Here is a 111478-nt window from a genome sequence, read left to right as displayed (position 1 = left end):
GCCAGGATGACTGGCTCGATCTCGGCGGCTTCAACCGCATTCCGGCTGAGGAGTACTTCGGCTCCGCCCTGTGGCAGCTCTACAAGGGCATCGACTCCCCCTACAAGGCGGTGCTCAAGTCGGTGTTGATGGAGGCCTACTCCCACGAGTATCCCAGCACCCGCCTGCTGTCGGTAACCAGCCGCGACTGGTTCCAGCACAACGAGGGCATGCACTACCGACTCGACAACTACTGCCTGATGCTGGACAAGGTGACCAACTACCTCAAGTCTATCGGTGACATGGCGCGGCTCGATCTGGTGCGACGCTGCTTCTACCTCAAGGTGTGCGATGGCCTGAGCCATCCGAAAGAAGAGCACAGCCCGGACTGGCGCCGCGAACAGATGGCCCAGCTGGTGGCCTACTGGGGCTGGAGTCAGGAGCGGCTGCATCATCTCGATCACCGCCAGGAGTGGAAGGTCGAGGACGTCAAGGTGGCTTACGCCGAGTTGCTCGAAGCCCTGATGCAGAGCTATCGCAACCTGATCCAGTTCGCCCGGCGCAACAACATCAGCGAGTCCATCAACCCGGAAGACATCGGCATACTGTCGCGCAAGCTCTATGCCGCCTTCGAGAGCCTGCCGGGCAAGGTGCAACGCATCAACCTCAAGATAGCGCCGGACTTGAGCGAGCCGGATCTGAGCTTCGTGCAGGTGCCCCACGGCCGTCTCAACCGGGCCGGCTGGTATCTCTACAAGCATTCGCTGGAGCCGGTGAACATCATCGGCCGGGCGCCGCTCGAATATAACGGCTACATCAGCAAGCTGATCGCCTGGGCCTACTTCAATGGCCTGATGACGTCCCAGAGCCGGGTACACCTGTTCAATCAGGGCTCGGATCTGCACACCGACAACCTGCACCAGTTCTGCCGCGACCTGTCCGATACCTTCCCGGTCAAGTACCCGCTCGCCACCAACCTGGCCCTGAGCCGTCCCTGCGAGATCCATCAACTCTCCATCTTCCTGAACCTGGAGACGGATCCGTCCAGCCACTGGGTCGGACAGGTGATCGAATTCGATGCCAACGCCGCCGATGTGTTCTCGTTCGGCCGCAACCAGGAGTGTCTGGTGGGCTCGGTGGACCTGGTCTATCGCAACTCCTGGAGCGAGATCCGCACCCTGCACTTCCAGGGCGAAGAGGCGGTGGTGGATGCCCTCACCACCATCCTCGGCAAGATGCACCAGGATGCGGCCGCCCCCGAGATGATCGAGGTGTTCTGCTACAGCCAGCACTTCCGCTCCCTGGTGCGCTCCCGCTTCCAGCAACTGCTGGCCGAGTGCATCGAGCTGCGCCTCGCCCGCGACAAGCAGCAGCTGGTCAAGACGCTCTCCCTCGGCAAGGAAAAATACGGCATTTTCTTCGAGCGACGGGGGGTGTCGGTCAAGAAGCTGGAAAACGCCATCGACTTCTACCGCCACATCTCCCACAACAAGCTGGATCACCTGCCGCTGCGGCTGGACAAGACCCACAGCCAGCATCTGCCCGGCATCGTCGACGCCTACGCCAGCGAGGGGCTGGTGCAGTTCTTCTTCGACACCCGCAATGCGGGCACCAACATCTATATCCTGGATGAGGCGAACCGGGTGGAGATCTACCAGCACTTCGCCGGCAACAAGGATGAGCTGGTGCAGGGGGTGAACCGTTTCTACACCTCGGGCCACGAGCGCTTCAGCAACGCGGGCCAGTTCAGCAACTTCAACCTGCCCCAGTATTACGAAATCGTGCAGCAGGGCGAGGTGCTGGCGGTGATCCCCTACCGCAGCCAGAGTCCGCAGCGAGACAATCCGGGCCCAGCTCGGGAAGTAGGATGATGTGCTACTGACACCGCACGGATCGATCAAATGAAAACGGCCTGCATCTGCAGGCCGTTGTCGTATGTGTCGTTGTCCGGAGTCAGGCGCCGAGGCGAGCCAGCAGCCAGTCGCGGATGTCGGCGAGCTGGGGCCGGCAGATCTCGTGGCGCATGGGATACTCGTGCCACTCGGGGGTGAGACCGGCTGCTTCCAGCCGGTTCTTCGCTTCCCAGCCCATGGACAGCGCCACCACATCGTCATAGATGCCGTGCATGTAGCAGATGGGCAGGGCGCGGGCAGCCTCGCTCATCTCCCCCAGCAAGGCATCGGGCGCCGCCAGGTAGGTGGACATGCAGAGCAGGCCCGCCAGCGACTGCGAGCAACGCAGGGCGGTGAAGGAGGCGATGACGCCGCCCTGGGAGAAACCGGCAAGCACGATGCGCTCGGGGGCGAAGCCCTCGGCGATCAGGCTGTCCAGCAGGCTCTGGATACGCTCGGCCGACTCCCGTACATGGGACTCCACGGCGCGATCTGCCGGGTTCTCGAAGCTCTTGATGTCGTACCAGCCGCGCATCTTGTAGCCCATGTTGATGGTGATGGCACGCTCGGGCGCATCCGGCAGCAGGTGACGCACCGGCAGCTCGGCGGGCAAGTCCAGCGCCTCGGCCAGGGGGGCCAGTCCGGCACCGGAATCTCCCAGTCCGTGCAGCCAGATCACCGCGTGGCGGGCGCCTTCGGGATGCAGATCGATCATGGGAAGCGTACCGGCTCACCGGCCTGAGTGGTGCAGGCGCGGGTCAGCAGGGCCTTGAGCTCCTCGCCGAAGCGGTTGTCTATCCAGCTCTCGCCGCGCAGCTCGAAGTGAAAACCGTTCTCGCGGGTGGCGACCCAGATCTGGTGCAGGGGCTCCTGCTTGTTGATGATGACCTTGGTCTTGTTCTCGAAACTTAAGGTCAGCACACCGCCGGCCCGTTCACAGTCGATATCCGGATACCCCTCGTCGATAACGTCTTCCACGTACTGGAAAAAGGCGTCGGTCAGGGCGTGATACTCGTGATCCTTCATCGGTTTATCCTGTTGCTTTTAACAATGTGAGTGCGATTATAGAGGGCCAAAAATTTTTTCGCAGCGAACCATTATGACCAGCCAGTTCACCAAGTGCCTGTTGGCCGCATTTCTGTCCCTTGGGTTGGGCGCCTGTGGTCTGACGGGGCCGCTTTATATGCCGCCGCCGGAGCAACCGGCTCCCGCCGAGCAGCCAACACCAGCGTCGCCCAAGACAGAGAGTACACCGCAAGCCACCTCGCCTGCGACCGCCAAACCGGCCACCGAGGCCGCGCCGCAATAATTTAGGAAGGAACCGCCCCCTTGGATCACTTTAACTACGACGCCGACGGCCAGCTGCAGGCCGAGCAGCTTCCCCTGCAACAGCTCGCCGAGCAATACGGCACCCCGCTGTACGTCTATTCCCGCGCCACCCTGGAGCGTCACTGGCATGCCTTCGATCAGGCGGCCGGCGATATTCCCCATCTGATCTGCTACGCGGTCAAGGCCAACTCCAACCTGGCGCTGCTCAACCTGCTGGCCCGGCTCGGGTCGGGTTTCGACATCGTTTCGGGTGGCGAGTTGTCACGGGTGCTGGCGGCGGGCGGCGATCCGGCCAAGGTGGTCTTCTCCGGCGTGGCCAAGAGCGAGGCCGAGATGCGCCTCGCGCTGGAGAAAGAGATCCTCTGCTTCAACCTGGAATCCGAAGCCGAGCTGGAGCGCCTGAACCGGGTGGCCGGCAGCATGGGCAAGAAAGCGCGGGTCTCGGTGCGGGTCAACCCGGACATCGATGCCGGTACTCATCCCTATATCTCAACCGGCCTCAAGCAGAACAAGTTCGGCATCCCCATCGAACAGGCTCCCGCCATCTACCGCAAGGCGGCGACCATGGCGAACATCGAGATCAAGGGGGTGGATTGCCATATCGGTTCTCAACTCACTGAATTGAATCCCTTTATGGAGGCGGCAGACAAGCTGCTGCGGCTCATCGACGAGCTGGCCGCCGAAGGCATCCACATCCATCACCTGGACGTGGGCGGTGGTCTGGGGGTCAACTATGGCGCCGAGCAGCCGCCGCATCCCACCGAGTATGCCGAGGCGCTCAAACAGAAGCTGACGGGCCGCAAGCTGACCCTGTTGTTCGAACCGGGCCGCGCCATCGTTGCCAACGCCGGTGTGCTGCTGACCAAGGTGGAGTACCTCAAGCCGGGCGAGACCCGCAACTTTGCGCTGATCGACGCCGGCATGAACGATCTGCTGCGCCCCTCCCTCTATGGCGCCTGGATGAACATCATCGAGGTGGACAGCCGCACGGCCCACGAGCCTGCACTGTACGACGTGGTGGGCCCGGTGTGCGAGACCGGCGACTTCCTCGGCAAGGAGCGCACCCTGGCCATTGGTGAAGGCTCCTTGCTGGCGGTCCGCTCCGCCGGGGCCTATGGCTTCACCATGGCCTCCAACTACAACACCCGTCCCCGCGCGGCCGAGGTGCTGGTGGACGGTGATCAAGCTCATCTCATCCGGGAGCGCGAGCAGCTGGCCGATCTCTGGCGCGGCGAGCATTTGCTACCCTAGAAACCCTCGTCGTGAGATGGTAGCGAAACCCCCTCTCTCCTGGTACGGAGGGAGATGGGCAGGGCTGACAGACTCCCGGGCGTTCCATGATGTGGGCGCCCGATCAACGGTACAGGAATGCAGGATGTTGATAGATTTTTCCAAGATGCATGGCCTGGGCAACGACTTCATGGTGGTGGACGGCGTCACCCAGAAGGTGTTCTTCAGCAACGACATCATCAAGAGGCTGGCGGATCGCCACTTCGGCATCGGCTTCGATCAGCTGCTGCTGGTGGAGCCGCCCTATGATCCCGAGCTCGACTTTCACTACCGGATCTTCAATGCCGATGGCAGCGAGGTGGAGCAGTGCGGCAACGGCGCCCGCTGTTTTGCCCGTTTCGTGCGCCTGAAGGGGCTGATCAACCGGGACAGGATCGGGGTCAGCACCGCCCGCGGCCGCATCACCCTGCAACTGGAGGGCGAGAACCAGGTCACGGTCAACATGGGGGTCCCCCAGTTTGAACCGGGCAAGGTGCCCTTTCGCGCCCAGAAGGCGGAAAAAACCTACCTGCTGCGGGCCCAGGAACACACTGTGATGTGTGGCGTGGTCTCCATGGGCAACCCCCATTGCGTCATCGAGGTGCCCTCGGTGGCGGATGCACCCGTATCGACCCTGGGCCCGATCATGGAGCGGCACGAGCGCTTCCCGGAGCGGGTCAACGTCGGCTTCATGGAGATGGTGAACGCCACCGAGATCAAGCTGCGGGTGTTCGAGCGGGGGGTCGGGGAGACCCTGGCCTGCGGTACCGGCGCCTGTGCCGCCGCGGTGATCGGCATCAGCCAGGGCAAGCTCAAGGAACGGGTCACCGTCAGCCTGCCGGGTGGCAAGCTGACCATCGCCTGGAAGGGGCCGGGTCAGCCGGTCTACATGACGGGGCCGGCCGAGCACGTGTTCGATGGCCAGATAGAGCTATAACGCCCTCTCCCAGAGGGAGGGGATGACAAAAGGGGGCGCAAGCCCCCTCTGCACAACGATAATGTCAGGGCCCAGTGCCCTTTTTCTATGATGGATCAACCAAGTTATGAGCGAACTCAAACGGCAGGAATCACTGATGGACGAAGCCACAGTGCTGGAGTACCTGGCCCGTTATCCCGAGTTTTTCCAGCGCCACGCGGCCATGCTGGACCGGATCCGCATTCCCCATGAGCAAAAAGGCACCGTCTCCCTGGTGGAGCGCCAGATGGACAGGCAGCGCGAGCGCATCGAGCAGCTGGAGCAGGAGATCACCGAACTGATGGGGGTCGCCAGCGAGAACGAGCGGATCTTCCGGGTCTATGCCGACCTCTATGGCGAGCTTTATGGCTGCCGGACCCTGTTCGAGGCGAGCGTGATCATGGGCAAGGCCTTCGTGCAGCGGCTGCGGCTGACCGGCTTGCGGCTCTGGCTCAACCCGAAAAAATTCCAGCTCAGCGGCCCTGAGCAGCGTTTCCTGGCAGAGGGCAAGCAACTCGATCAACTGCTGGGTCAGCGTCTGCCGGGGACGGATTACTACTTTGGCCGACTCAGCCAGAGCGAGAAACAGACGCTGTTCGGCAACGACGTGCTGGTCAACTCGGTGGCCCTGATGCGCCTCGGCGAGCTCGGGGTGCTGGCCTTCGCCAGCTCGGATCCCAGCCACTTCGCCCCCCACAACGACACCCTGCTGCTGGGCCAGCTCGGTCGCCTGCTGCAGCAGCGTCTGCCCGAGCTGACCCGTGGCTAAGGATCCCGCCAGGGGGACTCCTGCCCCCGAGCCCTTGCCCGCGGCCCTTGCCGATGAGCTGGCGGCCTTTATCGAATACTTGCGGGTCGAGCGCCAGCTCAGCCCCCACACCCGCAGCAACTACGAGGCACACCTGCAGGCCATGGCGGCGGAGCTGGTGCGCCTCGGTCTCGATGACTGGGCCCGGCTCGAGGCGAGCCAGGTGCGCAGCCTGGTGAGCCGGATGCACAAGGGGGGGCTGGCGCCCCGCTCGCTGGCCACCAAGGTTTCGGCCTTGCGCAGCTTCTGCGACTGGCAGGTGCGCCAGGGGCGACTGGTCGCCAACCCGGCCCGCGGCATAGTGACCCCCAAGCAGGGGCGGCCGCTGCCCAAGAACCTTGACGTGGACGAGATGTACCAGCTGCTCAACATCACCGACGAGCAGGATCCACTGGCGGTGCGGGATCGCGCCATCATGGAGCTGATGTACTCCTCCGGCCTGCGCCTCGCCGAGCTGGTGGGGCTCAACCTGGTGGACATCAAGCTGGACGAGCGTCAGCTCAGGGTCACCGGCAAGGGCTCCCGGGAGCGGGTGCTGCCGATGGGGCGGATGGCGGTGGAGTGGCTGCAGAAATGGCTAAAAGTGAGGCCACTGCTGGCGGGGGACGAGGCCGAGGCGCTGTTCGTCTCCCAGCGCAAGCGGCGGCTGTCGGCCCGCTCGGTGCAGGAGCGGCTCGATGGCTGGGGCAACAAGCAGGCACTCAACGCCCACGTCCACCCCCACAAGCTGCGCCACAGCTTCGCCACCCACATGCTGGAATCCTCCGGCGATCTGCGGGCGGTGCAGGAGCTGCTGGGGCACGCGGATCTCTCCACCACCCAGATCTACACCCACCTCGATTTCCAGCACCTCGCCAAGGTGTATGACAGCGCCCACCCCAGAGCCAAGCGGGATCCGGGCTCAGAGGACAACGAATAAGGGGCAGACATGCCGCCCCGTCAGAGGAGAGCCCATGCAGTTTTATCGCCGCTGGCAGCCGGTGGCCGCCATCTCGTTCGATCTCGACGACACCCTCTATGACAACGGCCCCGCCATAGTGCGGGCCGAGCAGTGGATGCTGGCGCACCTGCGCAGCGAATACCTGGCCACCGCCATGCTGGACAAGCCGCGCTGGCTGGCGCTCAAGCGTGAGCTGCTGCTCGCCCATCCCACGCTGTCTCAAGACGTCAGTCTGGCGCGCCAGCACTGCATCCGTGAGGCCATGGTACAGGGCGGCATGCCCCTTGAGCAGGCCGAGCTGGAGGCTAGCCGGGTGTTCGCCGGCTTCCTCGCCGAGCGCTCGAAGATAGAAGTGAGCGCGGCGACCCACGGGTTGCTCGGGCGTTTGGCTGGACGCTATCCGCTGGTGGTGATCACCAACGGCAACCTGGATCTGGCGGCCGCCGGCTTGAGCGACTACTTCACCCTGGTCTGCAAGGCCGGGGCGGGCGCGAGGATGAAACCGGCGTCGGACATGTTCCTGCAGGCGCAGGCGGCGCTGGGGTTGCCAGCTGGGCGGATCCTGCACGTGGGGGATGACCCGGAGACCGATGTGCTGGGGGCTCGCCTGCACGGCTTTAGGACCGCCTGGCTCAATGACCGCAATCAGCCACGCCAACGGCTGCAACTGCTGCCGGATGTGGAGCTCGGCGCCCTCGGCGAGTTGGCGGAGCTGCTGCTCTGAGCCTTGCTGGCGTGAGTTACTTGCGGCAGATAAGGCCGCTTGGGCCCCAGTCCGTCTGATTGACCCGGCAATAGGTGATGCCTGAGGGCAGCGGCTGCTGCAGGCTGATGGCGCTGTCCTGATAGTGGCAGACCAGATAGAGGGGGCGAACCCCGTTTCCCGTCAGGCTCCAGTAATGGATCTCATCGCTGTCACCGTTGTCGGGTTTGAGCTGCGCCAGCTCCCCCGGCTCACCGTCAAACAGGGCCAGACTCACCAACCTGTGGTGCAGCGTCTGGCTCGGCTTTCCCTCCCCATCCCGACTCACCCCTTGCCAACCCGCGGGCTGGGACAGCAGTTGCTGGCGGTCCTCTATCCGGGGTGGGCAATCGAATTGCAGGCTGGCGCTCAAGGCCAATGCCATCAGTAGCATGATGAGATCCCGGTGGTGGCTGATGCGCCCATGCTAGCGCATGACGCCGGTGGCTCGCCATGACCCGTTTGCTATTCAAGGGGGGCTGATAAAGAGGATGCACCACTCAACGGCGTGGCGCCGGCCTGCACCCGATGGCGGACACAGGCCGGCGGACTGGCGGCGATTAGCCAGCCTGCTGCCTGCGCTCGCGGCAGGCGGCCCCGAAGGCCTCGAACAGCTTGATGGAGTGGGGGTTTTCGCTCGCCTTCCACTCCGGATGCCACTGTACCGCCAGGGTGAACTGGGGAAGGGCGGGGGCATAAATAGCCTCGATCAGACCATCCTCGGCGTAGGCCAGCGGTGCCAGCCCCTTGGCCAGCGTCCTGATCCCCTGGCCGTGCAGGGAGTTGACCGGGATCTGCGCCTCCCCCATCAGCTCGGCAAACCAGCTGCCGGGCACCAGGCTGACCTGGTGGCTGTGACCATATTGATCCTCCACCGGATCCTCTGCGTCCTCCCGGTGATCCGCATAGCCGGGTTCGTTATAGACCTTCTGATGAATGTCCCCGCCGAGGGCCACGTTGATCTCCTGCATGCCGCGACAGATGCCGAGCAGCGGCAAGCCCCTGTCGATGGCGGCGCGCACCAGCGGAATGTCGAACAGATCCCTGTCCCTGTCCTGGGGCTTCTCCGGGGTCAGGTTCTCCTGGCCGTAGAGGGCAGGATCTATGTTGGAGCCGGCGCCGCTCAGGTAGACGCCGTCGGCCAGGTCCAGATATTGCTCCAGATCCTCGGCGCCGCAGCAGGTCGGCACCAGCAGGGGCACGCAGCCGCTGATCTCCACCAGGGGAGTTATGTATTTGTGGGTCATGACCTGATAGGGGTGACCGTTACGGGGCTGGGCGCCCATGGTCATCAGCACGACGGGTTTACGATCGGTACGGGGGGCGGGGTTGGGCATAGGTCACCTTGGCTATCCTTGGCTGTGGTGTCTCATCCTGCGCCTTGGGAAGGCCCTTGCGGCGGCAGGGCAGCAAGGGCATGCCTCAAGGCATGGTCATGGGATCCGGGTCGTGCCGCAGTGCCAGAATCGTCGGTCAGCCTGGGCAATGACAGCCTGGATCCTGATCCCAGTCTGCCAAGGCCGTTCAATATGTCAAACGAAATGATGCGTTAATGTTAAGTTTCGTGGTGGCCGAGTTAGCTTGAGTCCCTATATCAGGGGGCTGTGCGGGAGCAGAGGGAGGATGGGCAGGCTGCAATGGTGGATATATTAAACATTCGAGCGGGATGGCGGGGGCAGATAGCGGGGCATCCGTGGATGCCCCGCAGGGGATCAGGCATTCAGCACGAACTGCTCGATCACCCTGGCCACACCCTCGTCATCATTGCGGCTGGTGGTGTGCTGCGCCAGCGCCTTGATCTCCTCGGTGGCATTGCCCATGGCGACCCCGAGCCCGGCGTATTCGATCATGTGGCGGTCATTGCCCGCATCCCCCACCGCGATCACCTCAGCCGCGGTGATACCCAGATGCTCGGCCAGGGCGGCGACGCCGGTGCCCTTGTTGCTCTGCTTGTTCATGAACTCGAGGAAGTAGGGGGAGCTGCGCACCACGGTGTAGCGCTGATAGATCTCGGCGGGCAGCTGGGCGATGGCGCGGGAGAGCTGGGGCTCCGGATCTATCATCATCACCTTCATGATCTGCTCGTCGGCGGGCAGGGTGGCGAAGTCCACCAGGTTGATGGGCATGTCGACCAGCCGGGACTCGTGCTCGGTATAGGTGCTGACTCTGGGGCTGATGAGACCCAGACGGACGGAGAAGCCGTGGATGTTCACCCCCAGCTCATCGGCCAGGTGGGCGATGGCGCTGGCATCGCTGCCGGTCAACAGCTGGCTGCGGATGATGCGCTGGTCCGCGACGTGCTGCACCAGGGCGCCGTTGTAGCAGATGACGTAGTCATCCGGGCCGGTCAGACCCAGCTCGGCCAGATAGGCGGTCATGCCTTCCAGCGGGCGGCCCGAAGTCAGCACCACGGTGACGCCTTTGGCACGCGCGGCCGCGATGGCGGTGTGGGTGCGAGGGGTGATCTGGCCTGCTGGGGTCAACAGGGTGCCATCCATATCCAATGCGATCAGCTTGTACATCTTCTCACTACCTGAGTCTGGCCGGCCCGCCCGACGGGGCCTGGGGGAGGCCGAGTGTAGCGAAAATCGCCGCCGGGATCACGCCATGCCGTCATCCCGCCTCGGGAAGTGGGTAGGCGGCCCTCAGCGGTGGCCCTGATAGGGGGTCAGTTGCAGCTGATCTTCCCGGATGACGAAGTGGATAGGGCCGTGCTCTATGTCGACCCTGTTGTGATAGTGGGCCATCTCCACCTCGACGCCGGGGAACAGCCGCTGGGTGGCGATGATGTCCATGTTGGCCATCAGCGTCTGCAATTCGGCCTGCACCGTCGTCAGCTGTTCGTCGAGGGAGTGGCTCTCATCGAGCTGCTGGCGGCGCAGCGCCTTGATCTTCTGCAGGGTCGCGGGATTGCGCTTCTCTGTGGGCAGTTGCAGCAGCCTGAGGATCAGATCCTGCAGCTTGTCGAGCTGCTCGCGGCACCCCTGTTTGCGTTGGCGCAGGACCTGCTCCTGCTCCTTGTGACTGAAGTAGCCGCCGAGGATCTGCAGCCGTGTCCGGTTCTGCGCCGAGGCGCCGAGCACGGGGGCCATGATCAGCCGATTGGCGATGTTGATGCCGCCTATCAGGTGGCCCTTGCGCATGGCGCTGTCCCCGACCTTGAGATCCTGACCGCTGCGGCAGTAGCTGTGGCTGAGCTGACTCAGGATATGGATGTCGCCATCGGCCTCCAGCCTGGCGTACTGGGCATAGCTGGCGTGGATCTCGCCCCCCGCGTTCAGGTGGCACAGGTACTCATCCTCCTCCTGCTTGCGGCCTATGATGCCGTTGCGCACCGTGATGGTGCCGCCCGATTCAATGTAGCCGCCCTCGACGAAGCCACCTATCACCACGTCGCCGCTGGTCTTGATCCTCATACCGGGCATGACGTCGCCGGTGACCAGCAGCGAACCTTCGAAGATGACGTGGCCGTGGCGAATATCCACCTGCTTGACGCTCAGCACCTCGTCGACTCTCATGCCGGCCCGCTCCTGACAGGGCAGGCCGGGGCGGGTCGCCAGCAGCAGATCCGGATCCTCGGGGCCGAGGCAGGTGCCTTCTCCCGCCGTCATGGGGCTCTCCTTGCCCGCCCTGGCCGGCAGCGTCTGGCCCGTCACGGTGAAACCGTCGATCCCCCGGGTCGGGGGGTGGCGCCGCATCAGCGCCGTGCCCGCCTTGACGGTGAGCAGGGTGCCGAGATCGCGCATGTCCACCTTGCCATGGTCCCGCTCCTGGGGCTTGAGGATCCGTTCGGCCGGGGTCTCCACCAGCCGCTCGAGCCGGGTATCCAGGCCGTGTTCGACTGCCCTGCCCAGCGCGATGACGGGTCTGAGCCGGGCGCCGGGGGCGGCTTCCCGCGCCGCCTGTATGAGGGCGGCGAGCCGGGGCTCGTCGAGCCCCTGCCGGATCTCGCTGGCCGCGACGGCCTCCTGCAGCTGGCTCAGGGTAAGGGGCTGGCCGCCCCAGTCCGCGGTGATCTGGGCGCTGGCGCTCATCTTGTCCTGCTCGACTTGGATCAGCAGCCGGGCATCCTGGCGCTGGGCGATGGGGACGGGGGCATGGGAGGGGACATCCGGCTCGGTCAGCAGGGCGTTGAGCAGGGCGACGGCCTGGCGGATCCCCTCGGTCAGGGGCTGGTAGCGCCGGCAGTTGGAGACGTGTAACAGGGTCTGAACGTCGGCCTCGGTGACGGGCTGGACCAGGCCGGGGGCGATGCGCAGGCAGACATAGGTCATGTCCGTCGACAGCTGAAACCACTCTTTGCTTAACACCGGGATCCTCCCTCGTTGCCCAAATCCGGCTTGCCCTCTTGGCGGCCCTGAACCGCAGTATTCTGGCATTTCTCTTTCCGGGTCAACGAGCTGAGCTCAAATGAGTGAGCTGGACTGAGGAAATTGTTCGTGACGGAGGGTATGCTGGCGATAGCCATATCAATTGGCTCCATCCCTATCTGTGAGGCCGCCGGCGCAATGCGATGACGGCCCGTGCGAGGAATCCCATGCTGCGTTCCCCCTTGTTGCGGATCTTGCTGTCCATCGTCCTGCCCCTGATGGTCGGCAGTCTGCTCACTGGCTGCCAGCCCGATCGCCAGGACATGGCGCTGGGGACCCTGGAGCGGGATCGGGTGCTGCTGACCGCCACTGCCAACGAGATAATCCGCGCCCTGCCGGTGGCGGAGGGGAGCCAGGTGGAGGAGGGCACTCTGCTGGTGCGGCTCGACGATCGTCGTCAACAGGCGGTGCTGGCCCGAGCCCGGGCCGAGGAGGCGAGCGCCAGGGCGGCCCTGGCCCGCATGACCAATGGCGAGCGGCCGGAGGACATCGCCGCCGCCCGCGCCAGCCTCGACAAGGCAGAGGCCAATCTCAGGGAGGCGGAGCGCAGCTTCCAGCGCACCGCACGGCTGGTCGCACAGAAACTGCAGAGCCCCTCCGAGCTCGACAAGGCGCGCGCCGATCGTGACGGCGCCCTGGCCGAACGTGACGGCGCCCATCAGCAGCTCGACAAGTTGAGTCGGGGCGTGCGGGCCGAAGACATCGACGAGGCCAGCGCCAAGCTGGCGGCGGCCAGGGCCGATGTGGCGCTGGCCGAGCGGGAGCTGGCAGATCTCACCATCACCGCCACTCGCAGCGGTCGCCTCGACAGCCTGCCTTACAACCTGGGGGAGCGCGTCGCGGTCGGCGCCGTATTGGCGGCCATCCAGGCGGATCAGGCCCCCTATGCCCGGGTCTATGTCCCCGAGCCTTCCCTTGCCCGTTATCAGATTGGCCAGTCCATCCGGGTGCGGGTGGACGGCGTGCCAGAGCCCTTCACCGGCCGGCTGCGCTGGATCTCCAGGGAGCCTGCCTTCACCCCCTACTACGCCCTCAACGAGCAGGACAGGGCCCGGCTGGTCTATCTGGCGGAGATAGACTTGCCGAGCGCACAAGCGTTGCCGAGCGGCCTGCCTCTGCAAGCGGAGCCCGGCGATGAATGAGTTCGCGATCCGGGCGCAGGGGGTGAGCCGCCGTTTCGGCGATTTTCTGGCGGTGGACGGGCTGGACCTGAGCGTCCCCGGCGGCCAGATCCACGGCTTTCTCGGCCCCAACGGCTGCGGCAAGTCCACCACCCTGCGCATGCTGACCGGCCTGCTCACCCCCTCCAGCGGGGAGATCGAGGTGCTGGGGCTCGCCATCCCGAAGCAAGCCGAGGCGCTGCGCCGTCGCATCGGCTACATGACCCAGAAGTTCTCCCTCTACGACGAGCTGACCGGCTGGGAGAACCTGGAGTTCATGGGGCGCATTCACGGCATGAGCGGCGCGTCCTTGATCGCCAGATTGCGTGAGCTGCTCGCTACCTATGAGCTGACGGCGCTGGCGACGCGCCGGGCGGGGGCCATGAGTGGCGGCCAGAAGCAGCGGTTGGCGCTGGCGGCGGCGGTGATCCACCACCCCGACCTGCTGCTGCTGGACGAACCCACCTCGGCGGTGGATCCCCAGAACCGGCGCGACTTCTGGGAGAAGCTGTTCGATCTCAGCGAAGCGGGCACCACCATTCTGGTCACCACCCACTACATGGACGAGGCGGAGCGCTGCCACGGGCTCGCCATCATGGAGGCGGGCAAGGTGCGGGCCCAGGGCTCGCCCCAGGCGCTGATGGAGGCCATGAGCACTCGGGTCGTTGAGGTGCAGGCGGAAGATCTGAGGTTGCTCAAGCAGCAGCTGTTGCAACTGGCGCCGGTGCGTTCCGCCGCCCAGCTTGGCCAGCGGTTGCGGGTGCTGGTGGACAAGTCGCTGGCGGATCCCGTGCCCTGGCTGCAGCAGGCCTGTCCGGCTCTGGCCGGTGCCGCCATGGCCCTGGTCAGGCCGAGCCTGGAAGATGTGTTTGTCAGCTGCACCGGTCAGGAGCCAAGGGCATGAACGGTCTGCGGCGGCTCTGGGCCATTACCCAGAAGGAACTGAGGCAGTTGTCGCGGGGCAGGCTGACCTTCGGTACTCGGGCGGTGATGATCCCGTGGTACTTCACTGAAGGAGTGAGCCGATGAACGGTCTGCGGCGGCTCTGGGCCATTACCCAGAAGGAGCTGAGGCAGTTGTCGCGGGGCAGGCTGACCTTCGGTACTAGGGCGGTGATGATCCCGTGGTACTTCACTGAAGGAGTGAGCCGATGAACGGTCTGCGGCGGCTCTGGGCCATTACCCAGAAGGAACTGAGGCAGTTGTCGCGGGACAGGCTGACGTTCGGCATGGTGGTGATGATCCCGCTGATCCAGCTGCTGCTGTTTGGTTACGCCATCAACTCGGACGTGCGCCACATCCCGGCCGGGCTGGTGGACATGAGCCAGAGCGTGCCGGGACGGCTGCTGGTGGAGGCGGTCGAGGCGAGCCAGGTGGTGAGTGTCCAGCAGCGTTACGTCGGCATCCAGCAGGCCGAAGCCGCCCTGACCCGGGGAGAGGTGCGGGCCGTGCTGGTGTTGCCAAGCGATCTGACCCGCCGCCTCAGCGCCGGTGAGACCGCAGGCCAGTGGCTGGTGGATGGCTCGGACACCATGATAGCAAGCGCCCTGCTGGCCCTGCGTACCATGCCGCTGACCGCGTTCAAGCCCGATCTCAAGCCTGCCCCCCCTACCTTCGAGACGGTGCTCTACTTCAACCCGGCCCGCCGCTCGGCGGTCAACATAGTGCCCGGCCTGCTCGGGGTGATCCTCACCATGACCATGATCATGTTCACCTCGGCGGCCATAGTGCGCGAGCGCGAGCGCGGCAATCTGGAGCTGCTCATCACCACCCCGGTGGGCTCGATGGAGCTGATGATCGGCAAGATCCTGCCCTACATCGGGGTGGGGCTGATCCAGGTCGTCATCATCCTCGGTCTCGGTCACTTCATCTTCTCGGTGCCGATCAACGGCGCCCTGAGCCAGGTGCTGCTGGCGACCCTGCTGTTCATCGCCGCCAGTCTGACGTTGGGGCTGCTCATCTCCACCCTGGCCCAGACCCAGTTGCAGGCGATGCAGATGACGGTGTTCATCCTGCTGCCCTCCATCTTGCTGTCGGGCTTCATGTTCCCCTACGAGGGGATGCCGGCCCCGGCCCAGTGGATCGCCGAGGTGCTGCCCGCCACCCACTTCATGCGGCTCATCAGAGGCATCGTATTGAGGGGGGGCGACATGGGGGATCTGCTGCCGGACGTGCTCTGGCTGCTGGGTTTCACCCTGCTGATGCTGACCCTGGCCGCCCACCGCTTCAAGAAGAGCCTGGATTGACCTGGGGGGGCCAACTTCCTCAGGCCGCCCGACCCCTGGCCTGGCGGTGAGTCTGGTGCTGTATGAGTCGCAATTGACGTGTGATATGGGTGTTTTTTGGAATTAATGACTGCGAAAGTGAGGTTTTAGCAACATTCGTCTTGCTCATTACGGTGGGAGGGATTCTAATCTGCCGCCCGGTCTCGCCGGGCCGGCATCGCATCCGTCCATCTCTTGCTGCATCGAACCAATCCATGACCGCCCAAGGCCACCTGCTGTTTTCCGTTACCTGCACCCTGCTCGCCCATCAGTTGCAACTCACCCCGGCCCTGGCCGATGCCAGCCTCTGGCAGCTGGTGCCCGTGGCCCTGGCCAGCGCCCTGTTGCCGGATCTCGATCACCCCAACTCCCTGCTCGGGCGCCGGTTGCCCTGGATCTCGGGGCCGCTCTCCCGCCTGTTCGGTCACCGTGGTTTCACCCACAGCCTGCTGGCGGTCGGTGTCGGGATATGGGGGCTGGGGCAATTTCAGCTGCCGGGGGCGCTCTCCTCGGTGGTGAAGGATGCGCTGATCATCGGCTACCTGAGCCATCTGCTCGGGGACTGGCTCACCCCGGCGGGCATCCCCCTGTTCTGGCCCCTGCGCCAGCGCTATCGCCTGCCTTTTTTGCCGCTCAAGAGCGGCAGTGGCTATGAGACGGCGTTCTGTCTGCTGACCCTGGCGCTGGCGGGCTATTGGGTGAATGGCGGGCAGGCCTTCAGTGCGCTCGCCCGCCTGACGGCACTCTAGATCGCGGAAATATCCCGCCTATGGGGTCTCGGTGAATGGGTCTGGCGTTGCAGCGCTCGGTCCAGGCCGAGCGCTGCACCCCTCGTGAGAGAGGGGAAGGGCGGGGGATGAGGGGACTTAGCCGTGGCGCTGCGCGGTTCTGGCCAGGGTGAGGTAGTCGGCGATCACCGGCAGTCCCAGCAGGTGGCGGCGCAGCATGTCGAGGGCGGCGAAGGCGAGGATCTTGCGGCCGCTCTCGGGATCCGGGTGGCTGACCCGCAGGGTCTGGCCGATCCGTTGGCCATCGGCACACAGCAGCAGCGGCACACCGTCCGCTCCCGCACCGCCTATGGTCAGGCTCAGCCCTTCGTCCGTGCCGGTTAACTGCGTCAGCTCATTCGGGAATCGCCCATCGAAGTGCGCCTGCAGTTGGGGATGTTCATGGCAGAGGCCGAGCAGGGCGCCCCGACTCTCTCCCTCCAGCAGGGTCAACTTGCGATCCCCCAGCAGGGCCAGGATCTGCCGCGCCGGCTCCTCGTCTCCCCGTCCCACCAGCCAGGGGGCAATTTCCCCCAGCAGTCGACTTTCGGCGGCATCCATGTCGGCCGCGCTCGCCCCGTGGCCGATGAGTTTCAGCTCGATCAGCGGCATGGAGGAGCGATAGCCGAGCTCGATGCCGGCAGGCCAGGGGCTGGCGTCCAGCTTGTCTGACAGGGCCGACTCCGAGATGCCGAAGCTGTAGAAGCGGCGCAGCTCGGTGTCGGTCTGATCCCCGGCCAGCCGTTTGAGGCGCGGCAGTATCTGCTCGCGCACCATCTGCTTGAATTCGAACGGCACGCCCGGGGTGAAGAACAGCTGGCTCAGGCCGTGGCTGGCCTGATGCTGGACCAGGAAGCCGCAGGCGGTGCCGACCGGGTTGTCCAGGACGTCGCAGCCCAGCGGCAGCCAGGCCTGCTTGGCATTGCTCTGTGGCATGGGGCGGCCCCGGCTGGCGTAGCGCGCTTCGATAGTGGCGAGCCAGTCCGGGTACAGGGTCAGCGGCCGGGCAAATGCCTCGGCCGCCGCCTGGGCGGTGAGATCGTCGGCGGTGGGGCCTAGCCCGCCACACACCAGCACCACCTCGGCGCGGCTGGCGCTCTCCTGCAACAGGGCGGTCAGATCCGCGAGGTTGTCCCCCACGGTGGCGCGGCGGCGCACCTGCCAGCCCTGCTCCAGCAGCAGGGCGCTGAGCCAGGCGGCGTTGGTGTCCACCACCAGGCCGGTCACTATCTCATCGCCGGTGCTGATGATCTCGATACGCATGCAAACTCCTTGAAACAGGGGACGGGCGGCACGGGCAGATCAGGGCTTGCCGTGCTCGAAGTAATAGCTGATCCGGGTGCGCGGGTTGAGGTACTCGAACACCGCGGGGGGCAGGCGCCTGGGATGGATCACCTTGGCGATGCTGAGCTCGGCCTGCTCGAGATCGATGATGGCCGCCTCCTGGCGCGGGATGCGCGGATCGTACACCAGCACCGCGGGGTAGAGCAGGCGGGAGCTGTTGACCGACATCACCAGCCCCAGCTGGCCGTTGGAGAGCTGCACCACGCTGCCCGGCGGGTAGATCCCCATCAGCCGGATCAGCATGCCGAGGTAGTCGGTATTGAACTGGGCCTTGCGCTGTTTGTAGAGACTGCCGAGGGCCGAGTAGGGCACCTTGGCCTGCAGGTGGCAGAGGTTGTCGTACTCGTTGATGAGGGACACTATCTGGGTCAGTTGATCGATCTGCCCGCCCTTGAGCCCCTCTAGCCCGCTGCCATCCAGGTACTCGTGGTGATAGCGCACAATGTTTTTCGCCTCCGCTGGAAAATCCTTGGCCAGGTTGAGCAGATCCAGACCGTAGCGCGGGTGCAGGGCCATCAGGTTCTGCTCCGGTTTGGTCAGCGGCTCGGTCTTGCGCAGGATCTGGCTCGGCAGCTTCAGCTTGCCGATGTCGTGAAACAGCGCCCCCATGCCGATCTGGCGGATGGTCTCGGCCGGCAGCTTGCATTCCCTCGCCAGCAGCATGCTGAGCACGCTGACGTTGAGGGAGTGACACTGCAGGCTGTTGCCATCCTCGCTGTCGGAAACCAGGTGCAGCACCATCTCGTCCACCGACAGCAGTTGCTCGGTCATGGTGCTGATCAGCTCCTGCGCCTCGTGAATGGCGTTGAGGGGGCGGGACTGGACCTTGCTCATCACATTACGCACCTGGGCCAGCGACTGCTGGAACTGTTTCTCGCACTGCTGCAGATCCCGGCGATAACGCTGCAACTGCTCGATGCGCTGCGCCTTCTCCTGCTGCATCTCGTGCTGGCGGGCGGCGAGCGTCTCGATATCGGCCGAGGGGGGCTGCACCTGATCGAGGGGCTTGGGAGGCGTGTCGCTCTTGTCGGGGATGATGGTCACCAGCTTGAGGCCGAGCCGGCGAATGAGCTCGATCTCCTGCTCGTTCTTGAGCTTGAAGCTGGAAAACAGGAAGGGGTGATCACGCCAGCCCAGTGGCAGGGAGACATAATTGCCGACTTGCAGTCGGTCCACCGAGATCTTGATACCTGTCATGGGGTCGGGCGCGAGAAACACACAGAGCCGTATGCTAGTCAAAGGCTTGGGTGAATACAAAAGGTATCTGATGACAGACCGGAAGCTTTATTATAGGCTTCTAGATGTCCAGACATATTTACCGATGCAGTACAGGGAGTAAGCATGCCGATCAAGATCCCGGACCAGTTGCCCGCCGCCGAAGTGCTGGGGCAGGAGAACATCTTCGTGATGACGGAATCCCGGGCCGTCACCCAGAACATCCGCCCGCTGCGGGTGCTCATCCTCAACCTGATGCCCAAGAAGATCGAGACCGAGATCCAGCTGATGCGGATGCTCTCCAACTCGCCGCTGCAGGTGGACGTGGATCTGCTGCGCATCGACGATCGGGAGTCCAGGAACACGCCCCAGGCGCACCTGGAGAACTTCTATCACGACTTCGAGCAGGTGCGTGGCAACAACTATGACGGCATGATCATCACCGGGGCGCCGCTCGGGCTGGTGGAGTTCGAGGAGGTGGTCTACTGGCCGCGGATCGTCGAGATCATCGAGTGGTCCCATCAGCACGTGACCTCGACCCTGTTCCTGTGCTGGGCGGTGCAGGCGGCGCTCAAGGCGTTGTATGGCATGGAGAAACAGACCCACGGCGAGAAGCTGTCCGGGGTTTATCGCCATCACAGGCTGGACGATCACGAGGCGCTGCTGCGCGGCTTCGACGACGAGTTCGTCGCCCCGCACTCGCGCTACGCCGCCTTCGACGGGGATCTGATCCGCGCCCACACCGACTTGCAGATCCTGGCGGAATCCGAGGAGGCCGGGGTCTATCTGGCCGCGACCAAGGATTGCCGCCAGGTGTTCGTCACCGGTCATCCCGAATACGATGCCCTGACCCTGGACGGGGAATATCAGCGGGATCTGGCGGCCGGGCTCACCCCCGTCATCCCGGTCAACTACTACCCGAACAACGATCCCGGCCAGACGCCGCGCGCCAGCTGGCGCAGCCATGGCCACCTGCTGTTCTCCAACTGGCTCAACTACTACGTTTATCAGCTCACCAGCTATCGGCTGGAGGACATCGGCAAGGTGTTTACCTACGAGCAGCCCAAGGCATAGATGTCATCGAGCCAGCTCATTGGCTGCGGACGGGAGGGCAACCTGCGGCCCAAGGCATAAGAGCGCGCTCAGTCGGCCTGCAGCCGTCTCGCCTGGCCATCGAGCCAGTGGCGGTGGCAGGCCAGGGTGAAGGCGTTGGGCCGGCGGGCCCGGATGGCGGCCATGGCCTCCCGCTGTGGCTGACCCAGCGTCATCAACAACAGGGCGGCGACCAGCCCGGTGCGACCGCTCCCCCCGTGGCAGTGAATGGCCAGCTGCTTGCCGTCCCGCAGCAGTGCGAGCAACTGCGGCAGCGCCTGCTGCCAGGCCTGTTCGAAGGCGGTGGTGGGGGCCTCGTCGTCCAGGATGGGCAGATGGAACCAGCTCATGCCACGCTCGGCCACCCGTTGGCCAAGCTGCGCCAGATCGCGCGCGGCCAGCTCCTCGTTCGTCATCAGCGTGATCACGGCGTGGGCGCCGGCCAGTTGCAACTGGGCGAGGGCTTGCGGCATGGGCACTTGCTGAGTGCCGGGGCAGGGGGTCAGCAGCAACTGGCCGTCGAGGCGGGGGACTTCCAGGCTCCAGAAGGGGTGGGAAGGGTGCATGGGGATCCTTGTGGGGGGGGTATCTGGTTTCAAATGAACTCATTGGCGCCTTGCCTGAGCGGGGCAGAGCATAGGGGCCAGGCTCTGGATGTCAATCTGCGTTGTGTTCAGCCCGGTTTACGGGCAGAGTCTAAAAAAATTAGAGCCTATAAAAAATTGAGCGAGCAAGGAGTAGAGATGAGAAACCTGGATCAACTGGACTTGGACATCCTGGCCCATCTGTTTCGCGATGCGGGCATGACCAACAAGGATCTGGCGGCCCTGGTCGGGGTGGCGCCGTCCACCTGCCTGGAGCGGGTGCGCAAGCTGCAACAGGACGGGGTGCTCAAGGGAGCACACTGCGAGGTGGACTATCAGGCGCTGGGTGGCCACATCCAGGCCATGGTCTCGCTGCAGCTGGCGCGTCACAGCCGGCAGATCATCGATGCGTTCCGCGACGCCATCCTGGCCCTGCCCGAGGTGATCAGCCTGTTCCACATGGGGGGCAAGGACGATTTCCTGGTGCACCTCTGCGTCGCCGACACCGAGCACCTGCGCAACTTCGTGTTCGATCACTTCACCTCGCGGGAAGAGGTGGTGCACCTCGAGACGTCTCTGGTGTTCGAGCACAGATTCAGCCGCTCCTTGCCTTGTTTCACCCAGCCTTGAGCAGCATGAGGCAATAAAAAACCGCCACTCGGCGGTTTTTTTGTCTGCAAAATTGGCATCAGTTCAGCACGAGCCGGCTGTCCGGCGCGGTCTGGTAGAGCCCCTGCTGGTAGGCCAGGCTGCCCCAGAGCACCAGCCCCAGCGCCATTTCCTTTATCTCGTCCGGCTGGGGGGCCGGGAGCAACTGCTGGCGGACGGCATCGTAGACATAGCCTTCCGCCGGTCGCTCCGGCTGCAGGATCACCACGTCCTTGCCCCGCATCAGGGCGAAGTTCTTGTCGTACTGCATGATGGCGCGTCCCGGCCAATCGTCCGGCATGCGAGTCAGATCCTTGCCCAGCATGGGGTAGTCGGCGCTTATCCCCATCAGGGAGAGCAGGGTCGGTGCCATGTCGATCTGGCTCACGACACGCTCGTCCTGGCGGGGCTTGATCCCCTCGCCGACGATGACGCCGGGGATGTGGAAGCGGGGAATGGGCACCAGGCTGGCGCCGCCGACCCGGCTGTCGTGATCGGCGATGACCAGGAACAGGGTGTCTTTCCAGTAGTCGGATTGGCGGGCCTTCTTGAAGAATTCACCGACGGCGTAGTCCGCATACTTGGCGGCGTTGTTGCGGGTCTGCTTGGGCTGCTCAAAGAGCGCGATGCGATCGTCCGGGAACTCGAACGGATCGTGGTTGCTGGAGCTGAACACCAGGCTGAAGAAGGGTTTGCCCTCCTTGCTCAGGGCCCGGAAGGTCTCGTCCGCCTTGGCCATCAGATCTTCATCCGAGGCGCCCCATGAGCCTTCGAACACCGGATTCTCGAAGTCTTTCTGCTCGACGATGTGGCTGAAGCCGTTGCCGAGGAAGAAGCTGCGCATGTTGTCGAAGTGACTCTCGCCGCCGTAGATGAAGCTGGTGCTGTAGCCCCTCTGCTTCAGCAAGTCCGCGATGGTGAAGAAGTTGGTCTGGCTCTTGCCGAGCTTGACCACGGCCTGGGCCGGGGTCGGGGTGAAGCCGGTGAGCACCGCCTCTATACCGCGCACCGAGCGGGTGCCGGTGGCATAGAGCTGGTTGAAGGTCCAACCCTCCTTCGACAGGGCATCGATATTGGGGGTCAGCGGCAGGCCGCCGAGGGAGCCGACAAACTGGGCCCCCAGGCTCTCCTGCAACAGGATCACCAGGTTCTTCGGCTTGCCGCCGTAGCTGGCCTCGTTGAAGGTCTGGCTCGGCAGGGCCTCCGAGCTGAAGTCCTGATCCGGGCGGCCGCTCTCCTGGCGCACCAGCGCCAGGATCCGCTCCCTTGGCAGCTCGCCATAGAATTCACCGGCGTGCTCCTCGGCCCCCATCTGCTTGATGGCGAAGAACAGGGAGTAGGAGGAGTTGACCACCAGGGCATTGATCAGGGGATCGCTGGCAAAGGCCACCATGGCGGGGTTGAGGGCTCGGTGACCCAGGCTGGAGCGGGCGCCGAGGAAGCCGATGGCCAGGATCAGCAGGGCGAAGGCGGGCCTCAAGTACCAGCGGGGGAAGCTGAGTCCGCGCATCAGGCGGCCACTGAGCCACCAGCCGCCACCCAGGGTCAGCAGGCTGAACACCAGGGCCAGCAGCAGTTCCCCCTTGCGACCGGCCCACAGCATGGCGAGCACCTCTTTCGGATAGATGAGGTATTCGATGTAGAGACGATTGGGGCGCACCCCGTATTCGGTGACGAAGGAGGGGGTGGAGATCTCCAGGAACAACATCAGCCAGAGCCCCAGGGTCAGCCAGACCCGGATCAGCAGAAGCCAGGCACGGCCGAGGGCATGGGGGCCGGCCAGCAGCAGGGTGAAGACCGCGGGGACGCCCCACAGCCAGCAGAGGGTGGCGAAGTCGACGCGCAATCCCTGCAGCAGCATCTGTGACCAGCCAGCGACGGCGTCGACGCGCTCCTGTTGCCAGAGTCCGAGGGCTGCCCGGCTGGCGGTGAGGCTGACGAGCGCGATCACCGAAAAGATGGCAATGGGCCAAAATGGACCCAGCCAATTCCTTATTTTTGTCATTGTTTTTCCTGATAAAAGCCTGATTTTTTATGCCCGTCCTCGGGCATTTTTTTATGTTGCAGGGATATGACCATGGGGCCGGGAAAAGGTTGCGTCTGGGGCAGGAAAAAGACGCAATCAGCACCGCTGCAATGGGATTATTGTGACGGAGTCCTCGGACCAGTACGAGATAAACGGCTGGAAGAAGTGTGATCCCCACTGCAAAGCGGGGAAGGGGGCGTGCTTATAATGGCGCGGGAGTCTCTCAATCGGAGCCGCTATCATGCCGGTCTTTCTCGATGTTGAGTATTTGCAGGGGTGGTGCCTGTTCGTGGTGATCTCCGACGGCACCACCGGGGTGCTGGATCTGACCCCCTGGCGCGAGCAGCCGCTGTTTGCCGCCATCGACTCGGAGCGTAGCTTTGCCCGGGTCTTCATCAATCGCCGTCATCAGCTGGAGTGGCCGGGTGGCTGCGTGCTGGCCGCCCAGGAGATCTATCACCTGATCAAGGCCGTCGACGAGCGCAGCGCCTTCAACGAGCGCAATCCGCACTGAGAATGGCTGGCTAACTCACTGAGCCAGATAACGTTTTCAGTCACAGACCCGTTTTTTCCCGCTGGTTATCATGACCCCAGTAAGGCGCACCCTGCGCCTGTACCTCCACAGCGGGAAGATAACAATGAAACAGGGAACGTTGCGCTATGGTGGCCTGCTCGGGGCTGCCTTGTTCTTGTCGGCCTGCGGCAGCGGGGGCGGTGGATCCAGTGGTGAGACCGAGCCGCCGGTGGTCAATCCGCCGATCACTCAGCCCCCCGTGACGGCGGCCAGCCGCGCCTGCTACGGTGCCGATCAGCCCGCTTGCAACCTGAGAACCTATCAGCTGATGGTGGAGTCCTTCGTCGACGGAGACGGCGCCGCCAACTACGGCGTCGGCTACGGCCCCTCCCAGCACAACGGCGATCTGCAGGGGATCATCGCCAGCCTGGACCACATCAAGAGCCTCAACGTCAACGCCATCTGGCTGACCCCGGTGTTCGACTCCTGCGCCGGCCAGGCCGGGGACGACAGGCTGGATGCCACCGGCTACTTCGCCTGTGACTTCTTCAACGTCGACCCCAACTTCGGCAGCAACGCCCAACTCAAGACCCTGGTGGACGAGGCACACAAGCGCGGCCTCTACGTCTTCCTCGACGGGGTGTTCGGCCACGTCAACAAGGTGGGGGTCAGCAAGCCCTCGCCAGAGGGACGGCTGCCCGCCCTCAAGAGCGGCGGCGCCGGTTACCCCGGCCAGCTGGTGGACTACGGCAAACCCGAGAGTCTGGCCTACTTCAAGGAGGTGGCGCGCTACTGGGTCGAGCAGTACGGCATAGACGGCTGGCGGCTGGATCAGGCCTATCAGCTCGGGCTGAACGAGTGGCGCGCCATCCGCGCCGAGGTCGAGAAGGCCAGCGCGGCGCGCAAGGCGGCGGGTCAGCAGTGGGGTACCCTCGGCTACCTGGTGGGGGAAGTGTGGAAGGGGGCGGACGAGATCCGCAATGAGGCCTATGGCCCGAGCGACAATCCGGCGCTGCCCTCGGCATTCGACTTCCCGCTGCGCTACGGCCTGATGCAGGCGCTGGCGGTGGAGGAATCCGGCAAGGGCGGGCAAGGTGCCAGCGTGCTCGATGCCAGCTGGAACAAGGTGGAAAATTACCCCAACCACGCCATGCCGAACCTGATGCTGGGCAACCACGATCTGGTGCGCTTCGGCGATCTGGTTCAGCGCGGCAACTTCAACCCGGCGGACTACTGGCAGCGCCACAAGGCGGCCTTCAGCTTCCTGGCGGCCCGCTCCGGCCCCATCACCCTCTATTACGGTGAGGAGTTCGGCGATGAGGTGCCGGGTTTTGCCAAGCAGGTGACCGATAACTGCGCGGCCCAGGGATTGTGCGACGATCACGTGGCCCGCAGCGACGGCAAGGTGCCGGGCGTCACCGGTTTCGTGGCGAGCAGCGAGCAGGCGGAGCTCAAGCAGTGGCTGAGCCAGCTGCTGGGGCTGCGGGCCAAGCATCCTGCCCTCTATCAGGGGGAGCGGGTCAAGCTGGTGGCCGACGGCAGCATCTACGGCGACATCAAGCAGACGGCGGCGGAGCAGATAGTCTACCTGCTCAACGTCTCCACCACCCCCCAGAGCTATGCCCTGCCGGTTGGCAAGTTGCGCAGCGGCAGTGCCCTGCTGGATCTGCAAAGCGGCGAGAGCCTGGCCATCGGCGGTGGCACTGTGACGGTGGACTTGCCACCCCTGAGCGGGCGCTTCCTGCTGTTGCAGTGACAGGGTGGACAGGACACAAAAAAGGGCTCCATGACGGAGCCCTTTTTCATGGCAGGTTGCGAGCCATTATTTCTCGATACCGCTGCCCAGCTCATCCCGCTGAGAGGTGGCCGTGCCGCCGCTGCGCCAGTGCTCCAGCCGGTCGTGCACGCCGCGGCGCAGGCTCTTGAAGCTGGTCTCCAGATAGTCCACCCCCACCAGAATGGCCAGGGTGACGCCGGTGATCAGCAGCGCCTGGTGCAGCATGCCCATGCCGATGAGGGCGCCGAGGGCGGCCAGCATCCAGATGGTGGCCGCCGAGGTGACCCCCAGCACGTGGCCATCCCGGGTCATCATGACCCCGGCGCCGAGAAAGCCGACCCCGGTGATGAGTTGACCCAGCACCCGCGCCTGATCCGCGCTCTCGGGGCTGACCGCTGCCCCGATGGCGAGAAAGCAGTAAGTCCCAAGGATGATGAGGGAGGAGGTGCGGATGCCAACCGGCTTGCCGCGCAGTTGGCGCTCCAGTCCCACCAGGGTGCCACACACCAGACAGACCAGGATATTCTCCCAGCCAAGGGGCGCTATGTCCCACCACTGCGTCGTCATCATATCCACCTCTGCTCTTGCTGTTTGTTATCCTGCCGCGCTCTGCCCCCGGTTCTCCAGCCGTTGCCGGAAGGCCCTGGCCAGGCGCTCGTAGAGGTCCTTTGCCTCCCTGTCTTCAATATCGCCACGTATCCAGGGATTGTCGATGATTTCCAGCAGCACGCAGCCCTGTCCCTGCTGGCGCAAGTCTACCCCGAACAGGCCGTTGCCGAGCTGATGGACGGCGCGGCGGGCGGTCTGCAGCACCCGCTCCGGCACCTCGTTCAGGGGTAGCGCCTCGATGCGGCTCATGTCGAGGGGATGCTTGCGGCGGCGGATGCGGTTGCCGGGCTCCGGGCGGAAGCGGCGGCAGGCGAACAGCGGCGAGCCGTCGAGAAAGCCGATGCGCCAGTCAAATTCGGCGGGGATCCGGCTCTGGACCAGCAGCAGGGCGGAGCGGCCCAGTCCTTCGTCCAGCAGGCGGGCGAGCTGCTGCTCGTCGCCGGCCATGGCCAGATCCCGGCCCTGGGCGCCGTCGGGCACCTTCACCATCAGCGGCAGGCCGAGCCGTTGCACCAGCTCTCCCACCTGGTGGCGGCCACGGCGGGTCACCACCATGGTCGGTGGCATGGGCACCCCGCTGCGCACCATCAGCTCATACAGATAGAGCTTGTTGCTGCAGGCGAGGATGGCGCGGGAGCTGTCGATCACCGGCATCTTGAGCTGCTCGGCACGGCGGGCGAACTCGAAGGTGTAGTGGCCGACCGCGGTCTCGGCCCGCAACCAGAGGCTGTCGAACTCCGGTAACCGCTCGATGGCGGAGGGCGCCAGGATCTCGGCCTGGATCCCCTGGGCGGCGGCGGCCTCGATGAAGCGCGCCAGCGCCAGGGCATCGCTGCTGGCGCGGCCGTCATCGGGATCCACCAGGATGGCGAGCTGATAGAGCGGGGCGGCCTGCTCCTCGTCCCCCGCGCCGACCAGCGCCTGGGCGTGTTGCAGCATCAGCTCCCGCTCGCGCGGGCTCAGATCCTGCGGGGAGAGGCTCTGCTGCCGGCGCACCGACCAGCCGTGACGGCCCCGTTTCAGAGTCAGCTCCTGCAGCGGCAGCTGGCTCAGGCCGTAGTAGTAGCGGGCTAGCCCCGCCAGCTCGTTCTGCTCGCACTGGCCGAAGATGGCGCGCACCCGGATCCTGTCCTCGCTCTGGCGGGTCAGCCAGCCCTGCAGCTTGCGCCACAGCTTGGCGGGGGGCTGCTGGGGTTGCAGCACGCTGATGGCCTGCAATCCCGGCAGGCAGTGGTGGCTGCGGGCCTGGGCCAGCAGGGAGCAGTAATAACCGGCGCTCAGGTGCTCCAGCGAGCGGCAGAGGTTGATGATGCGGGGGCGGCCCCCCGTGGTGGGCAGGCCGTGCTGTAGATAGGTGCGGGCGGTCAGCAGATAATCGGCATGGCAGGGCCAGTCGCCCGGCTCTTCGACGATGACATAGGTACTCATTATTTTCGGCTCCACGGATCGAACTGCCAGAACGGCAGTATCCCCAGTGGGCTTCGATGCACCGACAAGCACGACAATGGCGCGAGGGGAAACAAGAGGTTACAGTGCCTAATATTCTGCCTTGGTAACCTGTGATACAAGTCGCATTTCTGGTGCTGAGGATAAATAACCGAACGAGGAGACCCTGTGTTGACCGTGCGCACGGCCCGAGCCGATGATGTGGGCGCCATCGTCAGGCTGGAACGCTACTGTTTTCCCCCCGAGGTCGCCTTCGGCCGCAGCCGCTGGCACTATCTGCTGAATCAGGCAAAGGGTCGCACCCTGTTGCTGCAAGACGACAAGGAACAGCTGCTGGGCTATCTGTGCGTACTGGAGCACAGGGGCTGGGATCGACTGGTGATCCAGACCCTCGCCATCCGCTGGACGGTGCGCCGGCAGGGCTGGGCCCGCCGCCTGCTGGAGCAGGTCATTTCGGAGGGCAGGGCGGCCGGCTGGGGCGCCATCCGGCTCGAGGTGGCCGACGCCAACACCGAGGCCCTCGCGCTCTATCAGGGGCTGGGGTTTTGTGTCCGGCTCAGGTTGCCCGACTACTACGGGCCGGGGCAGCATGCGCACCGGCTGGTGTTGCCGCTGGCCGACGGCGCAGCAGGCGCGCCATGAGCTGCGACGACTGCCTCGCCAGCGCCATCAAGGCCAGGCTCGGTCGCTGCCCCGTCTGCGCCGCCCAGACCCTGCTCATCGGGGGGCTCGGCTGGCTGCTCTGGTGGTGGGCGGGCGCGGATGCCTCGGTCAATGCCCTCACCGGCCTGCTGTTCGCCCTCGCAGGCTCAGGCCTGTTTGCGCTGCACCTGCTGATCTTCATCCGGCGCAGGATGATGCCGGGGTATCATGAGTGAATGCATTCAATTTCAACAAGATAGATAACAATGGCGAATTAGATAATGGAGGTTCAGATGATAGCAATGGTAACGGGCGCCTCGTCCGGCTTCGGTGAGGCCATCAGCCGCCTGCTGGTGGGCGCAGGCTACAGGGTGATAGGCACGGGTCGGCGCGCCGAGCGGTTGGCGGCCCTGGCCGAGGAGCTGGGCGCCGGCTTCCTGCCGCTGGTGTTCGACGTGCAGGACAAGGCCGCCACCAGGGCTGCCATCGCTGGCCTGCCCGCTGCCTGGCAAGAGGTGGATCTGCTGGTCAACAACGCCGGCCTGGCGCTCGGGCTCGAACCCGCCCACAAGGCGGATCTGGAGGACTGGGAGCAGATGATCGCCACCAACGTCAGCGGCCTGACCCTGCTCACCCGCCTGCTGTTGCCGGGCATGGTGGCACGTAATCGCGGCCACGTGATCAACATCGGCTCCATCGCCGGCACCTATCCCTACCCGGGCGGCAACGTCTACGGCGCCACCAAGGCGTTCGTGAAGCAGTTCAGCCTGAATCTGCGGGCCGATCTGGCGGGCAGCGCGGTGCGCGTCACCAACGTTGAGCCGGGCCTGTGCGGCGGCACCGAGTTCTCCAACGTGCGCTTCCACGGGGACGACGCCAAGGCGGCCACCGTCTATCAGGGGGTGCAGGCGATCCAGCCGGAAGACATCGCCAATACCGTGCTCTGGGTCAGCCAGCAGCCCGCCCATGTCAACATCAACAGCATCGAGATCATGCCGGTGGCCCAGACCTTCGGCCCGCTCAACATCAGCCGTCGCTGAGTTCGGCGCCCTGCCGAAACGAGAAGAGGCACCCCGGGGTGCCTCTTGGTTTTGGTGAGCCCTACAGGCTCATGATCTTCTTGAACTCCTCTTCCGAGTATTTCTTCTCGGTGCTCTTGGTGAGATCCGTCATCAGCTTGTAGCGCAGCTCTTTCGCCAGCTGATAGTTCTGCTCCAGCTGGCCGTAGGAGTAGTCGGCCGCCAGTTGCAGCGCCGTGGCCTTGTCGCTGGCATAGGTCTGCTTGAGGGTCTTGTCCAGCACCGCCACCTCCTTGTAGAACTTCTCGCTCTGCTTGCCCCAGACCCCGCGCAGCAGCGGCAGGTACTTGCCCGGGTTGGTATTGGCGAGCGCGGTCAGACTGCGGAACTGCCAGTAGGCGGAGTCGTCGGAATAGGTGTCGCTGCCGCTGCGATAGGGCAGGGGGTAGGTTTCCAGGCTGGGGTAGAGCGGCACCATCACCGACTCGGCCAGCACGCCGTAACTCTGCCAGATGAGGCCCTGCAGCTCCTTGGGCATCTCCTTGCGCAGCTGGATGATGTGGGACTCGAGCTGCCTGTCGATGCGGATCGGTCGCTCCGCCTTGTCTGCCAGCGCCGTGCCCTCATAGGTGGCGCTCAGCAACTTGGTCACGTCCGGCACGGCGATGGGGGCGTCCGGCTTCATGAACAGCGGATACTGCGCCTGGCGGGTGGGCTGCTTGTGGGAGGCGCTGAGCAGTTGCTGGCCGAGCCACTCCCGGTCCACGTTGTAAGGATCGGCGATGATCCCGAACGCCTTGGCGAAGTTGAAGTCCCTGGGATCGGCGTTATCCAGCAACTTGTGCTCGCGCACGAACTCCAGCAGCTTGGGGGAGTGCAGCACAGCGGTGTCGTCCAGGTTCACCCCGTGGATACGCAGGCCGTTGGCGACCATGGCGTAGCTGTCGTCCGGCACCCGCACCGCTATCCAGTGGTGGCCAGAGCCTATCTCCATCAGCCAGGCCTCGTTCACATCCGCCAGGTAGAGGCTGTTGCCCTCCCCGGCGCCATGGGTCTCCACATAGTGGCCGAGCAGCTCGACCCCCTCTTTCGCGCTCTTGGCCTGGGGCAGGATCAGGGTCGGGATGATGGCCTCTATGACCCCTTTTTCGATCAGCGGATCGGCCTTCTGGGCCCGCTCGTTGACCTCGGCACTGGTGGTGGCGGAGAGGGCGACGTTGTATTCGTTGATGCCGCGCTCCTCGTAATACTTGCCGGCCGGATCGCTGGTGGTGGCATCCCAGTCACGGATGGCGGAGTAGGCGAGGAAGGCCTTGGGCATGGGCACCTCCAGGCCATTGCCCAGTTTCCAACTCTTGCCCTCGTTCTGCCGGGCCGGGTGGAAGGCGAGGTACTTGTTCCAGTTGTTGATGCCGAAGTCTTCGTTTCTGGCGATCATGATGCTGCCATCCGCGCTGGCGCCCTTGCCGACGATGAGGCCGGTGCAGGCATCGGCACTGGTGCCAAGCAGGCTGAGCAGGGTGGCGGAGAGGAGACTCAAGGTATGTTTTTTCATTATCGTGCCTGACGTTTCGAAGTGAGTGTGAGTCAGGGGAGGGGATGAGAGGCGGATTGCCACAGGCCGGATACGGCAATGAATCTATGCCGGTGAATTGGTCTGCATGTTATTGATATTTCAAACATATCACCCACAATACTGCTTCCTGACCAGATTGTGCGCTGGCATGGTATGCCTCTGTGGTTGTTTATTTTGTGATCTACCGTTCATTCCTGTTTTTAGTTCGGTAAAAGAATGGATAGCTGGTGGCATCTGTGGTTGTTGGCTATGACGGCAGAATAATGAGAGCCAATACGTCCTTGTTCGGCCCTGACAAGTTGGCCTGCTACTTGCTGAGGCCTTGCCATGGCGGGGAGTGCGTCCCCGGATACCGGTTCGGCCGGCAGCTTGGAGTCCCCATGGATATCAAACCCTACACCCAGCAACTCGCCCAGAGTGCATCCCATAGCCGCGCCCTGGCCACCCTCGGCGGCGACGACAGCCAGCAGAGCGGCGGCTGGGATCAGCAGGTCAGCCTCTCCAGCCAGGTGTTGACCGGCAAGGCGCAACAGGTGCTGACCTACGAGCATCTGGCCAAGAGCGGCAAGAGCGCGTCCCTGACCGGCAGTGCCAATAATCCGCTGGTGCAGCAGCTGGTGGACAAGGCGCTCGGCTTCGATCGCAAGAAATTTGACGATCTCGAGAGTCAGATCAAGGGAGTCGCCGACAACCCGGGGCTCTCGACCGAGCAGCGGGAGCAGCAGACCAAGGAACTGACCGAGCAGCGCGACGCCCTGCTCAAGGCGGCCATGGACAAGCTCACCGGCAAGTCGTCAGCACAGCAGAGTGCCTGATTTTGGTGACTCAAACGGCAAGCTTTGGTGCCGGCAGGCAAGGGCTTGCCTGAGAACCTGTTCACGATCTGTCACGAGAGATCGCCAGCAAGCCCATCAATGAGGATTCCGAGCAGCACATGAGCCTTGATCACGGCCTCGCAGCAAGATCGTGAACAGGTTCTGAGGGCGAACGGAGATGAACAAGGGAGGGCCGAGGCCACTCCCTTTGGTGCAGAGGGTGAAGAGGAGAGAGGCCGTTATTTGGTCTCCGGCACTATCCCTATGCCGATGGCCGTGGTCTGGACGGCCTTGATCTGATCCCCCTTGGCGATCAGGGCGAACTGGGCCGGATCTTGCACCTTGAGGGTGAGGGTCTTGTCCACGCCCTTGACCCTGATGCTCTGCTGCGCCTTGTCGACGTCGATGACGTCTGCATAGATGGTCACCTGCATACCGGCCCCGGCACCGGGCTGATCGCCCGCGGCGGCCTTGGTCCCCTCGACCTCCACCACCCGTTTCCTGATCCCGGCGGTGCCCTTGAGCAGCTCCAGGTCCAGCAACTGCAGGTAGCGCAGCGCGACTTGATCCCCCACCTTGAGGCTCTGGAGATTGGTCACCTCATCGCCGGCCACCAGATCGAAGCTCTGGCCCTCGGTATTCTTCAGGCTGACCTTGCGGGTCGCGGTGTCGATGGCGGTGATGGTCGCCTTGGCGGTGACCTCTTCCGCCAGGCTGGCCTGGCCGGGGGTGATCGCCACGTTGGTGGCCACCTCGGCGGCCTGCACCATGGCAGTGGAGGAGAGGCTGAGCAAGCCGGCAATCCAAGCGTGTTTCAGTTTCATAATTGAGATCCTGTGACTGGGAGATGGAACCTCGTCAAGAGGCGCCCTGATGACGAAACGGTGGTAGCGCCATGATGATGGGGAGGGGCTTGGTCCCCCCTTCCCTGTGACACCATAGCAAAGTCATCCCCGACTGCCTCATGCCAGATGAGCGACCCTCCCCATTTTGGTAGCCCGCTCCCGTTTTTTGACCTCGCCCGCGGCTGGGCGCACAATCCCTCTGCATGCATTCAACCGAGGGCTCTGCCGTGTACAACTTCCAATATGCCAACCCCACCCGTATCTGTTTCGGCGAAGGCCAGATAGCCAGCCTGCCGGAGCTTGTCCCGAGCGGCAGTCGCCTGCTGGTGCTCTATGGCGGTGGCAGCATCAAGACAAACGGGGTCTATCAGCAGTTATGTGATGCCTTGACTGGCCTGGATTGGCAGGAGTTCTCCGGCATCGGCGCCAACCCCCAGTACAGCCAGCTGATGGAGGCGGTCGAGCTGGTGAAACGCGAGCGCATCGACTTTCTGCTGGCGGTCGGCGGCGGCTCAGTGGTGGATGGCACCAAGTTCGTGGCCGCGGCGGCCTGCTTCGAGGGGGAGGACCCCTGGGACATGCTCTTGCACAAGGCGCCGGTCAAGGCGGCCCTGCCGCTCGGCTGTGTGCTGACCCTGCCTGCCACCGGTTCGGAGAGCAATCCCGCCGCCGTGGTGAGCCGGGGGGATGCCAAGCTCTCCTTCATGAGCCCCCAGGTGCTGCCGCAGTTTGCGGTGCTGGATCCCACCACCACCTACAGCCTGCCGACGCGTCAGATTGGCAACGGGGTGGTGGATGCCTTCGTCCACATCACCGAGCAGTACCTCACCTTCCCGGTCGGCGGCGAGGTGCAGGATCGGCTGGCGGAGGGCTTGCTGCAGGTACTGGTGGACAACGGCCCCAGGGCGCTGAAGGATCCCACCAACTATCAGGTGCGTGCCAACCTGATGTGGGCCGCCAGCCTGGCACTCAACGGCCTCATCGGGCGCGGCGTGCCCCAGGACTGGTCCACCCACGCCATCGGCCATCAGCTGACCGCCCTCTATGGGCTGGATCATGCCCAGAGCCTGGCGGTGGTGCTGCCCTCCTTGCTGCGGGAGCAGGCGGCCCAGAAGCAGGAGAAGCTGGCCCAGTTTGCCGAGCGGGTCTGGCATTCCAACCGGGAAGACAGGGCGTTGCGCATCGAGGAGGCGATCATCCGCACCGAGCAGTTCTTCCAGCAGATGGGGGTAGGCACCCGTCTCGTCGACTATGGCCTGACGGAGAGCAGCATCCCGGCGATCTGTTCCAACCTCAAGCGCTTCGGTCTGACCGCGCTCGGGGAGCAGCAGGATATCGATCCGGACAAGGTGGCGCGGATCCTCTCCCACGCGCTGTGATTTTCAGGATCTGACCTGAACACCAAAGAAAACGCCCCGAATTCGGGGCGTTTTGTATTCCAGGGTTCGATCAGGCGCTCTGATCCAGCTCGCGCTCCAGTGCGGCCGCCTTCTGGCGGGCCGGATGCGTGTTGAGCCGTTGCCAGTAGGCCTGCAGGTGCGGGAACTGGGCCAGCTGGCCGCTCTGGGCCAGCAGATCCACCAGGAAGGAGTTCATGATGTCGGCGCCGGAGAGGCGCTCTCCCACCAGATAGTGGCGAGTGCTCAGGACCGTATTTAGATAGCCGAGCACCTTGGCACACTCCGCCTTGGCATAGTCCGGCAGGAAGCGCATGGGGCTGCCGTCCTTGCGCACGAACATGTCCAGCAGCAGCGGCAAGATGCCGGAGCTCTCGGCGAAGTGCAGCCACTGCAGGTAGTCGGCGTAGTCGGGATCGTCCTGGGCCGGGGCTAGCCGATCCGGGGCATGGCGGGCGATCAGGTACTCGGTGATGGCACCAGACTCCGCCAGCACGCGCCCGTCGTATTCGATGACGGGGGACTTGCCGAGGGGGTGGATGGCCTTGAGCTCGGGGGGCGCCAGAAAAGTCGCGGCGTCGCGCTGGTAGGCCTGGATCCGGTAGGGCAGCCCCAGCTCTTCGAGCAGCCAGATGATGCGTTGGGAGCGGGACTTGTTCAGGTGGTGCAGGATTATCATGGGAACCTCGATTCGATGGCGGGAGGCGATGATACGCGCCGGCGCGGCCAGGGGTTCATCGGCCCGGAAAAAAAGAGAGCAGGCAGATGCCCGCTCTTCTATTTGCTGACTCAGGCCTCCAGCGCCTGATCCAGATCCGCCAGAATGTCCTCGATGGCTTCGATCCCCACCGACAACCGGATCATCTCGGGTTTCACCCCGGCCTTGGCCTGCTCCTCCTCGCTCAGCTGGCGATGGGTGGTGGAGGCGGGGTGGCAGGCCAGTGACTTGGCGTCGCCTATGTTGACCAGCCGCTTGAAGATCTTCAGGGCGTCGTAGAAGCGCACCCCGGCCTCATAGCCCTCCTTGAGCCCGAACGAGAGGATGGCGGAGGGGCGGCCGCCCATGTACTGCTCCGCCAGCGGATAGTGGGGATGGCCGGGCAGGCCGGCATAGCTGACCCATTCCACCTTGGGGTGCTGTTTGAGGTGATGGGCGACCCGCAGGGCGTTGTCCACGTGGCGCTCCATGCGCAGGCTCAGGGTCTCCAGCCCCTGCAGCAGCAGGAAGGCGTTCATGGGGGCCAACGCCGCCCCTGTATTGCGCAGGGGCACAGTACGCACCCGGCCGATAAAGGCCGCAGGGCCGAAGGCCTCGGTGTAGACCACCCCGTGGTAGGAAGGCTCCGGGCTGGTGAGCTGGGGGAAGCGCGCGGGGTGATCCGCCCAGGGGAACTTGCCCGAGTCGACGATGACGCCGCCGAGGGAGTTGCCGTGGCCCCCCACGTACTTGGTGAGGCTGTGCACGACGATGTCGGCGCCGTGCTCTATGGGTTTGCACAGCACAGGGGTGGCGACCGTGTTGTCGACGATGAGAGGCACGCCCCGGGCGTGAGCCACTTTAGCGAAGGCGGCCAGATCGACGATGTTGCCCGCCGGATTGCCGATGCTCTCGCAGTAGACCGCCTTGGTCTTGTCGTCGATGAGGGCGGCGATGGCCTCGGCGCTGTCATCCTTGGCGAAGCGCACCTCGACCCCGAAGCTCGGCAGCATGTGGGCGAACAGGGTGTAGGTGCCGCCATAGAGCTGGGGGGTGGAGACGATGTTGTCACCGGCGGCGGTCAACGCCTGGATGGCATAGGTGATGGCGGCGGAGCCCGCCGACACCACCAGTCCGGCGATGCCCCCTTCCAGCACGGCGAGCCGTTGCTCCAGCACGTCGTTGGTGGGGTTCATGATGCGGGTGTAGATGTTGCCGGGCACCGCCAGGTTGAACAGATCCGCCCCGTGCTGGGCGCTGTCGAACTCGTAGGCCACCGTCTGATAGATGGGCACGGCCACCGCCTTGGTGGTGGGGTCGCTGGAAAAGCCGTGGTGCAGGGCCAGGGTCGCATCTTTCATCACACTCTCCTTGTTGGATGTCGTTCGTTGCCGTTGTTATAGATGGATAGACGTCCAATCTATCAGGCCCTCGCCCGTTGTAAACAGCCAGATCCGGCAAAGCAATCTCAATTGCCCCCGCGTCTCTGGGGAGTGCGTCGCGCCGGCCGCCGTCAGAGGCGGCGGCGATACTCCTTGTCGTCGATCTGGTTCATGTCCCACTGCATCAGGCGGTTGAGCTGGCTCATGGGATCCTCGATCGACGGCAGCGGACGGGGCAGGATCCGCTGGAAGTAACGACGCAGGGTTTGCTGGATCCGGATCGGTTTGGGGGAAGATGCTTGGCTCATGATGGTGCTCCTGTGAGGTTGTGCTCATGTTCGGCAACAGTATTGAGCTAAAATGAGGAAGTAAAAACTGACGACTTCTCTATCAAGGATTTCCTCTTTTATGCCGACCGGTCGCCTCCATCAGCAATTTCAACGACTCGCCCAGCAGCTGGGTGCCGACGAGCGGGAGATCAGCCTCGCCGAGGTGGCCGAGCTGCTGTGCTGCACCCCGCGCAACGCCCGTCTGCTGCTGCGCCGGATGCAGGATCAGGGCTGGCTCAGCTGGTCCGCCGAGGCGGGACGGGGGCGCCGCTCCCGACTGACCCTGCTCGACAACCAGGAGAACCTGACCCGACGCCGGCTGCGGGATCTGCTGCAACAGGGGCTGCTCACCCAGGCGGTGCGGGTGGCGGAGGACCGGCTGGATCTGCTCACCCCGCTGCTCATCGAGCAGCTCGGTCAGGCCACCCGGGAGGGGCGCCAGATCCTGCGGGTGCCCTACTACCGCCCGCTGCCCCGACTGCTGCCCACCGATCCCCTGCGCCGCTCCGAGGTACACCTGAGCCGCCAGATCTTCAACGGCCTGACCCGACGAAATGAGGAAAATGGGGAAATCGAGGGGGATCTCGCCCACCACTGGGAGCGGCTCGGCCCCTGTCACTGGCGCTTCTATCTGCGGCCAGCGGTGCGCTTCCACCATGGCCGCGAGCTGGCGGTGGAGGACGTGATGGAGAGCCTGCTGGCCCTGCGGGAACGGCCGCTGTTCGCCCATCTGGTCCGGCTGGAGAGCCCCTGGCCACGAACCCTGGACCTGCATCTCGACAGCCCGGATCCCTGGCTGCTCCACCTGCTGGCCGAACCGGTGGCGGCCGTGTTGCCGAGGGAGCTGAAGGGGGAGCCGGGCTTTGCCCTGCAACCCGTGGGCACCGGCCCCTACCGGGTGACCACCAACGATCCCCTGCACCTGTGCCTCAGTGCGTTCGACGACTACTTCGGCCTGCGCGCCCTGCTCGACGAGATCGACATCTGGATGCTGCCGGAGCTGGCGGAGCGGCTGGAGAGCCACCTGCAGCTCGGCCACGACAACCCCGAGCTTGGCACCATGCGCGGCGAGTCCGAGCTCGAGTCCGGCTGCTACTTCCTGCTGCAGGACGACAGATCCCCCGCCTTGCAGGATCCGGCCCTGCGCCAGTGGCTGGCGACCCTGCTCAACCCCATCGCCCTGATGGCGCGGGTCGCCCCCGAGCTGCAACGGGGCTGGACCAGCGCCCTTGGCCTGCTGCCCCACTGGCGTGAACCCCTGTCGGCCCCGCAGCCGGGCCCCGTGCAGTTGCCGGAGCGGCTGGTGCTCGCCTGCTTCAACCAGCATCTGGAGTTCAATGAATGCGCCGGTGCCATGGCCAGCCTGCTGGCCGAACAGGGCATAGCGCTGGAGGTGCGCTCTCTGGATTACGGCCGCTGGGTGAGCGGGGCCGACGAGGACGTGGATCTCTGGCTAGGCACCCTCAACCTCGAGCACGAGCAGGCCTTCGCCCCCTACGCCTGGCTGCTGGGCACCCCTCTGTTGCAGCGGGTCTGGGGCCGTCAGCCGGCCCTGTGGCAGGGATTGACGCAGTGGCGCGCCAGCGGCGCCGAGCCGGGACCGCGCGCCTTGCTGGCCGAGGTGCAGCGTCAGCACTGGTTTGTGCCGCTGTTTCACCACTGGCTGGAGCTGGAGAGCCGGGTCGGGGTGCATGGGGTGCGGATGACGGCCCTCGGCTGGTTCGATTTTCGCAGCGCCTGGCTAAAACCCGAGCAGGGGACCCAAGCGCCGGAAAGCGGAGCTCGCTCTCACCCGGACGCCGGGACGCTTGAGTCGTAGCGGTTGGCGCGCTAGCCTGTGCGCGGTCCCACGACAAGGAGTCGATTGCCATGCTGGAAATGCAGATCCAACCCCGTTTTCAAGAGACAGATGCCCTCGGCCACATCAACAACACAGTGCCGGCGGTCTGGTTCGAATCGGCCCGGGATCCCCTGTTTCGCCTCTTCTCCCCCGAGCTGGATGTGCATGACTGGCGCCTGATCATCGCGGGCTATGGGGTGCAGTTCAAACGGGAGCTGTTCTATGGCCAGCCGGTGACCATCAAGACGGGGGTGCGTCGCATCGGCTCCAGCTCCTTCACCCTCTGGCAGGAGGCCTGGCAGGGCGGCGAGCTGGCCGTCACCGCCGAGACGACCCTGATCCATTTCAACTATCAGACTCGCCAGTCCCGACCCCTCGACGAGCACCACAGGGAGGGATTGAAGGTGTGGCTGATAGAGAGTTGATAGAAAGTTAACCCTGGCCTCCGGGCCCACCACAGGACAACTATGCGCAATACCCTGATCGCTCTGACGCTGGGACTCTGCTCCCTGCCTTCCCTGGCCGCCTCCCTGGCCGAGCAATTCACCCTGATGGAGAAGGGGGCCGAGGGGGCCCTCGACACCCGGCTGTTCAGCCACGACGGGGTGGACATCAAGGCCTGGATCGACGGCAAGCCCGTCATCATCGCCGTGCCCATCATGAACGAGCAGGGCAAGCTGGAGGGGGAGAGCCGCTACTACTTCAAGGGTGGCCAGCTGTTCGGGGTGAAGGAGCCAGCGGCCCAGTTCGCCTTCGACGACAAGGGCAGCCTGACTCAGTGGCTGGACGACAAGGGCCAGCCGGCCGAGTTTGTCAGCAAGATGAGCATGCAGCAGCGCCAGGAGTGGCTCACCAAGCGGGCCGCCGAGCTGAGCCAGCTGTTCGTGCCGAGCCAGGCGGAGCAGAAGGCCGCCAAGGGCGTCAAGTTGAAGGGGGCCGAGCTGACCCAGTGGCTGTGCAGCGGCAAGCTGATGACCCTGGCCAAGGGCGACAAGGTGCAGGTCGAGCCACCGAAGATCAAGGTGAGCGAGCAGGGGCTGGAGGGGGAAGTTTCCCTGCGCCAGGACCAGGGCTGGCAGGATCTCTGCCTCAAGTGCGAGGTGCAGGGCACCCAGGTGACCCGGCTCACCTGGCAGCCGCTGCCGGGCGCCAACAAGCCGCAATGAGCCGGCACGAGATGAAAAAAAGGGGCCGACTTGGCCCCTTTTTTATGGGATGTCACCGAGTTTTAGACGGGTCAGGGCCTCGACCCTTCGCCATTGCTCTGGTTGGAACCAGTGCGCCAGAATTTCCTGCTGCTGGACGGCCCTGTCATCGACGGAAAGCGGGGTCAGCTCCCCTAGATAGCCCGCCAGCTGCCGGTCGAACGCCTGCCGGCTCTGATCCAGCTGATGCAGGCGATCCACCGCCTCCTGTCCCACTTTCTCCTGCAGCACGGCATCCCGCTCGGCCGGTGTCAGCCGATCCAGAGTTTGCAACTCCCCCAGCAGCTGGCTGTTGGTCTCGGCCTCCCTGAACCATTGAGGTTGCTCCGCCAGCCAGAGCTCGAGCTCTGTGGCCAGCCCCTGTTTGTCGGCCTCGCTCGCCTCGGCCAGCGCCTTGCGGCGCAGGGTCCATTGCTCCATCAGCCTGTCCTCGGCAAACAGCTGCTCCTGCTCGGCCGGGGTGAAGCGCCGCTGGCGCAACTGCTCGCGCTCATCGAACAGCTGCTGCAGGCTGGCGAGGCCGGGATCCGTCGGCACCCTCAGGCCGCCCTCGGCCTTGAGAAAGCTCTGGTAGCGGGCCATCAGCTCGTCGCCTTCCCCTGTCTCTCCCTGCTCCAGGCGCTGGGCCAGCTGGTGGCGCAGCGCGCCATGCTCGGGGGCGGCCTCCAGGGAGGACTCGGATGTGGGCCAGAGCGCGAAAGCCCCCAGCAGCAGGGCCGGGCACAGCAGCGCCAGTATCAGCACGCCCCTGCTCATAGCCCCAGCCCCTGCAAGCGGTTGGCGTGCTGGCGGTAGAGGGTCAGGGGATCGGTGTCAAACAGATGGTGGATGCCGAAGGACTGGTTCACCTCGTCCAGGTGGTTCATCCGGTAGCCGGTGCCGATCACCTTGCCGAGGTGGCTGCTGCACACCCCCACCAGGCCGTCGTTGGGTTCGCTGAAGAAAGTGCCGGTGAGGGCCAGCGCCGGATCCACCGGATCCAGGATGTTGGTCATGTTGCCGCGCCCGCTCCAGGAGAAGTAATAGACGCCGTTGGCGGCCTGCAGCGGCCCCTCGCCGCAGTAGCGGCTTGGCAACCCTTCCGGGTAGTGCTGGTTGAAGCGCTGGGCGCCGGCGCTGGTGAGGGCATCGAGAGAGGCGAGGGGATCCTGCGGCAGGCTGCCGCCACCGGAGAGCAGGGAGATGACGCCGGACAGGGCCGAGGCCGCCGCCACCGCGAGCCGCTCGGTCACAGAGCCGGGCTTGACGTTGGCGCGCACCAGATCCGCTATCTCGGATCCCTGGTTGACCCCGCCCACGCTGGTGGCGGAGGCGACCAGCTCGGGAGCGACCGAGGCCACGTAACGAATGGTGGGGCCGCCATGGGAGTGACCGATGAGGTTCACCTTCTCGGCCCCGGTGATGGCGAGCACCTGCTGTACCTGCTTGAGCAGCTGTTCACCGCGCAGCTCGGAACTCTGGGTGGCGGAGACCTGGGCCACGTAGACGCGGGCGCCGTCCCGGGTCAGGGCCTGGGGGATGCCGTAGAAGTAATCGACCCCGAGCAACTTGTCGAAGCCAAAGAGCCCGTGTACCAGCACTATGGGGTAACGGGTCTGGGTATAGCCTGCCGCCTGAGTCAATATGGGCAGGGCGCACAACAGCATCAACAGCCATCTCTTCATTGTCATCATCCTTGTGTCCAAGGCTGCCGACGGGCAGCCACCGGCGTCATGCCAGTCCCATCAGCATGGTATCCGCACTCGAATGTATCTGTGGTGGCGATCACTAAACCGGCCATCCCGATAAAACACTGCCCATATGGGCAGAGGCCCGGATTTGAACTATCCCTTGTGTTCGTCACCCAGATAAGTTAAATAATAATTATTATCATTTGGGTGTTATAGCCATGACAGCAAGCTGGGTGAAAGGGTGGGTCGGTGCCACCGAGACGGACAACAGCATGGTGCACTGGAAGCAGCAGACCCTCTGCGGCAACCGTCACTTCGATGCCGGCGAATATGCCAAGGCCCTCGACTGTTACCAGCAGGCGCTCTGGCTGGCCCGCCAGCAGTTCTCCTTCTGGCAGGATGCGGATGAAGCGGTGGCGGCACTGGTGGTGGCGCACCACAACCTGGCGGATCTGCTGGTGGCCATGACGCTGCCGGACAGGGCCGCCGACATACTGTGCCACGTGCATGACTGCCTGCTCGCCACCAGCCAGTCCCCCGCCTGCTCCGACTCGCTGCGCGCCTCCGCCTCGCGCCATAGCCACAACACCCGGACCGAGCTGCTCGCCTTCGTGCGCAAGCACGGCACCCACGACGGTATTCAACGCTGCCTCGGCCAATGCCTGTGCCAGGCCGAGCCCGCCCCCCGACTGCATTGATCACAAATAAGAGAGATGAACATGAGCCATACCCTGCCTGCCCTCGCCTACGCCTACGACGCGCTGGAACCCCACATCGACGCGCTGACCATGGAGATCCACCACAGCCGTCACCATCAGACCTATGTCACCAACCTCAACGTCGCGCTGGAAGGGGCCCCCGAATTTGCGGCACTGCCGGTGGATGAACTGCTGCTCAGCTTCGACAGCCTGCCGGCCAAGGTGCAGGGGGCGGTGCGCAACCACGGCGGCGGCCACGCCAACCACAGTCTGTTCTGGCAGGTGATGAGTCCGCAGGGCGGTGGCGAGCCGGGTGGCGAGCTGGCCGAGGCGATCGCACGGGATCTGGGGGGGCTGGATGCCTTCAAGCAGGCCTTCACCCAGGCGGCGCTGAGCCGTTTCGGTAGCGGCTGGGCCTGGCTGACGGTGAACAAGGAGGGCAAGTTGCAGGTGGAGAGCAGCGCCAACCAGGACAGCCCGCTGATGCAGGGCAATGTGCCCATCCTGGGGCTGGACGTGTGGGAGCACGCCTACTACCTCAAGTACCAGAACAAGCGCCCCGACTACATCGCCGTCTTCTACAAGGTCGTGGATTGGCAGGAGGTGGCGCGCCACTACCGGCTGGCACTGGCGTAAGCGCTGCTGCTCTGTGGCGTTAAAACAAGAGACCCGCCTGATGGCGGGTCTCTTGTTTGTGGCGGCTCAGGGAGCGGTACGGGTTGCTGGTGCCGAGCTGGTGGCCGTGGCGGCGCTGGTCGCCTGGGTTGCATCGGTTGTCGTCGCTGCTGAACCTGTCTCGGTGGTCGCGACAGCCGTACTGGTCGCAGTCGTTGCGCTGGTTGTCACCGCCGCGCTGGCTGCATCTGTGGCCTTGGCAAGCGGCTTGCTTTGGGTCGCTGTCACCGCGGCGGTCGTGGCCGGGATGGGCAGGCAGGGCTGGCTCGCCCCCAGGGTGCTCAGGGCCTGGCAGGGGATGGGACCGCCGATGACGATGGGCTCGCCGAGGAACTTGGGTCCCTTGTCCAGCACGTAGAGATCGAGCAGCCCCATCAGGCGGGCGAACACCTCGCGTACCCGGGTCTTGATGCCCTGATAGGCGCTGGGATCCAGGGCGTTGAAGCCGACGGCCTCGATGCCGAAGTGGCGGGCGATGAAGATGGCGCGTTCGTTGTGGAAGGCCTGGGAGACCACGGTGAAGTGGGCCTGACCGAACACTTCCTTGGCCCGCACTATGGAGTCGAGGGTGCGAAAACCCGCGTAGTCGCTGTAGATGGCGCTGGCCGGGATGCCGGCCTGGATCAGGGCGCGCCGCATCTGGCGCGGCTCGTTGTATTGCACGGTGGCGTTGTCGCCGGAGACCAGGATGTAGTCCACCTTGCCGTTGTTGTAGAGCTCGGCGGCGGCCTTGATCCGGTATTTGAAGTAGTGATTCGGGCTGCCGCCGATCAGGTATTTGGAGGTACCGAGTACCACGGCGACCCTGTTGTAGGGCACCGCATTGACGTCGTCATAGGTGTAGTGACGGGCGTCCGAGACGGTCCACTCGCTGTAGCCAAGCAGTGCGACGACGGAGGCCAGCAACAGGCAGAGGCAGGCGAGCAGGATCTTGGCAAACTTCTTCATGCGCGGTGCGGTTCGGGTCTGAAATAGGGGATGACAGGGAGCCATTCTATTACAACTTGGCGCGCGGCGTCAGGCTTGATGACCACGGTTGGTGTCACTCGGGCAGAGACTGTCGCTGGCGGGGCCCTCGCAGCGAAGGAGGGGCGGTCCGGTAGAGGCGGGTGCAGGCATCGAGCAGGAGCAGATCCTGGCCATTCCGACCCTGCCACAGGGCGAGCTCATGCCGAGGGCGCGCAGCTGCTCATCCTGCTGGCGGACGTCGCTGGCGACATCGATGAAGTTGAGCAGATCGAACAGGCCGGTCGCCCAGGGGGGACCGTTTATCTCGCTCGCCTGCTCCGGGTAGAGCAGCGGATGGGCACCGAGCGCGGTCAGGGCCCCGGTGGTCAGGCCGAGGTCGCCAGCAGGGCGAGTTTGGTGCGGGAGGGTTTCAGGTTGCCGGCCAGATCGGGCCAGGGCAGCCAGCGATCCGGCACCATGAAGCCGGGCAATGCCTGCCTGATCCAGCTAGCCAGCTCGGCAGGGGGGACGGGTTCGCCATGCCAATCGACGAAGGCGGCGGGGCGTTGGCCCCACTCGTCGCTCGGCACGGGCACCACCAGTGCCTGGGCCACGGCGGGGTGATCCACCAGTCGCTGCTCGATGGTTTCGGGTTGGATGTTTTCCCCCCCCGAGATGAAGAGGTTGTCGAGCCGCCCCTCCACCACCAGCTCGCCGGTGTCGGTGAAGCGACCCTTGTCGCGGGTATGGAACCAGCCCGCTTCATCGAGCGGTCGTGCCAGTGTGCCGTCCTTGAAGTAGCCGGCGAACAGGGTGGCGCCGCGCACGCAGATCTCCCCCTGCCGGATGCACAGCTCCCGCCCTGGCAGCGGCTTGCCGACCACCCCGGCCCCGGTCGGCAGTCCGGTGCAGACCTGGCTGCCCATCTCCGACAGCCCATAACTCACCTTGGGGGTGAGCCCCAGCGTCTTGAGGCGGCTTACCAGGGGCTCGGGGATGGCGGCGCCGCCGAGCAGCAGCTCCCGCAACCGGGTATTGGCGGGGTCGAAGCCCTGCGCCAGCAGACGCCAGAGCTGGGTCGGCACCAGGGATAAGTGGGTGACGGGCTGGCGCTCTAGGCGTTCCTTGAGGGGCTGGTTGCGATCGTCCAGCACCAGGCAGGCTCCCGCCAGGAAGACCCGGAACAGGATGGCGTAGCCGCCGACGTGAAACAGCGGCAGAGAGAGCAGCCAGCCGCAGTCGCCGTCCAGCGGGATCAGGGGGGCGGATCCCCGGGCCGAGGCCAGATGATTGGCGAGGCGATGCACCACCGCCTTGGGGGCGCCGCTGGAGCCGGAGGTGAGGATCATATTGTTGAGCTGGGCAGGAGCCAGCGACAGGGGCGCCGGATCCGCGGCCAGCTCGGCCTCGAAGTCCAGTCGCAGCGGCTGCCAGGGGCCGTCCGGGATCTCGTCGGCCGACCAGAAGGCGGCCACCTCCAGCTGATGAGCCAGCTCGGCCTGTTTCGGCAGGGGAAAGGCGGGATTGAGGGGGCAAAAGACGATGCCGCTACGCACGCAGGCCCAGGCAATCAACACATCTGCCTGTGCGCCGCGCACCACGGCGGCCAACCTGTCCCCGGCCTTCAATCCCACCAGTTCGAGCTGCCGGCACAGGGCGTTCAGTCTGGCATCCAGCTGCCGGTAGCGGAGGGGAGTGGCGCCGTGGATGGCGATCCGCTGTGGCGCTTCTCTTGCCCAGTGACGCACCGGGCAAGGCTCGGGGTGCAATTCAGAGGCGTCGTCTTGCGGCAAGGAGGGCTCAATCACGGTGGAACAGGGGTTTGAGCAGGCTCAGGTCGGGTTGACCCTGTTTATCCAGCAGATCTCCCGTCATCCAGCGGCGGGTATCCAGGCCAGGGGCCTGATCCGGCGCCCACTCTCCCGCGAGGCGGGCGAGCTGGCCGAGGCCGACGCCGGACTCGAAGCAGGAGGAGACGATCACTTTCAGCCGCAGCTCGCGGGCGCGGGTCACCAGGGCCTCGCTGTTGGCGAGGGCCCCGAGCAGGGTGGGCTTGAGCACCAGCGCCTTCAACTGCGGGATCGGTTGCCAGGGTTTGCCCTGGGCCAGCAGTTCGTCCAGCGCCATCGGCATGCCGGTACGGGCTGCCACGAAGGCGATGTCGTCGAAGTCGGCGCAGACGTCTTCCAGATATTCGATCCGGTTCGGATCCAGGTGACCGCAGAAGGCCCAGGCCTCCTCGCGGGTCCAGCCCTGGTTGGCATCCAGCACCAGTTTGAGATTGGGGCGTCGATCGAGCAGCAGGCGGATCAGCGCCAGCTCGTCACGCATGGGGTAGCGGGCCACCTTGAGCTTGGCCTTGAGGGGCGTCTCGTGCAGCCAGATCTTCCAGTTCTTGAGCAGCTCCTGGGGGGAGCCCTGAATGAGGGGATAGGGCTCGGGCAGTGAGGCGGTCTGTTCGGGCCAATGACGGCGGGCACAGTCGAGGCCAAATTGCACCGAAGGCAGCTGGGGGGCCATGGTTTGCCCCCGAGCCAGTTGCGCCAGGCAGGCGAGAGTCTCGGCCTGCGCCTCGGCCAGCGTCTCCTTGGAGAAGCCGGGCAAGGGGGCGATTTCCCCCCAGCCATCGTCGATGCGCACCAACAGGCCCTCTCGCGCCACCTCCACCTTGCCGTGAAAGGTCAGGGGCTGGGTAAAGGGCAGATGATAGCGATAGAGGGCGAGTGTCATCAGGGATTCCGCTTGTATTTGGAGAAGTCGGGACGGCGTTTCTCGTTGAACGCGTTACGCCCTTCCTGACCCTCTTCGGTCATGTAGAACAGCATGGTGGCATTGCCCGCCAGCTCCTGCAAGCCGGCCTGGCCGTCACAGTCTGCGTTCAGCGCCGCCTTCAGGCAGCGTAGCGCCATGGGGCTGTTTTGCAGCATCTCGCGGCACCAGCGCACGGTTTCGCGCTCCAGCTCCGCCAAAGGCACGACGGTATTGACCAGTCCCATGTCGAGGGCTTGGTTTGCGTCGTACATGCGGCACAGGAACCAGATCTCGCGGGCCTTCTTCTGGCCGACGATGCGCGCCATGTAGGAGGCGCCCCAGCCGCCGTCGAAGGAGCCGACTTTCGGGCCTGTCTGGCCGAACTGGGCATTGTCGGCCGCTATGGTCAGGTCACACATCATGTGCAGCACATGGCCACCGCCGACCGCGTAACCGGCCACCATGGCCACCACGGGCTTGGGGCAGGTGCGGATGTCGCGCTGGAAGTCGAGCACGTTGAGGTGATGGGTGCCTTCGTCATCCTGGTATCCACCGTAGTCGCCCCGGATCTTCTGATCGCCACCGGCGCAGAACGCCTTCTCGCCGAAACCGGTGAGGATGATGGTGCCGATATGATCGTCGTAGCGAGCATCGGCCAGGGCCTGCAGCATCTCTTTGACGGTACGGGGACGGAAGGCGTTGCGCACCTGGGGACGGTTGATGGTGATCTTGGCAATGCCATCCTGGGACTTGTGATAGAGGATGTCCTCGTAACCGGCGGAGCAATCCTGCCATGCGATAGGGGCATACAGTTCCGCTTCTGTCATTGCTTCAATCATGTTCACTCTCTTGTTATGGGTGATAAGCCCGCTTGCGCAGGCCGGGGCAAATGATGTTCAGCCGAGATCAGGCTGGATTGCGTCCTTCGCCAGCCACTCCCGCAGGCAGGTGGCGAAGCATTCTGGCTGGCTGGCATGCAGGTTATGGCCGCCATCCAGCGTCAAGTGATTGATATTGCAGCCCTGCTCGACCAGCTGGCAAGCCAGTGCATGGAATTTTTGATCCCGGCTGCCGGAGATCCAGCTCACCGGCAAGCGGGTGTTCGCCAGCCAAGCGGCGAGATCCGGCTGCTTGCCCAGCGACGTGGCGCGCAGCATGGCGGCGACGGCCGGGCCATCGTTGCCGAGTCGCCTGGCAATCTGGCGGGCGCGTCCGGCTTCGTCGAGATCGGCAAACACCGGCTGGCGATACCAGTCCACCAGCACCCCGGCCAAAGGCTCGCCCTCGAAGCGGCGGGCCCAAGCCTCGTCGTGTGCGATGCGAGCCGCTCGTTCGGTCATGGCCAGGCCGGGATGGCAGTTCTCCAGCAGCAGGGCCTGCAGCCCCGCTGGGGCTTGGCTGGCGTGGTAAAGCGCCAGCCGCCCACCGAGGGAATAACCCGCCAGCCGGTAGTACAGGATATTGCGCGCGGTCAGTTCGTCGCAGAGCCACCGATGTGCCTGCTCGAACCCCTCCAGCCGCAGCGCCCGGTTGCTGCCGTGACCCGGCAGATCCAGTGCATGGCACTCGCACTCCGGCAGGGCATCGATGACCGGCTGCCAATCGCGGCGGTCGCCAAGCAGACCGTGCAGCAGCACCAAGGGTATCGGCTCTTTGGCTTCAATGACCACGGATGGCCGCTCCCAGTGCCTTCAGATCCTCGGCCACCTCGGCGCTTGGCACCTTGATTTCAATCAGGGTTGCCTTGTTTTCCCGAGAAGGGTTCTCCAGCGCGGCGCGATAGGCCTGTTCAAACTCGGCCAGGGTGGTCGGCGCCCGATACGGGAGGCCGAACATGGCGGCTGCGTGCTCGAAGTGCAGGCCGTGGGGCAGGCAGTAGTAGGTTTCCAGCAGCCGATCGCCGGTGGGCACCGGCAGCATGCGGAAGATGCTGCCGCCGTCGTTGTTGAGCAGGATCACCACCAGCGGCCGGCTCCCCTTGCCAAGCAGGGCCAGGCTGTTGAGATCGTGCAGGGCGCTGAGGTCCCCGAGCAGCAGGGTGGTCGGCTCATCGCTGCTCTGGGCGAAGCCATAGGCCGTGGCGATCAGGCCGTCGATGCCGGAGGCGCCGCGGTTGGTCATCACCCGGCTCGGCCCCTTGCCGGGTTCGCCGAGCATGTCCATCAGCCGGGCCGGCATGCTGTTGCCGACGAACAGCTGGCCTTCGATGAGCGCATTCAGGCGGTGGCAGACCCCGAGCTCGGAGAAGCGATCACAAGCGGTGCGGATCTGGAGGGTCGCCCGTTGTTGGCGCTCCACCAGCTTGTGCCAGGGCTGTTGTGGCGCGCTGACCGGGTGGGCGGCGGTAAAGGCTTGGGGCTCGCACAGCAGGCGGCGGCGCAGTCGGTAGTCCGGATCCAGCCGTGCCGGTTGCGGGTCCACCAGCCAGTAATCCTGCCAGGGGTGTTGCTTGATGAACTGGCCGAGCCGCTTGGAGATGAGGCGGGCGCCAAATTGCAGCAGCACCTCGGCGCGGGCCAGCTCGGCGACGAAACAGCCGTCTTGCAGCGCGAGATCCACGTGGATGAGGTTGCGGGCATCGAAGCGGATCTGGCTCTGCAGATCCGCCAACAGTGGCCAGCCGAGGCGCTGTGCCAGCTCGGCCACCGCCTGCCCCTGTACGGGATCCTGGATGCGGCCCGCGACTATAACGCCGCGCTTGCCTTGCAGTGCCGCCCAGTCGGGCTGGGCAGGGCACGCTTGCTCGTTCTGCAACCAGGGGCTCCAGGGCTCACGCGAGCGCAGCCAGTCACCGAGGGTTGCCAGGTAGTCGGAGAAATCCAGATAGTGGTCACCGGGATAGAGCGGCTCGGGATACATGCAGTTGAAGTGCACCGGCCCCGGCGTGCGCGCCTGCTGGGCCAGCGCCTGATCCACCGAGCTCAGCACGAAGGCGGCCGGTATGGTCGGGGTCGGGCTCGGCAGGTTCTGCTGATAGACCGGATAGCGACCGAAGATCCCCTGCTGATCGATGGCCTGATTGGCGCCGTTGTCGATGAGCTCGGGGGGGCGGTCGGCGGAGAGGATGATGAGCGGCACCCCGGTCAGCTGGGCCTCGGCCACCGCCGGCCAGAGATTCGCCACCGCGGTACCCGAGGTCATGATCACCGCCACCGGCCGGCCGCTGCCCTTGGCGAGGCCGAGGGCCATGAAGCCGAGACCCCGCTCGTCAAAGTGCAGGTGGCGACGAAAGCCGGGATGAGCGGCGGCGGCCATGGTGAGCGGTGCCGAACGGGAGCCGGAGGCCAGCGCTATGTCACGCACGCCGAGGCGATGGAGCTCCTCCAGCAGGAGGGAAGACCAGACGTGGTTGAAGGTGGCATGTTGAGTGGCAAACGCTTGGTGCACAGACACTGGGCTGGCGGGCATAGGGCTCTCGCGGTGAGGAGACAAGGGAAAACGCTATCCCAGCAGGGAGAGCACATTGGCGATCTTGTTGTCGAGTTCGGCCCACTCGGCGGCGGGCTCGGATCCCGCCACTATGCCGGCCCCGGCGAACAGGTGGATGGCCTGCTCGCTGACGAGGGCGCTGCGAATGGCGACGGAAAACTCCGAGGTCTCCCGGCTCAGCATGCCACAGGCGCCCGCATACCAGCCGCGATCATGGGGCTCGTACTCGCGGATGAAGGCCAGCGCCGCCTCGCGCGGGGCGCCACCGACGGCGGGGGTAGGATGCAGGGCATCCAGCAGTTGCCAGTCACCCACTCCGGGCTCGAGCTCGGCCTCGATGTCGCACTTGAGGTGTTGCAGCAGCCGCAGTTTGAGGATACGCGGCTCGGTCAGGCTGGTGCTGGTGGTGAGCGGCGCCAGCCGGCTGAGGATGTCGGCGTGGACCAGCCGGTTCTCCAGCCGGTTTTTGTTGTCGGCCAGCAGCTCGGCGGCCAGGGCGGCATCGGTCGCCTCGTCGCCGGAGCGGCGGATGGTGCCCGCCAGCGCCTCGGTAAACAGATGACGCCCTTCCCGGCGATAGAGCCGCTCGGGGGAGCAGGCGATGAAGCTCTGCTCGGGGGAGAACTGAAAACCGAAGTGGAAGCACTCCTGGGCGTGCTGCGCCCACTGGGCCAGCAGCGACCAGGGGGAGGGCACGGGCTGGGCTGGTGCCGCATCGCCTACCTCTTCGGCATGGGTGAGGCGGCTCTCCCGCGACAGCACCACCTTGGGGGTGTGACGCTGAAACGCGGGGGCGGTGACCCGCGCCACCAGTTGCTGCCACTGCGCGCGGGAGGGGCAATCTTCTCGCTGCCAGTCGTGCTTGTGCAGCGGCGGCAGGGGGGACTCCGGCTGCAGGGCATCCAGCGCGGCCTCGGCGTCCCCCATTTCGGCCTCGAACTCGGCCACCAGCTCCCGCCTCGGCAACCAGAGGTTCAGGCAGAGGCTGACGCACTCGCCCCGGCGCACCAGCTCGATGCGGGGCAGCACGAAGCGGCAGGGGCCAAAGTCCGGCCAGCCGGGCTGGGTCGGATCGAACGCCAGTCCACCGTAGTAACGGGGGCTGTCTTCGCTGCTGGCGGCCGTGTTGTCACAGACCTGGCGGATATCCCGGGGCTGGTTCAGTTCGTGGATGCGACCGAGGGCGACATATTCGGGACTCTGGGGATCGCGTGCCTGCCAGTAGATGCGGGGATAGAGGGTCTGCGCCGTCAGCCAGCCCAGGAAGGAGTGCACCGGGGCCGCCACGCGCAACCGCACGAAGCCACTGACATTGTTGTGACGCAGGGCGTCCAGTTGTTGCTTGATATGGGTCTGAGCCAACATGGATGTCTTGTCTGAGCCGGATAGTCGCAATCGCTCCGGGGAGAGGATGGCGCAGGTTGATGCCAAAGGGCGATGATTTCCTATATATTATCTGCCCATTCTTCCATGTAAATTGCCCGAGGGAGCCTAAGCCCCCACGGAGCCAAGTATACCTAAATCCGGTTCGATAACCCTTAACACGATCAATATCTGATTGTTTGGCCAACACAATATGACAAATACCTTCTCTGTGTGGTTGCTGGCGGCGCGTTTGCGAACACTGCCCCTTGCCTGTTCTTCTATTTTGCTGGGAGCCGGACTGGCTGCCAGCCGGGGTGCCTTTGACGGGGCCATCATGGGCCTCTCCCTGCTGACCGCCATCTTGTTGCAGATCCTCTCCAACCTGGCCAACGACTACGGCGATGCGGTGTCCGGCGCCGACAATGGCGAGCGGATCGGTCCCCAGCGCGCCGTCGTCTCGGGTCTCATCACCCGCCACCAGATGTGCGTGGCCATGGGGTTGACCGCCCTGGCGGCGGTGGTGAGCGGGCTCTCACTGCTGGTCTGTGCCTTCGGCGAGGAGTGGCAGCAGATCCTGACCTTCGTCCTGCTGGGCGGCGCGGCCATCGTCGCGGCCATCACCTACACCGTGGGCAAGACCCCCTATGGCTACCGCGGCTTCGGCGACATCTCGGTGTTCCTGTTCTTCGGCCTGCTGGGGGTGCTCGGCTCTTACTACCTGTTCACCCACAGCCTGCAGTGGGATCTGCTGCTGCCCGCCACCGCCTGTGGCCTGCTGGCGACCGCGGTGCTCAACATCAACAACGTGCGCGACATCGAGACCGATACCGCCAGCGGCAAGATAACCCTGGCGGTGCGGCTCGGCCGCAACCGTGCCATCGCCTACCACTGGGTGCTGCTGGGGGCGGCGCTGCTCGCCACCATCGCCTTCCTGCTGATCCAGCCCGCCAGCATCTGGCCCTGGCTCTTCCTGCCCGCCATGAAGCCGCTCACCGATGCCGCCCGCACCCTGCGGGAGAGTTTCGATGGCGAGGTGCTGACCGGTGCCCTCAAGAAGACCGCCATCAGCGCCTTCCTGTTCAGCCTGCTGCTTTCCATCGGGCTGGCGCTTTCCTGAGTTCCTGCACAATTTAAAGGGCCCCCAAGGGGCCTTTTTTGTTGGCGCCATTCGCAGTTTTTTTCAATCAATTCAGGCCGTTCTCTTGGGTATGTATGTCGAATGGCCGTGATCCGGTCGGCAATATTGATAAATTCTCGCGGCAGCTCGCCGACTTGTGACGCCCCCCGATTGTGGCGCCGGGGTGATTGCTATAGAGATGTAACCGTACCTGGATGTATATGTAAACACTATGGCGGGGAGACTTATGGACAAGTTAGGGAAACACCTGGGATGGATGCTGATGGCGCTGGTCGGGGCCAGCTCACTCGGCTATATCGCCCTCAATCGGGGCGAACAGATCAACGCACTCTGGATAGTGGTCGCGGCGGTGTGCGTCTATCTGATCGCCTATCGCTACTACGGCCTGTTCATCGCCAAGCATGTGCTGGGGGTGGACTCCAGCCGCATGACGCCGGCGGTGCGTCACAACGATGGTCTGGACTATGTGCCGACCGACAAGAAGGTGCTGTTCGGACACCACTTTGCCGCCATCGCCGGCGCCGGCCCCTTGGTCGGCCCCGTGCTGGCGGCCCAGATGGGCTACCTGCCCGGCATGCTCTGGCTGCTGGCCGGGGTGGTGCTGGCGGGGGCGGTGCAAGACTTCATGGTGCTGTTCGTCTCGACTCGCCGCGATGGCCGCTCCCTCGGTGAGCTGGTCAAGGCGGAGATGGGGCCGACGGCCGGCGTCATCGCGCTGATTGCCACCTTCATGATCATGGTGATCATCCTGGCGGTGCTGGCGATGATAGTGGTCAAGGCGCTGGCCCACAGCCCCTGGGGCACCTACACGGTGGCCTTCACCATACCGCTCGCCATCTTCATGGGGATCTACACCCGCTACCTGAGACCGGGGCGCATCGGTGAGGTGTCGATCATCGGTCTGGTGTGCCTGATCTTCGCCATCGTCTCCGGTGGCTGGGTGGCCGAGAGCGAAACCTGGGCACCCTATTTCGACTTCGACGGCGTGCAACTGACCTGGATGCTGGTGGGCTACGGCTTCGTCGCCTCGGTGCTGCCGGTCTGGCTGCTGCTGGCGCCGCGGGATTACCTCTCCACCTTCCTCAAGATCGGCACCATCATCGGCCTGGCCATCGGTATCCTGGTGACCCAGCCGACCCTGCAGATGCCGGCGCTGACCAAGTTCATCGACGGCACAGGCCCGGTCTGGGCCGGGGATCTGTTCCCCTTCCTGTTCATTACCATCGCCTGTGGCGCGGTCTCCGGCTTCCACGCCCTGATCTCGTCCGGCACCACCCCCAAGATGCTGGCCAACGAGAATCAGGCCTGCTTCATCGGTTACGGTGGCATGCTGATGGAATCCTTCGTCGCCATCATGGCGCTGGTGGCCGCCTGCGTCATCGATCCGGGCGTCTACTTCGCCATGAACAGTCCCATGGCGGTACTGGCACCGGCGGGCACCGCCGATGTGGTGGTCTCCGCCGCCGCCGTGGTGAGCAGCTGGGGCTTCCAGATCACCCCGGACACCCTGACCCGCATCGCCAGCGAGGTGGGTGAGCAGAGCATCATCGCCCGTGCCGGCGGCGCCCCGACCCTGGCGGTCGGCATGGCCTACATACTGCACGGCGCCCTCGGTGGCCTGATGAACGTCGCCTTCTGGTATCACTTCGCCATCCTGTTCGAGGCGCTGTTCATCCTCACGGCGGTGGATGCCGGTACCCGTGCGGCGCGCTTCATGCTGCAGGATCTGATGGGGGTCATCTCCCCGTCCCTCAAGCGCACCGACTCCCTGCCGGCCAACCTGCTCGCCACCGCCCTGTGCGTGCTGGCCTGGGGCTACTTCCTGCATCAGGGGGTGGTGGATCCGCTCGGTGGCATCAATACCCTGTGGCCGCTGTTTGGCATCGCCAACCAGATGCTGGCGGGCATGGCACTGATGCTCTGCGCCGTGGTGCTGTTCAAGATGAAGCGTCAGGCCTATGCCTGGGTGGCGCTGCTGCCCACCAGCTGGTTGCTGATCTGCACCCTGGCGGCCGGTTGGGAGAAGACCTTCAGCGACAATCCCAAGCTCGGCTTCCTGGCCATCGCCGACAAGTTCCAGGCGATGATCGACAGCGGCACCATCCCGGCCCAGTACACCGAATCCCAACTGGCCCAGCTGGTGTTCAACAACCGCCTGGATGCGGGGCTGACGGTGTTCTTCATGCTGGTGGTGGTGGTGCTCGCCGGCTTCTCGGTCAAGACCGCGCTCAAGGCGCTGCAAAACCCGCAGCCGACCGCCAACGAGACGCCTTATCAGGCCATGCCGGCTGGCAATGGGGTGGCTCAACCGAAGTCTGATGACGACGGCGATCTGGCCCCCAGCCTGAAATAAGCGAATCAACAGGCCGGTCCCCTTGGGTACCGGCCTTCCTCGATGGTGAACAAGGAGCCAAGATGTTCGATACCCTGGCCAAGGCGGGCAAGTATCTGGGGCAGACCGCCAGATTGATGGTCGGTGTGCCCGATTACGACAACTACGTACAGCACATGCGGCTGACTCATCCAGAGCAGACCCCCATGAGCCATGACGAATTCTTTCGCGAACGCCAGGATGCCCGCTACGGCGGCAAGAATGGCGGGCGCTGCTGCTAACTGGCCCATCGCAGGGCCCATCATGACGCCCGCGGTCGCGGTCAGCCTCCATTGAACGGTGTTCCCTTCCATCCCCTCACCACAGGATTCCTCTCATGACGCAGGCTGTAGCGGTTACGCTGCTGACCGGTTTTCTCGGCGCCGGCAAGACCACCCTCCTCAACCATTATTTGCGCCACCACGCCGATGCCTCGGTGGCTATCCTCGAGAACGAGTTCGGCGCCGCCAACATCGACGGCGAGCTGTTGCAGAGAGGGGAAGGGGTGAGCGTGGTGGAGCTCAGCAACGGCTGCGTCTGCTGCAGCGTGCGCGGGGAGTTTCGGGCCGCGCTGGCCGACTTGCTGGCCCGGCGGGCCACTGGCGAGCTGCAGTTCGAGCGGCTGATCGTCGAGACCACTGGCTTGGCCGATCCCGCCCCCATCATCCAGACCTTCTTCGTGGAGGAGGCGCTGCGCGATGCCCTGCGCCTCGATGCGGTGGTGACCCTGGCCGACTGCGAACACATCGGCCGCCAGCTGGACGAGCATCCGGTGGCGGCGGCCCAGCTCGGCTTTGCCGATCGTATCCTGCTCACCAAGACCGATCGGGTGGACGCGGCGACGCGGGCCGCCGCCATCGCGCGCATCCACGGCATCAATGCCAAGGCCGAGATCCTCGACATAGTGCAGGGGGAGTGCCCGGCCGCGCTCTGGCTGGATCTCGACGCCTTCACCCTGAGCGACGAGCTCGGTCTGAGCTCGGGTCTGCGTATCGTGCGGGCCGGCCAGCAGGGCTTCGAGGCCTTCGCGCCGCTCTCGGCCCGGCCGCGCTCCTGGCACGACACCATCTCGGCCGAGCTGTTCGAGGGGGGGGAGCTGGATCTGAAGCGGATCGGCGCCTTCATGGAGCAGTGCATCGCGCAGCATGGCAACGACATGCTGCGCTACAAGGGGGTGCTGGCCATCGCGGGGGAGCCGCGCCGGCTGATCGTGCAGGGGGTGCACAAGGTGGCGGGTTTCGATTATGGTTCCCCCTGGGGCGAGGAGGCACCGCAGTCCCGGCTGGTGATCATCGGCCGCTACCTGCCCGTCGACGAGTTGCGGGCCGGTTTTTCGCAGACACAAGAGTGAGGGATAGCCGCCCATGCGCGGATTGCTGAAAGAGAAGATGATCCAGGTCTGTCACCAGAAAATCGCCCAGAAAGGGGAGGGGGTCGGTGTCTCCTTCTATGCGTTTTTTGCCAACAAGAATGACGACCCAGCTTTATTGATGGAGGCTGCCACCTGGTGGATCCAGACCCATAAACTCGACCACTTCGAGAAGGCCAGCAAGATCATCGGGCTGGTTGAAACCACCACCTAGGGTGGGTTCAAGTAATAAGGGCTCCTTATGGGAGCCCTTATTTCATTACGACAACTGATGGACTTATGCCGCATGACTCAATAGGTCTGCGCCGATCCGGCCGTGCGGCGGGAGAAGATCAGGGTGTCCAGCAGCCAGATGACGACCATGGAGGCACCGACCAGCGGGAATGCGAGCCCGAGCAGCACCAGCACGGCGATGGCACCGCCCATGGGGGGCAGTTTGGCGGGCAGCGGCGGCGCGGCGAGCCGGCCCTGCGGACGGCGGCTCCACCAGATCCAGAGCCCGCTCACCGCGCTCAGCAACACCATCAGGCAGATGGTCAGCATGACGAGCTGATGGGGCCAGCCGTAGAGCTTGCCGGTGTGCAGCATGACGCCAGTCTCCACCGTCTTGGCGACCGGGCCGTAATCCTGCCAGCGCACGTCGGCCAGCACCTTGCCGCTGTATTGGTCGATGTGCAGGGTGGCGTCGTTGCGCGGATCGTCGGCGAACAGGGCGATGGTGTAGACGCCGCTCTCACCGGCGGGCGGGGTGATGCTGTAACCCGGGGTGACCTGGCGCTCCCTGGCGATCTCCACCACCTGTTGCAGCGGGATGCGGTGGCTGGCCATCACCATGCCCTCGTGGCCGTCGCCGTGGTTCATGGCGCTGTGATCATGGCCCTCGGCGGGGGGTTGCGAGCTCGGCATCGGCATGGTCTCAGCCCCCCAGGGAACCGTCTGGGCGTGAGCCTGGTTGAGGCTGCGGGTGAGGGGGGCAGATTTCGGTACCTCGTTCCACATGGCTGCCGGGAAGCGATTCCACACATTGGCGAACTGGTCGCCCCAGAAACCGGTCCAGGTCATGCCGCTGAGCAGCAGCAGCAGCAGGAAACCCGCCCCCCAGAAGCCGACCACGGCGTGCAGATCCCGCCACCAGAGGCGGCCACGCTGGCTCATTCTGGGCCAGAGGATGCCACCGACCCCGGGCCCCTTGCGCGGCCACCACAGATAGAGGCCGCTGATGAGCAGCACTATGCCCCAACCGGCGGCCAGCTCTATCAGGCGATCCCCGATGGGGCCGATCAGCAGCTCCGCGTGCAGGGCCCGCGCCACCGCCTGCAGGTTCCATTGGTTGTCCATGGTACCGAGCAGGGCGCCACTGGCGGGATCCATGAACAGGGTCAGCTCGCTGCCCTGCTGGCGGACGATGAGCTGGGCGCTCTGATCCGGGGCTGCCGGGGGCAGGTATTTGCTCAGGCTGGCGTCCGGCATGGCCATCATGGCCTTGGCCAGCAGTTGATCGGCGCTCAGGGTTTGGCTGGCGGGGGCCACCTTCATCAGCTCGGGGTACATGATGTTGTCGAGCTGGGGTTTGAACAGATACACCATGCCGGTGAGGGAGAGCAGGATCAGGAAGGGGGCGACGAAGAGCCCGGCGTAGAAATGCCAGCGCCAAATCCTCTGGTAATAGTTCGCATCGTGAGTTTTCATCTCTGATCCTTGCGGCGTGAGAAAGGTTTCAGTTGGTGGAACCTTTGGTGGCGCGGATGATAGCAGCAACGTTTTCTTAACTGCAATAAAACATAGCGCACCCAATCGGCGTCGGGTGCCGGGGGTGAGCGAACACTCTCGGGGAGGGGCAAGCTGGCCTGATAAAACACTCTCTCACGGGGTGATGCAGTCGGGCTTTCCTCTCTCACACTGGCGGCAGATGAGAGGGCCCACGTTATCGACGTGACACATGATGAGGCGGGCGATCCCGCGCCGCTGTACCGTTGGCTCGGCTAGTTCAGCGTGATGAACCACTTGTCCCGTTCGTCGATGCAGTCGGGCTCGCCCATCTCGAACTCGCGGCAGATAAGCGGTCTGACTTCATATATCCGGCACATCATGGTGTTGCGATCCAGCGCCGCACACCAGCCATCTTCCAGCCGATGCATCACGGGCACCTGTCCCTCGATCTCGTCCACGTAGCGATCCGGCACGCCGGTATCGGTAAACAGCATCACTTCGAGGCGGCAGCAGCAGGCTTCGCAGTTCTGGCAGCTGACTTCGGCTTGGGTTTCTCGGGTCATCTCTCTCAGTCCGTGCCATGAGGCGGCACATTTTTTATAAAAAACAGGCGCCTGCAAGAGGCGCCCGTGCTGTGGTACGTGGCGAGTCGGGCAGAGGCGCTGCCCGACATCCTCACTAACCCAGTTTGCGGGCGCGGTAGGTGCGCCCCTTGATCTTGCCTTCCTGCAACCGCTTGAGGGCGGCGCTCGCCACCTGGCGTTTGACCGCCACGTAGGAGTATTGCTCGGAGATCTGGATCTTGCCGACGTCGCTGCCGGCGATGCCGCCTTCGCCGGTCAGGGCGCCGAGGATGTCACCGGCGCGTACCTTGCTCTTGCGGCCCGCATCGATGGAGAGGGTCGCCATCTGCGGCGCGATCGGCTTGATCTCGCGGCCAATGTCGTGCAGATCACCCTGCGGGATGGGGGCTTGCTGGTACTCCTCGATCAGGTTGACGCGCTGGGCTTCGTTCGGCTGATAGAGGCTCAGGGCCAAGCCCTGCTGGCCGGCACGGCCGGTACGACCGATGCGGTGCACGTGCACCTCGGGGTCATAGGTCAGCTCGTAGTTGATGACGGCACCGAGCTCCTTGATGTCGAGCCCGCGGGCGGCCACATCGGTGGCGACCAGGATGGTGGCGCTGCCATTGGCGAAACGTACCAGCACCTGATCCCGCTCACGTTGTTCCAGATCGCCGTTCAGCGCCAGCGCCGAGAAGCCCTTGGCGGCCAGGTGGTCGGCCACGTCGTTGCAGGCGCGCTTGGTGTTGCAGAACACCACGCAGGAGCTCGGCTGATGGTGGCTCAGCAGCCAGGTCAGAGCGTCGAGGCGCTGGCCGGCGGGCACTTCATACAGCTTCTGCTCGATGGCGCTGCCTTCGTGCAGGGATTCCACGCTCACTTCGACCGGATTGCGCTGCACACCGCGGCTCATCTGGGCGATCCCTTCCGGATAGGTGGCGGAGAACAGCAGGGTCTGGCGGCGCTCGGGCGCATGGCTGATGACCCGGTTGATGTCTTCGCCAAAGCCCATGTCCAGCATGCGATCCGCTTCGTCCAGCACCAGGGTCTCCAGGCTGGACAGCTCCAGGGTGCCCTGTTCCAGATGCTTGAGGATGCGGCCCGGAGTGCCGACGGCGATGTGGGCACCGAAGCCCAGGGTGGCGGATTGTGGCGCGGTCGGGGTGCCGCCGCACAGGGTCACCAGCTTGACGTTCGGCAGGGAGCGGGCCAGGCGACGGATCTCCTGGGCGACCTGATCCGCCAGCTCGCGGGTCGGACAGAGCACCAGCGCCTGTACGTCGACGCGGTTGACGTTGAGCCGGGAGAGCAGGCCGAGGGCGAAGGCGGCAGTCTTGCCACTGCCGGTTTTTGCCTTGGCAATCAGATCTTTGCCTTCGAGCACCAGGGGCAGGCTCTGAGCCTGGATCGGGGTCATCTGCAGATAACCCAGGCTGGCGAGGTTCTCCAGCAGGGCGGGTGAGAGGTTGAGGCTGCTAAATTCGCTGTTGTTCACAAGAGGACTCTATTTCGGGAAAACGGGCTGCGCCGTGCGCAAGGGCGCGCATTATACCAGAGAGTGCCGCCGCATGGGATGGATTGTGGCGGATTTTTGAACGCTTGCACCCGTCTCGCGGGGAAGCGCCGATGTGGACGCTTTGACGGTATCGGCGGTGATGGCGCACGAACGACATCACGGATGCCTATTATTGCCAGCGACTAATTATGCGCATAATAGATAAACGTTTTTCACCCTATTTGATTAAATATATTCATACCAAGCCTGCCATTACTGGCATGGGGATTAACCGAGCCATCGCACAATTAATGGGGGGCATCGGATGAAATTGATTAACTAAAATACAACTATATGTTTTATATATGGTATTTGTGTCTGTTCTGGTCGGGCTATGGTCACGCCGAATGATTAATTAATTTAAAAACGTTTGTATTATTTTGTATGCATATTTTTACCGCAGATTGTGATGGCTATCTGATTTTTAAATATGCAAATCACTATGATGGCGCCGGTCAAAAAATTACAACTCACTCAGGTGCTACTGGTATGGAATACGTTCACTTTGTGCTCGGACTCGTGATGGTCCTCGCTCTGGCGTTGCTGGCGAACCGCCACAACTGGAAACAGATCAAGCTGCGCTATATCGGTCAGCTGTTGGTGGTGGAACTGGCGCTGGCCTGGTTCATGCTGAACTCCGAAGTGGGTCTGGCGGTGGTGGGTGGTTTCGCTGCCGGCTTCACCAAGTTGATGGAGTTTGCCAAGCAGGGTACCGACTTCGTGTTCGGTGGCCTGGTCAACGAGGGGGCCTTCTCCTTCTTCCTGATGGTGCTGATGCCCATCGTCTTCATCTCCGTGCTGATCGGGATCCTGCAGTACATCCGTCTGTTGCCCATCGTCATCCGTGGCATCGGCACCGTGTTGGCCAAGATCAACGGCATGGGCAAGCTGGAGTCTTTCAACGCCATCAGCTCCATGATCGTCGGCCAGTCCGAGAACTTCATCGCGCTCAAGAACACCTTGCCGCACCTGAACGAGAAGCAGATGTACACCCTGGCGGCGACCGCCATGTCCACCGTTTCCATGTCCATCGTCGGTGCCTACATGCAGCTGATCGAGCCGCGCTACGTGGTCGCAGCCCTGGTGCTCAACATGTTCAGCACCTTCATCGTGCTGTCGCTGATCAACCCCTACGAGCCGGATAACTCGGTCACCGACATCAAGGCCATCGCCGAAGGTGACGAGCACCACAGCCCGAAGAAAGAGAACTTCTTCGAGATGCTGGGTGAATACATCATGGCCGGTTTCTCCGTTGCGGTGATCGTGGCCGCCATGCTGGTCGGTTTCATCGCCCTGATTGCGCTGATCAACTACCTGTTCGAGGCGGCTTTTGGCGTCAACTTCCAGTACGTCATGGGTTACATCTTCTACCCCATCGCCTGGATCCTGGGCATCCCGAGTGGCGAGGCGCTGCAAGCGGGCTCCATCATGGCGACCAAGCTGGTGACCAACGAGTTCGTGGCCATGATGGATCTGGGCAAGATTGCCGCCGAACTGTCCCCGCGTACCGTCGGTATCCTCTCCATCTTCATGGTGTCGTTCGCCAACTTCAGCTCCATCGGCATCATCGCCGGTGCGGTGAAGGCGTTGAACGAAGAGAAGGGCAACATGGTTTCCCGCTTCGGTCTGAAGCTGGTGTACGGCTCGACTCTGGTGAGCCTGCTCTCCGCCGTGATCGCCGGTATCATGATCTGATAACCCCCGATGATGCTGATAAACCCCTGCCCAGGCAGGGGTTTATTTTTTCCAAGCTTGGAACTTTTCTATTTTATCCTGCTCTGAACGACTGAATAAAAATAACCCAGACGAAGGAGAGCAGGATGAGATGGTGGATATGGGGGCTCGTTGCCCTGCTGGCCGGCTGCGCCGCCAAGGGGGACACGCCGGAGCAGAAGCGCGGTTACGTGCAGGGCATGCGGGAACAGGTGCTGACCGAACTCTATCAGGAGAAGGCGAGCATCCGCGATGAGGTACAGCAGGCCAAGGGCTATGCGGTCTTCTCCAGCGTCAATAACAGCCTGATCTTCGTCAGTGCCGGCAGCGGCTTTGGCGTGGTGCGGGACAATAAAACAGGGCAGGACACCTACATGAGCATGGCCAATGCCGGGGTGGGGCTGGGTCTGGGCATCAAGGATTTCCGGGCCCTGATCCTGTTCAACGATGCAGACGCACTGCAGCACTTCATCGAAGTCGGCTGGGAGGCGGGGGCACAGGCCGATGCGGCGGCACGCTCTGGTGACAAGGGCAGCGAGTTGCTCAGCAAGACCGGCAGTACCGGGGCCAAGAAAGTGACCGTCTATCAGCTGACCCAGAGTGGTCTGGTGCTGCAGGCCACCCTGCAGGGCTACAAATACTGGGCCGATGACGAACTCAACGAGCCCGGCCCGGCAGCGGTGCAGGCTGTGCAGTGACACAGATGTGGTGTGTACCAGATCGCTGAATCCGGTTGACCGTATCAGGGAGTCAAAATAAAAGGGCCGCCAAGTTGGCGGCCCTTTTGCTTATGTAGATTGGTGGACTATGTCAGCTTTACAAGCTCAGGGTGTTACTGGTTACTCCATTTAGTTCGGCCGTGAAGTGGCTGTTACCGGTAAGCAGGAACACATAGGTATTACCCAGTCCCAGAGTGAGCAAGCCACCATTTATTTTCCAGGTCACACTGTTGGAGATGTTTTGCGTACTGCCATCAGAGTAGTGACCTATTGCGGTGAAGGTAATGGTACTAAGCAGCGGAGACAAGTTCAGTCCGCTCTGGCTGATGACGATGCTGGTCAGTATCGCATTGCTGACCGTTACCGTTTGGTTGGCGGTAAATCCCTGTACGTTGATGCTGACTGTTGTACTCCCAGGGATCACCCCAGTGGCAAGCCCGGTCGCGGTGATACTGAGTACTCCGGGGGCACTGCTCTGCCAATTGGCCTGGGCACTGACATCCAGCGTTGTCAGGTTGCTGAGCGTTGCCGTCGCTCTGAACTGTGCAGTCGTACCGGCCGCTACGGGGTTGATGGGCTCAATGACCACGCTGGTCACCACGGCGTTGGACACAGTGACAGCCACGGTTGCAGTTTGGCCATCCAGGGTGCCGGTGATGATGGCAGAGCCTGGCAGAACCGCTGAGACCAGGCCGGTATTGAGACCGACGTTGGCAACCAGAGGATTGTTACTGGTCCAGCTGACATTGGTGGTGACATCCACACTGGCGCCATTGCTGTAACTGCCGCTGGCGGCGAGTTGACCGGTCAGGCCAGAGGCCAGGTTCAGTGGCGGCACAGTAATGGTCAGCCCACCCGCATTGAGCACAGCACTGCTGACAGTCACCAGCAGGGTTGCGGTTTCTCCATTCAGGGTGCCGGTAATGGTGGCGGTGCCTGGGGTAACGCCGGTAACCAGACCAGCTGCATTGACGGTAGCGGTCGCCGGGTTACTGCTGACCCAGTTGACAGACGCCGTGACATCCACGCTGCTGCCATCGCTGTAACTGCCGTTGGCGGCGAGCTGGCCGGTCAGACCGGCGGCCAGGTTCAGTGGCGGCACAGTAATGGTCAGCCCACCCGCATTGAGCACAGCACTGCTGACAGTCACCAGCAGGGTTGCTGTTTCTCCATTCAGAGTGCCGGTAATGGTGGCGGTGCCTGGGGTAACGCCGGTAACCAGACCAGCTGCATTGACGGTGGCAGCCGCCGGGTTACTGCTGACCCAGTTGACAGACGCCGTGACATCCACGCTGCTGCCATCGCTGTAACTGCCGCTGGCGGCGAGTTGACCGGTCAGGCCAGCGGCCAGGTTCAGTGGCGGCACAGTAATGGTCAGCCCACCCGCATTGAGCACAGCACTGCTGACAGTCACCAGCAGGGTTGCGGTTTCTCCATTCAGGGTGCCGGTAATGGTGGCGGTGCCTGGGGTAACGCCGGTAACCAGACCAGCTGCATTGACGGTAGCGGTCGCCGGGTTACTGCTGACCCAGTTGACAGACGCCGTGACATCCACACTGCTGCCATCGCTGTAACTGCCAGTGGCCACGAGCTGACCGGTCAGACCGGCGGCCAGGGACAGCGGCGGCACAGTAATGGTCAGCCCACCCGCATTGAGCACAGCACTGCTGACAGTCACCAGCAGGGTTGCGGTTTCTCCATTCAGGGTGCCGGTAATGGTGGCGGTGCCTGGGGTAACGCCGGTAACCAGACCAGCTGCATTGACGGTAGCGGTCGCCGGGTTACTGCTGACCCAGTTGACAGACGCCGTGACATCCACGCTGCTGCCATCGCTGTAACTGCCGTTGGCGGCGAGCTGGCCGGTCAGACCGGCGGCCAGGTTCAGTGGCGGCACAGTAATGGTCAGCCCACCCGCATTGAGCACAGCACTGCTGACAGTCACCAGCAGGGTTGCGGTTTCTCCATTCAGAGTACCGGTAATGGTGGCGGTGCCTGGGGCGACGCCGGTAACCAGACCAGCCGCATTGACGGTAGCGGTCGCCGGGTTACTGCTGACCCAGTTGACAGACGCCGTGACATCCACACTGCTGCCATCGCTGTAACTGCCAGTGGCCACGAGCTGACCGGTCAGACCGGCGGCCAGGGACAGCGGCGGTGTGGTGATGGTCAATCCACCGACGTTGAGAACGGCGCTGCTGACCGTGACCGACAGGGTCGCAGTCTGGCCATCCAGAGTACCTGTGATGGTGGCGGTGCCTGGGGTAACGCCGGTAACCAGACCAGCAAGGCTGACGGTCGCGATGGTCGGATTGCTGCTGCTCCAGTGGACATCGGCAGTGACATCCTTGCTGGTGCCATCGCTGTAGGTGCCGCTGGCTGCCAGCTGGCTACTCTGACCTGCTGCCAGCGTCAGGGGGGGCACAGTGATAGTGAGACCACCGGTATTTATGACCGCACCGGTGACTGCCAGCGTAACCGGGTTGCTGCTGACATTCTGGAACTGGGCCGAAATGATGCTATTCCCTTCCGCCACGGCAGTGACTTCACCGTCCAGATCTATGGTGGCGACGTTGAGATTAGAGCTATCCCAATAAACCTGGCTGCTGAGATCTTGCGTTGAGCTGTCACTGAAAGTGGCGATGGCCTGGAATTGCTGTGTGGTCCCCTTGGGTAGTGAACTGGTCGCAGGGGTGAGCTGGAGGGAAGTGGCAGTGGCGTTGGTGACGGTCAGAGTGGCGCTGCGGCTGATGCTCCCCAATACGGCAGTGAGCGTTGCCTGGCCAATCCCTTTACCCGTGACCAACCCAACACTGTTGATATCCGCCAGGGTGGTATCGCTGCTGCTCCACTGAACCTGATCCGACACATCCTGAGTGGAACCGTTCTGGAAAGTGGCAATAGCTTGCAACTGGGTTTTGGTGCCCAGTGCTATGGTGCTCGCCGCCGGAATGACTTGCAGAGCACTGGGGCTGGTATTGTTGACCTGAACGCTGGTGCTGGCGGTGACGCCGAGCAGGCTGGCGGAGAGTGTGGTCGAGCCTGCGGCCACGCCACTGACTTGTCCTGTGCTGTCCACGGTGGCTACACCGGTATTGCTGCTCAACCAGGCCACTTGGGAGGAGACATCCTGCACGGTTTTATCGGCAAAGGTGGCGATGGCGGTCAGCTTTTTCTTGGTGCCTACGGCTAATTGAACTGTCGTCGGGGTGATCTGGATCTGGCTGATGCTCAGATTCACGGCAGAGATAGTGGTCTGGCCGGTGATGCCCTGCACGGTCGCGGTAACGGCGGCATCGCCAAGATCGACGGCAGTTATTTTACCCAAGGAATCGACGCTCAGTATGGCGGGATTGCTGCTAGTCCAGCTTGCCTGAGTAGATACATCCTTGGTGCTGTCATCGGAGAGGGTTGCGATGGCCTGCAGCTGTAGTGTCAACCCTTTTGCCAGATTAGTGATGGGAGGAATGACGGAGATCTTGGTGGCTATCGCATCCGTGATGGTCAAGGTTGAGCTATTGCTATTGACGCCTTGATAGCTGGCTGTGATCAGGGTCTTGTTGATTTTCAGTGGCTTGACCAGACCCTTCTCATTAATGGTCGCAATGCCGGTATCGGCACTGCTCCAGGTGGCCAGATCAGTGATGTCGGCCGTGCTGCTGTCGCTGTAGGTTGCGATGGCCAGATACTGGGTGCTGATGCCGAGGGGGGTGCTGGGGTTGGCCTCTGCACGCGCCTTGACGCCTGCGGTATCGGCGGATATGTCGATTCGGGTCAGCGTCTTGGCCGCAGGATCGGTGGGCGTGGTTGGTTTGCTTCCGCCTCCTCCGCCTCCGCAGCCGAATAAGAAGAGAGTGAGAAACAGTGAGAGAAATATCTTCATTGTTCTATTCATGGGTATTCCCCTTAGATATCCGTGCCCATTGAGGATGTCATTTACATGTATTTTACTGAGAGGCAGGCCGCACAAGAGCAACATCTCCCTGCGAAGCCAGATATGGATTCATCCATAAGATATTGAATGTTCATTGATTAAATGGTTTTCATTTCTGGCTCTATAAACCACAGAATATATGTGTCCTTTTAAAACGTAGGTCGGTAGGAAAACATCAAGTGATACTTTCGTCACTTGTGTTTGCTTAATATGTCTAGGCGAGGACCCGAGGTATTTCAATTGCTATTGATATAATTAAAAACATTGTTTTTGGCATGGCAGCCACAATGCAGCCTCGCTGAGAGCGGTGACGGGATGAAAGGGCGCGGCGGTTGGCGCCTCGGTAGCGGAGGGGAACGCCAATGAACAGGGCTGGTGAGGCGATGGCGAAGCTGCCGAGAGGCAAGCCGGGAATGGCCAACTTGCCCTAGGGTGGGATGCTGAAAAATTTATCTCGGTGCGTCAGGTTTTTGCAGCGCCAGGGTGCTTGATGTCAGCTCAGTTTTCCCTTGAGCAACCACTTGTCCAGCGCGTTGGCAAAACGCTGCTTGTCGCCGGCGTTGAAGGGGGCAGGGCCACCGGTCTGGATTCCGGCCGAGCGCAACTCTTCCATGAAGTTACGCATGCCGAGCCGCGCCTGTATGGTCTCGCGGGTGTAGATTTCGCCGCGGGGATTGAGCGCCTCGCCACCGGCATCGATCACCCAGGAGGCGAGCGGAATGTCCCCGGTTATCACCAGATCCCCTGGTTTGACCTGCTGGGCGATGACATGATCCGCCACATCGAATCCTTTCTCTACCTGCTGGGTCTTGAGGAAGGGAGAAGGGGGTACCCTTAGCCCCTGATTGGCCACCAGGGTGGTGATCACCTGGGCGCGGTGGGCGGCGCGGTAGAGGATCTCCTTGACCGGGAGCGGGCAGGCATCGGCATCAACCCAGATGGGCATGGCATGGCTTCCTGTGTCTGAAACGAGGGCCGTATGTTAGCACGGCTGACGCAGGGGGGGGTGGCCATGAGGCTGAGTCGAGCCCGGCTTTCGTGTAAGCTGGCTCGATGAACCGAAGCGAGAAGGATGAGTTGATGGATCGGGTGCCCAGTGACGTGATTTATGCCCTGACCCTGGATGGCAAGGGCGGCATGCAGCCGTTGGCGGCGGGGAGCGAGATCCCGGGGGCGCAACCCAGCTGGTTGCACCTGGACTATGGCAATCCGGAGGCGGCGCGCTGGTTACTGCAGACCCCCTTGCTCAACGAGGCGGTGCGCGAATCCCTGCTCGGCCAGAGCAACAGGCCCAAGCTGGTACGGATGGGGGAGACCGTGCTGCTGATCCTGCGCGGCATCAACCACAACAAGGATCACCGACCCGAAGAGATGGTGGCGTTGCGCATCTACATCACGCCGGATCTGATCATCAGCAGCCGCCGTCGTCCCCTGTTGTCTGAAACCGACGTGTTCAATCAGCTGAAACTGGGTGGGGGAGCCGACTCTCCCGCCGACTGGCTGGTGGAGATCTGCGATGCCCTGACCGACAGGGCGGGGGAGTTTGTCGAGGTGCTGCACGACCAGATCCTGGAGCTGGAAGAGTTGGTGCTACTGCGGGATCTGCCCGCCAACGGCCGGCTGGCGTTGATCCGCAAGCAGCTCATCATGATCCGGCGTTACCTCTCCCCCCAGCGGGATCTGGTCGCCCGCCTTGCCAACGAGAAGATCAGTTGGCTGGATGAGGACGATCGTCGCCGCCTGCTCGACATCGCCGATCGCCTGCGGCGCTGGCTGGACGATCTGGATGCCGGGGTTGCCCGTACCGCCGTGCTGGCCGACGAGATCAACAACCTGATGGCGGAGGCAACCAACCGCCGCGCCTACCAGATGTCGGTGATGGCACTGCTATTCCTGCCCGCCAGCTTTCTGACCGGCCTGTTTGGCATCAACCTCGGCGGGATCCCGGGAGCCGAGAATCCGACCGCCTTCTGGATCTTCTGCGGATCCTTGCTGGCGCTGGCGACCGGGTTGGCCATCTGGCTCAAACACCGGCGCTGGTGGTAAGGAGCACGCATGACAACATGGGAATCTTTTGGCGTGACCCTGCTGCTGTTGCTGGGACACACCCTGATCCGCAGCCTCATTCACAAGAGTCTGCTGGCGCTGGCCCAGTCCAGGCAGGTGAGCGAGAACCGGGTACTCTACGTGGAGCACGTGTTTCACTTCCTGCTCGGCTGCGCGACCCTGCTGATCCTGGCAGGGGTCTGGGGGCTCGACTTCTCCCGGCTGGTGGTGCTCGCCTCCTCCTTCTTCGCCGTGCTCGGCGTCGCCATGGTGGCGCAGTGGTCGATCCTCTCCAACATCACCGCCAGCATCACCATCTTCTTCGCCTTCCCCTACAAGATTGGCGACAGGATCCGCATCCTCGACAAGGATGATTCAGTCACCGGGGTCATCACCGAGATAGGTCTGTTCTATGTGCGGGTGCGGGATGACAACGGCGATCTGGTCACCTATCCGGCCAACCTTATTCTGCAAAAGCCGGTCAGGCGGCTGGAAGGCAAGGGGGCTGAGCCCTCTCAACCAGAATAGAAAAAAGGCTCCGAAAGGAGCCTTTTTCATGGGTGGCTGTTTCTCAGCGTTCGTAGAAGCGGTAGAGATGCTCGACCTGGATCGGGCAGTCGGCCACCCGGTGGATATGCTCGCGTGCATCCTCCTCCGAGGCGAATCTCACCGGGCAGCCCAGGGTGTCCGTCATCTCGTACAGGCGACCATCCTGGCCACGAAACTCCACGATCCAGCCCGGGAAGGCGATGTCGTGCAGGATCTCGGCCTCTTTGAAGCGGCCTTGCTGATTCAGAGTGCGCAATTCGCTGACCGTCATGACATCCTCCTATGACTCATGGCACCACCCTCAAGTCTAGCCGCAGGTCCGTGCGCCGGTTGGCTGCCGTGCCTTTGCTGGCAAGGGGCTGCAGATGGGAAGACCGGCATTGGCGGTGTCGGGGATGGATCGGTGAGTCGTGGCGCAAGAAGGCAGGGCACAGGCAATCTGCCTGATTAGATGGGACTCTCTTTGTGGAGCTCGGTGACGCAATCGGTCACCGCCAGCGCCAGGGCCGAGCGCACCACCTGATCGAGCCGGTTGAGCTGCATCTGGTAGAGGGGCCAGTCTTCCTCGTTGGCCGGGGGCTCCTGCGGTATCACGCTGCCCTGATTGAGGCAATGCAGGCGTTCGAGCAGATTGCGGATCGGTTTGTCGCTGAAGCGGTAATCCTTGGGGTCGCGTACCAGCAGATCACGGGTCTTCAAGTAGAGTTCGAGATCCTGATAACGCTCGAGAGAGATGAGGCCGAGGGCGAAGATGAGCTTGAGGCGCACCTCCAGCTGGCCGAGGGGGCCGCTCTGGTTGAGCAGGGGTTCGATGGCGTATTTGACGGCATACTCTTCCTGGCGGAACGCGCGCCGCATCAGGGAGTCGACCGCCTCTTCCAGGATGGTCACGACCTCGAGGAAGAAGCCACGGGGGCCATCCTGCTCGTTCAGTCGTTCCAGTACTTCGTCTTCCTGGTGTGTGGTCATAGGTACTTGGGGTCCAGCTGACAGGGAGAGAGCCTGGCTCTCTCCCTGTTTTTAACTAAGGGCCGCCGCTGTCCGCACAGCGGCGTGCCGCCTGTGTGTCCTCACAAGGCCTGATAGCGGGCGACGATGGCGGCAACGATGTCGCTGTTCGCGTCCAGACCAGTCACTTTAGCCAGCGCTGCGGCTGGGCCAACGTCTGCCAGCAGGGTCTGCAGCTCCACCGCCTGGGGATCATCGGCGTTGCGATAGTGCAGCGCCGCGGCGATACCCTCCTGCAACTGATCGTTTGGCAGGCCGTACTCCAGGGTGCCGAGCAGCGGCTTCACCAAGCGATCCCCGGCTGCCAGTTTGCGCAGCGGTTGGCGACCCACGCGGTCAATTTCGTCCACCAGATAGGGGTTGGCGAAACGGGTCAGGATCTTCTCGATGTAGGCGGCATGCAGCTTTTCATCGAACGCATAACGCTGCACCAGCACGGCCCCGCTCTCCTCCATGGCACGGCGCACCTTGCTACGGATCACCGGATCTTCGATGGCCTCACGGATGGTGTGATAGCCGAGCAGACGACCCAGATAGGCGGTGACGATATGACCAGTGTTGAGGGTGAACAGCTTGCGCTCGACGAACGCCATCAGGTTGTCGGTAGCCTCCATGCCAGCGATATCAGGCACTGCCCCCTTGAACTGGGCACGATCAACGATCCACTCGCTGAAGCTCTCGACCGTGACCTCCAGCAGGTCGCCACCGGCAGCCGCTGGCGGCACGATGCGATCTACTGCCGAATCGACAAAGCCGACATGGGCTTCGAGGGTGGCATGATGCTCGGCTGGCAGGTGCTTGAGCACCTCCTGCTTGAGGTGGCTGGTGCCGCGCACCATGTTCTCGCAGGCGATGATGTTGAGCGGAGCCTGGTTACCCGCCGCGAAGCGAGCTTGCAGGCCCTTGGCCAAGGTGCTGGCGATCAGGTCCAGCACGTTCGGGCCCACCGCTGTGGTGATCATGTCGGTGGTGGCGATGCGAGAGAGCACCTCATCACCGATGGAGCTGACGGCGTCCACGTTGCGAACCACGTCTATTTTCTGCTCCGCGCCGACCACGTTCACCTTGTACTCGTGACGCAGGTTCAGCTCAGCCAGCAGCGGTTCGTTGACGTCGGCGAAGGTCACCTGATGACCGGCATCGGCCAGCAGTTTGCCGATGAAGCCACGACCAATATTACCGGCACCGAAATGCAATGTTTTCATGAAACTAGCCTCTTAAACCTAAAACAATGATGAATGTTCGCGTACCGATCAGGCGCCCAGCAGTTTCAGGAATTCCTGTGGGTCATTGGTGCGGGCCAGACGGTCGATGAGACCATCTTCATCCAGCGCATTGGTCAGGCGAGAGATGACCGCCAGATGCTCGTCGTTGCGAGCGGCGATGCCGATCACCAGACGGGCGACCGCATCCTCATCGTCACCGAAGCGCACACCGGCTGGGTATTGGCAGATGACGATACCGGTACGCTTCACCAGATGCTTGGACTCGACGGTGCCGTGCGGCACTGCGATGGACTCACCCAGATAGGTAGAAACCAGCTTTTCACGCTCGAGCATGAACTGCACATAGTCGTGTTCGACATAACCCGCATCGGCCAGCATCTTGCCTGCCAGGCGAATGGCAGACTCTTTGTCGTCGGCCTTCAGGCCCAGATTGATGTCTGACGGGGACAGGGTGAACACCTCGCCCTTGGCTTCGGCGGCGGGAACGGCAACAGCCGGTTGGGTAGACGCAGCACCCTTGCCAGCAGCATCGGTCAGCTCTTGCACCAGGTTCTGATACAGCGCGTTGTCGAGGAAGTTGGTCAAGGATATATGGCGAGCATTCGGCGCATGGCGACGAGCACGCTCGGTCAGATCCTGGTGAGTGATGACCAGGTCAACCTGATCGTCCAGGTTATTGATGGCACGGTTGGTCACGCTGATGTCGAGGCCGGCAGCCTGCACCCGCTTGCGCAGCATGCCGGCGCCCATGGCGCTGGAGCCCATGCCCGCATCGCAGGCGACCACGATGTTGCGCACCGCCATCAGCTCGGCGCCCAGTTTCTTGGCTGCGCTGGTTTCAGGTTTGGCGCCCTTCATGGCTTTCATCTGGCGGGTAGCTTCACCCAGAGCATCGGCCTCGTCGGCTTCCGGTTGCTGGGCTCGGACGAAGACGGCGGCGACCAGGAAGGAGACGGTCGTTGCGGCGATGATGGAGAGCAGCACCCCGATCAGGGAGGCCTTCGGCGTCATCAGCAGCACGGCGAAGATGGAACCCGGCGAGGCAGGGGAGACCAGACCCGCGTTGAACAGTGTCAGGGTGAAGACCCCGGCCATGCCACCGGCGATCACCGCCAGGATGAGGCGCGGGTTCATCAGCACGTAGGGGAAGTAGATCTCGTGGATGCCACCGAAGAAGTGAATGATGGAGGCTCCGGCAGCGGATTGCTTGGCACTGCCACGGCCGAACACCATGTAGGCCAGCAGCACGCCCAGACCCGGCCCCGGGTTCGCTTCGATCAGGAAGAAGATGGAGCTGCCCTGTTCGGTGGCCTGCTGGATACCCAGCGGCGAGAAGATACCGTGGTTGATGGCATTGTTCAGGAACAGGATCTTGGCCGGTTCGACGAAGATGGAGGTGAGGGGCAGCAGACCGTGGGCGACCAGGAAGTCGACACCACCGGCCAGGACGCCGGAGAGCACCTTGACGAAGGGACCGATCACGAAGAAGGCGAGGATGGCGCACAACATACCGACGATGCCGGCGGAGAAGTTGTTGACCAGCATCTCGAAGCCGCTCTTGACGCGACCCTCCATCGCCTTGTCGAAGCGCTTGATGGCCCAGCCACCGAGCGGGCCGACCATCATGGCGCCCATGAACATGGGGATGTCGGTCCCGACGATGACGCCCATGGTGGTGATGGCACCGACCACGGCACCGCGTTCACCACCGATCAGCTTGCCGCCGGTGTAGCCGATGAGCAGTGGCAGCAGATAGGTGATCATGGGGCCGACCAGCTTGGCCAGCGTCTCGTTTGGCAGCCAGCCGGTAGGAATGAAGAGTGCGGTAATGAAGCCCCAGGCGATGAAGGCGCCTATGTTGGGCATGACCATATTGGACAGGAAGCGCCCAAAATTCTGTATCTTGACTTTGGTATCCGGTGATAACATGTCGGGACCCCGTTTTAAGCCTGTTTGATTAAAAGTGGTAGTCGGAATGGTGGGTTTTGCCGAACCCCATCCCAGTCGTCTAAGCAACTTCAATCTACCAGTTTACGATTAAATTGGGCTGGGAACGGGGCATCTTGTGATGCTCCTCCCAAATACCTGCCCTCCCCCCCTCCCTTGTTGGTGATCCAAATCACAGAGATGAACTGTTTTTTGGCTGCTTTTCGATCTTTCTTGTCGCGAACAATGTTTTACTGTGATTTACCTCTCACTTTTTTGCGTGATGCTGAATGGTGTCAACGTGATATATGTCACAAATATAAAATTTGACCTCAAGTGAGACTGTGCTGGGGACAGGGGAAATGAGAGGGGGAACGATGAATTATTCGTATTTTCCGATAACTGGCCAATGGATCACCGCGGATCTATGCCCGCACTCAGGCTGTCAGCGGTATCCATGATCTGCTGTTGCCGGGAGGGCGCTGATTCGGATGGCGCTGTTGTGAGGGAGGGCGGGCGGACTGTGATGGTACCAGCGCGGTGCTGGCCCGTACGGGAAGCAGAGGGGGTGGAGAGGCACTGGATCCACCCTGGCAAGGCGCCATAAAAAAGCCCGCCGAGCGGCGGGCTGTTGAATCGAGCGGGTGGCGACAAACTTATTCTGCCTTGGGAGCTGCCTCGGCAGGTGCCTCAGTGCTGTCGGCGACCGGGGCTTCCGGCGCCGGGCCCGGCACCAGCGCCACCGCCGGTTTGGCGATGAGGGAGCGGGTCTCTTCCACCGCCTCGCTCAGCTTGACCTGGATGACCTGGCCCAGCTCATACACCACCTCGGTCTTGTCCAGATAGACGCGGCCGTTGTCCCAGTTGCACTCCAGCCTGTCCTTGTTGTCCAGGATGTGGCGAGCGGGCATGAACACCACGGCACCGTTCTCCTGCAGACGCAGCTTCAGACCGGCGCGCATCACGTCGATGATCTCGGCGTTGAACAGCTGATCGGTGCCGGCGGCGGCCATCAGGTAACGGACATAGAGCCAGTCGCCGATGTCGCGCTCGACTCGGCGGTGCAGGCGGCGGCATTCGGTCAGGTGCTCGGTCAGCTCCTGGCTTGGGCGCTCACCCGGGGTCTTGCCGGCGATGACGGCCTTGAGCAGGCGATGGTTGACCATGTCGCCGTACTTGCGGATGGGGGAGGTCCAGGTGGCATAGGCATCCAGCCCTAGGCCGTAGTGGGCACCCGGCTCGGCGGACATCAGCGCATAGCTCTGGAAGCGGCGGATCTTGCCGTCCAGCCAGCGGGTATCCTGGCTGTCGATCCAGCGGCGCAGGGCGCAGAAGCCGGAGAGACTCGCGATTTCTTCCTTCTCGAACGGGGCCTCGGCGCTCTTGAGCAGCTCGATGGCGCCGTCGAGGGACTCCTCGTCAAAGCCGGTGTGGACGTTGAAGATGCCGTAGCCGACCTGCTTGCCGAGCACGCGGCCGGCGCAGATGTTGGCGGCGATCATCGACTCTTCGATCATCCGGTTCGCGATGCGGCGCGGCTCGACGTGAATGGCCAGCACGGCGCCGTTTTCACCCAGCTCGAAGTCGTAGTCGGGGCGGTCCGGGAACACCAGTGCATGCTCGGTGCGCCACTTGATGCGCGCCTCCGTCATGGCCTTCATCAGCGGCAACTGGGCCAGCACACCGGCGTCGATGTTCAGTTCTTTGCCGTGCTCGGCCCAGTCGGAGACCTCGTCATAGTTGAGGCGGGCGTGGGAGAGGATGCGAGCGGCGAAGAATTCGGTCTCTTCCAGCAGCAGGCCGTCTTCGGCGATCAGCAGGCGCGCGCACAGGGTGTTGCGCTCCTCGCCCTCCTTCAGGGAGCAGAGCTCGTCGGAGAGGGTACGCGGGATCATCGGCACGTTGCGGCCCGGCATGTAGACGGTGAAGGCGCGCTGGGCGGCTTCCTTGTCCAGCTCGCTGCCTTCGGCCACATAGGCGGTCGGATCGGCGATGGCGACCAGCAGCTCCCAGCCGTTGTCCAGCTTGCGGATGGCCAGGGCGTCATCCATGTCCTTGGTCTTGGCACCGTCGATGGTGAAGAAGGGGGTGGCGGTCAGGTCGGTGCGCGGCAGCTCCTCCTCTTCGATCACCTTCCACTCGGGCAGATCGGCCGGTTCAATTTGAGCCAGGTTGTGGCGCGCCAGCACCACCCACCAGGGCACGTTGTGATCGTCCTTGTCGGCGATGAGCTGGGTGATCTCGGCGGAGAAGTTGCCGTCCACCAGGGCGTGACGCTTGAGGGTCGCCACCACCCAGTCCCCTTCCTTGAGGGACTTCTCATCCAGACCCTTCTTGGTGCGGGCCTTGATGGCGTCCTTGATGAGGGGATGGTCCGGCACCACGTTGAGGCGGTCGCGGAACATCTTCACGCGGCCGACGAAGCGGGTCACCGCCTGCTCCAGCAGGGCATCCGGCTCGGCCACTTCCTTCTCTTTCTCGGTGCGGATCAGGGCGCTCACCCGGTCACCGTGCATCACCTTCTTCATGTAGGGAGGCGGCACGAAATAGCTGGTCTTCTCATCGACCTCCAGGAAGCCGAAGCCCCGATCGGAGGCGCGGATCACACCCTCTTTCTTGGGGATGTTCTCGCGGATTTGTTGCTTGAGCTGAGCCAGCAGGGGATTGTCTTGAAACATAAGTGAGGAACCTGAGTGGAGACCTGATGAAGAATCGCCCAGCACTATACGTTTTTACCCCTCCAAAGCCAAGGTGAATGGCCTCCTCAGCGGGGTTGCAATGCCCGGCGACCTTGCTGGATCAGGCGCGCGGAGATCTGCTTGTGCAGCCCCCGCTCCAGCACCCAGCGGTGCCAGTAGAGGCGCTCGACCAGGTGATGGTCCGGGCACAGATCGAGCAGGCTCCCCTCTGCCAGCTGCTGGCGGATCTGCAGCTCGGGGATGAGGCAGCAGGCCAGCCCCTGCTCGGCCATGGCGACGAAGGCCTCGGACGAGCGCACCGTGTGGCAGGGATAGCCACCGGGCTCCAGCCCGAAGTGGCGGGCCACGAAGCTGACGTGCATGTCGTCGCGCTGATCGAAGGCCACCGCCGGTGCCTTGGCCAGCGCCGCCGCGGTGAGCCCGTGCGGGAAGTGGCGGGCGACGAAGGCGGGGCTGGCGGTGAGCATATAGTGCATCTCGCCGAGTTCGTCGACGCAGCAGCCGGCCAGCGGCTGGGGTTGCAGGCTGACGGCACCGAACGCTTGTCCCTCGCGCACCTTGTCGAGGGTGCGGCTCTCGTCGTCCACCAGCAGGTTCAGCTCGATGGGGTGCTGCTCCAGCAATGGGGCCAGGGCGGGCAGGAACCAGGTCGCCAGGCTGTCGGCGTTGATGGCGATGCTGACCCGCACCGGCGTCTGCGGTGCATCGGGGGAGAGCTCGCCGGCCAACTCCAGCTCCAGCTGGCGCACCTGGCGGTAGTGGGCCAGCAACTTCTGGCCGAGTTCGGTGGCCCGCAGCGGCTGGCTGCGAATGATCAGCGGCTCGGCAAATTGCTGCTCCAGCTGCTTGATGCGCTGGGAGATGGCGGACTGGGTGAGGTGCAGACGCTGGGCGGCCCGCTCGAAATTCTGCTCCTGCATCACCGCATCGAGCGCCAGCAGCAGCTTGTAGTCCAAGGCTTTCATCAGCATTCCTTATCAATTTGGTGATTCAAGAAAATATGCTACTGAATCCAGGGGCTGGCAACAAGGCAGGGCGGGGCACGGGGCGGCGTTGGCGGTCGGGGTGGCGGGGCCGGTCACTGTGATAAGTGACAGTAGTCCAAAATTGAGATTCATTAGATACTCACCCGGTCCGTTTTTACATGGGGTGGAAACGGGCCATAGCGAGAGTTTTAGTCCCGGGCAGCGTCCCGGGACTTTTTTATGGGGCGGACAGTGGCGCGGGTTGGCGGAGCCAACGCCAGTGAGGAGTGATCGCCTCGCCAGCCGATTGCTGGGGCTGGCCAGCGAGGGACGCGGCCTCGCTGGCACACGTCCGGGACTAGAGGATGGCGATCGCCGCGTCGGCTGGCGCGTAGTGCCCGCGCAGCGGCCGGTTGACGGCGCGCTCGAACCGCTCGTCCAGCAGGAAGCGGATGCCGACCCCGCGCACGGCCCCCAGATCCACCGCCTGGCGGTGGCCGAGCCGCTCGATGGGCAGGCCGAGGCGGCGGAAGATCCGCTCCACCGGCAGGCTGACCACGGCGACCAGCTCCCGGATCCCCTGCTCTCTGGCGAAGGCATGGATCTCGCGAAAGATGACGCAGGTCAGCTCGCTGATGCCGTTGTCGAGCTGGGGAGCCCGGCCGGCGTCGATGGCGAGGCGGGTCAGCTCCCACACATCGGCGCTGCGCGGCGCCAGTTCCCCCGCGAGGGCGCTGGGGAAGATGCTGGGCAACATGTAGTCCTGGGCGCAGCTGAGCAGCCGGATGCAGCCGCATAGGCCCTGCTCGTCCTCAATCAACACCCAGTGGGTGTCCGGCTTGTCGAAGCTGTCCCGTTCCAGACCCCGGTGGGATTCCACATCCCAGCCGAGTCGATCGGAAAAGACGCGCTTGCGAAAACGATAAAGCTCGTTTTCGACCTCCCATTTGGGGTGTTCTTTCAATTTTCCTTTGAAAACAAGCATTCATGTCTCTCCATTTCATGGTTCGGCGCTATAATCCAAGGCCTTGGCCAGGGGGGCTAGCCTATGACACGTGACCAACTGCTTGAGTATTTGGAACATTTCACGCTGATGACCGACGGGGAGCGGCTGGCCGAGTTGATCGGCCGCTTCTCTCTGGGGATGGGCTACGACTACTATCGTTTTGCGCTCATCCTGCCCATGTCGATGCAAAGGCCCAAGGTCGTGCTGTTCAATCAGTGCCCGGACTCCTGGGTGCAGGCCTACACGGTGAACAACATGCTGGCCTGCGATCCCATCATCCAGCTCGCCCGCAGGCAGACCCTGCCCATCTACTGGAATCAACTGGACGAAAAGGCGCGCTTCCTGCAAGAGGGCAGCATGGATGTGATGGGGCTGGCGGCGGAGTTCGGGCTGCGCAACGGCATCTCTTTCCCGCTGCACGGGGCGGCGGGGGAGAACGGCATACTGTCGTTTATCACCGCCGAGCGAGCCTCGAGCGATCTGCTGCTGGCGTCCTCGCCCATCCTCTCCTGGATGTCCAATTACATCTTCGAGGCCGCGATCCGCATCGTGCGACTCAGCCTGCAGGACGGCGAGCCGCAAGAGGCCCTGACCGATCGGGAAACCGAGTGCCTGTTCTGGGCCAGCGAGGGCAAGACCTCGAGCGAGATCGCCTGCATCCTCGGCATCACGGAGCGCACCGTGAACTACCACCTCAATCAGGTGACCCGCAAGACAGGTTCCATGAACCGCTATCAGGCCGTCGCCAAGGGGGTGAGCAGCGGCATTCTGGTCCCGAACCTGGAGCAGGTGGTGGTCACCAACTTCCCCAAGCTGTGGCAATGACGCTCGCCGATTGAGCAACAACGCGCGGCTGCCCGGCTCGCACCGACGCGCCGCATCGCCCGTGCGCTGGCAGGCCCCTGATATGATGCATTCGCAGGCCCTCCTTCCCGAGTTGACGTAATCACTCTACCGATTCTCGGGGTGCGACCCCGGCCTCACAATTGTCAGATCCTGCAATTGACAGTTCGCCACGGAGGAGCTTGGGGCGCTGGTTATCAGATTTTTGAATGTATAAGAAAATTAATGAATTTCTCTGATTACCTCTATGCCCCTTATAGTGCGCCCAGATAACTCACCTGGATGCTTTCCCCATGTTCGCGACTACCCTGCAAGGCTTCACCCTCGGCCTCGCCATGATCATTCCCATCGGTGCCCAGAATGCCTTCGTGCTGAGCCGGGGCATCCACAGAAACCACCACCTGCTGGCGGCCACGCTCTGCTGCCTGTGCGATCTGGTGCTGATCGGAATTGGGGTGTTCGGCGGGGCCAACCTGCTGGCGGCCAGCCCGATCGGGTTGGCGCTGCTGACCTGGGGGGGCGTGCTGTTTCTCGGCTGGTTCGGCATCCGTTCCCTGCGCAGCGCCTGGCGCGGGCAGGGGGCTGCGCTTGCGGATTCGCCCCAGCTGATGGGGGTCAAGAGCGTGCTGGCCATGACGCTCGGGGTGACCCTGCTCAATCCCCACGTCTATCTGGATACCCTGATGCTGCTCGGCTCCTTCGGCAGCCAGTTTACGGAGTCGCTGCGGCCGGCCTTCGCGGCGGGGGCGATGCTGGCATCCGTGGTGTGGTTCTACAGCCTGGCGTTCGGGGCGGCGGCGCTGTCGCCCTGGCTTGCGCGGGGCAGGGTGCAGCAAACCATTGATATGGTTGTGGGTATTGTCATGCTGGGGCTGGCGTTGCAGCTGGCGAGGGGGGCGATCATGGCCTCATAAGGCTATTTTTGTGCCGCGCTTCATAAAAATTAATGTCGGTGCCATCTGCTGACATATTCGTCTGTTAAATTCCCGTCGCTGGTAAAGCGTTACTCATAATAATAGGGAAAAGACAGTGAATAAAACTATGAAGCTAGGTGCTATTGCAACCATCGTGCTGTTGACTGCCTGCAGCAGCGACAACGACAGCAAGGCGCAGCCGGGGACCGTCTCCCTGCGCCTGATCCAGACCTCCGATATCCACTCCAACGTGCTGGGGTATGACTACTACCAGAACAAGGAGGATCGCAAGTTTGGCCTCTCCCGCACCGCGTTGCTGATCCGCGCGGCCCGCGCCGAAAACCCCAACAACCTGCTGCTCGACAACGGCGACCTGATCCAGGGCACGCCGCTGGCGGACTACATCTTCGAGCAATCCGGTTCCGGCTACCTCGAGAAGCAGGCTCACCCGGTGTTCAAGGCCATGAACGAGCTCGGCTATGATGCCGGCAACCTCGGCAACCACGAGTTCAACTACGGGCTGGAGTACCTCGGCAAGGTGCTGGCAGGCGCCAAGTTCCCCTATGTGAACGCCAACGTGTTCGAGGCCGGCGCCTTCAAGCGCGATGCCAAGGGACAGATCGACTGGAGCGGCAACAAGTTCACCCCCTACCTGCTGCTGGATCGCCAGGTGACGGATGACAAGGGCCAGACGCAGACCGTCAAGGTCGGCATCCTGGGGCTAACCCCGCCCCAGGTGCTGCAGTGGGACAAGCGCCACCTGGAAGGCAAGGTGGTGGTGGCCGACATGGTCGAGACCGCCAACCACTATGTGCCGGAGCTGCGCGCCAAGGGTGCCGATCTGGTAGTGGTGGTGGCCCACACCGGCATCAACGCCAACAGCTACGAAGCCATGATGGAGAACTCTGCCTGGCATCTGGCCAAGGTGAAAGGGGTCGACGCCCTGATGCTGGGCCATGCCCACAAGAACTTCCCGGGCGACTTCCCCGAGCTGCCCGAGGTGGACAACCAGGCCGGCACCCTGAGCGGCATCCCGACCGTGATGCCCGGCTATTGGGGCAACCACCTCGGCATCATCGATCTCAAGCTGGAACAGGTAGACGGCAAGTGGCAGGTGAAACAGAGCCAGGCCAGCCTGCGCAAAATAGATTCAAGCGAAGGCAGCGCCGTGGATCAGCAGGTCGTGGACCTGGTGCAGGCGGATCACGATGCCACCAACCTCTGGCTGGATGAGCCGCTCGGCAAGATCACTTCCCCCATCCACAGCTTCTTCGCCCTGGTGCAGGACGATCCCTCCGTCCAGCTGGTGAGCGATGCCCAGCGCAAGCACGCCGAGCAGTTGCAACAAGACGGCCTGCTCAAGGAGTCCTACCCGATCCTGTCGGTGGCGGCCCCCTTCCGCGGCGGTCGCAACGGCATCAATGACTTCACCTACGTGGCCCAGGGCAACATCTCCCTGCGCAACGTCTCCGACCTCTACATCTATCCGAACACCCTGCAGGTGGTCGAAGTGAACGGGGCCACCGTCAAGGAGTGGCTGGAGATGAGCGCGGGCCAGTTCAACCGGATCGACGCCGCCCAAAGCGGGGTGCAGTGGCTGGTGAACGAGAATTTCCCGACCTACAACTTCGATGTGATCGACGGGGTGAACTACGAGGTGGACATCACCCAGCCGGCCCGTTACAGCAAGGAAGGCGCCAAGGTCAGCGATGGCCAGCGCATCAGCGGTCTCACCTTCAACGGCCAGCCGGTGGATCCGGCCCAGAAGTTCTACGTGGTGACCAACAACTACCGCGCCAGCGGTGGCGGCCACTTCCCGGGCATCGACGGCAGCAACATCGTCCATGAAGATCCCTTCGAGACGCGTGAGATCATCGCCCAGTACCTGAAGTCCCAGTCTGCCGACAACCCGGCCGGCTTCAGCCCGGCGGCCAACAACAACTGGCACATGAAGGCGCTGCCTGCCGGCGTGGACGTGCGGCTCTACTCCTCCCCGAGTGCCGAGGCCAAGGCCCTGGCAGGGGACGATCTGGCCTACCAGTCCACCCTGCCGATGGATGATGCCAAGCATCCCGGCTACGCCATCTACCGCCTGGTCCGCAAGTAACCGGCAACCCCAGACAGATAAAACAAAGCCCTCGCATGCGAGGGCTTTTTCGTTTGGGCGCGGCGCCTGGGTCAGTAGTAACCCGCGTCGTCCGGGTTGGGACGGGTCTTGAAGCGGCGGTGCAGCCACATGTACTGCTCGGGGGCCTTGCGCACCGCGGCCTCTATCTCCCGGTTGGCGCGGCTGGCATCGACCTGATCGTCGCCGCTCGGGTAGTCTGCCAGCGGCGCCCCTATGTGCAGGGTGTAGCCGTTGGCGGTGCGGATGTTGTAGCAGGGCAGGGTGACGGTGTTCTTCACCCGCGCCAGGGTGGCGGTGCCGGTGATGGTGGCCGCCTGCTCGACCGCGAAGTAGGGCACGAACACGCTGGCGTGGGCGCCGTAGTCGTGATCCGGCGCGTACCAGAGCGCGTCGCCGTTGCGCAGCGCCTTGATCATCCCCTTCACGTCCATGCGGTCCACCAGGTACTTGTTGGAGGCGCAGCGACCGTGGTACTGGGCGTATTCCAGCACCGGATTGGTGTTGGGACGGTAGACGCCGACCCCGGGCCGCACCAGCCCGAAGCAGCGCGCATTGAGCTCCAGCGTCAGGAAATGGCAGGAGAGCAGCAGCATGCCCTGGCCCTGTCGGGCGGCGTGAACGACGTGCTCTTCCCCTTCCACCGTCATCAGGCGGCGCATCCGCCAATCCGGCCAGAACCAGGCCATGCCCACCTCGAAAATGGCGCAGCCCACGCTCTCGAAGTTCTGCACCAACAGGGCTTCGCGCTGATCGCGGCTGAGCTCGGGCATGGCCAGCTCCAGGTTGCGGCGGGCTATCTTGACGCGGGATTTCAGCAGCTTGCGGGCCAGGGTGCCGAGCTGGCGGCCGAGCCACATCTGGTTGCGCCAGGGCAGCAGCACCAGCAGCCAGAGCAGGCTGAGGCCGAGCCAGCTACCCCAGTAGCGGGGATGGAACAGACGGGGTTCGAGGCGTGGGGCATGTTCTTGGGCCATGAAGAGTCTCTTGTTCTCAATCGAAGATCAGCAGGGTCGGGGGCAAGGGGCAGGATGATACTCCACCCGCCATTGTGTCCGGCCGACTTGGCTCGTAATCGGGGGATTCTAGCCGAAAAGGGGGGGCGGGTGCGAATGGCCATCGCCTGGTCAGAGGGGTGAAGGGGGCGCAAGGGGTGGACAATGGCGGCCGTGGCCGTGCTTTTTTCACTCCCATCAAAAGAGTGTGATAAAATCCTGGGCTGAATTTTTCAGGTTTTGAGAGCCGATACAGATGAAGATCACCCTGCCCGAATTTGAAAAAGCCCGCGTTCTGGTCGTTGGCGATGTCATGTTGGATCGCTACTGGCATGGCCCCACCGGCCGCATCTCCCCCGAGGCACCGGTGCCCGTGGTCAAGGTTGAACACATCGAGGAGCGCCCGGGTGGCGCCGCCAACGTGGCCCTCAACTCGGCCGCACTCGGCGCCCATGCCGTGTTGCTGGGGCTGACCGGTCAGGATGAGGCCGCCGATGCGCTGGCCGGCCAGATGGCGGGGGTCAAGGTCGCCTGTGATTTCGTTCGTCTGACCGACTATCCGACCATCACCAAGCTGCGGGTGCTGTCCCGCAACCAGCAGTTGCTGCGCCTGGATTTCGAGGAAGCCTTCCACGACGTCGACGCCAGTCTGCTGATGGGCAAGGTCGAGCAGGCACTGCCCCAGGCCGACGTGATGATACTGTCCGACTATGGCAAGGGGGCCCTCAACGATGTGCCAGGCATGATCAAGCGCGCCCGCGCCGCCGGCATCCCGGTGCTGGTGGATCCCAAGGGCACCGAGTTCGAGAAGTATCGCGGCGCCACCCTGCTGACTCCCAATATGTCGGAGTTCGAGGCCGTGGTGGGCAAGGTGAAGAGCGAAGATGATCTGGTCGCCAAAGGGCTGGAACTGGTCAAGCGCTTCGAGCTGGACGCCCTGCTGGTGACCCGCTCCGAGAACGGCATGACCCTGATCCGCCAGGGCCAGCCCGAGCTGCACCTGCCAGCCCAGGCGCACGAGGTCTATGACGTGACCGGCGCCGGCGATACCGTCATCTCTACCCTGGCCACTTCGCTGGCCGCCGGCATGACGCTGGACGAGGCTTGCGCCCTGGCCAACACCGCCGCCGGCATCGTGGTCGGCAAGCTGGGGACCTCTACCGTCAGCCCGGTGGAGCTCGCCAACGCGCTCTACACCGAGCAGGAGACCGGCTTTGGCGTCATGTCCGAGGCGCAGCTCAAGGTCGCCGTGCGGGCGGCCCGCCTGCGGGGCGAGAAGGTGGTGATGACCAACGGCTGCTTCGATATCTTGCACGCCGGTCATGTCTCCTACCTCGCCAATGCCGGCAAGCTGGGAGATCGCCTGATCGTGGCGGTCAACACCGACGACTCGGTGCGTCGCCTGAAGGGACCGGGTCGTCCGGTCAACCCCACCGAGCGCCGCATGACGGTGCTGGCGGCGCTGGGCGCCGTGGACTGGGTGGTGCCGTTCGCCGAGGATACGCCGCAGCGGTTGATCGCCGAGATCCTGCCAGACCTGCTGGTCAAGGGCGGCGACTACAAGCCGGAAGATATCGCCGGCTATGCCGAGGTCACCGCCAACGGCGGCGAGGTGCGGGTGCTGAACTTCGAGGACGGCTGCTCCACCAGCGATATCATCAAGACCATCCGCGAGCGCGGATAAGCGGATACGCATGTCATAAGAAACCCGGCCCAGGCCGGGTTTCTTATGTCTGCGCGTGCCGGTGGCTGGAGGTGATACGGCGCAGCACCAGCCTGCGACAAATGAACCGGCCGTGGCGGGCAGCAAGCGCAGCTAACGAAAAGGCGACCCCAGGGTCGCCTTTTGTATGCCTTGACGCTGGGCTCAGGACTTATTGGTGACCTGGGCGGCGGGCTCCAGACCCTGGTTCACGTCTTCCAGATCCTTCTGCTCCAGCGTGCCGGCGGCCTGCTTGAGGGCGAGGATGCTGAGGATGTAGTTGTAGCGTGCCTCGGAGAGCTTCTGCTTGGCTTCGTACAGCTTGCGGGTCGAGTCCAGCACGTCGACTATGGTGCGGGTGCCGACTTCGTAACCGGCTTCGGTCGCCTTCAGGGCGCTGTCGGCGGAGATGACGGACTGGCTGTAGGCGCGTACCGAGCCGATGCTGGCGTTGACGTTGTTGTAGGAGGAACGCACCGTGCTCTGCACCGAGCGGAAGCTGCGCTCCAGCTGCTCGCTGGCGGCCACGTAGTTGAACTGTGCCTGCTTGACCTGGGAGGTGGTGGCACCACCGGTGTAGAGCGGCAGGTTGAAGTTCAGACCGACGTTACCCTGGCTGCTGTTGCTATCGGGGTTGCGGATCTCGTCCTTGTAATCGTTGTAACCGGCGGTGAGGCCGGCACCGAGATCCAGGGTCGGTTCATGGCCTGTCTTGGCCAGATCGATCTGCTCCTTGGCGATGTCCTTGCCGATGCGGGCGCTGTGCAGTTCCAGGTTCTTGTCCAGGGCCAGTTCCAGCCACTTGTCGGAGTTGAACGGGGTCTTCTGCGGGGCGAAGCGCTCGGTGTTGAGCACGTCCAGCTGGCGGTGATCGATACCGGTCAGCTCGCGCAGGCTCTCGTAGCTGTTGTCCAGGTTGTTCTCGGCATTGATCTCGTCTGCCAGCGCCTGATCGCGCTCGGCCTCGGCTTCATGCACGTCGGTGATGGCGGTCAGGCCGACCTCGAAACGCTGCTGGGTCTGTTCCAGCTGACGCTCAACGGCAACCTTGTTGGCGCGCACGAATTCCAGGGTATCCATCGCCTTGAGCACGTTGAAATAGGCCTGGGAAGTACGCAGCATCAGGTTCTGGATTTCGAGGTTGTAGCCAACGTCGGACTGGGTGGCACTCTTCTCGGTCAGGTCCAGGTTGACCCAGTTGCTGCGACGATAGACGGACTGATCCAGGGTGACGGAGCCGGAGGCGCCGCTGTTGGTCTGGGTATCGTTGTTGTTCTGCAGATAGTTCAGGCCGGCACCCAGGTTGATCTGTGGCAGCAGGGCGGCGCGTGATTCGTTGATCTTCTCGAAGGCCTGGTCCCGTCTCGCCTTGGACTCCAGCAGCTGGGTGTCCTTGATCTGGGCCTGTTGGTAAATCTCGAGCAGGTTTTCGGCATGAGCACCAGTGCTCACACCCAGCATCACCATGACTGACAAGAGTGTTCTTTTCATATGATAGTTTTAACCTTATATATCAACCCAAAGCTGTCCGCTGGCTGAAGGGGGGGGATTGTCACCGACCGAGCTTGATTTCAGCTTAACCACTCTACTATAAGCAGAATTTAATGCGAACTGTCTCTTTTCCAGTAACGGGAACGTCAAGGAACAGGGGCGTTTTTCTCGGCAACGCGCCTAGCCAAATGTCCTGTGGCTGCTAAAATCCATCCCTCATCGTCGGCGAGAACGAGTGAATGAATGTTCATTCATGTTCCCGAATATTATGGTCAAACCTAGCCAAGTCAAGCCGGCAGGAGCGTCGTATGTCACAGCAAGCCTTGCCTCAAACCAGTCACTATTCCGGTGACGATGTGAAAATTATCGATAAATCATCTGGATACAACGGTTTCTTCAAGATCAATGTCTACCGTCTGCAGCACAGGTTATTTGCCGGTGGCTGGAATGAGCCCATAGTGCGCGAGCTGTTCGAGCGGGGCCACGCCGGTGCCTTGCTGCCTTATGATCCGGTGCGCGACCAGATAGTGCTGGTGGAGCAGTTCCGGATCGGCGCCATGGAGACCAGCCCCACTCCCTGGCTGCTGGAGCTGGTGGCCGGCATCATAGACGAGGGTGAGACTGCCGAAGCCGTGGTGCGCCGCGAGGCAGTGGAAGAGGCCGGCCTCGAAGTGGGCCGCTGCGAACACGCCATCAGCTATCTGGTGAGCCCGGGTGGCAGCACCGAGCGGATCGAGGTCTATGTGGGGGAAGTCGACGCCAGCAAGGCCGCCGGGATCCACGGTCTGGCGGAGGAGGGGGAAGACATCCGGGTGCACGTGGTGAGCCGCGAGCAGGCTTATGCCTGGCTGAAAGAGGGGCGCATCGACAACGCGGCGTCCGTCATCGCGTTGCAGTGGCTGGCGCTCAACCACGGCGAGCTGCGTGCCCGCTGGCTGGCGGATCGTTAAGATGCCGGTATTATCCGCCAGGCACCGGGTTCCGGATCTGGAGATCTTGCAGCAGATCTGCGGGGTCGGTTTGCATGATCCTTGGTTGATGGAGGTCTGAGATGTCAGTACTACTGGCCAAGCGCCACGTCCCGGATCTGAAGATCTTGCAGCGAACCTGCGAGGTCAACTACATGGCGCTGATGAAGCTGCTGCCCCCCGGTGGCAGCGTGGGGGCCGAGCGCCGCTATCAGGTCGGCAACGGCCTGCAGTTCCAGCTCTGCGTCAGCGAGGAGAGCCGCTTCACCAGCCAGGTGATCCTGGCCCAGCACAATCCCGAGTTGCCGAGCTACTTGCAGGCTCGTATCGAGATTCGTTTGTATCACGACGTGCGGATGGCGGAAGTGTGTGCGGCGCAACAGATTTCGATGTTGCAACCACGTTATGATTATCCCAATAAAAAAATGCATCACAGGGATGAAAAAGAGCAGGTAAATCTGTTTCTGGCCGACTGGCTAAAATTTTGTCTCAAACACGGCACCAGCCTGATTAACATCCTCTAGTCGAACCCATAAAAAGAAGCGTGATTTTGGAAACAGAGCTACCCCAGGCGCAGGACGGCAGTGTGCGCCTGTTACAAATTACCGATACCCATCTCTTCGCCAGCGCCGAGGGGCGGTTGCTGGCCGTGCGCACCGCCGAGAGTCTGGCCGCCGTGCTGGCGCAGGTGCAGGCGAACGAGCATCCGTTCGATCTGATCCTGGCGACAGGGGATCTCTCCCAGGATCACAGCCCGGAATCCTACCAGCGTTTCGCCTCCATGATGGCGACCCTGGCGCGCCCCATCTACTGGCTGCCCGGCAACCACGACGACGCCCCGTTGATGACCGAATATCTGCATGCCGCCGGCATCAGCGAGGCCAAGCAGCTGGTGGGGGATCACTGGCAGGTGATCCTGCTTGACACCCAGGTGCGCGGCAAGCCCCACGGCCTGCTCGGGGATCACCAGCTGGCGGCGCTGGACAGTGCACTGCGCCAGCATCCCGAGCGGCACGCCCTCATCGCCCTGCACCATCAGGCGGTGCCGGTGGGTTGCGCCTGGCTGGATCAGCACAATCTGAAGAATGCCGACGACCTGTTCGCCGTGCTGGCCCGTCACCCGCAGCAGAAGACCATCCTGTTTGGTCACGTGCATCAGGAGTTTGACGAGGTGCATCAGGGGGTGCGGCTGATCGCGAGCCCTTCCACCTGCATCCAGTTCAAGCCGCTGAGCGATGGTTTCGCGCTGGACGAATCCGGCCCGGGCTGGCGCTACCTGACCCTGCACCCGGATGGCCGGATCGCGAGCCAGGTGTGGCGGCTGCCGGTGGGGCAGTTCGTGCCCGACCCCGATGCCACCGGCTATTGAGAGGGCCGCCATGAGCTCAGTGCTGCTTTATCTACACGGTTTCAACTCCTCGCCGGGATCCGCCAAGGCACAACAGATGGCGGCCTGGGTGGTGGAGCACAGGCCCGATATCGAGGTCATGATCCCGGCCCAGCCCAATACCCCGGCGGCGGCCTGGGCGGCCATCGAGCAGTGCATCAAGGAGGCCAAGGCCCGCCATGGCGCGAGCCTCCGACTCGGCGCCGTGGGCAGCTCCCTCGGCGGTTTTATGGCGACGCGAGTGAGCGAGCAGTACAACTGCCGTGCGGCACTGATCAATCCGGCGGTGCGCCCCCACGAACTGTTGCAAGACTATCTCGGCCCCCAGCGCAATCCCTATACCGATGAGCACTACGAGCTGCTGCCTGAACATATAGACGAGCTGCGATCGCTGGCGGTGCCGGTGACGGCCCCGGAGCGGCTCTGGATCCTGCAACAGCAGGAGGACGAGGTGCTCGACTATCGCAAGGCGCTGGCCGAATACCGCTTCGCGCGCCTCTCGCTGGAGTGTGGCGGCAACCACGCCTTCGTGGCGTTCGAACGCTACCCCGCCCAGATCGTCCGTTTCCTCGGGATCTAGCCATGACACCGCCACTGGCCGCGTTTCTGGAACAGGTGCTGGCCACGGCCCAGGCCGGGCTCACCTACTCCAAAGATCCCTTCGACATCGGCCGCTTCGAGGCGCTGCGGGATGCCACCGTTGCCCTGATCGCCAGCCAGAGCGAGCTGGACCCCAAGGCCATCGCTGACTGGATAGCGCTCGACAGCGGCTATCCCACCCCCAAGCTGGATGTGCGGGCGCTGATCCTGGACGACGCGGGTCGGCTGCTGCTGGTACAGGAGCGCAGCGACGGGCTCTGGACCCTGCCGGGAGGCTGGTGCGACATAGGCGATTCGCCCGCGGGGGCCGTGGTGCGGGAGGTGGTCGAGGAGACCGGCCTCGAGTGCCGCGCCGTCCGGCTGCTGGCCCTGTTCGACAAGCACAAGCATCCCCATCCGCCCCAGCTGCCCCACGCCCACAAGGCCTTCTTCCTGTGCGAGGCGACGGGGGGCGAGTTGCTCATCGAGACCGACGAGACCCGGGGCGCCGGCTACTTCCCCATCGACCAGCTGCCTGCGCTCTCCCTGCACCGGGTGGTGGCATCCCAGTTGCGCACCCTGCATGCCCATGTGCAGCAGGGGCGGTGCGAGACCCTGTTCGACTGATCTGGGAGCCCATCCCGTGGCAAGGAGGCCATATGATCAAACGCATCGGCAATACCCCCATTCAAGAGAGACACAGAGCCAGCTGTCATTGCGGCGCTGTGGTGCTGGAACTCAGCCTGCCGGATGGCGTGGTGGATCCCCGCCGCTGCGACTGCTCCCTCTGCCGGCGACGTGGCGCCATCGTCGCCTCGGTGCCGTTCTCCGGCATCCGCATCCTGCAGGGAGAGGCAGTGCTGCGCTGCTACCAGTTCAACACCCGCACCGCGAAACATTACTTCTGCGGTGTCTGCGGCATCTACACCCATCATCAGCGCCGCTCCAACCCGGCCGAGTACGGCTACAACCTCGCCTGTCTCGAAGGGGTCAATCCGTTCGATCTCGGCGAGGTGCCGCTGCGGGACGGGATCAACCACCCGGCGGACAGGACAGCCTGAGCGAGCGGGTGTCATCTGCTTCTGTGGCACGTCCCATGGCTGTGTTAACCTTGGCAAGCCTGCTCTCTGGCAGGTTATCGCCGATTTTTGGTCTTCCTCTACCCTAGGGAGCACGCCATTGCCGACCCCTTCAGTGCTACCGGATCTGATCCTGGGCGCCTCGCTCTACTTTCCGCCGCTGTTCAAGGCCGTGCTGCTCGGCCTGCTGGGCTGGTTGCCGGTGCATCACTTGCTGCGTGACTGGCTCTACGGCGGGGAGGTGTGGCACCCCCTGCTGATGGATCTCTCCCTCTTCATCCTCGCCGTCAGCGGCGCCTTATGGATTCTGCTCCATGGCTAAATCATTCCTCGCGACCCTCAAATACTTTTCCACCCTGCTGGTGTGCGCCCTGGCGCTGGCGGCGGCCTGGTGGCTGTGGAACTACTACATGCAGGGGCCCTGGACCCGGGATGGCAAGGTGCGCGCCGAGCTGGTCAGCATCACCCCCGAGGTGTCGGGCAAGATAGTGGCCATCCCGGTGCGGGACAACCAACTGGTGAAGACGGGAGAGGTGCTGTTCAACCTGGATCCCGAGCCTTACCGGATCGCCCTGGACAACGCCAATGCGACCCTCGCCAAGGCCAGATCGGATCTGGACAAGGCCGAGCACGAGGCGAGCCGTCGTCAGAACCTCTCCCGCACCGTCATCTCCGCCGAGGCCGTCGACGAGGCGCGTCTCAATGCCCAGGCGATGAAGGCGGCCTATCAGGTGGCCGAGGCCAACCTGGAGCAGGCCAAATGGTCCCTCACCAAGACGACGATCAAGGCGGCGGGGGATGGCTACATCACCAACCTGCAGGCCAGGGTCGGCAACTACGCCAGCGCCGGGGTGCCGCTGGTGGCGCTGGTGGATATCCACTCCTTCTATGTGCAGGGCTATTTCGAGGAGACCAAGCTCAGGCACATCCAGCCGGGCAAACCGGCGCGCATGGTGCTCTACAGCTCCGAGCTGGAGCTCAAGGGCGAGGTGGAGAGTGTGGGGCGCGCCATTCACGATCAGAGCCTGGAGGGCAGCGACAGCCTGCTGCTCGACGTCAAGCCGAACGTGCCCTGGGTGCGACTGGCCCAGCGGGTGCCGGTGCGGATCCGGCTGCTGGAGGTGCCGCAGGGGCTCGCCCTGATCGCGGGCACCACCTGTACCATCACCCTGGGGGAGTGAGATGAGGGTGTCGCTCTGGCGCCGCACCCCCTGGGGGCAGGCCAGCACGGGCCAGTGGCGCTATGCCTTGCGCAATGGGCTGGCCATGTGCCTGGCACTCTGGCTGGCGTTCGTGTTGCAGCTGGATTCCCCTTACTGGGCCATGACCTCCGCCGCCGTGGTGAGCTTTCCCACCGTCGGCGGCGTCATCAGCAAGAGCCTGGGGCGGGTGTTGGGCAGCCTCATCGGCGCCCTGGCGGCGGTGGTGATCGCGGGGCTGGGGCTCAGCGATCCCTGGCTGTTCAGCATCCTCATCGCGCTCTGGCTCGGGTTTTGTACCTACGCCTCCAACCACTATCAGAACAACGTCTCCTACGCCTTCGCCCTGGCGGGCTACACGGCGGCCATCATCGCCTTCGGCTGCGTCAACCTGGACGATCCCCGCCACATCTTCGACATCGCCCAGGCCCGGGTCAGCGAGGTGATCACCGGCATTCTCTGTGGCGCCTTCATGATGATGCTGCTGCCGAGCACGGGGGACGGCGAGACCCTGATAGGCTCGTTGCGTCAGAGCCAGGCCCGCCTGCTGGACCATGCCCAACTGCTCTGGCAGCAGCAGGCCGGCGCCGAGGTTCGCCACGCCCATCAGGGGATCATCAGCCAGATCCTCACCATGAACGTGTTGCGGATCCAGGCGATGTGGAGCCATCACAGGTTCAGGCGCCACAACCGGCTGTTCAACTTTTTGCTCCATCGCCAGCTGCGCATGACCGGCCTCATCTCCGGGGTACGCCGTCTGCTGCACAACTGGGAGTCACCGCCGCCGGAGCTGGACAGCCTGCTCGCGGCGCTGCCCAAGGCCCTCGCCGAACCCGGCTGCGACAAGCTGCGCATCGCCCGCCTGCTGGCACCGCTGGCCCGCTCGGGGGATTACCGCGCTCGCACCTTCTGGCAGCGGCTGCGCCAGTTCTGTTGGTGCTATCTGGAGGCCCAGCGCTGGCTGGATCGGTTGGCGGGGGCACAGCAGGAGGATCTCCCGCTGCGCTGGCCGGCCCCCCCCAGGCTGAGATCCCTCGCCATGCACACCGACAGCTATGAGGCGGCCTACAACGGCGGGCGCACCGCGCTGTGCGTGCTGCTTGGCTGCATCTTCTGGTTCCAGACCCAGTGGAGCTCCGGCAGCTCGGCGCTGACCCTGCTCTCCATCAGCTGCGTGCTCTACTCGGCGGTGCCCGCACCGCTCAAGAGCGTGACCACCATGCTGCAGGCCATAGTGCTGCTCAGCCTCGGCTGCTTCCTGGTCAAGTTCGGCCTGATGATCCGCCTGGAGGCGCTCTGGCCCTTCCTCATCCTGCTGTTGCCGACCCTGCTGACCATGCAGCTATTCAAGCAGCAGCGACCGGCGTCGGCGGCCCTGTGGGGGCAGCTCATCGTGCTGCTCGGCTCCTTTCTCGCCATCACCAACCCGCCGAGCTACGACTACCAGGACTACATCAACGGCAGCCTCGGCCAGATGCTGGGGGTGATGGTGGCCGGGCTGGGGTTCCAGATCCTCAGACCCAGCTCGGACAGGCGCAAGAGCCGCCGCCTGATCCGTCGCCTGCGGCGGGACTTCATGGATCAGCTGATGCCCTCCCCACGCCAGAGCGAGCACGAGTTCGAGTCCAGGGTCTACCACGCGGTCAGCCAGCTCAGTCAGGGCAAGGATCAACTGGCCCGGCTCTGGGTGTTGCGCTGGGGCGTAGTGCTGCTCAACTGCAGCCACATCGCCTGGCAGCTGCGCCAGTGGCGGGGCAAGGATCCGGCGCTCTATCTGGTGCGGGATGGCTGCCTCCGCTGCCTGAAGGGGATCCTCACCGAGCGGGGCGTGCAACATGACTCCCTCGACCTCACCCTGGCCGAACTCAGGCGCATCGAGCAGGGGCTGGCCTTGCACCGGGAGCCAGCCGCGCGGGAGCTGGCGGGTCAGGTATGGCGACTCGAAAGCGCCCTCTCCCAGCTGTTGCAGGCCCTGCCGGAGACATCCGACGCCCCCTGAACCCGGGGCGCACCCTGCCACCCCCTCTGGATCACCCTTTGTGGCCGCCGTATTTGTCGCAATCCCTCCCAAGGGTTAAGATTCCCCCCAAACGTCAATTCGCAAGGCCCTCCATGTCCACTCAATACAATGCGGATGCCATTGAGGTCCTCAATGGCCTCGAACCGGTGCGTCGCCGCCCCGGCATGTACACCGACACCACCCGGCCCAATCACCTCGGCCAGGAGGTCATCGACAACAGCGTCGACGAGGCGCTGGCGGGCCATGCCCGTACCCTGGAGGTGACCCTGTATGAAGATCAGTCCCTCGAGGTTGTCGATGACGGCCGTGGCATGCCGGTCGACATTCACCCGGAAGAGGGGGTCTCCGGCGTGGAGCTGATCCTCTGCAAGCTGCACGCGGGGGGCAAGTTCTCCAACAAGAACTACCAGTTCTCCGGCGGTCTGCACGGGGTGGGCATCTCCGTGGTGAACGCCCTGTCCGATCGGGTCGAGGTGACGGTGCGCCGGGACGGTCAGGTCTATGACATCGCCTTCGAGCGTGGCGACAAGGTGCAGGAGCTGACCATCAGCGGCACCTGCGGCCGTCGCAACACCGGCACCCGGGTGCGCTTCTGGCCCCAGGCGAGCTACTTCGACTCCCCCCGCTTCTCGGTCTCCAAGCTCGAGCACCTGCTCAAAGCCAAGGCCGTGCTCTGCCCCGGCCTCACCATCAAGTTCCTCGACAAGAACACCGGCATCAAGCTGGAGTGGTGCTACGAGGATGGCCTCAAGGATTACCTCATCGATGCGGTCAAGCAGTTCACCTGTCTGCCGGAGCAGCCCTTCGTCGGCGCCTTCAGCACCGAGCAATCGGCGGTGGACTGGGCCCTGTGCTGGTTGCCGGAGGGGGGCGAGTGCCTCGCCGAATCCTATGTGAACCTGATCCCCACTGCGCTGGGCGGCACCCACGTCAACGGCCTGCGTCAGGGCCTGCTGGACGCCATGCGCGAGTTCTGCGAGTTCCGCAACCTGCTGCCGCGGGGGGTCAAACTCACCCCGGAAGACATCTGGGATCGCTGCGCCTACATCCTCTCGGTCAAGATGCAGGATCCCCAGTTTGCCGGTCAGACCAAGGAGCGGCTGTCGTCCCGCCAGAGCTCGGCCTTCGTCTCCGGGGTGGTGAAGGATGCCTTCAGCCTCTACCTGAACAGCAACACCGAGCTGGCGGAGCAGATCGCCGAGATCTGCATCAGCAGCGCCCAGCGCCGGATGCGCGCCGCCAAGACGGTGGTGCGCAAGAAGATAACCCAAGGCCCGGCCCTGCCCGGCAAGCTCACCGACTGCAACTGCGCCGACCCCATGCAAGGCGAATTGTTCCTGGTGGAGGGTGACTCCGCGGGCGGCAGCGCCAAGCAGGCGCGGGACCGTGAATTCCAGGCCATCATGCCCCTGCGCGGCAAGATCCTGAACACCTGGGAGGTGGAGGCCGGCCAGGTGCTCGCGTCGCAAGAAGTGCACGACATCTCGGTGGCCATCGGCCTGGATCCGGACTCCGAGGATCTCTCCGGCCTGCGCTACGGCAAGGTATGTATACTCGCGGACGCTGACTCGGACGGTCTGCACATCGCCACCCTGCTGTGCGCACTCTTTGTTAAGCATTTCCGCACCCTGGTCAACAAGGGCCACGTCTATGTGGCCATGCCGCCGCTCTACCGGATCGACATCGGCAAGGAGGTGTTCTATGCCCTCGACGAGGACGAGAAGAACGGCGTGCTGCAACGGGTCGAGGCCGAGAAGAAGAAAGGCAAGGTGATGGTGACCCGATTCAAGGGGTTGGGTGAGATGAACCCGAAACAGTTGCGGGAAACCACCATGGATCCCAACACTCGCCGCCTGGTGCAGCTCACCATGGGCGAGATGGAGGAGGGGGACGAGACTCTGCAGCTGATGGACATGCTGCTGGCCAAGAAGCGTGCCCCGGATCGCCGCGAATGGCTGGAAGAGAAGGGCAACCTGGCGATCATCTAGCTGCGTTCATCATAAGAGCGTTGTAAGCCCCCCGTCTCCCTTGCGAAGGGGGAGGCGTGAAGGGGGTCTTGCCACCCTCATGACGCCAGCACCAAGCCATCGACTGACCCGGGCGGGTCAGCAAGTATCAGCCGGAGTCGCCCGCGGGCGGCTCCCGAACCGGAAGAGAATTTCACATGAGTGATGCTATCGAGCTCAGTCTGGACGGGGTAGAGCGCCAGCCCATGCGCGCCTTCACCGAGCAGGCTTACTTGAACTACTCCATGTACGTCATCATGGATCGGGCCTTGCCCCACATCGGCGACGGCCTCAAGCCCGTGCAGCGGCGCATCATCTACGCCATGAGCGAGCTGGGGCTGTCTGCGCTCTCCAAGCACAAGAAGTCCGCCCGTACCGTGGGTGACGTGCTGGGTAAGTACCATCCCCACGGCGACAGCGCCTGCTACGAGGCCATGGTGCTGATGGCCCAGCCCTTCTCCTACCGCTACCCGCTGGTGGATGGTCAGGGCAACTGGGGGGCGCCGGACGATCCCAAATCCTTCGCCGCCATGCGTTATACCGAGGCGCGGCTGTCGCGCTTCTCCGAGCTGCTGCTGTCTGAGCTCGGCCAGGGCACGGTGGAGTGGACGCCGAACTTCGACGGCACCATGAAAGAGCCCGTGGTGCTGCCGGCTCGCCTGCCGCACATCTTGCTCAACGGCATCACCGGCATCGCCGTGGGCATGGCGACGGATATCCCGCCCCACAACGCGCGGGAAGTGGCTTATGCTTGCGCCGAGCTGCTGGACAACCCGAACGTGGGTCTGGATGTGCTGATGCAGCATATTCAGGGACCGGACTACCCGACCAACGCCGAGATCATCACCCCCCGCGACGACATCCGCAAAATTTACGAGACCGGCAAGGGCTCCATCAAGCAGCGGGCGGTGTGGAGCGAGGAGGATGGCGACATCGTCATCACGGCGCTGCCCCATCAGGCCTCGGGCGCCAAGATCATGGAGCAGATCGCCGCCCAGATGGTGGCCAAGAAATTGCCCATGGTCACCGATCTGCGGGACGAGTCGGATCACGAGAACCCGACCCGATTGGTGATCATCCCCCGCTCCAACCGGGTGGACGTGGAGGGGCTGATGGCCCACCTGTTCGCCACCACGGATCTGGAAAAGAACTACAGGGTCAACCTCAACATCCTGGGGCTGGACAACCGCCCCCAGGTGAAGACCCTCAAGATGATCCTCTCGGAGTGGATCACCTTCCGCCGCGAGACGGTGCGTCGCCGCCTGCAATATCGCCTCGACAAGGTGCTGGCTCGCCTGCACATCCTCGAAGGCTTGCTGGTCGCCTACCTCAACATCGACGAGGTGATCGAGATCATCCGCACCGAGGATGAGCCGGGCAAGGTGATGGTGGAGCGCTTCAACATCAGCGAGACCCAGGCCGAGGCGATCCTCGAGCTCAAACTGCGCCACTTGGCCAAACTCGAAGAGTTCAAGCTGCGTGCCGAGCAGGACGAGCTGGCCATCGAACGTGACAAGCTGGAACTGCTGCTGGGCTCCGAGCGTCGCCTCAACACCCTGCTCAAGAAAGAGCTGCTGGCGGATGCCGAGAAGTACGGCGACGATCGCCGCACCCCGCTGGTGGAGCGCGCCACCGCGGTGGCGCTCACCGAGAAGGAGCTCACCCCGAGCGAGCCGGTCACCGTCATCCTGTCTGACAAGGGCTGGGTGCGCGCCGCCAAGGGCCACGACGTGGACGTGGAAGGCCTCTCCTACAAGGCGGGGGACAGTTATCTCACCCACGCCTGCGGCCGCAGCAACCAGCAGGCGGTGTTCCTCTCCACCCTGGGACGCACCTATGCGCTGGAGGCTCACACCCTGCCATCGGCCCGCAGTCAGGGCGAGCCGCTCACCGGCCGCTTCGCACTGGGGCCGGGGGAAGAGGTGCGCCATCTGGTGATGGGCAATGAGGGCGAGCCTTACCTCATCTGCTCCGACGCCGGTTATGGCTTCGTCTGCAACTACGACGACCTGATCGGCAAGAACAAGAACGGCAAGGCGCTGCTCACCGTGCCGGAAGGGGGCCAGGTGATGGCGCCCCAGAAGATTGGCTCGCCCGAGAGCGATCTCTGCATGGCCATCTCCAACGAGGGCCGCATGCTGCTGTTCCCGCTCAGCACCCTGCCGGTGCTTGGCAAGGGCAAGGGCAACAAGCTCATCAGCATACCGTCTGCGCGCGTCAAGGCACGGGAGGAGTTTATGGTGATGGCCGCCATCATACCCCAGGGCCAGTGCGTGACCCTGTTCGCCGGCAAGCGCAAGCTGACTCTCAAGCCCTCGGATCTCGACTACTACCGTGGCGAGCGCGGCCGCCGTGGTGCCAAGCTGCCCCGCGGATTGCAGCGGGTGGACAGGATAGAGATCGAACCCGCCGTTGGTGAGCCGGCAGTGGGGGAAAATCAGGAAGGGTAATTAATAGAGGGGAGCGAAAGCTCCCTTTTAATTAAAACAGTAAAGAAAATTAATTTATAGAATAAGATATGTGGCTTGACCATAAGAGCCCAATAAGACATCTTCCTCGGAGCCTTCCTCATGGTTGTCATAAAAATTATATGAGTCAAAGCCTAATTCTTTCCCCATCTTTATTATTTCGCCTACCATACTTTCAGATAAATATTGTGAGATTGAAACATTCCTACCATTGGGTTGTTTGTCGGTTCCGAAAAGAGTTCCACGAGACACTCCTAGGTGGGAAAGTTTCTCTTTTATTTTATCTTTATCCTGCAAGTGGCGATTAATTCCAACCACTAAGTTTTCTAGCGAATGGCCATTTTCATTAGATATTTTCGGCAGTTTTTCCATGTATTCAGAAGTTACGTGATTATTGTGAAGGGTAATTTCGTCATGTTTTATTTTAATGATCTCATTTGTTTTATTACTTAAGTATGATGAGTAGTAGGAGTCTTCTTGAAGCTCAGGTCTAAACTTTGTTTGCAATAAGAAAACAGCCGCTAGAAAAACTGGAACATTCAGAGTTGCGGCAATAACTAATATATCAGATTGCCAAGACTCCGTTCCCAATTTAGCTGCAGCTATAAGGAAGCAACTATCTAATGCCACTAACCCCACAAGCCAAGCAGCTAGTAGCTGGATTGGTTTCGTAATTTTATCTGGTTTTATATTTTCTTCGCTCATTATATACTGTCTCGTTTTATTCTTAAATTCGCCTATTTTTTACGTATTACCAATGACTAGGATGTCAAAATCAAATGATAAAAATCAACATTTGTCATCTATTAAAAGCTGTATATTGATCTCACAAATGCAGTATAAACCTACAATGAATGCCAACATAATCACCCAGAAAAGCATTGGATTGATAGAGTCAGTATTGTGATATAAGTCGCATTGTTGGAAATTGGATGAGGGCCGTAAAGATTATGCATGTACAGGATTTTAAGGGCCGTAGGTTTGATTAGCGAAGCGTAATCAGACGTTCGAGAAAATAGGTCGCCGCAATGCTACTGGTAATCCATCAGATCGTCTTTCCCGTTGCCACAGAGTCTGCGGTGCGGCCGATAGAGCTTCGCTAATCGACCCAACTCGCCTTTGCTTGATGTAACGTTCTGCTGTTTGCCTATTGCTTCTGCTGTTATGGTTTGCCCCCTCATCCCCAGCCCTTCTCCCGCGAGGGGAGAAGGGGGCGCCGCTCGTAGCGATATCGGATGGCGGTGACATAAAGGGGGTCTGGTGATGTGTGGCTTAGAAGAAGGCTGCTAGGGCACTAGGCTGGCGCTATACAGTTCCCTCTCCCCTTGGGAGAGGGCTAGGGTGAGGGGAGATGGCTGGTCGGGTGTAGCAACCAAGCGGCATCACACCACTGAGCCGTCAGTTATTGAAATTCCACTTGATGGGCAGCTCGACGTCGAAGACAAGCGCATCCCCTACGAGGCTAAAGGGCAGGCTGGTCTGGTGCTGCTCATATTCGTTGACGATAAGGCAGCACTCGAAGAAGTTGGATTCGTAGCTGAGGTGGGCAAGGCCCCGGGTGCCGTCTTGATCGAGTTCGATGCGCAGCACCTGTGGCGGGTGCTCCTGACTGAGGTTGACCGCAGGATTGCCCTCATCCACCAGCCGCTCCAGCAGGGGGAAGAAGTCCTGCTTGTGGCTCTCGATGACCTGGGTGATGGCCTGCTCCAGTTCGGCACGGCTGGCGAAGGGGCCGCCGAGGGGGTAGCGGGTCTGGATCCTTTCCTGAGTCATGACGATTTCTCCTGCATTGAGATATGAGAGCGCTTTGGCCCATCCAGGGGCCTCTTATCATAGACCCGAGGTCAGCCACTTTTATTGCAAATTATGGGCTGAACCTTATCCAGTCTGGGTATCCTTAGCCCTGGTAGATAAAACGATCTGTTAAATCACAATAGGGCAGATGTTTATAAAACATCAGGCGGGGATCCGGCCATTCTTCACCAGCGCCCGGCGGATGTTTTTGCACATCTTGCCAAAACTGTAGAGCTCGTCGAAGGTCGGCGGGATGCCGCGGTTGATCTGATATTGCCAGTAGCTGAGATCCGTATCCACCAGCTCCATCAGCTTCTTGGGGCAGCCGATGCAGGTGTTGTCCGGCCCGCATTTGAAGGTATCCGGTTGATAGAGCGGGAATTCTAGCTTCACGGCATCGATGATCTGTTGCATCGCGGTGATGCGGTCGGGTTTTCTGCTCACGCCTGGCCCCTGCTGCTGGTAGGAAGGATTCATTATATCCCTGACAGTCCGTAGGCCAATTACACCAAGGGGTTAGCTCATTGTGAGTGGATCTGCCGGCAGGGCCCTTGGCACAGGTTCTGCTCCCCGATACAAAGGAAGGCTGGGTTGATAAACGCAGCCCGATCAGTTGGTTGCGCATACTGCTTGGCAAGACAGCGCTCTTGCTGGTGATTGAACCGCTGCGACTCGGGCTTTGGCCGATCAGGCGACATCACGTTAAATGACCCTCCGGGGTGGCGAACCTGTAGTCTCCTCTATACGGGCTTGCCGGAGGCGTGGCTGGAGAAGATGGTGATCAGGTGTCCGGCGGGCTCGCGCAGGGTGAAGAGCTCGTGTGCGATGGCGGGACGTGCCTCTATGGGCGAGGGCGTCAGCCCCAGGGCGCTCAGGCGCCGGTGGGTCTCGTGCAGATCGTCGACCATCAGATCGAAGGGGGCTGCTCCCGCCGCGATCTCGTCGCCGTGCATCAGCAGCAGGTGAGTGCCGCCGCGCATCTCCAGGACGGCGATCTCGGGCCCCTCGAAGAGGAGCCTCATGCCGAGCTGGCGCATAAAGTGGGCGGACTCTTCCATGCGATCCGTCTGCAGCACCACGTGGGCCACGCCCACTAGGGGTTGCTTGTCGTCCAGCGCCATCTGCATACCTCTCGGAAAAGTTGGTTGCTGTCCGAGCCCGCCTTCCCCCATCCCGGGCAATATGGCGGGAGCGCGACATGCCCGGTCAGACCGGGCGTTGGGTAAGGATGGATGGGGCCGTCGGCGCTGCAGTGACCGCCTCTGTCGCCACCCGTTGGCGACCTCCCATGGGAGAGCCGGTCACTCCCGTGCTGCCATCAGGATCCCGATGAACAGGCATTTGTGATGGCGTCGGCATTGACCGGTCCACTTGCCGCCAGGCAGAGCCTACTTCTTGATTTCATGGCCAATCACGCCCCCGACGACGGCCCCGCCAACGGTGCCGGCCGCACTGCCTCCGGTCAGAACGGCGCCACCGACGGCGCCGATACCGGCCCCTACGGCGGTGCTCTGGCCCTGTTGCGACATGCCGGAACACCCCGTCAAGCCAAACAGCATGACGATGGTCACGGCGCCGAGTGCTACACGATGGATCTTGTTCATGGGGTTCACCTCTTGATGCTGCCCAAGACGTTAGGGCATCCCTAACGGGCGGTTACCGATCCTGAGCCCGACGCGCAAGCCCGGATGAGGATTGCTCAGCCGCGATGCTTGCGGGCAAATCGAGCGACGGTGTGAGCTGTCTGATATGGGGCGGGTGCTTTGCCGGCCGTTTGCCCTTGCCTGTCGGCTTGCCGTCGGCGACGGCACATGAGCCCAGCAGGCCCGCTGTTTCGCCCCCCTCCTGGAGCTATATACGCGGTGGCAGGCACTTTGGTTTACATTGCGCTCCGTCTGCATGGGGTCGGATGGCCTGCCCGCCCCTTATTCCTTCTCTTGCGGGGGAGGGCAAGGCGCCATTTCTTGCGCTGACCAGGTATGACAACGCCCGGCGAACCGGGCGTTGTAGTGCGACTGAGGGGCGGTGAAAGCCCGCCCTAGAAGTCGTGGTAGAGCGGCCAGCCGAGCAGGGGGTGCTTGAGACCGGCGCGCATCTCGATGTTGTCGAGTTTCTCCGGCGAGGCGTTCTCCTGCTGCAACTGCTGGTACTGGCGCACAAAGCCGAGTGTGTGCAGCAGATTGGGCACGAAGCGGGGGCTCAGCTCCTGGCGCAGGCCGCTGACGAGATCGCCGGGCAGTTCGGACAACAGCAATTCAAGCTGCGCAGCGATGTAAGCTGTGGCGTACCACTCATCCTTTAGCACGATATCCCGTGAAAGTCGGCGCTTGAGATCCTGTTTCACCTTCAACGGGGCGCCACCGCTCTGGCCGCAGAGGATGCGATACAGCAAAGCCTCGGCCAGCTTGTCCTCCATGGTCGGATGGTCGTTCTCGCAGGCGAAGAAATGGCTGTCCAGCAGACTCATCAGACGGGTCTTGTTGTGCTCGGTCAGCGCTTTTTCATACTCCTGCCAGCCTTGCCACTCTTCCACGTCCGGCGGGCTGGAGATCTTGTCCAGCAGCCGCGCATCCACGTCCCCGTAGAGGCTGTTGCCAGCCTGCTTGGGGCTGACGGAGATGAGCATGGACCAGCCCTTCTGGAACGGCTTGATGGGGCCTTCCGGCGCCTGCAGCAGGGCCAGCGCCTTGGCGGTATCCCGCTGGGAGAGCTCCTGCAGTCCCAGGCTTATCACCCCGATCACGTCGTGGGCGGCCTGTTCGAGCAGGTGCATCTTGTACTTGTTGTAGTACTTGTCGGCGAATTTGAGGCTCATCAGCACCGCCTTGCCCTTGATGGCGGCAAGCTGCTGGGCGCTCAGGCGCTCGCTGTCACGACCGAAACGCAGCACCTGGCTGAGGAAGGGGCCCTCGTTGGCCTCGCGGATGACTAGTTGCATAAGGCTCTCCTCAATCCAGGAAGCTGAACATGTCGTCGACGTCGCCGTACTCGTCTTCCTCGACCTTGTTCTTCTCCTTGGCCTGCATCACCAGTTCGGCGGCGAACTTGTTGATGATGCCGTCCCAACTGGAGTGCTCGTTGCGCAGCAGGGCCTTGATGGCCTTTTCGACCTCGGGGGCCTGCTCGCGGATCAGCATCAAGAGGCTGCGCGGATCATCCAGCGGATAGTCGTGGGTGCCCTCGGCCTGCTGGCGCTCGCTGTAGGCGAGTGACTCTTCGAGATCCTCCTCCTCGGCGTGCAGCACGTCGCCAAAGCCCTCGTCGTCCTCGTAGCGATCGCCGCGATAGAACTCGATGAAGGGGATGGCGAGGTAGAAGAGGCCGGCCGGATCGTCGGCGATGCACTCCAGGATCTCGCGCTGCTTGGCCTCGTTGTCCTGGGTGCGGATCAGGTAGTTGAGGAAGTCGAAGGTGTGCTGTTGCAGCTCCTCGGCGTTGTTCTTGATCGCCTCTTCCCAGTAAAGGGGCTGCTGGCAGACGATGTCGCGGATCCGCTCCGGGGTCATCAGCTCGGAGATGATGGACGGGAAGGAGATGTCGTGCTGGCCGTTGATCTGGGTCAGGGTGACGATATCGATGTTTTCAATGACCTCGGCCAACTGCTCGTCGGACATGGTCTTGGCGATCAGCTCGAACTTCTCGCTGGCCTGTTTCGGTTCGACCACGGCCAACTCTTTGATCTCGATGGCGGTAATTTCTATCAGACTGTTCATGCTTTGTCCCACTGCTGGCCCCGGTTAGAAACGCACTTCGTCGTACATGTCTCTATCGTCTTCCTCGTCATCCCCGCCGTGATAATCGTTATCGGCATTTTCCCCGTCATCCTCATCCTCGTCGCGCAGCTCAAAGTCGTCATCGGCGTGACGGCCGCCGCGGGGCAGGGGGTTGTCCAGCAGATAGACCACGGCGCAGGCTTCGATGAGCTGCTCCTCACTCAAGGCGCGCACCGCCTTGACCAGCGGCAGATCGGCGTTGTTGAACGCCACCGACACCTTGAATTCGTCCCAGTCGGGCTGAACATTGCTGCCGAGCCACTTGGCCCAGGCCAGCTTGGCCTTGGGCGGGAACTGCACCCGGCCGTAGAGCGCGAGCGGCAGGTATTCGGGCATGAATTCCAGCATGCTGATGTCGGCCAGCAGCAGGGCCTTCATCTTGCCGGTGAACTGCTCCAGCGCCTTGGGCTGGTCCTGATCCCGGTAGGATTCGATGTTTTCGCCAGCATCGCTCTGCAGCGCCTTGAGCCGCGCCTGATCCCATTTTTTTTGCATAGTCACTCTTCTTGCTCAGTGCATCAGGGGTAGAACTGGTCCCACATCTCCTGCATGGCAGCAGCGGGATCGGTCACGATGACGTTGTTGAAATCCTTGATAAAAGCGGCACGCGCCTTGGGATCGGAGAGGACCTCGTAGGCCTTCTTCACCTGATGCAGCAAGATGGCTGCCTGCTCTTTCTCTTCTTCACTCGCCCCAATCAGCTTGTCGGGGTGGTACTGGTTCGAGAGCCGTCGATAGGCTTTCTTGATGTCGTTCTCGTTGGCGTTGGACTTGACGCCCAGCACCCGAAAATAGTTGTTCATGGCAGATCCTGCATCACTGGCATCATCAGAGTCACAATGCTGGCGCCTGATGGGGCTTGGGGAACCAGGCACGGTAAAAACCCGTCATTTTAACGGAAACAAGGCGCCACCGCCACGAATAGGAAGCGATATGGCGAGGAGCGGGTGAGGGAGCCGGCTCCCGGCGGCGGGGCTACAATGGCTGAAGGGGCGAGGTGGCAGCCACAGCGTCGTCCCCCTGTTCCCGACGGCAGAAGTCTGACTCCTGCCACATCATCAGGGCCGGCAAGGCCGGGTCAGCATAAGGAATCATCGTCATGTTCAAACCTTGTCTTCTCTCTCTCGCGCTCTTCAGCGGTTTCACCTTCGCGGTCGATTCATTGCCCGTCACCCCCATGATGGGGGACATCACCAAGGCGCAGTTCATGACGCGCGCCGAGCAGCGCTTCGCCGTGCAGGATCAAAACGGGGACGGGGTGCTCTCGGTTGCCGAGAAAGAGGCCGCCCTGACCAAGATGGAAGCCTTGATGAAGCAGGCGGGCAAGCCGGTGCCGGAGCGCATGAGCGGCCTGAAGCCGAAAGGCAACACCACCAAGGCGCAGTACATGGAGCGCCAGGAGATCATCTTCTCTCGTCTGGACAAGAACGGTGACGGGGTGATCGGCGAGACGGAGCGGGCCGATATCAAGGCCCATCTGGACAAGCGGGTGATGGAATCCACCCCATAGGGTGCGCCTGAGCTGTGCGGTCATGCCATAAAAAGAGCCCGGTATCGCTACCGGGCTCTGGTCATTCGGGGTTTGCGCCGTCGTTACCAACGGGCCCATAACAGCCGCAGCTTGAGCCCCCAGCGGCTGCTCCAGCCGGTGGTGCTGCTCACCAGTTTGCCATCCTTGACGATGAGGAAGGTCGGGGTGACGCCGACCTGCCATTGGGCGGCGAGGCTGCCCTGCTCATCGTTGTGGGTGGGAAAGCTCAAGCCCTTCTTGCTCATGCCCTGTTGCAACTGGGCGTCGCTGCCGGAGCGCAGCGCCACCGTCAGCACGTTTTCACCCTCCTGCCACAGCTGCTCCACCGCCCCGGTAGTGAAGCGGCAGACCCCGCACCAGCTGGCCCAGTAGTAGACCAGCAGCGGCTTGCCCTGACTCAGGGCGGCCAGGCTGGTGGTGGTGCCATCTTGCAGGGTGAAGGGGGCCTCCATGGCACCGTCCGGCAGGGTCGGACTGCGCCACAGATCCAGCAGGGTGGAGATGAGCAGCGCCGCCAGCAGCAGCCAGAGCGCCTCCTTGCCCCAGCGTCGCCAGCGGGGCGCTTTTGCAACCGAATCCTCCGCCATGGCTTAGCCCCGCTTGGCCAGCTCGGTTTTCACCAGCTGTTCCAGTTCGTCGTACGGGATGGCGCCCGGCACCAGCTGGTTGCCGATCAGGGTTGCCGGGGTGCCCTGCACGCCCAGCAAGGTGCCGATGCGCTGACTGTATGGACGCAGCTCCACGGGTCGTTTCCTCATTTCTGCTTGGCCAGCTCGGTCTTCACCAGCTGTTCCAGTTCTTCGTACGGGAGGGCGCCTGGCACCAGCTGGTTGCCGATAAGCGTCGCCGGTGTGCCCTGCACACCCAGGAGTGTGCCGATGCGCAGGCTGTTGCGCAGCTCTTCGGTGGCCTTGGCATCGGGCTTGAGGGCCAGATTGTCGGTGGCCGCCAGCGCCTTGTTGATGTCCGTCTCGGTCAGCATGCCCTGCTTGCTCATCAGCTTGTCGTGCAGGGGGAGGAAGCGGGCCGGATCCTGCTGCCACAGGGTCAGGCTGTACTGGGCCGCCTTGGCGGAGGTCTGGCCCTTGAACGGCAGCAGCTTGATCACCAGCCCCAGATCGTTTGGATAGGCCTTGAGCAGCTTGGTCAGCTGGGGATCGAACTGCTTGCAGTAGGGGCAGTTGTAGTCGGTGAACAGCACCAGGGTCAGCTTGGGATTCTTGGCACCGAGTCGCGGGCTGGTGGCGCTGTTGAACAGCACATCCTGATTGCCCTTGATGAAGTTGCCGAGCTGGGCCTCCTGGGCGGCGCTGTTCTGCTTCTCCCAGGATTCGGCCGCCTCGTCGAGGATCTTCGGATTCTGGACCAGGGTCTCGCGAATGAGCTCCTTGATGCGTGCCTCCTGCTCCGGGGTGAAGGGCGCAGCGTGCAGGGCCGGGGCCAGCAAGGCGCCGGACAGGGAGGCTAGCAGGGTCAGGGTACGCAGGGTCGGTTTCATTTCTTTTCTCCGTCGAATGGGGTTGTCTGCCCGTCGCTTCCGGATGAAGCGGCGTGGCGCAAGCTGGTCAGCAGGTCTGCCTTGTCGAGCAGGGGGGAGAGGATCTCCCCCTGCGGCAGGCCGGGGCCGTAGATCTGGTTGAAGGGGACTGCGGCCGCCCCCCTGGCGCGCAGGAAGGCGGCGATGGCGTCGCTCGGCCTGCTCCAGTCACCGCGCAGGGCCACCACGTCCGGGGCCGAGAGGGCGTCTTGCACCTCGTCGCGCAGCAACACGTTGTACTTGTTGGCCTTGCAGGTCACGCACCAGTCGGCGGTGACGTCCACGAAGACCCGCTTGTTCTGCGCCAATGCCTGAGTGATAGCCTGTTCGGACAGACGCTGCCAGGGCACCCGATCGGCGCTGGCCGCTCCTTGGACGGTGAAGGCGCCGCCCAGCAGCAGGGCACCGCCGATCAGGGCCGACAGCGACAGCGCCAGCGTGAAGCCACGAATGCCATAACGCCAGATGATGCCGACCAGCAGCGCCAGCAGCAGGCCCGCCATCAGCCAGCGGGTCGTGAGAGTGCCCAGATGGTTGCCGAGCAGGCTGACCAGCCAGAGGCTGGAGCCCAGCATCATCAGACCGAGCAGGATGCGAAGATGCCCCATCCAGCGGCCCGGTTTGGGCAGCAAGAGTGCCAGGCGCGGCAGGGCCGCCACCAGCAGCCAGGGCAGGCTCATGCCAAGCCCAAGTGCGGTGAAGATGAGCCACAGTTCCCCGAGCGGCGCTGCCAGCGCAAAGGCGACCGCGGTGCCGAGGAAGGGAGCGGAGCAGGGGGTCGCCAGCAGGGTGGCAAAGCTGCCTTGCAGGAAGTGGCCACCGAGGCCATTGCCACCGCTGGTGGCGAGCCGGGTGCTGAGATTGCTCGGCAGGCGGATCTCGAATAGCCCCAGCAGGTTGGCGCAAAACAGCAGGGTCACCACCACCATGACACCGATGAAGCCGGCGCTCTGGAACTGGATGCCCCAGCCGACCGCCCCCTGGGTGGCGCGCAGCAGGCTGCTCATGGCCGCCAGTACCCAGAAGGAGGCGAGGATGCCGGCGCTGGCGGCGAGGAACTGCTTGCGCACCTCGGTCTGTCGCCTGTCCTGCTGTTGCAGCACTGAGCCGAGCTTGAGCGCCAGCACCGGCAGCACGCAGGGCATCAGATTGAGGATGAGACCGCCGAGCAGCGCTGCTCCCAGCAGCCAGAGCAGCGAGTTGTGCTGCTCTGGCAGTGTCAGGGGGGGAGTTATGCGGGCCTCGGTCTGCCAGGCCTGGTCTCCGTTGGTGAGCAACAGGCCGAGCGTCCTGCCGCGCAGATCCGGCGCATCCCCTTGCCAGCCATCGCTGACGGGGACCCGGGCGATCAGGCGATGGCCCTGCACCTCCAGCACCGGCTTGCCAAACTCGGCTCCCTCCAGCGCATCGATGAAGAGCGCCGGCCTCTGCCAGTCCTGCGTTTGGGACTCCGGAGTCAGCTCCGCCAGCAACTGCAACTGGTTGTGTCCATAGCCGAGCTGGATGCCGATGTCGGCGGGCAGGGGCTGGGGCAGGCTGCTCATGGCCTTGGCGTAGGCAAAATCGAAGCCCGCCGGCACGGCGTCGCCCGCCGCCAGGGCGAAGGGGTAATCGGTCAGGATGCAGACGTTGCTGCAGGTGGAGAGGCGCAGGGTGCCGGTGAGCGGCTCAGCGGCGGGATGGCGCAGGCTGATGGGGAAGCTGACGCTCTGCTGATAGCCCTGGGTGTTGAGTCCGGCTACCTCGAAGTGCTGGGGCACCGGCCAGTGCCACTGTAGCTCGGTGACGGGCTTGTCCCACAGGATCTGGGGCGCTATGCCCCCCTCACCCGGGCTGTGCCAGTAGGTTTTCCAGCCCGACTCGAGGGCGACATCGAGCAGGATGCGGGTCTGTCCGGGTTCGCTGCGGTCGGCCTGCAGCCGCACCTTGGCGTGATCGTTCTGGGGGCTGGTGAGCCAGCCCGTGTCGCTGGCCAACCCCACGGATTGCCATAGCAAGCAGCCCAGTAACAGGGTTGCCTTGAAGAAGTGTGACATCTTGTTGTCTCGCAAAAAATGAATGACGGTTGATGGGAGAAACCGCTGAACTCATTCCCGCCAGACACAGAGGGTGAGATGAAGACGCCGCTCGGGGGGCGAGATGACGGGTGGGGCAGGCAAGGGGGGCGTGTGGCGCCAGAGTGGGGCCAACAGGGCAATCACCAGCGCCACCGCAAAGAACAACTGCTCGACGCAGAGCAAGGCTGCGGCGCTCAGCCACTTGCCGTTGAGCTGGCAACTGCTCGGCTGCGGGCTGCTGGACCTGGCGCTATCCTGATCGTCGGCGGCCTCTGGCTGGGGCAGTGCCTGACAGCTGAGGGCCTGATCGAGCATTGCCAGCCGGGCCAGCGGCTGGGCCGCACAATTGAGCAGCAGCAGGCAAACCAGCAGCAGGAGTCGTCTCGCCATGCGTTGTTGGTGGATCATGCTCGCCCCGTTCATCAAGATGGCCACATCCTAACGACCAATGGCGAGTGGGGCAAGTCGGGGGCGGCATGGGGTAGCAGGGGATGGTCGGTTCTGTTTGGCGAACGCTTGTTCGCTAAAAGGGGGACCAGTATACTGCGCCGAGTTAAATTCCGAGGTGTTCGATGCTCAAACTTGCCCGTGTGCTGCTGCTAACCCTGCTGCTCGTTTTCTGGTTCGTGTTTGGTCTGTTGCTCTGTCTGGTGCGCCCGCGCCACCCCAACAACGTCTATGTGTTTGCCCGCATGTACCATGCCGTCTGCCCGCTGATCGGGCTCAAGGTCAGGGTGATCATCCCGGACGAGGTCAAGTCGGTCGGTCCGGCGGTCTACGTCTGCAATCACCAGAGCAACTTCGATATCTTCACCGTGACCGGCGCCGTGCGCCCGGGCGTGGTGGCGGTGGGCAAGAAGAGCCTGCTGTGGCTGCCGTTCTTCGGCCTGCTCTTCTGGCTCTCCGGCAACGTGCTGATCGACAGATCCAACCGCTCCCGCGCCATCGGCACCATAGGGCAGGTGGTGGATCGCATCAAGCACCACGGCACCTCCATCTGGATGTTCCCGGAAGGGACTCGCTCCCAGGGCCGCGGCCTGTTGCCGTTCAAGGCCGGTGCCTTCCACACCGCGGTGCAGGCCGAGGTGCCGGTGGTGCCCATCGTCTGCTCCAGCTACTTCGGTCAGGTGGACCTGAACCGCTGGGACAACGGCGAGGTGCTGCTGGAGATGCTGCCCCCCCTGTGCAGCAAGGAGCACGGCGCCGCCGGGATCCGCGAGCTGTCCGACAACTGCCGCGCCAGGATGGAGGCCAAACTGGCCGAACTGGACAGCCAGCTCGGTCATGGACCGGCCGCCTGAGCCAGGCTCCGGTGAGCGTATTGAGGGAGCCGCTGGCTCCCTTTTTTATTGGTGAAAATCACCAAATTGTTGGTTTTTTTCACCACATCATTCGCCTTGAATCTCCGCCATCAATCTCCATCTACTTGTAAAAAAACGATAAATTTTTTTGGCACGGCTCTTGTAATGTCATGGGGAGAGATAGCAGTCCCATCAACGAGGAGCCAGACCATGAGCCTATTTAGCCGCCTGACCGACGTGATCAATGCCAACCTGCACAGCCTGCTCGACAAGAGCGAGGAGCCGGAGAAGATGCTGCGGCTGATGATCGAGGAGATGGAGCAGGTGCAGGTCGAGATGAGAACCCAGGCCGCCCGCATCATCGCCGAGCAGAAGCAGCTGGAGCGTCATCAACAGGCGCTGCGCCACCAGATCCAGGAGTGGTCGGCCAAGGCCGAACTCGCCATCCAGAAGGGCCGTGAGGATCTGGCCCGCGCCGCCCTCACCGAGAAATTGGCGGAGGCCAAGAAGTGCGAGCAGCTGGAGCAGGACAGCGCCCGGGTAGCCGAGGTGCTGGCCCAGCTGACCGCCGACAGCGAGCGCTTGGCCGCCAAGCTGACTGAGGCGCGGGAGAAGCAGAAGCTGCTGACCCTGCGCGAGCAGACCGCCCACAGTCGCATCCGGGCGCGTGCCCAGGTCGACAACCAGCGCATGCACGAGCTGATGGCGCGTTTCGACGGTTTTCAGGGCCGGGTGGATCAGCTGGAGGCCCAGCTGGAAGCCGCAACCCTTGGCCAGAATCCCTCCCTGGAGGCGCAGTTCCGCGAGCTGGAGCTCAATGACGAGATCGAGCGCGAACTGGCCCGCCTGAAGGGTCAGAAGGTCGAGGTGTAATCATGACGCCCTGGCCGAAAGATCTGGCCCACCGCAAGCTGACCGGGGTCTGCGCCGGCCTTGCCAACGGGTTGGGCATCTCCAGGGTGACGGTGCGGGTGGTGGCGTTGCTCACCCTGATCCTGATGCCGCCGCTGGCCCTGGCGGCTTATCTGCTGGCGGTGCTCGTCATGCCGCCCCGTCGTGAGTTGAAACGCTGGCTGGACTGATCCCAGGGTCAGTCTGCCGGCATAGAGAAGGATTGAGAGGAGCAAACCATGCTGGAATTTATCGTCTTGATGCTGGTACTGGTGACCATGGCGCTGACCGGTTTCACCGTGCTGGCCATGTTGCTGGTGAGCGGGGTCTTTATGCTGTTTGGCGCCCTGGCCGGCATGGTTGCCCTCGTCGTCAAGCTGGCGCCCTGGTTGTTGGTGCTGCTGGTGGTGTGCTGGTTCATCAGCAATAGGCGCAAGCAGTCAAATACCTACCGTTAAGCCTCCCTGGTTTTTCCCCAGCCACCGTTCGCGGTGGCTTTTTTTATGGCGCCGGGATGGTCGAGCCTGGTGTGGCGATGCTGGCCAGCCAAGGCTGGCACCAGTCGTGCCATAGCGAAGGGTCTTGCACCAGCCGTTCCTTGAAGGCCTTGCTCTGCTGCTTGAGCCGGTATTCGAGCCGCAGCGCCTGGCCCTTGTCTGCCACCTCCTGGTGCCACACCAGGGCCAGCGGCCCCTTGCCGCGCAGGGCACGGGCACCCTTGCCACTCTGGTGCTGGCGCAGCCGCCGCTCCGGATCCGTGCTGATGCCCGCGTAAAGCGCGCCACTATTGGTACGTACCAGATAGATAAACCAGTTACATGCCGGTTTATCGGTACAAACGTCCGCCGTCATGACTCTTTCCACTGCACCTGACTGCGCCTGAGCCGATGCAGGGGCAGCAGGCTGACCAACAGTCCCGCCCAGACGAAGGCGAAGCCCACCGATTTGACCGGATCCGGTGTCTCGCCGAACCAGAAGATGGCGAGCAGGAAGGCGAGGCTCGGCTCGATATATTGCAGCAGCCCCACCGTGCTCATGCGGGTGCGCGCCACGGCGTAGCAGAACAGCCCCACCGGCAGCAGGGTGGCGGGGGCGCTGCCCATCAGCAGCAGGCGATCGCTCCAGTCACCTGCCATGAACAGGCTGGAACCCTGTGCGGCGAGATAACCGAGGATGAGCAGGGCGACGGGCAACTGCACCAGAGATTCGAGATAGAGGCTGACGCCGGCGTCATAGCGCACCTTCTTCTTGATAAGGCCGTAGAGGGCGAAGTTGGCGCCCATGATGAGGGAGAACCAGGGCAGCTCGCCGT

At 63.3% G+C, this 111478-nt stretch carries 110 protein-coding genes (2 of these 110 running past the window's edge); 54 read left to right on the top strand and 56 right to left on the bottom strand.

Annotation, left to right across the window (positions count from 1 at the left end; all coding sequences use genetic code 11):
• On the top strand, nt 1-1850 hold the 3' portion of the coding sequence (locus ACZ9IL_RS15900) for a class I adenylate cyclase (RefSeq protein WP_476004361.1). It extends 670 nt beyond the left edge of the window; 1850 of the gene's 2520 nt are visible here — the last part of the coding sequence; its start codon lies off the left edge, out of view; the stop codon is at nt 1848-1850.
• A gap of 82 nt (nt 1851-1932) precedes the next feature.
• Here ACZ9IL_RS15900 and ACZ9IL_RS15895 read toward each other — a convergent pair whose 3' ends face one another.
• Together ACZ9IL_RS15895 and cyaY are read right to left on the bottom strand one after the other, a co-directional pair.
• Nucleotides 1933-2586 (bottom strand): alpha/beta hydrolase, encoded by a 654-nt coding sequence (locus tag ACZ9IL_RS15895; protein ID WP_476004360.1) that lies wholly within the window; start codon nt 2584-2586, stop codon nt 1933-1935.
• Entirely contained in the window at nt 2583-2897 is a 315-nt protein-coding gene (cyaY, locus tag ACZ9IL_RS15890; RefSeq protein WP_476004359.1) for an iron donor protein CyaY, read from the bottom strand. The genes ACZ9IL_RS15895 and cyaY overlap by 4 nt, the downstream gene beginning before the upstream one ends.
• A 73-nt stretch (nt 2898-2970) precedes the next feature.
• On the opposite strand from cyaY, the gene lptM reads away from it, so the two are divergent.
• From lptM to ACZ9IL_RS15860, 6 genes are all read left to right on the top strand, one after another.
• A complete protein-coding gene (lptM, locus tag ACZ9IL_RS15885) occupies nt 2971-3180 on the top strand; it encodes an LPS translocon maturation chaperone LptM (RefSeq protein ID WP_476004358.1) in 210 nt (69 codons plus the stop codon).
• A 20-nt stretch (nt 3181-3200) separates the two neighbouring features.
• On the top strand, nt 3201-4451 hold the full coding sequence (lysA, locus tag ACZ9IL_RS15880) for a diaminopimelate decarboxylase (protein WP_476004357.1): 1251 nt from the start codon (nt 3201-3203) through the stop codon (nt 4449-4451).
• Nucleotides 4452-4575: 124 nt separating this feature from the next.
• Entirely contained in the window at nt 4576-5406 is an 831-nt protein-coding gene (gene dapF, locus ACZ9IL_RS15875; RefSeq protein WP_476004356.1) for a diaminopimelate epimerase, read from the top strand.
• A 106-nt stretch (nt 5407-5512) separates the two neighbouring features.
• Nucleotides 5513-6193 (top strand): DUF484 family protein, encoded by a 681-nt coding sequence (locus tag ACZ9IL_RS15870; protein WP_476004355.1) that lies wholly within the window; start codon nt 5513-5515, stop codon nt 6191-6193.
• The gene (gene xerC, locus ACZ9IL_RS15865) at nt 6186-7151 is read left to right on the top strand and encodes a tyrosine recombinase XerC (protein ID WP_476004354.1); all 966 of its coding nucleotides are present in this window, start codon (nt 6186-6188) and stop codon (nt 7149-7151) included. The genes ACZ9IL_RS15870 and xerC overlap by 8 nt, the downstream gene beginning before the upstream one ends.
• Nucleotides 7152-7185: 34 nt before the next feature.
• Entirely contained in the window at nt 7186-7896 is a 711-nt protein-coding gene (locus ACZ9IL_RS15860) for an HAD-IA family hydrolase (protein WP_476004353.1), read from the top strand.
• 16 nt (nt 7897-7912) lie between these two features.
• Here the strand turns inward: ACZ9IL_RS15860 and ACZ9IL_RS15855 are convergent, their stop codons facing one another.
• The 4 genes from ACZ9IL_RS15855 to ACZ9IL_RS15840 form a co-directional block, all read right to left on the bottom strand.
• A complete protein-coding gene (locus ACZ9IL_RS15855; RefSeq protein ID WP_476004352.1) occupies nt 7913-8308 on the bottom strand; it encodes an STY0301 family protein in 396 nt (131 codons plus the stop codon).
• Between the two features lie 166 nt (nt 8309-8474).
• Nucleotides 8475-9251 (bottom strand): gamma-glutamyl-gamma-aminobutyrate hydrolase family protein, encoded by a 777-nt coding sequence (locus ACZ9IL_RS15850; RefSeq protein WP_476004351.1) that lies wholly within the window; start codon nt 9249-9251, stop codon nt 8475-8477.
• A gap of 375 nt (nt 9252-9626) precedes the next feature.
• On the bottom strand, nt 9627-10436 hold the full coding sequence (gene yidA / locus ACZ9IL_RS15845; RefSeq protein WP_476004350.1) for a sugar-phosphatase: 810 nt from the start codon (nt 10434-10436) through the stop codon (nt 9627-9629).
• A 123-nt stretch (nt 10437-10559) separates the two neighbouring features.
• Nucleotides 10560-12224: a DUF342 domain-containing protein gene (locus ACZ9IL_RS15840; RefSeq protein ID WP_476004349.1), complete on the bottom strand. Its 1665-nt coding sequence runs from the start codon at nt 12222-12224 to the stop codon at nt 10560-10562.
• Between the two features lie 227 nt (nt 12225-12451).
• Here ACZ9IL_RS15840 and ACZ9IL_RS15835 point away from each other — a divergent pair, with 227 nt between their 5' ends.
• From ACZ9IL_RS15835 to ACZ9IL_RS15820, 4 genes are all read left to right on the top strand, one after another.
• Nucleotides 12452-13426 carry an HlyD family secretion protein gene (locus ACZ9IL_RS15835; RefSeq protein WP_476004348.1) on the top strand — a complete coding sequence of 325 codons (975 nt, stop codon included), beginning with the start codon at nt 12452-12454 and terminating at the stop codon, nt 13424-13426.
• Entirely contained in the window at nt 13419-14348 is a 930-nt protein-coding gene (locus ACZ9IL_RS15830; protein ID WP_476004347.1) for an ABC transporter ATP-binding protein, read from the top strand. The genes ACZ9IL_RS15835 and ACZ9IL_RS15830 overlap by 8 nt, the downstream gene beginning before the upstream one ends.
• Before the next feature lie 246 nt (nt 14349-14594).
• The gene (locus ACZ9IL_RS15825) at nt 14595-15689 is read left to right on the top strand and encodes an ABC transporter permease (RefSeq protein ID WP_476004346.1); all 1095 of its coding nucleotides are present in this window, start codon (nt 14595-14597) and stop codon (nt 15687-15689) included.
• Nucleotides 15690-15922: 233 nt separating this feature from the next.
• A complete protein-coding gene (locus ACZ9IL_RS15820; protein WP_476004345.1) occupies nt 15923-16456 on the top strand; it encodes a metal-dependent hydrolase in 534 nt (177 codons plus the stop codon).
• Between the two features lie 117 nt (nt 16457-16573).
• Here the strand turns inward: ACZ9IL_RS15820 and ACZ9IL_RS15815 are convergent, their stop codons facing one another.
• Nucleotides 16574-17737 (bottom strand): CinA family nicotinamide mononucleotide deamidase-related protein, encoded by a 1164-nt coding sequence (locus ACZ9IL_RS15815; RefSeq protein ID WP_476004344.1) that lies wholly within the window; start codon nt 17735-17737, stop codon nt 16574-16576.
• A gap of 39 nt (nt 17738-17776) precedes the next feature.
• Nucleotides 17777-19015 carry an HD-GYP domain-containing protein gene (locus ACZ9IL_RS15810; RefSeq protein ID WP_476004343.1) on the bottom strand — a complete coding sequence of 413 codons (1239 nt, stop codon included), beginning with the start codon at nt 19013-19015 and terminating at the stop codon, nt 17777-17779.
• A gap of 144 nt (nt 19016-19159) precedes the next feature.
• On the opposite strand from ACZ9IL_RS15810, the gene metA reads away from it, so the two are divergent.
• Nucleotides 19160-20107: a homoserine O-succinyltransferase MetA gene (gene metA / locus ACZ9IL_RS15805; RefSeq protein ID WP_476004342.1), complete on the top strand. Its 948-nt coding sequence runs from the start codon at nt 19160-19162 to the stop codon at nt 20105-20107.
• Between the two features lie 68 nt (nt 20108-20175).
• On the opposite strand, the gene ACZ9IL_RS15800 is transcribed toward metA, so the two are convergent.
• Nucleotides 20176-20691, bottom strand: a complete 516-nt coding sequence (locus ACZ9IL_RS15800) for a phosphatase domain-containing protein (protein WP_476004341.1) — start codon at nt 20689-20691, stop codon at nt 20176-20178.
• Nucleotides 20692-20868: 177 nt separating this feature from the next.
• Here ACZ9IL_RS15800 and ACZ9IL_RS15795 point away from each other — a divergent pair, with 177 nt between their 5' ends.
• Complete coding sequence (locus ACZ9IL_RS15795) at nt 20869-21339, top strand: Lrp/AsnC family transcriptional regulator (protein WP_033131470.1); 471 nt, start codon at nt 20869-20871, stop codon at nt 21337-21339.
• Nucleotides 21340-21397: 58 nt separating this feature from the next.
• Here ACZ9IL_RS15795 and ACZ9IL_RS15790 read toward each other — a convergent pair whose 3' ends face one another.
• Nucleotides 21398-23362 (bottom strand): LTA synthase family protein, encoded by a 1965-nt coding sequence (locus ACZ9IL_RS15790; RefSeq protein ID WP_476004340.1) that lies wholly within the window; start codon nt 23360-23362, stop codon nt 21398-21400.
• Between the two features lie 262 nt (nt 23363-23624).
• Here ACZ9IL_RS15790 and ACZ9IL_RS15785 point away from each other — a divergent pair, with 262 nt between their 5' ends.
• A complete protein-coding gene (locus ACZ9IL_RS15785; RefSeq protein ID WP_476004339.1) occupies nt 23625-23897 on the top strand; it encodes a DUF2442 domain-containing protein in 273 nt (90 codons plus the stop codon).
• A 124-nt stretch (nt 23898-24021) separates the two neighbouring features.
• The gene (locus ACZ9IL_RS15780; RefSeq protein ID WP_476004338.1) at nt 24022-25653 is read left to right on the top strand and encodes an alpha-amylase family glycosyl hydrolase; all 1632 of its coding nucleotides are present in this window, start codon (nt 24022-24024) and stop codon (nt 25651-25653) included.
• 66 nt (nt 25654-25719) lie between these two features.
• Here ACZ9IL_RS15780 and ACZ9IL_RS15775 read toward each other — a convergent pair whose 3' ends face one another.
• Nucleotides 25720-26244, bottom strand: a complete 525-nt coding sequence (locus tag ACZ9IL_RS15775) for an MgtC/SapB family protein (protein ID WP_476004337.1) — start codon at nt 26242-26244, stop codon at nt 25720-25722.
• Between the two features lie 24 nt (nt 26245-26268).
• Nucleotides 26269-27711 carry a RimK family protein gene (locus ACZ9IL_RS15770; protein WP_476004336.1) on the bottom strand — a complete coding sequence of 481 codons (1443 nt, stop codon included), beginning with the start codon at nt 27709-27711 and terminating at the stop codon, nt 26269-26271.
• A 186-nt stretch (nt 27712-27897) separates the two neighbouring features.
• On the opposite strand from ACZ9IL_RS15770, the gene ACZ9IL_RS15765 reads away from it, so the two are divergent.
• The 3 genes from ACZ9IL_RS15765 to ACZ9IL_RS15755 are packed head-to-tail and all read left to right on the top strand — an operon-like array spanning nt 27898 to nt 29411.
• On the top strand, nt 27898-28371 hold the full coding sequence (locus tag ACZ9IL_RS15765; RefSeq protein ID WP_476004335.1) for a GNAT family N-acetyltransferase: 474 nt from the start codon (nt 27898-27900) through the stop codon (nt 28369-28371).
• Entirely contained in the window at nt 28368-28607 is a 240-nt protein-coding gene (locus ACZ9IL_RS15760) for a DUF3624 family protein (protein ID WP_476004334.1), read from the top strand. Before ACZ9IL_RS15765 ends, ACZ9IL_RS15760 begins: the two co-directional genes overlap by 4 nt.
• 57 nt (nt 28608-28664) lie before the next feature.
• Nucleotides 28665-29411 carry an SDR family oxidoreductase gene (locus tag ACZ9IL_RS15755; RefSeq protein WP_476004333.1) on the top strand — a complete coding sequence of 249 codons (747 nt, stop codon included), beginning with the start codon at nt 28665-28667 and terminating at the stop codon, nt 29409-29411.
• 61 nt (nt 29412-29472) lie between these two features.
• Here ACZ9IL_RS15755 and ACZ9IL_RS15750 read toward each other — a convergent pair whose 3' ends face one another.
• Entirely contained in the window at nt 29473-30945 is a 1473-nt protein-coding gene (locus tag ACZ9IL_RS15750) for a C69 family dipeptidase (protein WP_476004332.1), read from the bottom strand.
• Nucleotides 30946-31346: 401 nt separating this feature from the next.
• Between ACZ9IL_RS15750 and ACZ9IL_RS15745 the strand changes: the two genes are divergently transcribed.
• Nucleotides 31347-31781: a hypothetical protein gene (locus tag ACZ9IL_RS15745; protein WP_476004331.1), complete on the top strand. Its 435-nt coding sequence runs from the start codon at nt 31347-31349 to the stop codon at nt 31779-31781.
• 239 nt (nt 31782-32020) lie between these two features.
• Here ACZ9IL_RS15745 and ACZ9IL_RS15740 read toward each other — a convergent pair whose 3' ends face one another.
• Entirely contained in the window at nt 32021-32605 is a 585-nt protein-coding gene (locus tag ACZ9IL_RS15740) for a hypothetical protein (protein WP_476004330.1), read from the bottom strand.
• 224 nt (nt 32606-32829) lie between these two features.
• Between ACZ9IL_RS15740 and ACZ9IL_RS15735 the strand changes: the two genes are divergently transcribed.
• Nucleotides 32830-34005, top strand: a complete 1176-nt coding sequence (locus tag ACZ9IL_RS15735) for an iron-containing alcohol dehydrogenase (protein WP_476004329.1) — start codon at nt 32830-32832, stop codon at nt 34003-34005.
• Nucleotides 34006-34075: 70 nt separating this feature from the next.
• Here the strand turns inward: ACZ9IL_RS15735 and ACZ9IL_RS15730 are convergent, their stop codons facing one another.
• The 3 genes from ACZ9IL_RS15730 to ACZ9IL_RS15720 form a co-directional block, all read right to left on the bottom strand.
• The gene (locus ACZ9IL_RS15730; RefSeq protein WP_476004328.1) at nt 34076-34702 is read right to left on the bottom strand and encodes a glutathione S-transferase family protein; all 627 of its coding nucleotides are present in this window, start codon (nt 34700-34702) and stop codon (nt 34076-34078) included.
• A 110-nt stretch (nt 34703-34812) separates the two neighbouring features.
• Entirely contained in the window at nt 34813-36081 is a 1269-nt protein-coding gene (locus ACZ9IL_RS15725) for an O-acetylhomoserine aminocarboxypropyltransferase/cysteine synthase family protein (RefSeq protein ID WP_476004327.1), read from the bottom strand.
• Between the two features lie 152 nt (nt 36082-36233).
• Nucleotides 36234-36410: a hypothetical protein gene (locus ACZ9IL_RS15720; RefSeq protein ID WP_476004326.1), complete on the bottom strand. Its 177-nt coding sequence runs from the start codon at nt 36408-36410 to the stop codon at nt 36234-36236.
• Nucleotides 36411-36510: 100 nt separating this feature from the next.
• Here ACZ9IL_RS15720 and sgrR point away from each other — a divergent pair, with 100 nt between their 5' ends.
• Genes sgrR through ACZ9IL_RS15705 form a run of 3 tightly spaced genes read left to right on the top strand, consistent with a single transcriptional unit; the run spans nt 36511 to nt 39437 of the window.
• Nucleotides 36511-38250 (top strand): HTH-type transcriptional regulator SgrR, encoded by a 1740-nt coding sequence (gene sgrR / locus ACZ9IL_RS15715; protein WP_476004325.1) that lies wholly within the window; start codon nt 36511-36513, stop codon nt 38248-38250.
• Nucleotides 38251-38300: 50 nt separating this feature from the next.
• Nucleotides 38301-38696: an acyl-CoA thioesterase gene (locus ACZ9IL_RS15710; RefSeq protein ID WP_042642977.1), complete on the top strand. Its 396-nt coding sequence runs from the start codon at nt 38301-38303 to the stop codon at nt 38694-38696.
• Nucleotides 38697-38738: 42 nt separating this feature from the next.
• The gene (locus ACZ9IL_RS15705; RefSeq protein WP_042642979.1) at nt 38739-39437 is read left to right on the top strand and encodes a hypothetical protein; all 699 of its coding nucleotides are present in this window, start codon (nt 38739-38741) and stop codon (nt 39435-39437) included.
• 42 nt (nt 39438-39479) lie between these two features.
• Here the strand turns inward: ACZ9IL_RS15705 and ACZ9IL_RS15700 are convergent, their stop codons facing one another.
• Nucleotides 39480-40232, bottom strand: coding sequence for a lipase secretion chaperone (locus ACZ9IL_RS15700; RefSeq protein WP_476004324.1), 753 nt, complete (start codon nt 40230-40232; stop codon nt 39480-39482).
• A complete protein-coding gene (locus tag ACZ9IL_RS15695) occupies nt 40229-41140 on the bottom strand; it encodes a lipase family alpha/beta hydrolase (protein WP_476004323.1) in 912 nt (303 codons plus the stop codon). Before ACZ9IL_RS15695 ends, ACZ9IL_RS15700 begins: the two co-directional genes overlap by 4 nt.
• Nucleotides 41141-41418: 278 nt before the next feature.
• Between ACZ9IL_RS15695 and ACZ9IL_RS15690 the strand changes: the two genes are divergently transcribed.
• The gene (locus tag ACZ9IL_RS15690; RefSeq protein WP_476005366.1) at nt 41419-41844 is read left to right on the top strand and encodes a tetratricopeptide repeat protein; all 426 of its coding nucleotides are present in this window, start codon (nt 41419-41421) and stop codon (nt 41842-41844) included.
• A gap of 21 nt (nt 41845-41865) precedes the next feature.
• On the top strand, nt 41866-42480 hold the full coding sequence (locus tag ACZ9IL_RS15685) for a superoxide dismutase (RefSeq protein ID WP_476004322.1): 615 nt from the start codon (nt 41866-41868) through the stop codon (nt 42478-42480).
• 66 nt (nt 42481-42546) lie between these two features.
• Here ACZ9IL_RS15685 and ACZ9IL_RS15680 read toward each other — a convergent pair whose 3' ends face one another.
• The 7 genes from ACZ9IL_RS15680 to ACZ9IL_RS15650 all read right to left on the bottom strand — a co-directional run bounded on the left by ACZ9IL_RS15680 (nt 42547) and on the right by ACZ9IL_RS15650 (nt 51012).
• Complete coding sequence (locus tag ACZ9IL_RS15680) at nt 42547-43512, bottom strand: SanA/YdcF family protein (RefSeq protein ID WP_476004321.1); 966 nt, start codon at nt 43510-43512, stop codon at nt 42547-42549.
• Between the two features lie 341 nt (nt 43513-43853).
• Nucleotides 43854-45260, bottom strand: a complete 1407-nt coding sequence (locus ACZ9IL_RS15675; protein ID WP_476004320.1) for an AMP-binding protein — start codon at nt 45258-45260, stop codon at nt 43854-43856.
• Nucleotides 45261-45267: 7 nt separating this feature from the next.
• A complete protein-coding gene (menC, locus tag ACZ9IL_RS15670; protein ID WP_476004319.1) occupies nt 45268-46197 on the bottom strand; it encodes an o-succinylbenzoate synthase in 930 nt (309 codons plus the stop codon).
• Nucleotides 46197-47057, bottom strand: coding sequence for a 1,4-dihydroxy-2-naphthoyl-CoA synthase (menB, locus tag ACZ9IL_RS15665; RefSeq protein WP_476004318.1), 861 nt, complete (start codon nt 47055-47057; stop codon nt 46197-46199). Before menB ends, menC begins: the two co-directional genes overlap by 1 nt.
• A gap of 57 nt (nt 47058-47114) precedes the next feature.
• Nucleotides 47115-47882, bottom strand: a complete 768-nt coding sequence (menH, locus tag ACZ9IL_RS15660; protein ID WP_476005365.1) for a 2-succinyl-6-hydroxy-2,4-cyclohexadiene-1-carboxylate synthase — start codon at nt 47880-47882, stop codon at nt 47115-47117.
• Nucleotides 47878-49626 carry a 2-succinyl-5-enolpyruvyl-6-hydroxy-3-cyclohexene-1-carboxylic-acid synthase gene (menD, locus tag ACZ9IL_RS15655; RefSeq protein ID WP_476004317.1) on the bottom strand — a complete coding sequence of 583 codons (1749 nt, stop codon included), beginning with the start codon at nt 49624-49626 and terminating at the stop codon, nt 47878-47880. Before menD ends, menH begins: the two co-directional genes overlap by 5 nt.
• A 33-nt stretch (nt 49627-49659) precedes the next feature.
• A complete protein-coding gene (locus ACZ9IL_RS15650; protein ID WP_476004316.1) occupies nt 49660-51012 on the bottom strand; it encodes an isochorismate synthase in 1353 nt (450 codons plus the stop codon).
• A gap of 211 nt (nt 51013-51223) precedes the next feature.
• Between ACZ9IL_RS15650 and ACZ9IL_RS15645 the strand changes: the two genes are divergently transcribed.
• The 5 genes from ACZ9IL_RS15645 to ACZ9IL_RS15625 all read left to right on the top strand — a co-directional run bounded on the left by ACZ9IL_RS15645 (nt 51224) and on the right by ACZ9IL_RS15625 (nt 56104).
• Complete coding sequence (locus ACZ9IL_RS15645) at nt 51224-52129, top strand: 1,4-dihydroxy-2-naphthoate polyprenyltransferase (protein ID WP_476004315.1); 906 nt, start codon at nt 51224-51226, stop codon at nt 52127-52129.
• Nucleotides 52130-52376: 247 nt separating this feature from the next.
• Complete coding sequence (gene cstA / locus ACZ9IL_RS15640) at nt 52377-54503, top strand: pyruvate/proton symporter CstA (protein ID WP_476004314.1); 2127 nt, start codon at nt 52377-52379, stop codon at nt 54501-54503.
• Nucleotides 54504-54565: 62 nt separating this feature from the next.
• The gene (locus ACZ9IL_RS15635) at nt 54566-54763 is read left to right on the top strand and encodes a YbdD/YjiX family protein (RefSeq protein WP_025325546.1); all 198 of its coding nucleotides are present in this window, start codon (nt 54566-54568) and stop codon (nt 54761-54763) included.
• A 95-nt stretch (nt 54764-54858) separates the two neighbouring features.
• Nucleotides 54859-55872 (top strand): CobW family GTP-binding protein, encoded by a 1014-nt coding sequence (locus tag ACZ9IL_RS15630; RefSeq protein ID WP_476004313.1) that lies wholly within the window; start codon nt 54859-54861, stop codon nt 55870-55872.
• Nucleotides 55873-55885: 13 nt separating this feature from the next.
• Nucleotides 55886-56104 (top strand): DUF6500 family protein, encoded by a 219-nt coding sequence (locus ACZ9IL_RS15625; RefSeq protein ID WP_476004312.1) that lies wholly within the window; start codon nt 55886-55888, stop codon nt 56102-56104.
• 77 nt (nt 56105-56181) lie between these two features.
• Here the strand turns inward: ACZ9IL_RS15625 and ACZ9IL_RS15620 are convergent, their stop codons facing one another.
• The 3 genes from ACZ9IL_RS15620 to dbpA all read right to left on the bottom strand — a co-directional run bounded on the left by ACZ9IL_RS15620 (nt 56182) and on the right by dbpA (nt 59658).
• Nucleotides 56182-57579 carry a PepSY-associated TM helix domain-containing protein gene (locus tag ACZ9IL_RS15620; protein ID WP_476004311.1) on the bottom strand — a complete coding sequence of 466 codons (1398 nt, stop codon included), beginning with the start codon at nt 57577-57579 and terminating at the stop codon, nt 56182-56184.
• A gap of 293 nt (nt 57580-57872) precedes the next feature.
• Nucleotides 57873-58163: a YkgJ family cysteine cluster protein gene (locus ACZ9IL_RS15615; protein ID WP_476004310.1), complete on the bottom strand. Its 291-nt coding sequence runs from the start codon at nt 58161-58163 to the stop codon at nt 57873-57875.
• Between the two features lie 115 nt (nt 58164-58278).
• Entirely contained in the window at nt 58279-59658 is a 1380-nt protein-coding gene (dbpA, locus tag ACZ9IL_RS15610; RefSeq protein WP_476004309.1) for an ATP-dependent RNA helicase DbpA, read from the bottom strand.
• 549 nt (nt 59659-60207) lie between these two features.
• Here dbpA and ACZ9IL_RS15605 point away from each other — a divergent pair.
• Both ACZ9IL_RS15605 and ACZ9IL_RS15600 read left to right on the top strand, forming a co-directional pair.
• The gene (locus tag ACZ9IL_RS15605) at nt 60208-61413 is read left to right on the top strand and encodes a NupC/NupG family nucleoside CNT transporter (RefSeq protein ID WP_050717868.1); all 1206 of its coding nucleotides are present in this window, start codon (nt 60208-60210) and stop codon (nt 61411-61413) included.
• Between the two features lie 125 nt (nt 61414-61538).
• Nucleotides 61539-62129 (top strand): lipid-binding SYLF domain-containing protein, encoded by a 591-nt coding sequence (locus ACZ9IL_RS15600; RefSeq protein WP_476004308.1) that lies wholly within the window; start codon nt 61539-61541, stop codon nt 62127-62129.
• A 118-nt stretch (nt 62130-62247) separates the two neighbouring features.
• Here the strand turns inward: ACZ9IL_RS15600 and ACZ9IL_RS15595 are convergent, their stop codons facing one another.
• Nucleotides 62248-66030: a beta strand repeat-containing protein gene (locus ACZ9IL_RS15595; RefSeq protein ID WP_476004307.1), complete on the bottom strand. Its 3783-nt coding sequence runs from the start codon at nt 66028-66030 to the stop codon at nt 62248-62250.
• A 544-nt stretch (nt 66031-66574) separates the two neighbouring features.
• Nucleotides 66575-67027, bottom strand: a complete 453-nt coding sequence (locus ACZ9IL_RS15590) for a YaiI/YqxD family protein (RefSeq protein ID WP_476004306.1) — start codon at nt 67025-67027, stop codon at nt 66575-66577.
• Nucleotides 67028-67134: 107 nt separating this feature from the next.
• Here ACZ9IL_RS15590 and zntB point away from each other — a divergent pair, with 107 nt between their 5' ends.
• Both zntB and ACZ9IL_RS15580 read left to right on the top strand, forming a co-directional pair.
• Nucleotides 67135-68127 carry a zinc transporter ZntB gene (gene zntB / locus ACZ9IL_RS15585; protein ID WP_476004305.1) on the top strand — a complete coding sequence of 331 codons (993 nt, stop codon included), beginning with the start codon at nt 67135-67137 and terminating at the stop codon, nt 68125-68127.
• A gap of 9 nt (nt 68128-68136) precedes the next feature.
• Nucleotides 68137-68655: a mechanosensitive ion channel domain-containing protein gene (locus ACZ9IL_RS15580; RefSeq protein WP_476004304.1), complete on the top strand. Its 519-nt coding sequence runs from the start codon at nt 68137-68139 to the stop codon at nt 68653-68655.
• A 43-nt stretch (nt 68656-68698) separates the two neighbouring features.
• On the opposite strand, the gene ACZ9IL_RS15575 is transcribed toward ACZ9IL_RS15580, so the two are convergent.
• From ACZ9IL_RS15575 to ACZ9IL_RS15545, 7 genes are all read right to left on the bottom strand, one after another.
• The gene (locus ACZ9IL_RS15575; protein WP_476004303.1) at nt 68699-68947 is read right to left on the bottom strand and encodes a hypothetical protein; all 249 of its coding nucleotides are present in this window, start codon (nt 68945-68947) and stop codon (nt 68699-68701) included.
• 176 nt (nt 68948-69123) lie between these two features.
• Complete coding sequence (locus ACZ9IL_RS15570; RefSeq protein WP_476004302.1) at nt 69124-69645, bottom strand: MltR family transcriptional regulator; 522 nt, start codon at nt 69643-69645, stop codon at nt 69124-69126.
• 101 nt (nt 69646-69746) lie between these two features.
• Entirely contained in the window at nt 69747-70889 is a 1143-nt protein-coding gene (locus ACZ9IL_RS15565) for a mannitol-1-phosphate 5-dehydrogenase (RefSeq protein WP_476004301.1), read from the bottom strand.
• 48 nt (nt 70890-70937) lie between these two features.
• Nucleotides 70938-72839: a PTS mannitol transporter subunit IICBA gene (locus ACZ9IL_RS15560; RefSeq protein WP_476004300.1), complete on the bottom strand. Its 1902-nt coding sequence runs from the start codon at nt 72837-72839 to the stop codon at nt 70938-70940.
• Nucleotides 72840-73492: 653 nt separating this feature from the next.
• Nucleotides 73493-75514, bottom strand: a complete 2022-nt coding sequence (locus ACZ9IL_RS15555) for an exoribonuclease II (protein WP_476004299.1) — start codon at nt 75512-75514, stop codon at nt 73493-73495.
• 86 nt (nt 75515-75600) lie between these two features.
• The gene (locus ACZ9IL_RS15550; protein WP_476004298.1) at nt 75601-76500 is read right to left on the bottom strand and encodes a LysR family transcriptional regulator ArgP; all 900 of its coding nucleotides are present in this window, start codon (nt 76498-76500) and stop codon (nt 75601-75603) included.
• A gap of 358 nt (nt 76501-76858) precedes the next feature.
• Entirely contained in the window at nt 76859-77485 is a 627-nt protein-coding gene (locus ACZ9IL_RS15545; protein ID WP_476004297.1) for an acyl-homoserine-lactone synthase, read from the bottom strand.
• A gap of 63 nt (nt 77486-77548) precedes the next feature.
• Here ACZ9IL_RS15545 and ACZ9IL_RS15540 point away from each other — a divergent pair, with 63 nt between their 5' ends.
• The 3 genes from ACZ9IL_RS15540 (at nt 77549) to ACZ9IL_RS15530 (ending at nt 81370) form a co-directional block, all read left to right on the top strand.
• Nucleotides 77549-78331 (top strand): LuxR family transcriptional regulator, encoded by a 783-nt coding sequence (locus ACZ9IL_RS15540; RefSeq protein WP_476004296.1) that lies wholly within the window; start codon nt 77549-77551, stop codon nt 78329-78331.
• A 311-nt stretch (nt 78332-78642) separates the two neighbouring features.
• On the top strand, nt 78643-79263 hold the full coding sequence (gene lysE / locus ACZ9IL_RS15535) for an L-lysine exporter (RefSeq protein WP_476004295.1): 621 nt from the start codon (nt 78643-78645) through the stop codon (nt 79261-79263).
• Nucleotides 79264-79390: 127 nt separating this feature from the next.
• The gene (locus ACZ9IL_RS15530) at nt 79391-81370 is read left to right on the top strand and encodes a bifunctional 2',3'-cyclic-nucleotide 2'-phosphodiesterase/3'-nucleotidase (RefSeq protein WP_476004294.1); all 1980 of its coding nucleotides are present in this window, start codon (nt 79391-79393) and stop codon (nt 81368-81370) included.
• Between the two features lie 71 nt (nt 81371-81441).
• Here the strand turns inward: ACZ9IL_RS15530 and lpxL are convergent, their stop codons facing one another.
• On the bottom strand, nt 81442-82365 hold the full coding sequence (lpxL, locus tag ACZ9IL_RS15525) for an LpxL/LpxP family Kdo(2)-lipid IV(A) lauroyl/palmitoleoyl acyltransferase (RefSeq protein WP_476004293.1): 924 nt from the start codon (nt 82363-82365) through the stop codon (nt 81442-81444).
• Nucleotides 82366-82639: 274 nt separating this feature from the next.
• Between lpxL and hldE the strand changes: the two genes are divergently transcribed.
• Nucleotides 82640-84067, top strand: a complete 1428-nt coding sequence (gene hldE, locus ACZ9IL_RS15520; RefSeq protein WP_476004292.1) for a bifunctional D-glycero-beta-D-manno-heptose-7-phosphate kinase/D-glycero-beta-D-manno-heptose 1-phosphate adenylyltransferase HldE — start codon at nt 82640-82642, stop codon at nt 84065-84067.
• Between the two features lie 183 nt (nt 84068-84250).
• On the opposite strand, the gene tolC is transcribed toward hldE, so the two are convergent.
• Nucleotides 84251-85576 carry an outer membrane channel protein TolC gene (tolC, locus tag ACZ9IL_RS15515; protein ID WP_476004291.1) on the bottom strand — a complete coding sequence of 442 codons (1326 nt, stop codon included), beginning with the start codon at nt 85574-85576 and terminating at the stop codon, nt 84251-84253.
• A gap of 308 nt (nt 85577-85884) precedes the next feature.
• On the opposite strand from tolC, the gene nudF reads away from it, so the two are divergent.
• The 11 genes from nudF (at nt 85885) to parC (ending at nt 97264) form a co-directional block, all read left to right on the top strand.
• The gene (gene nudF / locus ACZ9IL_RS15510; RefSeq protein WP_476004290.1) at nt 85885-86526 is read left to right on the top strand and encodes an ADP-ribose diphosphatase; all 642 of its coding nucleotides are present in this window, start codon (nt 85885-85887) and stop codon (nt 86524-86526) included.
• A 101-nt stretch (nt 86527-86627) separates the two neighbouring features.
• Nucleotides 86628-87068 carry a DUF1249 domain-containing protein gene (locus ACZ9IL_RS15505; protein ID WP_476004289.1) on the top strand — a complete coding sequence of 147 codons (441 nt, stop codon included), beginning with the start codon at nt 86628-86630 and terminating at the stop codon, nt 87066-87068.
• Nucleotides 87069-87094: 26 nt separating this feature from the next.
• The gene (gene cpdA, locus ACZ9IL_RS15500; protein WP_476004288.1) at nt 87095-87913 is read left to right on the top strand and encodes a 3',5'-cyclic-AMP phosphodiesterase; all 819 of its coding nucleotides are present in this window, start codon (nt 87095-87097) and stop codon (nt 87911-87913) included.
• A 10-nt stretch (nt 87914-87923) separates the two neighbouring features.
• Nucleotides 87924-88511, top strand: coding sequence for a YqiA/YcfP family alpha/beta fold hydrolase (locus ACZ9IL_RS15495; RefSeq protein ID WP_476004287.1), 588 nt, complete (start codon nt 87924-87926; stop codon nt 88509-88511).
• Between the two features lie 2 nt (nt 88512-88513).
• A complete protein-coding gene (locus ACZ9IL_RS15490) occupies nt 88514-89137 on the top strand; it encodes an NUDIX hydrolase (RefSeq protein WP_476004286.1) in 624 nt (207 codons plus the stop codon).
• Nucleotides 89138-89169: 32 nt separating this feature from the next.
• Nucleotides 89170-89571: a GFA family protein gene (locus tag ACZ9IL_RS15485; RefSeq protein WP_476004285.1), complete on the top strand. Its 402-nt coding sequence runs from the start codon at nt 89170-89172 to the stop codon at nt 89569-89571.
• Between the two features lie 118 nt (nt 89572-89689).
• On the top strand, nt 89690-89911 hold the full coding sequence (locus tag ACZ9IL_RS15480) for a DUF1656 domain-containing protein (protein WP_476004284.1): 222 nt from the start codon (nt 89690-89692) through the stop codon (nt 89909-89911).
• Entirely contained in the window at nt 89904-90770 is an 867-nt protein-coding gene (locus ACZ9IL_RS15475; protein ID WP_476004283.1) for an efflux RND transporter periplasmic adaptor subunit, read from the top strand. The genes ACZ9IL_RS15480 and ACZ9IL_RS15475 overlap by 8 nt, the downstream gene beginning before the upstream one ends.
• 1 nt (nt 90771) lies before the next feature.
• Nucleotides 90772-92787 carry an FUSC family protein gene (locus ACZ9IL_RS15470; protein WP_476004282.1) on the top strand — a complete coding sequence of 672 codons (2016 nt, stop codon included), beginning with the start codon at nt 90772-90774 and terminating at the stop codon, nt 92785-92787.
• A gap of 113 nt (nt 92788-92900) precedes the next feature.
• The gene (gene parE / locus ACZ9IL_RS15465) at nt 92901-94796 is read left to right on the top strand and encodes a DNA topoisomerase IV subunit B (protein ID WP_476004281.1); all 1896 of its coding nucleotides are present in this window, start codon (nt 92901-92903) and stop codon (nt 94794-94796) included.
• A 176-nt stretch (nt 94797-94972) separates the two neighbouring features.
• Nucleotides 94973-97264: a DNA topoisomerase IV subunit A gene (parC, locus tag ACZ9IL_RS15460; RefSeq protein ID WP_476004280.1), complete on the top strand. Its 2292-nt coding sequence runs from the start codon at nt 94973-94975 to the stop codon at nt 97262-97264.
• Between the two features lie 54 nt (nt 97265-97318).
• Here parC and ACZ9IL_RS15455 read toward each other — a convergent pair whose 3' ends face one another.
• From ACZ9IL_RS15455 to atcJ, 9 genes are all read right to left on the bottom strand, one after another.
• Nucleotides 97319-97987, bottom strand: coding sequence for a hypothetical protein (locus ACZ9IL_RS15455; RefSeq protein ID WP_476004279.1), 669 nt, complete (start codon nt 97985-97987; stop codon nt 97319-97321).
• A 693-nt stretch (nt 97988-98680) separates the two neighbouring features.
• On the bottom strand, nt 98681-99055 hold the full coding sequence (locus ACZ9IL_RS15450) for a hypothetical protein (RefSeq protein ID WP_476004278.1): 375 nt from the start codon (nt 99053-99055) through the stop codon (nt 98681-98683).
• Nucleotides 99056-99238: 183 nt separating this feature from the next.
• The gene (locus tag ACZ9IL_RS15445; protein ID WP_476005364.1) at nt 99239-99490 is read right to left on the bottom strand and encodes a hypothetical protein; all 252 of its coding nucleotides are present in this window, start codon (nt 99488-99490) and stop codon (nt 99239-99241) included.
• A 326-nt stretch (nt 99491-99816) separates the two neighbouring features.
• Entirely contained in the window at nt 99817-100197 is a 381-nt protein-coding gene (locus ACZ9IL_RS15440) for a VOC family protein (protein WP_476004277.1), read from the bottom strand.
• Between the two features lie 267 nt (nt 100198-100464).
• On the bottom strand, nt 100465-100680 hold the full coding sequence (locus tag ACZ9IL_RS15435; protein WP_476004276.1) for a glycine zipper 2TM domain-containing protein: 216 nt from the start codon (nt 100678-100680) through the stop codon (nt 100465-100467).
• A 434-nt stretch (nt 100681-101114) separates the two neighbouring features.
• Nucleotides 101115-102014 carry a cold adaptation protein AtcC gene (gene atcC, locus ACZ9IL_RS15430; RefSeq protein ID WP_476004275.1) on the bottom strand — a complete coding sequence of 300 codons (900 nt, stop codon included), beginning with the start codon at nt 102012-102014 and terminating at the stop codon, nt 101115-101117.
• Nucleotides 102015-102024: 10 nt separating this feature from the next.
• Nucleotides 102025-102789: a cold adaptation protein AtcB gene (gene atcB / locus ACZ9IL_RS15425; protein ID WP_476004274.1), complete on the bottom strand. Its 765-nt coding sequence runs from the start codon at nt 102787-102789 to the stop codon at nt 102025-102027.
• Between the two features lie 24 nt (nt 102790-102813).
• Nucleotides 102814-103344, bottom strand: a complete 531-nt coding sequence (gene atcA / locus ACZ9IL_RS15420; protein ID WP_476004273.1) for a cold adaptation protein AtcA — start codon at nt 103342-103344, stop codon at nt 102814-102816.
• A gap of 23 nt (nt 103345-103367) precedes the next feature.
• Nucleotides 103368-103652: a cold adaptation protein ActJcold adaptation protein ActJ gene (gene atcJ / locus ACZ9IL_RS15415; protein WP_476004272.1), complete on the bottom strand. Its 285-nt coding sequence runs from the start codon at nt 103650-103652 to the stop codon at nt 103368-103370.
• Nucleotides 103653-103948: 296 nt separating this feature from the next.
• Between atcJ and ACZ9IL_RS15410 the strand changes: the two genes are divergently transcribed.
• Nucleotides 103949-104359: an EF-hand domain-containing protein gene (locus tag ACZ9IL_RS15410; RefSeq protein WP_476004271.1), complete on the top strand. Its 411-nt coding sequence runs from the start codon at nt 103949-103951 to the stop codon at nt 104357-104359.
• A gap of 83 nt (nt 104360-104442) precedes the next feature.
• Here the strand turns inward: ACZ9IL_RS15410 and ACZ9IL_RS15405 are convergent, their stop codons facing one another.
• Genes ACZ9IL_RS15405 through ACZ9IL_RS15385 form a run of 5 tightly spaced genes read right to left on the bottom strand, consistent with a single transcriptional unit; the run spans nt 104443 to nt 108382 of the window.
• Nucleotides 104443-104967, bottom strand: coding sequence for a protein disulfide oxidoreductase (locus ACZ9IL_RS15405; RefSeq protein ID WP_476004270.1), 525 nt, complete (start codon nt 104965-104967; stop codon nt 104443-104445).
• A 3-nt stretch (nt 104968-104970) separates the two neighbouring features.
• Complete coding sequence (locus tag ACZ9IL_RS15400) at nt 104971-105123, bottom strand: copper resistance protein (protein WP_476004269.1); 153 nt, start codon at nt 105121-105123, stop codon at nt 104971-104973.
• A gap of 11 nt (nt 105124-105134) precedes the next feature.
• Nucleotides 105135-105878 carry a DsbA family protein gene (locus ACZ9IL_RS15395; RefSeq protein WP_476004268.1) on the bottom strand — a complete coding sequence of 248 codons (744 nt, stop codon included), beginning with the start codon at nt 105876-105878 and terminating at the stop codon, nt 105135-105137.
• Entirely contained in the window at nt 105875-107953 is a 2079-nt protein-coding gene (locus ACZ9IL_RS15390) for a protein-disulfide reductase DsbD family protein (RefSeq protein ID WP_476004267.1), read from the bottom strand. The genes ACZ9IL_RS15395 and ACZ9IL_RS15390 overlap by 4 nt, the downstream gene beginning before the upstream one ends.
• A 51-nt stretch (nt 107954-108004) precedes the next feature.
• Nucleotides 108005-108382, bottom strand: a complete 378-nt coding sequence (locus ACZ9IL_RS15385; protein ID WP_476004266.1) for a hypothetical protein — start codon at nt 108380-108382, stop codon at nt 108005-108007.
• 164 nt (nt 108383-108546) lie between these two features.
• Here ACZ9IL_RS15385 and ACZ9IL_RS15380 point away from each other — a divergent pair, with 164 nt between their 5' ends.
• From ACZ9IL_RS15380 to pspG, 4 genes are all read left to right on the top strand, one after another.
• On the top strand, nt 108547-109275 hold the full coding sequence (locus ACZ9IL_RS15380; protein ID WP_476004265.1) for a 1-acylglycerol-3-phosphate O-acyltransferase: 729 nt from the start codon (nt 108547-108549) through the stop codon (nt 109273-109275).
• Between the two features lie 210 nt (nt 109276-109485).
• The gene (gene pspA, locus ACZ9IL_RS15375) at nt 109486-110148 is read left to right on the top strand and encodes a phage shock protein PspA (RefSeq protein WP_476004264.1); all 663 of its coding nucleotides are present in this window, start codon (nt 109486-109488) and stop codon (nt 110146-110148) included.
• Nucleotides 110149-110150: 2 nt separating this feature from the next.
• Nucleotides 110151-110357 carry a PspC domain-containing protein gene (locus tag ACZ9IL_RS15370; RefSeq protein WP_050717652.1) on the top strand — a complete coding sequence of 69 codons (207 nt, stop codon included), beginning with the start codon at nt 110151-110153 and terminating at the stop codon, nt 110355-110357.
• A 48-nt stretch (nt 110358-110405) separates the two neighbouring features.
• Nucleotides 110406-110624, top strand: a complete 219-nt coding sequence (gene pspG, locus ACZ9IL_RS15365) for an envelope stress response protein PspG (RefSeq protein ID WP_476004263.1) — start codon at nt 110406-110408, stop codon at nt 110622-110624.
• A 43-nt stretch (nt 110625-110667) separates the two neighbouring features.
• On the opposite strand, the gene ACZ9IL_RS15360 is transcribed toward pspG, so the two are convergent.
• Together ACZ9IL_RS15360 and rarD are read right to left on the bottom strand one after the other, a co-directional pair.
• Nucleotides 110668-111018 (bottom strand): GIY-YIG nuclease family protein, encoded by a 351-nt coding sequence (locus tag ACZ9IL_RS15360; RefSeq protein WP_476004262.1) that lies wholly within the window; start codon nt 111016-111018, stop codon nt 110668-110670.
• Nucleotides 111015-111478, bottom strand: partial view of an EamA family transporter RarD gene (rarD, locus tag ACZ9IL_RS15355; RefSeq protein WP_476004261.1) — the 3' portion only. The gene runs 430 nt beyond the window's last position; 464 of the gene's 894 nt are visible here — the last part of the coding sequence; the start codon falls outside the window, past its right edge — the gene reads right to left on this strand; its stop codon occupies nt 111015-111017. The genes ACZ9IL_RS15360 and rarD overlap by 4 nt, the downstream gene beginning before the upstream one ends.

The sequence above is a fragment of the Aeromonas sp. TECH754 genome (genome assembly GCF_056279295.1).
The sequence above is the reverse complement of the archived record's forward strand: the minus strand, read 5'-3'. Positions and strand labels throughout refer to the sequence as shown.

Coding starts and splice junctions, on each gene's coding strand:
- menC (WP_476004319.1), bottom strand. CDS start 46,197: ATGACACTCGCCCTCTATCGCTATCATCTGCCCTTTACCCAGCCCCTG.
- menB (WP_476004318.1), bottom strand. CDS start 47,057: ATGATTGAAGCAATGACAGAAGCGGAACTGTATGCCCCTATCGCATGG.
- menD (WP_476004317.1), bottom strand. CDS start 49,626: ATGCCCGCCAGCCCAGTGTCTGTGCACCAAGCGTTTGCCACTCAACAT.
- ACZ9IL_RS15595 (WP_476004307.1), bottom strand. CDS start 66,030: ATGAAGATATTTCTCTCACTGTTTCTCACTCTCTTCTTATTCGGCTGC.
- ACZ9IL_RS15455 (WP_476004279.1), bottom strand. CDS start 97,987: ATGAGCGAAGAAAATATAAAACCAGATAAAATTACGAAACCAATCCAG.
- ACZ9IL_RS15825 (WP_476004346.1), top strand. CDS start 14,595: ATGAACGGTCTGCGGCGGCTCTGGGCCATTACCCAGAAGGAACTGAGG.
- ACZ9IL_RS15705 (WP_042642979.1), top strand. CDS start 38,739: ATGCGCAATACCCTGATCGCTCTGACGCTGGGACTCTGCTCCCTGCCT.
- ACZ9IL_RS15770 (WP_476004336.1), bottom strand. CDS start 27,711: ATGAGTACCTATGTCATCGTCGAAGAGCCGGGCGACTGGCCCTGCCAT.
- ACZ9IL_RS15860 (WP_476004353.1), top strand. CDS start 7,186: ATGCAGTTTTATCGCCGCTGGCAGCCGGTGGCCGCCATCTCGTTCGAT.
- ACZ9IL_RS15575 (WP_476004303.1), bottom strand. CDS start 68,947: ATGACGGTCAGCGAATTGCGCACTCTGAATCAGCAAGGCCGCTTCAAA.
- ACZ9IL_RS15470 (WP_476004282.1), top strand. CDS start 90,772: ATGAGGGTGTCGCTCTGGCGCCGCACCCCCTGGGGGCAGGCCAGCACG.
- ACZ9IL_RS15495 (WP_476004287.1), top strand. CDS start 87,924: ATGAGCTCAGTGCTGCTTTATCTACACGGTTTCAACTCCTCGCCGGGA.
- ACZ9IL_RS15635 (WP_025325546.1), top strand. CDS start 54,566: ATGTTCGATACCCTGGCCAAGGCGGGCAAGTATCTGGGGCAGACCGCC.
- ACZ9IL_RS15530 (WP_476004294.1), top strand. CDS start 79,391: ATGAAGCTAGGTGCTATTGCAACCATCGTGCTGTTGACTGCCTGCAGC.
- ACZ9IL_RS15380 (WP_476004265.1), top strand. CDS start 108,547: ATGCTCAAACTTGCCCGTGTGCTGCTGCTAACCCTGCTGCTCGTTTTC.
- zntB (WP_476004305.1), top strand. CDS start 67,135: ATGAACCGAAGCGAGAAGGATGAGTTGATGGATCGGGTGCCCAGTGAC.
- pspA (WP_476004264.1), top strand. CDS start 109,486: ATGAGCCTATTTAGCCGCCTGACCGACGTGATCAATGCCAACCTGCAC.
- dapF (WP_476004356.1), top strand. CDS start 4,576: ATGTTGATAGATTTTTCCAAGATGCATGGCCTGGGCAACGACTTCATG.
- ACZ9IL_RS15680 (WP_476004321.1), bottom strand. CDS start 43,512: ATGGCTCCCTGTCATCCCCTATTTCAGACCCGAACCGCACCGCGCATG.
- ACZ9IL_RS15435 (WP_476004276.1), bottom strand. CDS start 100,680: ATGAACAAGATCCATCGTGTAGCACTCGGCGCCGTGACCATCGTCATG.
- ACZ9IL_RS15795 (WP_033131470.1), top strand. CDS start 20,869: ATGAGAAACCTGGATCAACTGGACTTGGACATCCTGGCCCATCTGTTT.
- ACZ9IL_RS15600 (WP_476004308.1), top strand. CDS start 61,539: ATGAGATGGTGGATATGGGGGCTCGTTGCCCTGCTGGCCGGCTGCGCC.
- ACZ9IL_RS15385 (WP_476004266.1), bottom strand. CDS start 108,382: ATGATCCACCAACAACGCATGGCGAGACGACTCCTGCTGCTGGTTTGC.
- sgrR (WP_476004325.1), top strand. CDS start 36,511: ATGCCGACCGGTCGCCTCCATCAGCAATTTCAACGACTCGCCCAGCAG.
- ACZ9IL_RS15785 (WP_476004339.1), top strand. CDS start 23,625: ATGCCGGTCTTTCTCGATGTTGAGTATTTGCAGGGGTGGTGCCTGTTC.
- ACZ9IL_RS15620 (WP_476004311.1), bottom strand. CDS start 57,579: ATGAAAACTCACGATGCGAACTATTACCAGAGGATTTGGCGCTGGCAT.
- ACZ9IL_RS15800 (WP_476004341.1), bottom strand. CDS start 20,691: ATGCACCCTTCCCACCCCTTCTGGAGCCTGGAAGTCCCCCGCCTCGAC.
- atcJ (WP_476004272.1), bottom strand. CDS start 103,652: ATGAACAACTATTTTCGGGTGCTGGGCGTCAAGTCCAACGCCAACGAG.
- ACZ9IL_RS15695 (WP_476004323.1), bottom strand. CDS start 41,140: ATGAAGAGATGGCTGTTGATGCTGTTGTGCGCCCTGCCCATATTGACT.
- lpxL (WP_476004293.1), bottom strand. CDS start 82,365: ATGGCCCAAGAACATGCCCCACGCCTCGAACCCCGTCTGTTCCATCCC.
- ACZ9IL_RS15370 (WP_050717652.1), top strand. CDS start 110,151: ATGACGCCCTGGCCGAAAGATCTGGCCCACCGCAAGCTGACCGGGGTC.
- ACZ9IL_RS15750 (WP_476004332.1), bottom strand. CDS start 30,945: ATGAAAAAACATACCTTGAGTCTCCTCTCCGCCACCCTGCTCAGCCTG.
- ACZ9IL_RS15780 (WP_476004338.1), top strand. CDS start 24,022: ATGAAACAGGGAACGTTGCGCTATGGTGGCCTGCTCGGGGCTGCCTTG.
- ACZ9IL_RS15570 (WP_476004302.1), bottom strand. CDS start 69,645: ATGACCACACACCAGGAAGACGAAGTACTGGAACGACTGAACGAGCAG.
- ACZ9IL_RS15540 (WP_476004296.1), top strand. CDS start 77,549: ATGACACGTGACCAACTGCTTGAGTATTTGGAACATTTCACGCTGATG.
- ACZ9IL_RS15760 (WP_476004334.1), top strand. CDS start 28,368: ATGAGCTGCGACGACTGCCTCGCCAGCGCCATCAAGGCCAGGCTCGGT.
- pspG (WP_476004263.1), top strand. CDS start 110,406: ATGCTGGAATTTATCGTCTTGATGCTGGTACTGGTGACCATGGCGCTG.
- cyaY (WP_476004359.1), bottom strand. CDS start 2,897: ATGAAGGATCACGAGTATCACGCCCTGACCGACGCCTTTTTCCAGTAC.
- parC (WP_476004280.1), top strand. CDS start 94,973: ATGAGTGATGCTATCGAGCTCAGTCTGGACGGGGTAGAGCGCCAGCCC.
- ACZ9IL_RS15490 (WP_476004286.1), top strand. CDS start 88,514: ATGACACCGCCACTGGCCGCGTTTCTGGAACAGGTGCTGGCCACGGCC.
- ACZ9IL_RS15445 (WP_476005364.1), bottom strand. CDS start 99,490: ATGCAACAGATCATCGATGCCGTGAAGCTAGAATTCCCGCTCTATCAA.
- ACZ9IL_RS15820 (WP_476004345.1), top strand. CDS start 15,923: ATGACCGCCCAAGGCCACCTGCTGTTTTCCGTTACCTGCACCCTGCTC.
- ACZ9IL_RS15870 (WP_476004355.1), top strand. CDS start 5,513: ATGAGCGAACTCAAACGGCAGGAATCACTGATGGACGAAGCCACAGTG.
- atcC (WP_476004275.1), bottom strand. CDS start 102,014: ATGCAACTAGTCATCCGCGAGGCCAACGAGGGCCCCTTCCTCAGCCAG.
- yidA (WP_476004350.1), bottom strand. CDS start 10,436: ATGTACAAGCTGATCGCATTGGATATGGATGGCACCCTGTTGACCCCA.
- ACZ9IL_RS15700 (WP_476004324.1), bottom strand. CDS start 40,232: ATGAGCAGGGGCGTGCTGATACTGGCGCTGCTGTGCCCGGCCCTGCTG.
- tolC (WP_476004291.1), bottom strand. CDS start 85,576: ATGAAAAGAACACTCTTGTCAGTCATGGTGATGCTGGGTGTGAGCACT.
- ACZ9IL_RS15650 (WP_476004316.1), bottom strand. CDS start 51,012: ATGTTGGCTCAGACCCATATCAAGCAACAACTGGACGCCCTGCGTCAC.
- ACZ9IL_RS15710 (WP_042642977.1), top strand. CDS start 38,301: ATGCTGGAAATGCAGATCCAACCCCGTTTTCAAGAGACAGATGCCCTC.
- ACZ9IL_RS15790 (WP_476004340.1), bottom strand. CDS start 23,362: ATGACAAAAATAAGGAATTGGCTGGGTCCATTTTGGCCCATTGCCATC.
- ACZ9IL_RS15560 (WP_476004300.1), bottom strand. CDS start 72,839: ATGTTATCACCGGATACCAAAGTCAAGATACAGAATTTTGGGCGCTTC.
- ACZ9IL_RS15850 (WP_476004351.1), bottom strand. CDS start 9,251: ATGCCCAACCCCGCCCCCCGTACCGATCGTAAACCCGTCGTGCTGATG.
- atcB (WP_476004274.1), bottom strand. CDS start 102,789: ATGAACAGTCTGATAGAAATTACCGCCATCGAGATCAAAGAGTTGGCC.
- lptM (WP_476004358.1), top strand. CDS start 2,971: ATGACCAGCCAGTTCACCAAGTGCCTGTTGGCCGCATTTCTGTCCCTT.
- ACZ9IL_RS15645 (WP_476004315.1), top strand. CDS start 51,224: ATGACAAATACCTTCTCTGTGTGGTTGCTGGCGGCGCGTTTGCGAACA.
- ACZ9IL_RS15830 (WP_476004347.1), top strand. CDS start 13,419: ATGAATGAGTTCGCGATCCGGGCGCAGGGGGTGAGCCGCCGTTTCGGC.
- ACZ9IL_RS15625 (WP_476004312.1), top strand. CDS start 55,886: ATGCGCGGATTGCTGAAAGAGAAGATGATCCAGGTCTGTCACCAGAAA.
- ACZ9IL_RS15745 (WP_476004331.1), top strand. CDS start 31,347: ATGGATATCAAACCCTACACCCAGCAACTCGCCCAGAGTGCATCCCAT.
- ACZ9IL_RS15855 (WP_476004352.1), bottom strand. CDS start 8,308: ATGCTACTGATGGCATTGGCCTTGAGCGCCAGCCTGCAATTCGATTGC.
- nudF (WP_476004290.1), top strand. CDS start 85,885: ATGTCACAGCAAGCCTTGCCTCAAACCAGTCACTATTCCGGTGACGAT.
- ACZ9IL_RS15550 (WP_476004298.1), bottom strand. CDS start 76,500: ATGAAAGCCTTGGACTACAAGCTGCTGCTGGCGCTCGATGCGGTGATG.
- ACZ9IL_RS15390 (WP_476004267.1), bottom strand. CDS start 107,953: ATGTCACACTTCTTCAAGGCAACCCTGTTACTGGGCTGCTTGCTATGG.
- ACZ9IL_RS15735 (WP_476004329.1), top strand. CDS start 32,830: ATGCATTCAACCGAGGGCTCTGCCGTGTACAACTTCCAATATGCCAAC.
- ACZ9IL_RS15685 (WP_476004322.1), top strand. CDS start 41,866: ATGAGCCATACCCTGCCTGCCCTCGCCTACGCCTACGACGCGCTGGAA.
- ACZ9IL_RS15630 (WP_476004313.1), top strand. CDS start 54,859: ATGACGCAGGCTGTAGCGGTTACGCTGCTGACCGGTTTTCTCGGCGCC.
- hldE (WP_476004292.1), top strand. CDS start 82,640: ATGAAGATCACCCTGCCCGAATTTGAAAAAGCCCGCGTTCTGGTCGTT.
- ACZ9IL_RS15450 (WP_476004278.1), bottom strand. CDS start 99,055: ATGACTCAGGAAAGGATCCAGACCCGCTACCCCCTCGGCGGCCCCTTC.
- ACZ9IL_RS15475 (WP_476004283.1), top strand. CDS start 89,904: ATGGCTAAATCATTCCTCGCGACCCTCAAATACTTTTCCACCCTGCTG.
- ACZ9IL_RS15580 (WP_476004304.1), top strand. CDS start 68,137: ATGACAACATGGGAATCTTTTGGCGTGACCCTGCTGCTGTTGCTGGGA.
- ACZ9IL_RS15545 (WP_476004297.1), bottom strand. CDS start 77,485: ATGCTTGTTTTCAAAGGAAAATTGAAAGAACACCCCAAATGGGAGGTC.
- ACZ9IL_RS15730 (WP_476004328.1), bottom strand. CDS start 34,702: ATGATAATCCTGCACCACCTGAACAAGTCCCGCTCCCAACGCATCATC.
- ACZ9IL_RS15895 (WP_476004360.1), bottom strand. CDS start 2,586: ATGATCGATCTGCATCCCGAAGGCGCCCGCCACGCGGTGATCTGGCTG.
- ACZ9IL_RS15690 (WP_476005366.1), top strand. CDS start 41,419: ATGGTGCACTGGAAGCAGCAGACCCTCTGCGGCAACCGTCACTTCGAT.
- ACZ9IL_RS15755 (WP_476004333.1), top strand. CDS start 28,665: ATGATAGCAATGGTAACGGGCGCCTCGTCCGGCTTCGGTGAGGCCATC.
- parE (WP_476004281.1), top strand. CDS start 92,901: ATGTCCACTCAATACAATGCGGATGCCATTGAGGTCCTCAATGGCCTC.
- ACZ9IL_RS15835 (WP_476004348.1), top strand. CDS start 12,452: ATGCTGCGTTCCCCCTTGTTGCGGATCTTGCTGTCCATCGTCCTGCCC.
- ACZ9IL_RS15615 (WP_476004310.1), bottom strand. CDS start 58,163: ATGACCCGAGAAACCCAAGCCGAAGTCAGCTGCCAGAACTGCGAAGCC.
- ACZ9IL_RS15815 (WP_476004344.1), bottom strand. CDS start 17,737: ATGCGTATCGAGATCATCAGCACCGGCGATGAGATAGTGACCGGCCTG.
- atcA (WP_476004273.1), bottom strand. CDS start 103,344: ATGCAAAAAAAATGGGATCAGGCGCGGCTCAAGGCGCTGCAGAGCGAT.
- ACZ9IL_RS15565 (WP_476004301.1), bottom strand. CDS start 70,889: ATGAAAACATTGCATTTCGGTGCCGGTAATATTGGTCGTGGCTTCATC.
- ACZ9IL_RS15590 (WP_476004306.1), bottom strand. CDS start 67,027: ATGCCCATCTGGGTTGATGCCGATGCCTGCCCGCTCCCGGTCAAGGAG.
- cstA (WP_476004314.1), top strand. CDS start 52,377: ATGGACAAGTTAGGGAAACACCTGGGATGGATGCTGATGGCGCTGGTC.
- ACZ9IL_RS15605 (WP_050717868.1), top strand. CDS start 60,208: ATGGAATACGTTCACTTTGTGCTCGGACTCGTGATGGTCCTCGCTCTG.
- ACZ9IL_RS15410 (WP_476004271.1), top strand. CDS start 103,949: ATGTTCAAACCTTGTCTTCTCTCTCTCGCGCTCTTCAGCGGTTTCACC.
- metA (WP_476004342.1), top strand. CDS start 19,160: ATGCCGATCAAGATCCCGGACCAGTTGCCCGCCGCCGAAGTGCTGGGG.
- ACZ9IL_RS15395 (WP_476004268.1), bottom strand. CDS start 105,878: ATGAAACCGACCCTGCGTACCCTGACCCTGCTAGCCTCCCTGTCCGGC.
- ACZ9IL_RS15405 (WP_476004270.1), bottom strand. CDS start 104,967: ATGGCGGAGGATTCGGTTGCAAAAGCGCCCCGCTGGCGACGCTGGGGC.
- ACZ9IL_RS15360 (WP_476004262.1), bottom strand. CDS start 111,018: ATGACGGCGGACGTTTGTACCGATAAACCGGCATGTAACTGGTTTATC.
- ACZ9IL_RS15725 (WP_476004327.1), bottom strand. CDS start 36,081: ATGAAAGATGCGACCCTGGCCCTGCACCACGGCTTTTCCAGCGACCCC.
- ACZ9IL_RS15440 (WP_476004277.1), bottom strand. CDS start 100,197: ATGGCGCTGGACGACAAGCAACCCCTAGTGGGCGTGGCCCACGTGGTG.
- ACZ9IL_RS15740 (WP_476004330.1), bottom strand. CDS start 32,605: ATGAAACTGAAACACGCTTGGATTGCCGGCTTGCTCAGCCTCTCCTCC.
- ACZ9IL_RS15505 (WP_476004289.1), top strand. CDS start 86,628: ATGTCAGTACTACTGGCCAAGCGCCACGTCCCGGATCTGAAGATCTTG.
- ACZ9IL_RS15810 (WP_476004343.1), bottom strand. CDS start 19,015: ATGACAGGTATCAAGATCTCGGTGGACCGACTGCAAGTCGGCAATTAT.
- ACZ9IL_RS15775 (WP_476004337.1), bottom strand. CDS start 26,244: ATGATGACGACGCAGTGGTGGGACATAGCGCCCCTTGGCTGGGAGAAT.
- ACZ9IL_RS15555 (WP_476004299.1), bottom strand. CDS start 75,514: ATGTTTCAAGACAATCCCCTGCTGGCTCAGCTCAAGCAACAAATCCGC.
- ACZ9IL_RS15485 (WP_476004285.1), top strand. CDS start 89,170: ATGATCAAACGCATCGGCAATACCCCCATTCAAGAGAGACACAGAGCC.
- ACZ9IL_RS15720 (WP_476004326.1), bottom strand. CDS start 36,410: ATGAGCCAAGCATCTTCCCCCAAACCGATCCGGATCCAGCAAACCCTG.
- lysE (WP_476004295.1), top strand. CDS start 78,643: ATGTTCGCGACTACCCTGCAAGGCTTCACCCTCGGCCTCGCCATGATC.